Below are 111,887 nucleotides of genomic sequence, written 5' to 3'. Positions count from 1 at the left end.
TCAGCTTCTGCTTGCTCTGCTGCAATACGCTGTTGCTCTAAACGTTCAGCTTCAGCTTGTTCTGCTGCAATACGTTCTTGCTCTAAACGCATTTGCGCTTCTTGCTCTGCCAAACGAGCGGCTTGTGCTTGTTGTTGCGCCTGTGCTTCAGCTTGCTCTTTTGCAAGTAACTCAGCGTTGGCTTTTTCAATTGCTAATTTTTCATCTTGCTCAGCTTGCTCGCGCTCTGTGTCTAAACGTTGTTGCTCAGCTCGCTGTGCAGCCATGCGCTCTTGCTCTAAACGCATTTGCGCTTCTTGCTCAGCTAAACGCGCAGCTTGTGCTTGTTGCTGCGCCTGTGCTTCGGCTTGCTCTTTTGCAAGCAACTCTGCATTAGCCTTTTCAATTGCTAAACGCTCTTCTTGTGCTTTTTCAGCAGCAATACGTGCTTGTTCTTCACGCTCTGCTTCGGCCTTTTCTGCCGCTAAGCGCTCAGATTCTTGTTGCTGAGCTAATGCCTGTTGTTTATCAGCTTCTGCTTGTTTTTTATCTGACTTACCAAAACCGAGCCAAGACATGAATTTACTTTTTTTTGCCATACTTGCTAATAACCACTTATAAAAATCTGATAAACTAAAAATTGAAATAGCTTGGTGTGGCTCAGCAATGCGTGCTGGCCAAACAACCGTTCAAAACGTAAGTGCTAAATAGTAACACTTTTAATGCGGTTGAAAAATGAAGCTAAACGTAAACTACGCACAATATTATCTGAGCTAGATCCCTTATACCATTTTTTAGTGACCTAAATGAGAAAAAAAACAACGAAAAATAAAGCAATTAGCAAATCTACAAACGGCTTTATTAGAGTAATCAGCGGGCAATTTCGTGGCCGTAAACTGCCAGTAAAAAATGTAGCAGGGCTACGCCCAACAACAGACCGTATTAAAGAAACCGTGTTTAATTGGTTAATGCAAGACACGCGCGATGCAACCGTACTAGATTGCTTTGCAGGCTCTGGCGGGCTTGGCTTTGAAGCGCTTTCTCGGTTTGCTAAAAGTACAACATTTATCGAGTTAGATTTATCAGCTGCGAAACAAATCGAACAAAACATTAGCACTTTAAAGCTAGAAAATGCACAGGTTAAACACACAAACTCTTTAACTTTTTTAGAGCAAAAAAATGTAAATGAACCTTTTGATTTAGTTTTTGTTGACCCCCCTTTTCGTAAAAATTTAGCGCAAAGTAGCTGTAATTTATTAGAAAATAACCAGTGGCTTAGCGAAGATGCACTCATTTATGTTGAAGTTGAAACCGAGTTAACTGAGTTTTCACCACCAAGTAACTGGCTGTTAATTAAAGAAAAAAAAGCAGGGCAAGTGTTTTGTAGATTGTATCAACGCCAAGTAAATTAGCACTATTTTAGCTGCTGCATTTCTGTTAATATTATCCTTTACATGTGGTGTTGCTTCGGATTACAATACCGCACCATTTTTGAACCACTTGATCAATGTTTGATCAACTTGAGCAACGCTCATAATTTAGGTAGGTGAATTTTTAATGCCAGTAATTAAAGTAAGAGAGAACGAACCGTTTGACGTAGCACTTCGTCGCTTCAAGCGTTCATGTGAAAAAGCAGGTATCCTTTCAGAAGTTCGTCGTCGCGAGCACTATGAAAAGCCAACAGCTGAGCGTAAGCGTAAAAAAGCTGCAGCGGTTAAGCGTCACATGAAGAAGCTTTCTCGCGATAACGCACGTCGCGTTAAATTATACTAATAGTATTAGGTCTTGTATAAATGAGCCTTTTAATAACGCTAAAAGATGCGCAAAAAGATGCGATGAGAGCAAAAGACAAACAACGTCTTAACCCTATTCGCATGGTGCTTGCCGCAATTAAGCAACGTGAGATTGACGAGCAAATAACACTAGACGACGCAGGTATTACCTCCGTTATAGTAAAGCTTGTTAAACAACGTCGTGATTCTTACACTCAGTACAAAGATGCTGGGCGTGAAGATTTAGCCGAAATTGAAGCCAATGAGATCGCAGCACTAGAAACTTTTTTACCTCAACAATTGAGTGAAGAAGAAATAGTTGCCCTTATTGATGCGGCTATTGCTGATACTAATGCAGCAGGTATGCAAGACATGGGTAAAGTAATGGGCATAATCAAAAGCAAAGCCGAAGGACGTGCCGATATGGGCAAGCTTTCTGGTTTAATTAAGCAACGATTAACAGCCTAATACTCCCACATACACAAAGTATGATTAAAGCAAACCGAGCCTAGTGCTCGGTTTCTTCGTTTAAGTATACAAACAAAACGTTTTTAAATAATGCTCATGCATGTAATAGCAATTCGCAATAATGTAGCTTTTTAGCTTACCGTTAACCCTTTTATAAATGCGCGCATTGTGTTGAAATTACACCTCACCAATTGTTAGGACTACTTACAAAACATGGCTGGAAAGATCCCACGAAATTTTATTGACGATTTACTCGCCAGAACAGATATTGTAGAGCTAATAGACTCTAAAGTTGGTCTTAAAAAAGCAGGCAAAGACTACCAAGCTTGCTGCCCTTTTCACAACGAAAAATCCCCCTCGTTTACTGTTTCTCAAGATAAACAGTTTTACCACTGCTTTGGCTGTGGTGCTAATGGCAATGCTATTTCGTTTGTTATGGAATACGACAAGCTTGAATTTGTTGATGCCATAGAAGAGCTCGCAAGCCTTTTAAATTTAGACGTTCCTCGCGAGAAAGGCACTAGTTCAGCACCTGAACGAACGGCTGCACAAAAGCGCTCAGATTACGACTTAATGCTACACACAGCACGCTTTTACCAGCATCAATTAAAGCACCACAGTAACTCTGCTGCGGTAATTGGTTATGTAAAAGGGCGTGGTTTAAGTGGTGAAACCGTTAAAAAATTTATGATAGGTTATGCACCTAGCGAATGGGAAGCGCTATGCCAACAGCTTGGCCGAACAAAAGAGCAAAAAGAACAACTGGTAGAGCTCAAGCTTGCCTCGGAAAAAACACCAGGCAGACAGTTTGATTTTTTCCGCGATCGGTTAATGTTCCCTATTCGTGATAAACGTGGCCGTGTTATCGCCTTTGGTGGGCGTGTAATGCAAGCCGACCAAGGGCCAAAATACCTAAACTCACCAGAGACCCGTATTTTTCATAAAGGTTTTGAACTCTATGGCCTTTACGAAGCAAAACAAGCGCATAAAAAGCTCGAACATGTACTTATTGTAGAAGGTTACATGGACGTGGTTGCACTTGCAGAGCAAGGTATTGAATATGCCGTAGCCGCGCTTGGCACCGCTACAACAAGCGAGCATATGCATACGCTATTTAGAACCACCGACAAAGTTATTTGCTGTTACGATGGCGACAGAGCTGGCCGCGACGCTGCATGGCGAGCACTAGAAAATGCCCTGCCCTACTTGAACGATGGCAAAGCATTACACTTTGTATTTTTACCTGACGGCGAAGACCCTGATTCACTGGTTCAGCAAGAAGGTAAAACGCAATTTGAGCAGCGCTTAAACCAAGCAGATGATTTTACCAAAGTGTTATTTAATAAGCTTAGCCAAGAAGTAGACCTAACACTCGACTCAGGCAAAGCTAAGCTGTTAAGTGCCGCTTTGCCGTTAATTGAAAAAATTCCGAGTGAATTTTATCAAGAAAATATTTTAGAGCAGCTAGGGCGCTTGATTGGTCGAACTCGTGAGCAACTTAATAGTCGCTTAAAAACACCAAAGCAACAACACGCTGTTGAGCGAAAATTTAAAATTACCCCTATGCGCCAAGCCATTGGTATTTTAATTCAGCACCCGCAATTAGCTAAAAGTGTGCCCTATTTGCCAGAATTAGCGCAAATGAACATCGCAGGTATTGGTTTACTACTGCGTTTACAAGAGCGTGCATTGCAAAAAGACAATGCTAACACCGCGGTTTTACTCGAATCATTTAGGGATTCAGAAGATTACGAACCGCTAGTAAAGCTTGCTACATGGCAGCACCAAATTAGTGATGAGCGTTTAGAGACTGTTTTTCAAAATACTTTTAAATTTATTGAAGATCAGTGTTTAAATTATCGACTAGAGACCCTATTAATAAAGGACAAGACACAGGGCTTATCAAGTGATGAAAAACTAGAATGTCATTTACTTATGACGGCGCTAAAAGCGAGTAACAGCTAGTCAGACTTGATTTAAACTGTTATACTGTGCTATTCACTGCGTCACATTATTAAAGTTAGTTAAAAGGCTAACTCTATGATGACGCCTGTTGTATCAACTTATCAGAGTGGAAGAAACAATCTCTATGGATCCAACTCCTCAGTCACAATTAAAACTTCTGATTCAAAAAGGTAAAGAGCAAGGCTATTTAACTTTTGCTGAAGTAAATGATCACCTTCCACAAGACATCATCGACTCAGATCAAGTAGAAGATATCATTAGCATGATTAATGACATGGGTATCAAGGTTAGCGAAAATGCGCCTGATGCTGATGAATTAATGATGCAAGAAACCACGACAGACGAAGACGCAGCAGAAGCTGCTGCTGCAGCCCTTGCAACTGTAGAAAAAGAAATTGGCCGTACAACTGACCCTGTCCGCATGTACATGCGTGAGATGGGTACTGTTGAACTTCTTACACGTGAAGGCGAAATTGTAATCGCTAAGCGCATTGAAGAAGGTATCAACCAGGTACAAATTTCTGTTGCCGAATACCCTGAAGCGATTACTTACCTACTTGAACAGTGGGATAAGTTTGAAGCAGAAGAAATGCGCTTAAGCGACATTATTTCAGGCTTTTTCGATCCTAACGAAGACGAAGCGCAAATCTCAGCAACGCACATTGGCTCTGAATTAAGTGAAGAACAACTTGATGAAGACGATGATGACGATGACAAAGACAGCGATGACGATGAAGACGAAGAAGAAGTAGATACAGGCCCAGATCCTGAAGAAGCCCGTATTCACTTTGAAAACTTGCGTGATTTATACATTAAAGCGCGCACTACCTTTGACGAAAAAGGGCGTTCGCATCCAGATTCTCAAGCCGCTATTTTTGAAATCGGCGAGCTTTTTAGAACGTTTAAATTAGTACCAAAACAGTTTGATCGCATGGTTAACAACATGCGTGAAATGATGGACAGAGTTCGTGTGCAAGAACGTCTCATCATGAAGCAAGCGGTACAAATTGCTAAGCTACCTAAGAAAACGTTTATTAAGCATTTTGCTAATAACGAAACTGACACAGCGTGGCTAGACCTAGAAATTAATGCTAACGAAAAGCACTCAGCTAAACTTGAAGAAGTGAAGCCTGAAATTATTCGTTGCATCCAAAAGCTATGTGTAATTGAAGAAAGCACAGGCTTAAGCATTGAACGTATTAAAGACATTAACCGTCGTATGAGCATTGGTGAAGCAAAAGCGCGCCGTGCGAAAAAAGAAATGGTTGAAGCTAACTTACGTCTTGTAATCTCAATTGCTAAAAAATACACAAACCGTGGTTTACAGTTCTTAGATTTAATCCAAGAAGGTAACATTGGCTTGATGAAAGCGGTAGATAAGTTTGAATACCGCCGTGGTTATAAGTTTTCTACTTATGCTACGTGGTGGATTCGCCAAGCGATTACCCGCTCAATTGCTGACCAAGCAAGAACAATCCGTATTCCGGTACATATGATAGAAACGATTAATAAACTTAACCGTATTTCTCGTCAAATGTTACAAGAAATGGGTCGTGAGCCAAATCCTGAAGAATTAGCTGAGCGCATGATGATGCCTGAGGATAAAATCCGTAAGGTACTTAAAATTGCCAAAGAGCCAATTTCGATGGAAACACCAATCGGTGATGATGAAGATTCGCACTTAGGTGACTTTATCGAAGATACCACTATTGATTCGCCAATCGACTCGGCAACAATGGAATCGCTTCGTGGCGCAACAAACGATGTACTCGCAGGCCTTACAGCCCGTGAAGCCAAAGTACTACGTATGCGTTTTGGTATTGATATGAATACCGACCACACCTTAGAAGAAGTTGGTAAACAGTTTGACGTAACACGTGAGCGTATTCGTCAAATAGAAGCGAAAGCACTGCGTAAATTACGCCACCCTTCTCGCTCTGACTTACTAAAAAGCTTTTTAGACGCTAAATAATTTAGCGCTTTATATAAACTAAAAAGGCCGCTGTAGCGGCCTTTTTTCTATTTAAAGGAAACAACCATGGCTTGGATCCAAATCCGTATTAATGCTAATGCTGCTACCGCAGATGCAGTAAGTGACTTATTAATGGAAGCAGGCAGCGCCTCTGTTACTTTTATTGACGCAAAAGATACACCTATTTATGAGCCTAAAATTGGCACCGTTGAGTTTTGGGCCGATACCACCGTAATTGGTCTATTTGAAGCCAATCACGATATGAATGCGGTCATTGCATTGCTTAAGCGCCATGATGAAATTAAAGACTCATTAGTATATAAAATTGAGCAACTCGAAGATAAAGACTGGGAACGTGAGTGGATGGATAACTTTCATCCAATCCAGTTCGGTGAAAAACTGTGGATATGCCCAAGCTGGCGTGACATTCCAGACCCTGATGCAGTTAATGTATTGCTCGACCCTGGCCTTGCATTTGGTACGGGGACCCATGCAACAACAGCACTGTGCCTTAAATGGCTAGAAAGCCAAGATTTACGGGGTAAAACCGTAGTGGATTTTGGTTGTGGATCGGGCATTTTAGGCATTGCAGCCATTAAACTGGGTGCAGAGCGCATGATTGGTATTGATATTGACCCGCAAGCGCTTGAAGCAAGCTTAGATAACGCACAGCGTAATGGCGTAGCCGATAAGCTTGAGGTATATCTACCTGAAAACCAACCTGAGTTTAGTGCTGATATTGTAGTGGCGAATATTTTAGCGCAACCGCTACGTGAGCTTCACAATGTAATTTTGGGATTGCTTAAGCCAGGTGGCAAAATTGCTATGTCGGGCATATTAGAAGAGCAAGCCCAATCGGTTGCCGATATTTACGCACCGTTTATTGAACTTGACGATATTGCACTAGAGGGTGATTGGACCCGTGTAAGCGGTACAAAAAATAGCTAGCCACGTACATTTATAAATTTAGAGTTTTAACTCAAAACTTGCATGTAAAGCCTGTATTTAACAGGCTTTACTATTTTTTTACAGTTAGAAAATTAGCACACATAATTTGACAAAAATATTTTTTGTTTAAATTTCAAACAAATCGACCCGCTTGTCATGCGGTTATCAAAAGTCAATACGAAAAGGGCAAAAAAAAGTCACTTTTGTTCAATTTATAGCCTTTGATTTTTCCTAAAAAAACCGTAAACTTAGCGCCCCTTGAAAAGAGGCCTATTGAATACAGTGCGTATCGGTTCATACCAACTTGAGAATAATGTAATAGTCGCGCCAATGGCAGGTATTACAGACAGACCATTTAGACAACTTTGCCGCCGCTTAGGCGCAGGCTTGGCTGTGTCTGAAATGTTATCGTCAAACCCGAAGGTTTGGAAAACTGAAAAATCGATGAACCGTATGGATCACAGCGGTGAGTCGGGTATACGCGCGGTGCAAATTGCAGGAGCTGATCCTGAGCTTATGGCGCAGGCCGCACAATTCAATGTTGCAAATGGTGCACAGATCATAGATATCAATATGGGGTGCCCAGCAAAAAAAGTGAACAAGAAACTCGCAGGCTCTGCATTATTACAGTTTCCTGAACTTGTGGAAGAGATAGTTGATGCAGTGGTTAACGCTGTTGATATCCCGGTCACACTTAAAATCCGTACAGGATGGGATCAGGATAACCGTAATGGTGTAGAGATTGCGAGAATAGCTGAGCGTTATGGCATTGCATCACTTGCCGTACATGGGCGTACACGCGCATGTATGTACAAGGGTGAAGCAGAATATGCCACGATTAGGGATATAAAACGCTCAGTGTCGATACCTGTGGTTGCTAATGGTGATATTACATCACCAGAAAAAGCAAAGCAGGTTTTGGACTATACGGGTGCAGATGCCATCATGATTGGCCGAGCCGCCCAAGGTCGCCCTTGGATATTTAGGGAGATAGACCACTATTTGCGAACTGGAGAACACTTACCACCACCTGCTATTTCAGAGGTGCGAAGTATTTTAATGGAGCATTTAGATAACCTCCATGCGTTTTACGGTGAGCCAATGGGAGCGCGAATCGCTCGCAAACATGTATCTTGGTATTTGCAAACCCATGACAGTGACGGTCAGTTTAGGCGAGTATTTAATGCGCTCGACAACCCACAAGCACAGGTTGACGCATTAACGCAATACTTTAAAACACTAGCAGCTAACTAAGAAAGAAAGAGATTAAATAATGTTCGAACAAAACGTGACTTCTCCATTTATCACAAACCCTCATGTTCAGTCACACGAGAAACCGCAGCCATTGCGTGATGCAGTAAAAAAAGCTGTTCACCACTATTTAAAACAGCTTAACGGTCAAGATGTGCAAGACGTTTACGACCTTGTTCTTTCAGAGCTAGAAGCGCCATTACTTGAAGAAGTAATGACATACACACGTGGTAACCAAACTCGTGCGGCAATTTTACTAGGTATCAACCGTGGTACTTTACGTAAAAAGCTAAAAAAATACGGCATGAACTAATACCAAATATATTGAAAGCGTGAGCATTCTAACGCGCTAAACAAGCCCATAACGGCGTTAAAAATTTCTTATGTAGAATAACTACACTGTAAAATTTTTGCCTTGTTATAGACTTGTTTTTCTATCGTTATAACTGCTTACTAATTCAATACAATTGGTATAATGCAAAAAAAAGCACCTTAGGGTGCTTTTTTTATGCGCACAATTTAATAGAGATGTTGCAAAATGCTCACGCTTATTGGCGCTTTATAAGTCGTTTTTTGAGTAGTAATCAGTTAAAATGCCCGCTTCTAAGCTAGCTCATTAACTGAGGAAATCAAACTACAATGGATACTCATCGTCCCATTCGTCGCGCACTTTTAAGTGTGTCTGATAAAACCGGTATTGTTGAATTTGCCCGCGCACTAGAAGCGCAAGGTGTAGATATTTTATCAACTGGCGGTACATGTAAACTCCTTGCTGATAACGGCATAAAAGTGACTGAAGTTTCAGATCACACAGGTCATCCTGAAATAATGGATGGTCGCGTAAAAACCCTTCACCCTAAAATTCACGGCGGCATTTTAGCGCGTCGCGGACAAGATGAAGGCGTAATGGCAGATAACAACATTTCTGCTATCGACATAGTTGTAGTTAACTTATACCCCTTTGCGAATACTGTCGCTCAAGAAAACTGCAGCCTTGAAGATGCTATTGAAAATATTGATATTGGCGGCCCTACCATGGTTCGCGCAGCCGCTAAAAACCACAAAGATGTTACGATTGTGGTAAACGCAAGCGATTACGACCGCGTAATTAGCGAAATGCAAAACAACAATGGCTCAACAACGTACAAAACACGCTTTGATTTAGCTATTGCCGCGTATGAGCATACTGCTCAATACGATGGTATGATTGCTAACTACTTTGGTAAAATGGTACCTGACTACACTGAAGAAGCCGTTGAAGACACTAAATTCCCACGTACTATCAATATGCAGTTCACTAAAAAGCAAGATATGCGTTACGGTGAAAACTCACACCAAGATGCTGCTTTTTATGTTGAAAACAACGTAAGCGAAGCCTCTGTTGCAACAGCTACTCAGCTACAAGGTAAAGCTCTGTCGTTTAATAACATTGCAGATACAGATGCCGCACTTGAGTGTGTTAAAGAATTTGATGTACCTGCATGTGTTATTGTTAAACACGCTAATCCGTGTGGTGTGTCAATTGGCGAAGATATTCTTAGCGCTTACGACCGCGCCTTTAAAACAGATCCAACCTCAGCGTTTGGTGGCATTATTGCCTTTAACCGCGAGCTTGACGCTGCAACAGCACAAGCCATTGTTGAGCGCCAATTTGTTGAAGTGATCATTGCCCCTAGCGTTTCAAGTGAAGCGGCAAAAATTGTAGAAGCTAAAAAGAACGTACGTTTATTGGCATGCGGACAATGGAGCGGCAAAGCAACTGGCCACGATATTAAACGCGTAAACGGTGGTGTTTTAGTACAAGATCGTGACCTAGGTATGGTTACCCAAGGCGACTTAAAAGTCGTATCTAAGCGCCAGCCTTCTGAGCAAGAACTTAAAGATTTACTATTTTGCTGGAAAGTCGCTAAGTTTGTTAAATCAAACGCAATTGTCTATGCCCGTGACGGTATGACTATTGGTGTAGGCGCAGGCCAAATGAGCCGTGTTTACTCAGCTAAAATAGCCGGTATTAAAGCCGCTGATGAAAACCTAGAAGTACCTGGTTCTGTAATGGCATCGGATGCGTTTTTCCCATTCCGTGATGGTATTGATGCTGCCGCTGCCGCTGGTATTACCGCGGTTATTCAACCTGGTGGCTCAATGCGCGATGAAGAAGTTATCGCCGCCGCTGACGAAGCAGGCATGGCTATGGTGTTTACTGGCATGCGCCATTTCCGCCACTAATCACACAAAGGGTTAAACACAGCGTTTAGCCCTTTTTGTTTGCAATCAATTCACGTATTCTGGTTAATCTAACACCTAATTTTTATGTTAAGGAACAAACGATGAAATTTGCACTAAAGTCACTACTTGTAGCCTCGCTTGCGCTTACATCAACTATGGCGCTTAGCCATAACCATGAGTCAAGCCTTAGCCATGCTATTCAATCAAGCGAGCGTAGCGCTAAAAATAGCGCCCGCGATGAGTATCGTCACCCTGAGCAAACACTGGCATTTTTTGGTTTTAAGCCAACAATGACTGTGGTTGAAATTGCCCCTGGTGGAGGTTGGTACAGCGAAATTTTAGCCCCAGCCCTTAAAGAGCAAGGCTTATATTACGCAGCGCATTTTCCGAGTGATTCATCGGTAGGTTACTACCAGCGCTCTTTAGCGGCCTTTAAACAAAAAGTGGCCGAAGATGAGCGTTTTAGCAAAGTAAAAATTTCTGAATTTGCTCCCTTAACGCACACAGATATTGCCCCTGCCGGTACTGCCGACATGGTTTTAACCTTTCGTAATGTACATAACTGGTACATGGGTAAAGACACTGAAGGTGCATTGAGTGCATTTAAGTCTTTTTATAAAGCGTTAAAACCAGGTGGCGTATTAGGTGTAGTAGAACATCGCCTAGATGAAAGCCGTGCTGATGAAGATCAAAAATCAACAGGCTACATGAAGCAAAGCTACGTGGTCGATTTAGCTAAAAAAGCTGGATTTGAATTAGTTGCAACAAGTGAGATTAACGCCAATCCAAAAGATACAGCCGATCACCCTAAAGGTGTATGGACGCTACCACCAAGCTTACGCCTTGGCGAACAAGACGCCGACAAATACAAAGCTATTGGTGAAAGCGACCGTATGACGCTGAAATTTAAAAAACCGCTTTAAATAGGAATATTTCGCCATGAATGTATTAGTCATTGGCAGCGGCGGCCGCGAACACGCACTTGCGTTTAAGGCCGCTCAAAACACGAAAGTAAACACTGTATTTGTAGCACCGGGTAATGCCGGTACTGCACTAGAGCCAAAACTAGAAAACGTTGCAATTAACGTTGAAGACCTAGATGGCCTACTAAGCTTTGCACAACAAAACAATGTAGAACTTACTATTGTTGGCCCTGAAGTACCGCTTGTATTAGGGGTAGTAGATAAGTTCCGTGAACACGGTCTCGCTATTTTTGGCCCAACAGCCGGCGCAGCACAGCTAGAAGGCTCTAAGTCGTTTACTAAAGACTTTTTAGCTCGCCATGCAATCCCAACCGCTGATTACCAAACGTTTGAACAAATTGACCCTGCCCTTGCTTATTTAAAAGAAAAAGGCGCGCCAATTGTAATAAAAGCAGATGGCCTAGCGGCTGGTAAAGGCGTGATTGTAGCAATGAACGAGCGTGAAGCTGAAGACGCTATTCGCGATATGCTTGCCGGTAATGCTTTTGGTGAAGCTGGCAGCCGTGTCGTGATCGAAGAGTTTTTAGAAGGTGAAGAAGCCTCTTTTATTGTTATGGTTGATGGTAAAAACATTTTGCCATTTGCAACAAGCCAAGATCATAAGCGTGCATACAATGGCGATGAAGGTCCAAATACTGGCGGCATGGGCGCGTATTCACCAGCACCTGTAGTAACTGACGAAATCCACCAGCGTATTATGGACGAAGTAATCGTTCCTACCGTTGAAGGTATGGCAAGCGAAGGCCATCCTTACACAGGCTTTTTATACGCAGGTTTAATGATTGACGCTCAGGGCACACCTAAAGTGATTGAGTACAACTGTCGTTTTGGTGACCCTGAAACGCAACCTATGATGCTTCGTCTTAAATCAGACTTAGTTGAACTAGTTGAAGCGGCTAACCGCGAAGAACTTGATAAAACAACCATTGAGTTTGACCCGCGCGCAGCCGTAGGTGTTGTACTTGCCGCTAAAGGCTACCCAGGTGATTACCCTAAAGGTGACGCAATATCAGGCCTTAAAGTTAGCTACCCTGCTGATGAAAAAGTATTTCATGCCGGTACTAAGCAAGATGGCGAAAACGTTGTCACCGCAGGTGGACGTGTATTGTGTGCCACTGCACTTGGTAATACCGTTACCGAGGCACAGCAACGTGCATACGAGCTGGTCAAACAAATTAGCTGGGAAGGTATGGAGTACCGCACCGATATTGCTTACAGAGCGATTGCTCGCGAGCAGTAACCTGTAAACTAAATTATTGGCTTAACTTAGCTTCTAGGTTAAATTTACAGCTGTATGTTTGGTATTTAGGCAAGGCAGCGCCTATGTAATGTGGTTATTCCCCATAAATAGGCGATAACGAGGAATAAATGCCAAACATGCGCTGCCCAAAGGGTTTTGACTTAATCCACTAGGTTACAAACCTCACACCGCGATTGAATTATCTCTAGGATAAACAAATTTTAATCCTGAAAGGTCAGCAGGCCCTAAAAATTTAACTAAAAAAGCGCAGTTTATATGCGCTTTTTTAGTGCTACACTAATTAAAAGAGTTATTACAAGTATACAACGTTGGAAACGAAAACTTTACGTTATCATGCCGCGGCCGTAGCCATACTGATTTTCATATTTTATATTATTAGCACACTGGCTTCTAACCTAGTTGTGCCGACTCGTTATACCATCGACAAAACCACGCCTGTATATTTAGACTTTGCCTACTATATAGATGAAAGTAAATCTCACACACTCAACGATATTATTTTAAACCCTGATTTACTCACCCACCAGCCGTTAAACAGTATTCCGTGGAGCTTTAAGCAGCAAAACTACTGGCTATTTATAGACCTAGAAAATAAAAGTTTAGATGCTCAAGACATTGTTGCCCATTTTGATAACCCGATGGTTGATCGCCTAAGCGTATATCGCTTAAATAATAAAAATGAGCTCATAGAAAGTTATAAACTAGGCGATAAAGTAAAGTCTCTCACGCTTTTTCAATATAGCGTACCGCATATACGTTTTGCACTTGAAAGCAAATCTACAGAACGCTTAGCCATAAAAATAGATACAACGGGGATCAGCAAAACACCGGTTAATTTGTATCGCCATAAAGAATTTGTTGATTTAGTTCGCTCGCAAACCGGCATTTGGGGCATATTTGCCGGCGTGTTATTAATGGCTGCCCTGTATAATTTAGTGCTTTATTTTGGCATTAAAGACCGCGTTTATTTAGTTTATATAGGCTATATAGTTAGCGCGCTGTGTTTAATGGGCATAGTAATGGGCTTTGGCTTTTACTTATGGCCCCTAGAGTGGCAATTGTATTTGCACGAAAAAGTGATTTTTTCAAACTACGCAATGGCTTTTTTTACGCTCGCCTTTTGCACCATGTTTTTGCGCTACCATAAAGATAAATGCTGGCGCTATAAGCTGAGTAAAGCACTGCTTACTTTAATATTTTTATTATCAACCACCACTTTTTTCATACCTGAATACATCGCAGCGCCTATCTTTTTTTGTGTATTAAGCCTGTTGTACATTATGTGTGTTATTTTAATTTACAATAAACTGCGCACAGGGTTTAGGTGGGCGAAGTTTTACGTTTTTTCGTGGGTTCCACTCATTGTTGGCGCAGCAATACAACCATTAGAATTAACTGGCTTTTTAGATTATAGCTTTGCGATTCGTCATGCGTTTTTAGTGGCTATTTTGTGTGAAGTTATTTTAATGGCTATGGCACTTGCCGATAGAGTGCGCTACCAGCGTGAGCGTGCGCTCTATCATGCGACGCACACTCAGCAAACAAAGCTACTTAACAGTGCTAAATTAAAACAAGCGTTTATGAACTTACAAGCACAAGGAAGAAATACCACCTTGTGTTTGATTAAAATTCGCCATTTTAACTCGCTCAATACCATTATTACCCCATCGCAGGGTTATACCTTAATAAAGCACGTAGCTAAGCAGGTGGAGCTTGAGCTAAGCCATGAGCGGGAATTTACTAATCTCGATATAGATTTTAATAATAGCCCGCGCTTGGCCGATTTAGGCAGTGGAGTATTTGCTTGTATTTCTACTAGAAACCAAAATCAACACACCTTAGAAGATGCACTAGTTAAAGTTATTAATAGCCTACCAAAACAATATGAAATACAGGGCCTAAACCTACAACTTACTTATAATATTGGTATAAGTAGTGCGGGCCATCGCGACGATTTTGAATATTGGCTAAAACGCGGTTATTTAGCGCTTAAAAAAGCTAAAACGAATAATGACTTGGTGGTTAGTACAACCAACGGCAGTAATATTTTAATGGATGTAACGCTTGCTGCCAAATTACAAAACGCGATTAAAACAGATCAATTAGCATTATATTACCAACCGCAAATAGGATTGAACTTCAGCCAAGTTAATGGCGCTGAGGCACTCTTACGCTGGCCAGACCCAGCATTTAACGGCGTATCGATAGAAGAGCTGATAATACTTGCTGAGCACACAGGTATTATTAACGAGCTTACCTTGTGGGTTATTGAGCAAGCCTGTAAAGATATCGTCAAACTAACCGAGCAAGGCTATAACGATCACCCTATTAGCGTTAATTTAAGTGCTAAAAACTTGTCGATTAAAAACCTCGCCGAAAAAGTCGAAAACATCCTTATAAAATACCAAATTCCGGCACAGCTTCTTAAGTTTGAATTAACTGAGTCAGCATTAGTTGAAAGCCACGAAGCCCTTATTTCATTGGTTAATGAGCTTTCTGATTTAGGGGTGCGAGTGGTGCTTGATGACTTTGGCACTGGCTATTCATCGCTAAGTTATTTGGTTAATTACCGCTTTACTGAGCTTAAAGTAGATAAATCGTTTGTATTTGATTTAACCAATAACACCGCCAATAAAGTGATTGTGCAAACCGCTATAGATATGGCACATAACCTAGGGTTATCTATAACCATAGAAGGCATAGAAACCCAAGATGTGCACCACTTATTAAAAGAAATGGGCGCCGACCGAGCACAGGGCTACTTATATGCAAAACCCCTCCCCTATGATGACTATTTACACTTCTTAAAAAGCCAATACAGTTTAAAGATGTTAAACTCCACGTTTTAATATCAACATCTTTAGGGGCCAAGTAAAGATGCAAGGCACTTTGCGTAAATTAAAATCGAGCTTAACAGAGCCCGTTCAATACCACCTACCTGTTGGCGATAATCTAGTAGATTTAAATGCCTATATAGGTAAAGAACTAACGCTTACTTTTAGCGGTACCATTTTATGCTCAAACTGTGGTAAAAAAACCAAAAAGAGTTACTCTCAAGGGCATTGTTTTGTATGTATGCGTAAGCTTGCTAGCTGCGATATGTGCATTATGAAACCAGAAACCTGCCATTACGATCAAGGTACCTGTCGCGAGCCACAATGGGGCGAAGAAAACTGTATGATCCCGCATTATGTGTATTTAGCCAATACGTCTGGGCTTAAAGTAGGTATTACTCGCCATACGCAAATACCAACACGTTGGGTTGACCAGGGCGCTACCCAAGCGCTGCCTATTTTTAAAGTACAAACACGTTTGCAATCAGGTTTAGTTGAGGTGGCATTGGCCGAGTTTATTGCCGATAAAACTAATTGGCGTAACATGCTTAAAGGCCAAAACGACGCAATAGACTTAAAAGCCGCCGCAGCAGAGCTCATCCCACAAATTAGCGATAAACTAAACGAGCTAAGTGAGCTATTTGGTGCAACGGCCATAGAGCAGCTAGATGAAGATGTGGTTGATTTAAACTTTCCGGTAACAGAGTACCCTACTAAAATTAGCTCGTTTAATTTTGATAAAAACCCAGTAGTAAGCGGCGTGCTACAAGGTATAAAAGGTCAGTACTTAATTTTTGATACCGGCGTAATTAATATACGTAAATTTACCTCTTACGAGGTGACAGTAGGGTAATTATGCTAAACAGCTTTCCACAGTTATTAATTGTTTATAATGAGCTTGAAATAGCGCACGATAAACAAGAACAACAAGCGTGTTTGCACAGCGTTGCGCAAAGTGAGCTTAGTAATGTGCGCGTGTTGAACAAACAAGGTGAGTACGTTGATCTACACGGCGCTGTATGCCCCCCTCTTTCACAGGAGCAGCTAGCGCAACTGGTAACCACTTATTTGTTGAATGAAGGGCAATGCTGTCTTGGCAAAATTAAAACCCTTAATACCAAGCAGGCGTTTGATTTACTAGGTTTATAACCCTCAGCCTTAGTTATACCAATTCGCTTAATTAATAATTATTGCAAATTGCTATTAGTACTCACTAAGCACTTTTATATGCGCTACAGCACTTCTTCCTAATGCTGATAGCGCATAGCCCCCTTCAAGGTAAGATATAACACCTTTACAGCCACTCTCTTTTGCAACGTTGCATAACTGCTCTGTAAGCCAGCTGTAGTCATCTTCTACAAACTTTAAACTTGCCATGTCATCTTCTAGGTGGGCATCAAACCCTGCACTTATAAATAGCAGCTCTGGCTTAAAGGCTGTTAATTTAGGTAACCACTGAGTAGTAAACACTTCTTTTAAGTCGTCGCCATTACTGGCTATGGGCAAAGGCGAATTAACAATATGATTATTATTTTTTACGGCTGTGTTTGGGTAAAATGGGTATTGAAATAAAGAGCAAAGTAATACGTTTTCATCGTTTATAAATATGTCTTGGGTGCCATTGCCATGGTGTACATCAAAATCAGCAATTGCTATACGTTTAACGCCTTTGCTTTGAGCATACTTAACAGCAATGGCTAAGTTATTAAATACACAAAATCCAGATGAAGCATGTGCATTGGCATGGTGCCCTGGCGGGCGTACAGCGCAAAAAGCAGCATCGAGTTTATCTGCGAGTATTTCATCTACAGCCAACAGCCCTGCCCCTACGGCGCGCTCAATTGCTTTAAATGAATCAGGACAAAGCCAGGTGTCGCCATCAAGGTTATGTAGCCCTTGCTGAGGGACTAAGCGCTCCACAAGGTTAACTAACGACTCATCGTGGGCTAATAAGTAATCCTCACGCTTTGCTTTAGGCGCTTGTAGATGCGTTAAGCCAATATCTACCCCACTTGCCAAAAGTCTATCGGCAATGGCGTCAAGGCGCTCTGGGCACTCGGGATGATCGTCAATCATTTTATGTTTACGGCAATGAGGATGTGAAATAACTGCAGTACGCATAAACGCTCCTTTAATATGAGTGCTTAATATAACAAAGCCACCTTACGGTGGCTTTGCGACTTTGGTGTATAGCATCACTACTTAGCTTTTAAATTTAGGTTTCTAAAATCAAAACTAAAGTCGGTCACCGCTGTTGATACCGCGCGCATTTTGGCGCTATTTACACGATTACTTTCGCCCATATCAAAACGAATAAATGCATCGGCCTCAAGTAGTTTTTCATCCCATTTAACAATAAACGTATTACCCGTGTAATGCTCAAGCGTGCCTTTTAAGCGTTTGGTATGGGTAAAATCAATACGTAGTTTGCCATCTAGCTGCTCAATAATTACATCCCCGTACCAATCATCATGTAACGTGCCGGTGTAATTAATATTAGGTAACTGTGGCTGATAATCTGCTGGAGTGTCGGGTTTTGCACTTGCGTAGGCTGTTTGTTTACCTGCAAAATGTTTTTTAGCTAACTCTTCAACCCAGTCTTTATCTTCAAGTTTTAAAGCATCTTCAAGTACTTCATGAGTAACCGCCGAAAGCGCACTAAATGCTTGCTGATTAGATAAAATAACAATGCCAAGCTTTTTCTCTGGCAGCAATGTAACTTGCGACACCATACCTAAAATGCCCCCACCGTGGCCTAGCTTTTTAAAGCCGTGATAATCTTCAATGCTCCAACCTAACCCATAGCCTCTAAATTGCTGATGATAGGCCTCATACGCACTTTTAGACGCCATAGAGGTAATATGCGGGTGCCACATTTGCGCTTGCTGTTTTTCACTAAATAGCTGCTCACCGCTTGGCATTTTTCCACCAGCTAACTGCGTAAGTAACCATTGGCTCATATCACTTACGCTCGATGCAATAGCCCCTGCACCTCTAAAGTCTTCTAAGTAGTTAACAAAAAAAGGATTGAGCTTGCCATCCATTGGTATGTGGCCAATTGCCCAATTTTTATTGCTTTTTGGAATACGCGAAAAGCCCGCGCGCGAGTTATCCATGTGCAAAGGCTGTAATATATTTTTTTCGATATAATCGTTCCAGCTCATACCTGATACACGTGCCACCACTTCGCCTGCGGTCACAAACATTAAGTTGTTATAGGCATACTGGCTTCGAAAGCTGCTGGCTGGCTTTAAATATTGTAGGCCGGCTAAAATAGCCGCTATAGACTTATCAGTACTTGGCCAAATCATTAAATCGCCTTGGCCAAGCCCTAAACCACCGCGGTGGCTTAATAAATCACGAATGCGCATTTCGCGAGTAACGTAGGAGTCGTACAACCTAAACTCAGGTAAGTGATCAATTACTCTGTCATCCCAACTTAACTTACCTTCATCAATCAACTTAGCCAGCGCTGCACTGGTAAACGCTTTTGTGTTTGAGGCAATACCAAAAAGTGTGTCTTTGTTCACTTTTGCATTTGTATTGAGATTACTTATCCCAAACCCTTTAGCAAATACAACTTTATCGTCTTGCACAACTGCTACCGCCATACCCGGTACGTCAAAGCGTGCCATTGAGGTGTTAATCACCTCCTCTAAGTGCGTGGTATTAATTTGTGCCCAACTATTAAAAGTGGCACTGGCAAGCAAAGCTAAACTGGCTAATTTGGTAAGTTTCATGATTATCCTTATTATTTTTGGTGCACTGCAAATTCAATATCAGCACGCGCTTTATTTGTATCGGGTTTATGCGGCCGATTAAGTATTGCATCACTGTATTCTTTTGGAACGCCCGCCTCAAGCGCGCCGCGATGAACGTGCTGAATATACCAGTCGTATGGCAGTACATCGTTATCGTGGGTGTTTGCAATATAGCAATGAGCCTCTATTTGCTCACCATCTAACAAAGTGGGCTTAATAGCCACGCAATCGTACCCAGGACCCTCTATGGTGTCTAAAATTGCTTTTTCGGCTTCATCAAGTTCATACACCACGCCATATACCAAGGCGTTTTTGTCATCACTTTTTTGAATACTGCACTTACCCGAGCCATCTTTAAATAGCATATTAAACGTAAGCTCGTAGCCTTTTAGTACAGCCGTGCCAACTCGCTTTGCTTTTGGTAAACGCGCAAGCAAGCGATTAGAGGACATATTCGATCCAAACGAAAAATTATAGATAGGCATCACTTCTCCCTAGGGTTAAATTACAACACGAATGGCTAAAGCAATTAAAATAACACCTATACCCCGGTCAAACCAATAGCCGCTTTTTTGAAAAAACGCCCGTACACTGGTTTTTGACAGCACCAAAGAAAGCATAGAAAACCACACCCATGTTGCCAAAGCCATATAAACCCCATACACAATTTGCACGCTAGTTGGTGTAGTTACACTAATAACTAAAGTAAATAACGACATAAAAAAGAGAGTTGCTTTAGGGTTAAGCGCGTTGGTTAAAAAGCCACGCCTAAATGCATGCCATACGCTTTCTTGTGGGGTTGCTTTGTTTTCTATGTTGTCTGTTTTATTTACCGGTGGTTTGGCAGCCCTTAATGCTTGTACGCCTAAATAGGCTAAATAAGCGCCCGCAACATACTTTAGTGCCATAAATAAATTAGGCGATTGCGTTAAAATTAGCGCAACCCCTAATACGCAGTATCCTACGTGTAATAAAATAGCAGCGCCCACGCCAGCGCTTGTCCATAGGGCGTTACGCCTGCCCTGCTGTATACTTTGTTTGAGCACCACGGCAAAGTCGGGGCCTGGGCTGGCTACTGCAAAAAAGTGGGCGATGGCGATCAGTAAAAATTCGTCTAAATAGTTCACAAGTATCCACTTTAAGTTGGTGCATAGGCAAGCAATAGCGGATTAGCAGAGCTATCAACTAATGCTTTGATCTCTTTTTGGGCTTTTTTAAACTGGCTGCGCAAATGTGGCTTTAAATGCTTTTTAGAGACACTGTCGTTTTTAAAATAACTAATCAGCGCGTGCATGAATACGGTATGGGCTTCGCTTAACTTAGCTTCACGATTAGCATAAGGGTTATAGCACGAGCCACACCCGCCTTTAAATTGATACACAGTGTTGCTCATCATTACCCCAAACCCTAAAAAACAGGCCAGCGCATCTGCCGCTTGTGGCAAGTAGTCTTTACCGCCTGGCGGTAACACCCCAACATGATGAATTAATACAGTAGCCAGCGTGCCGGCAAAGCTTGCTACTAAATCTTGCGGCTGATTAATTTGATTAGGATTAAACGAGACATTAATCGCATGGCTTGGCGGTACTATAAGCTGGCTTTGCTCTCCACGTAAATATTCAGCAAATTCAAAATGCGGAAATACTTGCGGCTGTAACTGCTGTGGCGCAACTAATTGTATTGGCCATGCACTCATACCTGCATAATCGCGTACTCGTACAAATACCTTGGTGGCCATTTCCTCAATACTCGATACCGAATCAGGAAAATGCGCCACCGTTGGCAATATTATTTGCGTGTGCTTGGTAAAAAATTCGGCATCAAAGTGCTCTACTGCCCAAATAAAGGTATCAATTAGCCACTGCTGTTCGGCTTGTTCTAGCAGCGGCTTTGATTTAAATAACGCTAACATAATGTGCTCTTATTCTTGTTCAAGTGCCCAGTTCCAAGCTTGTGTATTATATAAAGGCACGGTTGAAAGTGCATGGTGGTGGCTGCCGCTCGACTCTTTAGTCGAGTACGATAAGTATAATAATGTGCGGTTTTGTGCATCGTAAATACGACGCACTTTTAGCGATTTAAATAAAATACTTTTTGATGACTTAAACACCACCTCGCCTGACTTACTACGGTCTATTGCTTGTAGCATATCGGCTGTAATTGGCCCAGTTTGACGGCACGCAATAGACATATCAGAGGGATCTGAAAAATCTAAGTCGGCCTCAATATGGCTAATATGGCACGTAACCCCTTTTACTAGCGGGTCTTGCTGCGAATTTACCACTACATCTTTAGTAGTAAATAGCCCTAAACTCACTGATGCAACATCATCTGAGCAAGCGTTTAATGTAACCACTGCGCTTAATAGCACAGCTAAACGTTTAAAGCGGTGTGGTAATTTCATCTTAATCCTTAATTTTGCTTTATAAGCGAAGGTTCACGTGATTGTTTTTATACTAACATCAAAAATTAATACAACTAAATTTAGACGATTCAGGGGTTAGCGCGCAGTTCAGGCTTTGGTACAATTATGCGTACGCCCACGTAGTAACTCATAATAGGAAACGCGCAAATGCCGCACATTATTATTGAACACTCTGAAGATCTTCCTGTATTACCGCAAGTGCTTGTTGAAAAAGTCCATAACGCGACTTTTCAAAGTGGTTTGTTTGACTTAGAAACCATTAAAACCCGTGCTATTGCTTATCAGCAATACCAGCTAGGTAAAGGAAAAGAAGGGTTTATTCACATTGCGGCGCATATTATGGCCGGGCGCTCTATTGAACAAAAACAAATGTTAAGCGAGAGCTTGCTTGAATGCTTAAAAACATATTGCCGAGATTCTGACAGCTTAAGCGTTAATATTTACGATATTCAACACGAAATTTACCGTAAAAATTAAACGTCATAAATACGCGTTGATAAAACAATCAATATAGGGGGTGTTAGAATGTTTCAGGCCACTCTTGCTCGTTAATAATCTCTTGCTCAATAAGTTTTTGCCTTAATTGGTTAATAGTGAGCTTTAGCTCATCACGAATAAGCCTTATGGCAGGCGTTATAAGCTGGCGACTTGGTAATACTAACCACATTTCGGTCAGGGGGATTTTGTAATCGGGCATTAACCTTTTTAATCTACCCGCGAGTAAATCTTCAGCTACATCAATGGCCGACTTTTTGGCAACCCCGGTACCATCAATACACCAACGCCTGACTATATCACCATCGTTAACAGCTCGGTCGCTATTCATTTTAACTTTGTATTTTTGGTTATCGTTATACAGCTCCCACCCATCATGCACTACCTCGTAAAGCTTATATAAAAGCGCATTATGATTAAGTAAGTCATCTGGTGTTAACGGCTCACCGTGCTTTTTAATGTACTCAGGCGAGGCGCATAGCACGTGTGCAATGTTGCAAATTTTAAAGCCGTATAAGTTTAGCTCCTGTGCGGCCTCTTTTGTTAAGGCGCGCAGCGCAACATCAATTCCATCACGGTAAAAATCAGCGCGACTGTCGCTTGCTTGTAAGCGCAGCGTCACTTCGCTGTGTTTATCCATAATATTATTCAGTAACACCCGCATAAGGTTGCGCCCCATTTCGGATGACACGGCTATTCGCACTTCACCACTAATAGATTGCTGCTCTTCATGAATAAGCACCTGCCCTTGTTGCAATAAATCGAGCGCCTGCTGACATAGGGGTAAATAGCGTTCTCCTTCGGGCGTGAGGCGTATTTGCCTTGTTGTGCGCACAAATATTTGTGCACCAAGCGCCTGCTCTATTCGCTTTAACGAGACACTAGCAGCCGATGAGCTCATATCTAATTGATTTGCAGCAGCAGTAATTGATTGCAGCTCAGCCACTTTAAGCAATACTTGTAAATCAGCTATTTTCATCAAACCCTCTTATTGCATAAACCAGCATGCGTAACTATATCGTTATTATCCACGTTTTTGCGAAAGTGTATTTAACTTATGCCCATTTATTGGCCGAATTTTAAGCCGTATTATAAGCGTTATACCAACTTAACGGAGCTTTAAATGAAATTATTACTAAAGGCATCAACACTCGCACTGGTTGCCACACTCATATCAACGCCAGCCTCTGCAGAGCAAAGCGCATCAAAAGTTGTTGCTGCCAGCAATATTGACTGGGGCTACTTAAACCCGCTACGTGGTGATAAAAGCCCTGGCGCTGCAGATTTGTGGGGAGATCGCACAACCGACACTGCAACAGGCATGCTCGTACGCTTTAAAAAAGGCTTTGAATCTCCGCCGCACATTCACAATATTACCTACCGCGGTATCGTTATTGAAGGCCAAATGCACAATGACGACCCAACAGCTGAAAAAATGTGGATGCCAGCGGGTTCGTTTTGGACACAACCTGCAGGTGAAAACCACACCACAGCAGCAAATGGTAAAACTAACTTAATTTATCTAGAAATAGACTCTGGACCATACTTAGTTAAACCGACTAAGGCTCAGTTTGATAATGGCGAGCGCCCGCTAAACCTACATGCAGACAACATGGTATGGTTAAACAGCAGCGATTTAAACGACATTAACGCCAAAGGCGTGCAAACAACCTACCTTTGGGGAAGCACAGCCGATATGAACGGCTCAATGATTAAACTTCCTGCCGGCTTTAAAGGTGAAATAAAAACAAAAGCAAGCGAATTTCGTGCTGTTGTTATAGCCGGCGCAGTTGAGTACAACTCAAGCGAGCAAGATAAAACGCAAAACCTAAGCGCAGGCAGCTATGTAGAATCAAGCGGTAACTTTACCCACACGATTAAGAACACAAGCGACAAAGCAACCACTATTTACATTCGTACTAATAGTAAGTACCAAGTAAACTAGGTAGTTAAAGCCCCTAGCAAGCCATTGCTGGGGGCTAAATTTAAAAGCTAGCCACATTTTATTCCGCGTAAATACCAAACAACTAAAATATTCAATCACTCTATCGTGCTAAATAAAGCGCTAACAGCGTTACAAGTTTCTTATGTAAAACAATAACATGCTGGCATAAACACCTTGTTATCCCGCTATTTATCTGTCGCTATAAATGCCAAATACCAATCCGCTTAGTTAAGTGAATCTATTTTGAGGATAGATAAACGTGTTGATAGCTAGGCAACAAATTCGTTATTTAGTTGCTCTCGGCAATTGCTCCTGCATTGCTCTACCCTCTGCATCCATGCAGTCGTAAATGAGCATTTTTTAATGCAGATAGCGACACGTTTAGCCCCTAAAAATGATTAAGTATTATTGCAGGTTGGTATAACAACTTAACACGATTGGTATAGTAAGCTCAGTACATCATTATTCTACGCAGACTTATTACGCTAAAAATTCGCACGAATTAAAGAATTTAATTAACTTAAGTATAAAAAAATAAAAACTTTTGAACTTGAAGAAGATAGTGTAAAAATGGTGGCCCCTCCCAGACTCGAACTGGGGACCTAACGATTATGAGTCGTGTGCTCTAACCAACTGAGCTAAGGGGCCAACTTTGTATAACTACGAAGTAGTTAATTTTTGAAGCGTTTAGCCACTGAGCGACTAAATCGGGTTGCAGTATAAAAAGTTTTTTAAGGCTTGTCACTAGCAAAAACCTTTATTTTAACAATCAGTAAGCTGACTGCTTAAATAGTAATCTTTTTGCATGCAAATAGGCAGGAAATAGCGGGAAAATAAACGCAGAAGTATGCAAGCCGCTTTTTTAAATTTAATAATTACAAAAAAGTGGCCGGCTCAAATTAGCCACGCCAAACATTATTTTTTAGCAATAATGTAAATAGCATGAATTAAACCGGGGAAGTAACCCAGTAAAGTTAGTAAAATATTTAGCCAAAAGTGCATACCTAAACCAACTTGCAAAAACACGCCTAGTGGTGGCAGTAAAATCGACAATATAATACGAATAATATCCATGATGTAACTCCTTTAAAATAACAAGCAAAAAGCCCAGCTAGGCTGGGCTTTTTAGTATAGTGTATTATTCGGCAACGATAGTTAGTTCATCTACCACGTCACGAACATCTTCAGCATTTTTAGCAATTTTTACTGCTAACTGCTTTTCGGCTTCTGTTTCAACAGAACCTTTAAGCTTAACTATACCGTTGTCGGTATCTACATCGATGTCTGTACCGTCAACTTCTGAGTCAAATAAGAAACGTGTAGTAATTACTGTGGTGATTTTAGCGTCAGTTAAGTCGTTATCGTCATCATCCATAGTGGCACGATCTTTATCGTCCATATCCATGTTTTTAACAACTGTTAGGTTGTTTTCTACATCAGATACGCCATCTAGGCTAATTACAAGTTCTTCAGCTAGCTCTTTATCAAGGTCGCTGTTTACTTTACCTGTAAGTACTACCTTGCCATTTTTTACATCAGTGTTAATGTCAAAGTTGTTTAGATTAGTGTTCATAAGAAGCACTGTTTCTGCCTTACCATCAATCCAAGCATCTTTACTTTCATTTTCCCACGTGCCCGCTTGAGCACCCATAGCTGTAGTACCTAGAACTAAAGCCGCAATCATAGATTTGTTGAATGTTTTCATAATCTTTCTCCTTTTGATTAAAGACATTTTTATATATGCGAGCTTCAGGCCAACTTTATTTACACTTTAAATTCATGAAGTTAGCTATTTTGTTAGGTGTAAATAAAAATACCTTCGAGTAAACATTTACCGGCTATTAGGTAAAACTTTCTTAAGTGGTGAAAATAACGATTATATTGCTGTTTTGGTTAATCTATCGTTAATATAATAAACTAAACATTATCATTAAAATAATAAACCATTGATATATAACACTTTAAGTTTTGGTGCACCGCTTGCTTTACACAGCAGTAACTCATATTAAAAGGATTATTCCCATGCCTGTAAAAATTGAAGACCGCCCAATAGAGCAAGTCCGCGAGCAAGTGATAGATCAACTTATTTATAACTACAGCCATGGCGTTATCTCAGCCGAGGCCTTTGAAAGGCGCTTAGACAGTGCCATGGAAGCAACCGATAACAAAGCGTTACTTAACTTAGTAGAGGATTTAACCCTTACTACTGATACCCAGTACACTGCCCAAAAGCAAACTCAGTTTGCCCCAAATTACAGTGCCCAACAAGCGGATGAAGAAAGCTTAACACTACGAAGTATTTTAGGCTCGAGCGAGCGTAGCGGCCAATGGGTGGTCCCTAAAGATATTTACATTCAAAACTATATGGGATCAATTGTGCTTGATTTTACCGATGCTATATTTACCCATCAACATGTCACTATTCACGTTAGCTGTTATTTAGGCAGCGAAGAAATTTATGTACCAGAACACGTTAATGTAGTGTCTAAAATGTTTTGCATAATGGGCAGCTTTGAAAATAAAACAGTGTCGCTCAATAAGCGCCAAGGACCTACAATCAGCCTTGAGGGTAAAACTGTTTTAGGTTCGGTGGAAGTAAAAGTTAAACGTACCATTAAAGAAAAATTTGTCAGTTTTGCTAATGATTTAAAGGCCCAGTTTGGGGTAAATAATAAGTAATATGCGTAAAACATAATGTGTAGAAAAACTATATTGTTTGCTTTTCTACACATATGTTTAACGGCTACTTTATAAATCGTTATTACGCTCGCTAGGAATGTCACTCATATACTGCACAAACTCAACTTCGAACCCTGCTGGGTCTAAGTAATATACATTTTTTCTAAACGGGTTTTCTGCGCCCTCTTTATCAACGTTAAACCCTGCGTGCTTTAAGCGCTTTACAACCGCATCGAGGTTATTTGTTACGTAAGCAAAATGCGCAAGCCCTACTTGGTGCCCTGTCAAATCTCTGTTTTTATGCTCACCATTATCACTTATTGCAATATAGTGGTTATCGTCGCCAAAATGTACCCAGCGCTTAGGTTTGCCATACCAAGTATTGTTTCCTTGACTTCTAATTGACCAGTAAGGGAAGGCAGCTTGATAAAATGTAAGCATGGTATCTATGTCGTTTACTACCAAATGTACGTGTTCTAATTTCATTATTAATTACCTTAGTTGATTGCTTAAAAACAAGATAAAACCTCAAGCTAACTTTAGGTAAAGGATTTTTTTTATTTAACCTGAACTCTGGTTAAGAGACTTACTAACATAATGAATTATTGTGATATTTAAATTTACTTTCTCTAGCCAGAAATTTTCAATGAAAACAAGGCGAATTTAAATGCCAATAACTGCGAGAGATAGGTTTATTATCCAGATTTCAGGTTATTTATAAGTTATCAAAGAAACAAATATATAAGCGTTTCAATGCAGTACAAAAAACACACAAAAGTATTTGGGGTTTATTGTTTACTTTATGGCAAAAGTCGCTAAAATACGCCGGCTTAAATATATAAACGTTCTTTTACAACCCAAAGGTAATACCATGCATCCAATGTTAAACATTGCGGTTCGCGCTGCGCGCAACGCAGGCAAAATTTTACTTCGCGCAAGTGAAGATTTATCAAAAGTTGAAATTCAACAAAAAGGCACTAACGACTTAGTGACCAACATTGATAAAGAAGCCGAAGCCGTAATTCGTGATACAATTTTAAAATCTTACCCTGATCACTGCATTGTTGGTGAAGAACTAGGTGAGCACAAAGGCAAAGATGCAGATTACCAATGGATTGTTGACCCGCTTGATGGCACAACTAACTTCATCAAGGGTATCCCTCATTTCGCGGTTTCTATCGCACTTAAAGTAAAAGGTCGTTTAGACCAAGCTGTCATTTACGATCCAATTCGTGGCGAGCTTTTCACTGCTTCTCGCGGTCAAGGCGCACAACTAAACAGCAAGCGTTTACGTGTAACTAAAACGGTTGAGCTTGCAGGTTCAATTTTAGCTACTGGCTTCCCTTTTAAACAAAAGCACCACTTAGACGCATACTCAGACGCGTTTAAAGCCTTATTTGTACAAACTGCTGATATTCGTCGTGCAGGTTCTGCAGCGCTAGATATGGCGTATGTAGCTGCGGGCCGTGTTGATGGCTTTTTTGAAATTGGCTTAAAGCCGTGGGACACAGCAGCAGGCGAGTTACTTGTAAAAGAAGCTGGCGGCATGGTCGTTGATTTTGCAGGTGGCGTTAATTACAACAATAGCGGTAACATTATTTGTGGCGCGCCTAAGCTTACTCAAGCAATTATTCGTGAAATTCGCCCAGTATTACCTGAAGCGTTACTTCGCTAATAAAGTGCATGTAACCCTATTATAAAAAAGGAGCCTATGGCTCCTTTTTTGTTTTTAAAAGTAAGGGTTATCGAGCTTTAGCTCTGTAGTGTGCCCCTTGGTAAAAGGAAGTGAATTTATGTCTTTTGCAAAATACTCATCAAATAACGTGTCAAACTCTCCGCTGTTTTGCATTTTTTTTAGCCCCAGCTCTATGGCCTGTGCTAGAGCTGGCTTACTACTCACAACAAAGTAATAAATACCGGTGGGATAACTAATAAATAAATTAGGCACAATAACTAAGTTACTCTGCGCATTGGCAACAAGCTCAGAATTAACTTCGATAAATGAACGTGGAAAGTAATCGATTCTGCCCCGGCTAGTAAGTGTAAACATAGCTTGATAGTTACTCAGTGGCCTTACATGTAAGCCGTTATAGGCCATTATTTTTGTATCTGGCCAATCATGCCCTTGTACCGCCGAAAGCTCACTTAATTGCGCTAAAGTGGTAATGCCTTCAAATTTTCCGACATTTTTTTTACTAGTTAGTAAAACACGCTTGCCTATAAAGCCTTTAAAAAGAGGTATTTTAACCGCTATTGCCCGTGTTTCTCGCTCAGGACTGCTCATGCTCCAATAAATGTCCAGCTCTGTTTTATCTAGCTCAATAAGATCACGTTGTTGTTGTAAACTCACTGACTGCATTTTTATAACTACAGGGTAATTAGCCCGCTCTAGGGCTCGTGTTAATAGTTCACTTAGGTATTCTTCGCGGGCATTTTGCACACTTTGCTTTTGAGCAACATTAACAATTTCGGCCCCTTGCACAAAAAAACTAATTGCAAGTAAAGCAAACCCAGCTACAACTTTTTTTAATGGCAACATAATAATTACCTATTTTTATACCACGTGTTTGTTATCTGTCGCCAAGTGCACTACGGCAGGCGCTGGCTTTCTGCGCTTACAAATAAACAAATAACTATGGCGATACCGCTTAGCCTCTTTTTTAGCATCTGTTGCCAGTGCTGCAACTTGATGGCTGTTTTTACATTCTTGTAAATCGGGAGCCACAAGGCCAATTGATAACGTAAGTAAAGGTACAAATTGCTTTTCTCCCTCACGATTTGTAGCCCAATAACCTTTGCTCTTAATGTGCTCAGGCGTAAAAAAGGTGCGTGATTGCAGTTCAAACTGCTCAATTATGGTATTACAAATATGCACAGCATTTGATTGGTCAAACACAACCATAAAGTCATCGCCACCTATATGTCCTACAAAGTTAGCACTGTTTTCGCACGCTTGCACGGTTACATTGGCCAACAATTTAATCACACTATCACCACTGGCATAACCGTATAAATCATTGAACTGCTTAAAGTGATTAAGATCTATATAAGCAAGCGAAAACACACTTTTTGAGCGTAGCCTTTGCTCTATTGCCTCATTAATCGCTACATTACCAGGAAGCATAGTGAGTGGGTTAGCATGCTTGGCGTGACGTATTTTTTCTTCTGTTATATGTTTTAAAATATCACGTAAAGGGGCAAGCCCTAAGTAACGACCATGACGCGTGATCACAATATGACGGCGAATATCAAAGTCTTGCTCTGTAATTTGCTGACTCACAGTATCAAGAAGCTGGTTTTCATCCACCACTAAAGGTTGTTTATCCATAAAATCGGTTACGGGGCACTTGTCGTAAAGAGCATGGCCATAAGGCGCTGCAAACACTTCTGTGAGCTGATCTTTATGCAGTAGCCCAACCGGCTGACCTGCTTTATTTAAAACCGCAAGGCTTATAACGGCCTTGTCTTTTTCAAATAGTTTGTGGGCATCTTTACTGCGAGTTTCGCTGTCTATTGCCTCTTGTGTTACAGCAAGCCAGCCAATGGCCATAGATTGATCAAACACATTGCTTGGCTGTTTAAAACTCAATCCTTGTAATTGTTCTGAGCTGTAATCAAGACTTGGATTTGAGTTCGGTTTTTCCAATAAAAAACCTTGTACGTTTGCTATTCCTAAGCTTTCAACATAAGCGAGCTCTTGTGTTCTTTCTATACCCTCGGCTATTACTGCGGTGTTTGTTGCTTTTGCTAATACCGTAATCGATTTTAAAAACTCTTTTTTAACTTCGCTTTCATCGCAATGATCAATAAAATAGCGATCTATTTTTACAAAGTCAGGGCATAGTTCAGACCACTGCTTTAACCCCGAGTAACCAGCACCAAAATCGTCAATGGCGATAATAAAACCCAATTCGCGATAATGCGCAATTGTTTTTAATAACAAAAAGCCATCATCGACCTTTTCTTGTTCTGTTACTTCAATCACCACGCGGTTTGCCACTAAGCCAAACTGCTCTATTAAGTGCAGGGTTTCACCTTTTGGGTGGCAAGGGTCAAGCAAAGTTTTGGGGCTTACATTTAAAAACAATTTACCGTTTAGGTTCAGCTTTACAAAGTTTTCAATTGCTTTTGAGCGGCATAATAGCTCAAGTTCTGAAATTAAGGCGTGCTCACTTGCCGCTTCAAACAATCGGGTTGGCATTTCTAGGGGGCTGTTTTTGGGCCCTCGACTTAGCGCTTCGTAACCTATAATTGTTTGATTAGCGATATCAAAAATAGGTTGAAATAACGTGGTTATTTCACCGTTACTTAAAATATAGTCTAGTAACTTGCGCTGCATCGTCACTGCAAAACCTGATTGTAGTTTAATAGGGGCATTAAAGTAGCAAGCCTGTATGACAATTTTATGGCATTAGATGCTATTAACCATTCAGGATTAAATTTGCTCTATTTAGAGCAATACCATCTCAGCCCTCAGTTTATACCTACTACACTGCTAACTATTCAGACGTTATTGTAATGGCTTAATTATATAATCGGCTCAAGGCTTTATACCAATCCGCATAATTAAGTGACCTATTTTGAGGATGGGTAAACGTGTTGATAACAAGGCAAAAAAATTCGCTATTTAGTTGTTCTAAATGAGAATTTTTTAACGCAGATAGCGACACGTTTAGCCCCTGAAAATGATTAAGTATTATTTCGGATTGGTATAAGTTCAGCCTAAAGAGCGTGTACGTTTACCCTTAAAGGCAACCCAGCTCTATAAAACAGCGCGCAATAAAAAACCGCTCAATTGAGCGGTTTTATTTAGCGTTAACTCTATTACGGCAATGCGTCTAGGTCTGCGCCTTCTTTTTCGATGACTTCTGGTATTAAATCTTCTTTACTTACGCCCATGCTAATAGCTACCGAGCTTGCAACGTAAACTGAAGAATAAGTACCAATGAACACACCAAATAACAGGGCAGTAGCAAAGCCGTGAATGGTTTGTCCGCCCCACACAAATAGCGCAATCAATACCAAAATAGTGGTGATTGACGTTACAAGTGTACGGTTGAGTGTTTGCGTTAACGACATGTCGATAATTTCAATCGTGTCGTCGATGCGTACTTTTCGGAAGTTTTCACGAATACGGTCAGATACAACAATAGTATCGTTAAGTGAGTAACCTATTACCGCCAATATGGCCGCTAGAATAGTTAAGTCAAACTCTAATCCTAATACAGAAAACAAGCCAACTGTAATAATTACATCGTGTAGTAGTGCACCTACCGCGCCCACAGCAAAACGCCACTCAAAGCGAAATGCCACGTAAATCAAAATACAAATAAGCGCAGTTAACATGGCTAAGCCACCCTGCTCTTTTAAGTCTTCCCCTACGCTTGGACCTACAAACTCAATGCGGCGCATTACTACGCTCTCATCAGCTTGCTTTAAGGCAGTAATAACTTGGTTACCAATCACCTCGGCTTTTACTTCACTGCCGCGCGGCGCTAAGCGAACCAAAATATCTTGGCTAGAACCAAACAGCTGCACTGAGGCATCAGCAAAACCGTTTTCAGCTAATACTGAGCGTACTTTTTTTAAATCAGCAGGTTGCGAAAAACCAACTTCTACCGCGGTACCGCCAGTAAAATCTAAACCAAAGTTTAAACCTTTGATAAAAATTGAGGCAAACGACGCTAAAATTAATAGCGTAGAAAAACCCATTGCCACTTTACGAAGTGACATGAAACGTAGGGTTTTACCACCCAAACTTAAAATTTGCATGTCCGCTCCTTAAATTGAAAGTTTATCAATGCGCTTACCACCAATAAATAAGTTAATTACCGCACGGGTACCAACTATGGCTGTAAACATTGAAGTTAAAATACCAATTGCCAGCGTTACGGCAAAACCTGCAATAGGGCCGGTGCCCACTGCAAATAAAATAACTGCAGCAATTAAAGTGGTAATATTGGCATCAAAAATAGTACTAAATGCGCTATCGTAACCAAAATGAACGGCTTGTTGAGGGCTGCGGCCATCGGCCAGTTCTTCACGAATACGCTCAAAAATAAGAACGTTAGCATCAACCGCCATACCTACTGTTAATACAATACCGGCAATACCTGGCAGCGTTAAAGTTGCCCCTGGTATTAACGACATTACACCTACAATAAGCACTAAGTTAGCAGCTAGTGCAACGTTGGCAACTAAACCAAACCCTTTGTAGTAAATAAGCATAAAGGCAAGTACAAACGCAAAGCCTAGGGCTACAGCGGTCATACCGGCTTCAATGTTTTCTTGACCTAGGCTTGGGCCTACTGTGCGCTCTTCAACAATTTGAATTGGCGCTACTAATGCACCGGCGCGTAATAGCAAGCTTAAGTTATGGGCTTCGGCTGGGTTATCAATACCTGTAATACGGAATGAGCGATCAAGACGAGCTTGAATAGTCGCAACGTTAATGACCTCTTCTACCTTAATAGGTGGAAGTGCTTTACCGTCTGCATCTTTTTTACCCGATGGCTTATATTCAATAAATACCGTTGCCATACGCTTACCAATAGCGCGTTTGGTAAAGGCATTCATTTTTGCCCCACCTTTGCTATCTAAAGTAATGCTTACCTGAGGACGCTGGTATTCATCGTTTCCTGATTGCGCTCCAGTGATATGGCTACCTTCAAGAATGACACGTTTTTTTAGTACCACAGGGTAGCCATCGCGGCTCATGATCATTTCTGTGCCTGCAGGAATGCGCCCTTGAGCAGCCGCACTTGGGTCTGCGTTTTCGTCTACTTCACGAAATTCTAGGGTGGCCGTTGCACCTAAAATTTCTTTGGCGCGTGCTGTATCTTGTACACCAGGTAGTTGCACAATAATGCGCTCAGCACCTTGGCGCTGTACGTTAGGCTCTGCAACACCAATTTGGTTAATACGGTTACGAATAATGGTTTCGTTTTGCTTTATAGCGTAGTCACGTATTTCTTTAAGCTTTTGCTCACTCATAGTGGCAAAAAATGCGCGGTCGTTGCTGCTATCATCTATGTATACGTTTAGTGGGTAGCGCGATGCTAAAAAACGCTCAGCGGCGTCTTTGTCTTCTTCGGTACGCATTTCGACACGCATACGCTCAGAGCCCGCTACACGGCGAACACTACGGTAACGAAGTTTTTCTTCGCGTAAATCGCTTCTAAAGTCTTGCTCCATTTGCTCTAGCTGATTATCTACCGCGGTTGCCATGTCGATTTCCATGGTGAAGTGAACACCACCACTTAAATCAAGACCTAGCTTCATCGGGTTACCACCCAATGATTTTAACCATGCAGGTTGCGCGGGTGCCATATTAATAGCAGAGATATAATCGTCGCTAAGAGAGTTACGCAGTAAGTCTTGCGCTTTTAGCTGTTCTTCAACATTTTTAAAACGTACTAATACTTGGCCGCCTTCAAGCACGGTAGACTTAGCTGTTACATTATGTTGTTTGAGGGTTGCGTTTACTTTGTCTACTACACTGAGATCGACATCTGCGCCTTTAGCCCCCGAAACCTGAATGGCCGGATCGCGGCCATACAAGTTTGGAGAAGCATATAAAAGGCCAATGGCTACCACAGCTAAAACAAGTAAATACTTCCAAATTGGAAACTTGTTTAACACAGGCATGTCCTTTTTATTTTTATAGTGACTTCATTGTGCCTTTAGGCAATACAGCAGATACTGCCGATTTTTGTACTGTTACTTCAGCTTGCTCATTTAAAGAAATCACGATGAAATCTTTATCTTCAGTAATTTTAACAATTTTACCTACTAAGCCACCTTGAGTAAGTACTTCATCACCTTTAGCCATCGCACTCATTAAGCTTTTGTGCTCTTTAACGCGCTTAGCTTGCGGGCGGTAAATTAAAAAGTAAAAAACTAAACCGAAAATAGCTAACATAATTAGCATTTCCCAACCACCACCTGCAGCAGGTTGTCCAGCAGCGGCGTGTGCGTTTGAAATAAATAAACTCATAATACTTCCTCTATATTTTTAAATTTTAATTTATATCTGCAAGCTCTGGCACATCTTGGCCACGGCGAGCATAAAAATCACTAACAAATTCTTCTAGTTTACCTTCGCTAATTGCATTGCGTAGGCCTTCCATAACACGCTGATAGTATCGTAAGTTATGGATTGTGTTTAGTCGTGCACCTAAAATTTCGTTACATTTATCAAGGTGATGCAAATAAGCGCGCGAGTAGTTTTTACAGGTATGGCAATCACACTCAGGATCGAGTGGGCCAGTATCTGTTTTGTGTACTGCGTTGCGAATTTTAATTGTACCTGTGGTAATAAATAAATGACCATTACGTGCATTACGGGTAGGCATTACACAGTCAAACATATCAATACCACGGCGTACAGACTCAACTAAGTCTTCAGGTTTACCTACACCCATTAAGTAGCGCGGTTTGTCTTCTGGCATTTTGTACGCACAATGATCAAGAATATTCATCATTTCGTTTTTAGGCTCACCAACCGATAGGCCGCCTAGTGCGTAACCATCAAAGCCAATTTCTTCTAGGCCTTTTTGTGATTGTGCACGTAACTCTGGGTACATACCACCTTGAATAATACCAAATAAGGCTGATGGGTTATCGCCGTGGCCTTCTTTAGAGCGCTTAGCCCAACGAAGCGATAGCTCCATTGAGTCTTTAGCTTCTTTTTCGGTAGCAGGATATGGCGTACATTCGTCAAAAATCATTACGATGTCTGAGCCTAAATCACGCTGTACTTCCATTGATTTTTCAGGCGACATCATAATTTGGTCACCATTTACAGGCGATTGGAACAACACGCCTTCTTCGGTAATTTTACGCATAGCGCCAAGGCTAAATACTTGGAAACCACCTGAGTCGGTTAAAATTGGAAAGTCCCAATTCATAAAGTCGTGTAAATCACCATGTTGTTTAATGATTTCAGTACCTGGGCGTAGCATTAAATGAAAGGTGTTACCCAAACAAATTTGCGCCCCTGTGGCTTTAACTTCATCTGGGGTCATGCCCTTAACAGTACCGTAAGTACCAACTGGCATAAATGCCGGCGTTTCTATTACACCACGGTCAAAAATCAAGCGGCCGCGGCGCGCTTTTCCGTCGGTGCGGTCTAATTCAAATTTCATATCATCCTCAATGTCGGAAAAACAGTCCAACAAGCTATAATTTAACCGCTCGATTCTACCCTTTTTGCCCCGCTATTACTATTAGCTGCGGTAAATTCAGTTATGCCAATTGCCACAAACAAAAACCCCAGCAACTAAGCTGGGGTTTTTGATAGATTCGACTGACTATTAAACAATAACTTGTTACTTGCGTGTTAAAAACATCGCATCACCGTAGCTAAAAAAGCGGTACTTTTGTTCTATAGCCGTGTTGTACGCGCCCATAATGTTATCTTGCCCGCTAAAGGCACTGACTAGCATTATGAGGGTTGATTCAGGTAAGTGAAAATTCGTCACCATGGCATCAACTACATTAAACTGATAACCCGGAAAAATAAAAATATCGGTATCGCCAAAATAGCTCTCTAATTTACCGCCGTGTACTTTTGCTGCCGACTCAAGTGAACGCACAGAAGTAGTACCTACCGCAATAATGCGCCCGCCACTGGCTTTAGTTTGTGCAACAGCTTGTACCACGTCGTCAGGCACTTCAATGTACTCAGAGTGCATTACATGCTCATCTACGCTTTCTACACGCACCGGCTGAAACGTACCTGCGCCAACATGTAGCGTAACAAAGGCCATGTTTACGCCTTTTTGTTTTAATGCCGCCATTAGCTTATCGTCAAAATGCAGCCCTGCTGTAGGCGCTGCTACTGCACCCGGCTTTTCGCCATATACTGTTTGATAACGCTCGCGGTCAGCTTCGGTGTCTGGGCGGTCAATGTAAGGAGGTAAAGGCATGTGGCCAATATCGTTTAGAATATCGAGTACATTTTGGCTGCGATCAAATTCAAGCTCAAATAATGTATCGTGTCGCGCAATCATTGTCGCTTTTGCTTTACCTTCTAAAATAACTTCGTTACCAGGCTTTAACGACTTACTTGCTCTTACATGGGCAAGTACTCGGTGCTCATCAACTACACGCTCTACAAGCACTTCTACTTTACCGCCTGATGCTTTTTGACCAAACATACGTGCAGGAATAACGCGGGTGTTATTAAATACCAATAAGTCACCTTCGTTAACTAAATCAAGTAAGTCACTAAACACTTTGTGTTCAACGTTGCCAGTTGGGCCATCCAAGGTTAGTAAACGGCTGCTGGTTCTGTCTTGTTTAGGAAAACGAGCAATTAATTCATCAGGTAAGTCAAAGCTAAAGTCAGCCACGCGCATAGTCGGTATTCCACATCATTAAAATCGCGCCAAGTGTATATCTATCCTCGGCTAAGCTCAAGATATCTACCACAGTTGAGAGGATTCACCCTATTTTAGATACATTTGAGTAACTACTTTAAATAATCTTGTTCTTATTGGTAAATATCATTATTCTTACTGCCTTTGATATTGATGGCTTTGTTTTGGGGTTATAAAAAGTGGCAGATAAGCTGAAATTGCTCATTCTAAACGCAAGTAGCGAAGAACGCCGCACTATACGCGCCACGTTAGAGTACTTAAACGTATTTGAATTTATTGAAGCCGCAGATAGCCTAGATGCACTTACCCTTTTGAAAAAGCAGCCAGTAAACATGATTATTACAGGCCTAAGCGTGGGGAAAATAGATGGCTGGCGTTTTTCTCGGATGATCCGCTCAGGTTTACTTAACACCCCAAAAAACACCCCTATTTTACTTATTCCGCCTATTTATTGTGAGCGTATAGCAGAAACCACCGCTCGCAGTTATGGCATAGATGCTGTACTGCCCTTTGAGCACCAAGACATGTTGCCGCAGGTGCTTGCCAATGTTCTGTCTACGCATTTAGAAAAAAGTAGTCGCCTTAATTTACTCTTGCTTGAGCCTATTGCGCAAAAAGCCGATGAAATAACAGAGCAACTAAAGCTCAACTTTGCTATTACCCATGTCACCACAAAGCAAAATGCCCTCAGCGCCTATAACCAACAAAAGTTTGCTATTGTGCTGCTTGATGCAACCGCGTCGCACGCTGAAACTTCCAGCGTTTTAGTCGAAGAAATACTGCAACATAACCCTAAACAAGCCATCGTAACTATTATTGATAATAACGATGCAGACTATGCAGAGCAGCTGCTACTCTCCGGTGTTACCGATTTTATAAGAGCACCGTACGACCCATCGTTTTTAAATAAAGTATGTGACCATGCAGCGCGACGTGAAGACTTTATGGTGAGCTATGCAGAGTTTGCTCAAAAGGTTGAGCAGCTAAGTCTTAGCGAAGTACGCTATAAAGAGCTATTTTCGGCGCACCAGCGTATTTTGCTGCATTTAAATACGGTGGTTTTAGAGCTCGACCAACAAGGCAAAATTCGCTTTATCAATCCTGCTTGGGAAACACTCAGTGGCTTTGGGGTTAAATCGTCTTTGCAAAAATCATTGACCGATTATTGCTCTGATGAATGCCAAATAAAACTAAATACGACCATTAACGATATTCTTAATGGCGGCACACACCAGCAGCAAGTTGAGATTCAACTTAATCATAAAAATGGCAATCAAATTTGGGTTGAATGCCGATTACAGCTGATAAAAAACAGCCGTAATAATGCCACCATTACTGCCACAATCGACAACATACACGAGCGTAAGCAGGCTGAGTTAAAGCTACGCCACTTAGCCCTACACGATACGCTAACAGGCTTACATAATCGTTATTACTTTGATCAACAACTCAACAAAATATGCCAAAACAATCACACCTATGGTGATGTAGAGCACGCGCTTATTTATATCGATTTAGATCATTTTAAAATAATTAACGACAGCAAAGGCCACCAACAAGGCGACATTGTACTAAAAGATGTAGCCCAATTATTTGAAGCAAACATTAGCGCAAAACATTTAGTATGCAGAATAGGCGGTGACGAATTTGCTGTTATTTTAAAAAACACGCAACTGCTTGACGCTCACCTAATTGCAGAGAGTATTTGTAGTGCGATTGAACAGCACGAGTTTAAATCTGAAGACCAAGTGTATTCTATTAGCTGCTCTATTGGTTTAACCCAAATAACGGCTAAAAATTGCGATCCGAGTGAGTGCCTCAAGCAAGCCGATATCGCCTTATATATTGCTAAAAGTTTAGGGCGTAACCTAGTGCACTGCTACTCAAAAGAAGATGCGCAAAATAACACTTTGCAAACCGGACTTGAGTGGGGGCATGAGATTCGACAAGCACTTCAGCAAGATAACGTAGAACTGCATTACCAGCCAATATGGGACTTTAAAGCCAATAAAGTGGCTTATTTTGAAGCCTTGTTACGTTTAAAAATAGACAATAAACTTATTTTTCCTAACCAGTTTATTCCCTCTTTGGAGTTGCTAAACGATACCTTTTTGATGGACCAATGCGTTATTCGCAATGCTATTGCCAGCGTGGCTGAGCACCCAGATTTGAATCAAGTGGCGATCAACCTTTCTGCCCAATCGTTTTTAGATGAGCGTTTACTGCCACATATAGAGTCGAGCCTTGAAAAATACCACGTGCCGCCTTCGCGTATTATTTTTGAGATTACCGAATCGGCCTCTGTTAACAATTTAAAAGCCACTCGCAAAATGATAGAAAAGCTAAACAGCTTAGGTTGTCACTTTTCTATTGATGACTTTGGCACAGGCTTTAGCACATTTAACTATTTAAAACAGTTGCCTGCACAACATGTAAAAATAGATGGCTCATTTGTACGCGACATGATTAACGATCCTATTGACCTAGCACTGGTCAAAGCCATAAACGATATAAGCCGCTCCCTTGATAAGCGCTCTGTGGCAGAATACGTAGAAAGCGAAGAGATATTTTTTGCACTTAAAGAGATTGGTGTTGACTACGGACAAGGCTACTTTATTGCTCGCCCAGTGCCTGTAGAAAAAGTGCAATCGACACTTAAAATTATTTACCAGAAGAAACCTTTTATCCAACAACCGCCTAGCGCTAGCTAAACATTTTTAAACAGTTTTAAGCATTTTATTACTATCATTATTGCACTTATTGCCTATACTTTACGTACCACTTAGTAAATGTCTTGTTATTTTGATGATTTAACAATAAAAACATGACATTACCTATAAACATACATGGCTAGCAATTAAATAGAGGTTTAAGCTTGTCAGGTTTAAGGAGAAAGGTATGGCGCAGTTGATAATTTTACTTCTCGTAATACATTGTGTAATTGCGTATCAGTGCTACCGGTACGCGCAGCTAAAGGGTTACCCTGTAGGCGTATTTGCTACTTTAGGCCTGCTCCCATATTTTAATGTAGTCGTATGGATTTACCTGCTTTTTCTACCCGAACTAGAACCCTTTGAAAGCCAAACACATAGCAAACAGCAGCCCTTGTAGGCTGCTGTTTTGTTTATGCTACGCTAGTGCTTAATAGTGGCCAATAACCACACTGCACAAACCCTGTTTACCTAAAACAACATATTACTGCTGCACTTTAACCTTAAGGTAAATAGGCTTAATTCTCAAAGTCTAAGCTACATTGGTGAGCCAAAAACACTTCCAACTGTTGACTGAATAACTTAAAGTCGCGAATTCTTCCTGTGGTTTTACGCCACAGTATGCCTATATCTCTGTAGGCATCCCCTTGCGATGGAGTTGCTATCATATTTTTATCTTTAAGAATGCCCGCATTAATTGCCATTTGCGGTAAAAATGTAACCCCTAATTGATGCTCTACCATGCTTAATAAAGTGTGTAAGCTTGCAGCTTCAAACGGATTAATACAGCTTGAGCGGTTTAAGTGACACGCACTCAATGCATGCCCCGTCATACAATGCTCTCGCTCTAATAAAAATACACTCGCATCGGGTAGCAAATTAAAGTCTTCGACCCCTTTAGCAGGGCTGTAATCTTTATGATGCACTAAACTAAAGTGATCTTTAGCCAATACTTGAGTATGAAACTTCTCCGTTTGGTACGGTAAAGCTAATAAGGCTAAATCAATATGGCCATGTTCAAGCTTATCTAATAACTTGTCGCTAGTATCTTCAACGAGTACCAACTCTAGATCACAAAAGGTTTGCTTACAAAAGTGATACAAAGGCGCTGCTATGAAGCTGGCGATAGTGGGTATAACGCCTACCACTAACTTACCACTGAGTGGTGTTAAAAAGCTTTTGGTTAGCTCTTTTAAACTAATTGTATCGTTAATAATTTTACGAGAGCGTTCAACAACCTCTTCACCAATACTGGTAAACATAAGGCTACGATTTTCTCGCTCAATTAGTTGACAACCGAGTGTTTCCTCAAGGTTTTGAATTGCACTGCTTAAAGTAGATTGCCCTATAAAGCAGGCACTTGCTGCACGGCCAAAATGCTGGTGTTGATGCACAGCTAATAAATATTGCAGCTGCTTAATACTTGGAAGATTGGTCATTTTTTCTTTCCACAAATAAAAAGACCCCAACACCTAGGGCGTTGAGATCTTTTCAAGCTAAAAGTCTTTGAGTACTTTTTTGTTAAACCCCAAACGCGGTTCTTAGTACGTAGAAAATAACAATAGCAAGGGCAGCGCCAACTGGCAATGTAATTACCCAAGAAACTACAATGTTTCTGATAACGCCCATGTTAAGTGCAGCAATACCACGTGCCATACCTACACCTAATACCGCACCAACTAAGGTTTGTGTAGTAGAAATTGGCATGCCTGTACCTGATGCAATAACAACGGTAGACGCAGCCGCTAGTTCAGCAGCAAAACCACGGCTAGGTGTTAAGTGAGTAATGCCTTCACCTATGGTTTTAATTACCTTTTTACCTAAAATAGCAAGACCGGCAACAATACCAAAGCCACCTAGTGGTAAAATCCACCATGCAATAGCTGCTTTTTTAGCGATTTCACCATTGCTTTCAACAATGTTCACAACCGCAGCAAGCGGACCAATTGCATTCGCTACATCGTTAGAGCCATGCGCAAACGCCATACAACACGCTGTTAATACCATTAATACCGCAAATACTTTTTCTACGTTATTAAATTGCATTTGTTTATCGGCCTTAGGGTCGATATTTAAACGTGAAATCGCAATTTTACCAATAATCGCTACAATCACTGCGATCGCAATAGCAATTAAATAGCCTTCTGTAGCGCCTAGGTTAATACCTATATGCTTTAAGCCTTTTTTAATTGTTACTAGCGCCATAATAAAGCCCGCTAAACCCATGTACAGAGGTACAAAGCGTTTTGCGTTTTTAAGAGGTGCATCAGTATCAAAAATCAGCTTTTGCGCACTCATAAAGATTAAGTAAGCAATGAAGCCAGATATAGCAGGCGTAATAATCCAGCTACCGACAATACCACCTACTTTATTCCATTGAATAGCCTCTGTACCCACTGCAACTAATGCAAAACCAATAATTGCACCAATAATTGAGTGAGTGGTTGAAACAGGCCAGCCTAAAAATGAAGCAATTAATAGCCAAGTACCCGCTGCAAAAAGCGCAGAGATCATACCTAAAACCATTAAATCAGGGAGCGCAGCAAAAGGCGCTGCATCAATAATCCCTTTGCGAATTGTTGATGTAACCTCACCACCTGCTAAATAAGCACCAGCAAATTCAAAAATCATAGCAATAATAATTGCTTGTTTTATTGTTAACGCTTTTGAACCTACCGAAGTACCCATCGCATTAGCAACGTCGTTCGCGCCAATACCATAAGCCATAAAAAAGCCGACTGCTGCGGCAATTAAAACTAATACCGTGCCGTAAGATGCAATGATATCCATTGTGTAACCTTAATCTTTCGTTTTTGAACTGATTTTAAATTAACGAGCTAGCATCAGCTCAAGACGTGATCCTACGCGCTCTGCAATATCTGCAAGCTCGCCAACCCATTCAATGATTTTGTATAAAAACATAACATCAATAGGGTTTAGCTCGCTTTCTACATCGCGTAGTTGGCGGCGTACTTTAATTTGCATATCATCCGTGTCTTGTTCTATGGCATCCAATTCTACGAGCATTTTTTCTACTAAGGTAACCTCGCGACCTTTAAAACCTGTTTCTAATAACTCTTCTAACTCATTAATTGCTTTTGATGCTTGTTTAGTCGCATCAACACAACGAGTTAAATAAGCTAAAAAGTCTGCTTGCATAGCACTAGGAATTGTCATTTCACGGCCAATTACGCGCCCTGCAATGTCTTTAGCCTTATTTGCTATTTTATCTTGTTGAGTTACGAGTTCGAGCAGATCAGTACGCTCTACCGGCATAAATAAACCGCGCGGTAATTGTAAGCGTATATCTCTTTTCATATCATCAGCTTCACGCTCTAAATTACGAATAGTTAAACGAAGCTCTTCTGCTTGCTCCCACTCTTCTTTAAATACGTGATTAAAAAAAGGTATCAAGGCTTTACTTGCTTGATGAACCTTCTTGATGTGTTCTTCCATTGGTTTGATAGGAGATTTTGCAAATACTCCTAAAAACGCGTTTGTAGGCATAACTGACCCTTTAATCAAATTGATATGCTTTGCAGCATGAATTTTACAGTATTAGCGGCGATTGTGAACGCTTTTTATTATTTCATCACTGCTAATAATGCATAAAGCGGCACTAAGCCGCTTTAATAAAAAAGAATGATAGATAAAAACCTATAACGATTTTTCTATATCTTCTTGAGATGTATGACGAATATCTTTGCCGTTAACAAAATAAATAATGTATTCTGCAATATTTTGGCAACGGTCGCCAATACGCTCTAATGAACGTACAGACCATACTAAATCCATAATCTTAGGAATTGAACGTGGATCTTCCATCATGTAAGTCATAATTTGACGCGTGATTGCTTCATATTCGCGGTCAACTTTTGAATCTTCTTTATGTACTTCAAAGGCGCGTTGTACATCCATACGTGCAAATGCATCAAGCACATCGTGTAGCATTTTTAAAACTTGGCGACCCATGTTTTCGATATTCACTAATAAATCTTGCTGATCTTTAGTAAATGAATCCAAGGCAACTTTAGCAATGCGCTCTGCTTCATCGCCAATGCGTTCTAAATCGGCAATCGTTTTTGCAATGGCTATTACTAAGCGTAAATCGCTCGCTGCAGGCTGGCGACGCGCAATGATGCGTGTACACTCATCATCAATACTCACTTCCATCGCATTTACTTTGTAATCGTTCTGGCGTACTTTTTGTGCCAGTTCAGCATCATTACGGCTTACTGCATCTAATGCACTGCTTAGCTGCTGCTCAACTAGTCCACCCATGTTAAGTACATGGTTACGAACATTTTCTAGCTCTTGGTTAAAGCGCCCAGAAATATGCTTATTTATATTATGTTCCATAATTACCTTCTCTTAAATTCGTTTACAACACTAAAACGTATACAACTAGCCATAACGGCCTGTAATGTAATCTTCCGTTTTCTTTTTGCTTGGCGTTGTAAATAAGGTATTTGTGTCTGAGTATTCAATCAACTCACCCATGTACATAAAGGCAGTTTGATCAGATACACGCGCTGCTTGTTGCATGTTATGTGTCACAATAACAACGGTAAATTTATTCTTTAACTCGTTAATTAGCTCTTCAATAACCAAAGTAGAAATTGGGTCAAGTGCCGATGTTGGTTCATCAAGTAATAGCACTTCAGGTTCAATTGCAATTGAACGGGCAATAACTAAACGTTGTTGCTGACCACCCGATAGACCAAATGCACTATCGTGTAATCTGTCTTTTACTTCATCCCATAAAGCCGCGCCGCGAAGTGACTGCTCTACCACTTCATCTAGCTTACGCTTTTCTTTAATACCTTGTAAGCGTAGGCCATAAACCACATTTTCATAAATTGATTTAGGAAATGGGTTAGGACGCTGAAACACCATACCCACGTTACGACGAAGCGCCGCTACATCTACATTTTTATCGTAAATGTTTTGGCCGTGAAGCAATATTTCACCTTCAATACGACACACATCAACTAAATCGTTCATGCGGTTAATACAACGTAATAGCGTTGATTTACCACAACCCGAAGGGCCGATAAACGCCGTTACTTGGCCCTTTGGAATATTCATATTTACTTTGCTAAGCGCTTGCTTTTCACCATAGTAAAGATCAAGGTTCTTAATCTCTAACGCTTTTTGGTCATCAGTTAAGTTTTCTAAGTCTAACTTCAAGCTTTTATTAGCTTGGTTTACTTGTGGAGCGACTGTAATCATGTTTGTTACCTATAATTCTTTACTAATTAGTGTTCAAGCGATCTGAATTTTTCACGTAAATGGTTACGTATGCCTATCGCTGTTATGTTGAGGGTAATAATCACCGACACTAATAAGAAGGCCGTTGCGTATACCAGCGGGCGCGCCGCTTCAACATTAGGGCTTTGAAAACCCACATCATAAATATGAAAGCCTAAGTGCATGAACTTTCTATCTAAGTGAAAATAAGGGAAGTTGCCATCAAGTGGTAACGTAGGGGCCATTTTTACCACACCTACCAACATTAACGGCGCAACCTCACCGGCCGCTCGAGCAACAGCAAGTATCAAACCTGTCATAATTGCTGGGCTTGCCATAGGAATAATAATACGCCATAAGGTTTCAACCTTGGTTGCACCAAGCGCTAATGAACCATCACGCACTGTACTAGGAATACGCGATAAACCTTCCTCGGTTGATACAATTACAACCGGTAGTGTAAGAATCGCTAATGTAAGCGCAGACCACATAACACCTGGCGTACCAAATACTGGCGTTGGCGCGGCTTCTGGGTAAAATAGTTGGTCAAGGCTACCACCTAACATGTATACAAAAAAGCCTAAACCAAATACACCATAAACAATAGACGGTACACCCGCAAGGTTAATTACCGCAATACGAATCATCTTAGTTACTGCATTTTTAGCTGCGTATTCGTGTAAGTAAATTGCAGCAACAACACCAAATGGGGTCACAATAACAGCCATCAGCATAACCATAAATACGGTACCAAATATAGCAGGGAATACGCCGCCTTCGGTGTTTGCCTCACGTGGGTCGTCTGATACAAATTTACCCAGTTGTACAAAGTAATGGCCTAATTTTGAGAAAAAGCCCATGTCGTTCGGCAACCAAACATCAAGTACTTGATACAGTGGAATAGTAACTACTTCACCGCGCATATCCTTAACTAATACTTGGTCACGCTTAGCTTTTTTACGCAGTGCAAATAACTCTTTTTCAAGTACGGCGTATTCGTTACGTAACTCGGCACGTGCTTTGGCAAGCTCAGCAACACGCTCATCGGTTAATTCATCATCAAGCAAGTATGCTTTTTCTTGCAAGCGAAGACGTTCTAATTCGTAGTTGATATGACCGATGTCGCCATTTTGTAAATCAAGTGCTTCGTCGTTTAAATCAACTGCACGCTCGACTAACTCATGTAAGACTTCGATTTTATCGCCAGAAACTGGCTCTCCATCTTTAATTACACCTTCTATGTAGCCATAAAAGTTACCGTTTTTACTGCGTTCAAATACAGCAAGCGTAGCCGGTGTACTTTGCTCAGTAATGTCAGTTTCTAATATCCAACGAAAGTCTAAGTCTACATATTCGCGGTTACCTGTTTTTATCAGTAAACGCTCAACTTCGTCTTTATTAAAATCTGAAACATCAATACCTGTTGCAGCTAAACGCGCTGTAGGTACTAGCTCCCGGTCGTAAACTTCACCAATTATGGTTTGTTTTGAAATAGACCCTTCTAGCTCAAATTGAACTACTTCTGATGGCCAGAAAAAACTTAATCCCTTCCAAGCTATCATTGCTAATAAACCGAGAACTGAAATTAAGCTGATGCTTACTGCACCACCTGTCATCCAAATCCAAGGAGAACCAGACTTAAACCACTGCTTTACCATGTCGTGTCTCTCCACTTACATTGAGCTGTATTTTTCACGCAGTTGCTGACGAACAAACTCAGCCACTGTGTTGAAAACAAACGTGAATATGAATAGTACAAATGCTGCCAAGAACAAGATTCTATAGTGCGAGCTGCCTACTTCTGATTCAGGCATTTCTACCGCAATATTGGCAGCCAAAGTACGCATACCTTGGAAAATACTCCAATCCATAATTGGCGTATTACCTGTAGCCATTAATACAATCATGGTTTCGCCCACTGCACGGCCAAGCCCCATCATTACGGCAGAGAAAATACCTGGGCTTGCTGTTAGTAGCACCACACGAACTAGTGTTTGCCACTGCGTAGCACCAAGTGCAAGTGAGCCATTTGATAAGTGTTTAGGCACACTAAATACAGCATCTTCGGCAATCGAAAATATAGTAGGAATAACCGCAAAGCCCATCGCAATACCCACAACTAATGAGTTACGTTGGTCAAACGTCATACCAAGCTCGTTTGTTAGGTACTGACGCACATTACCGTCAAACATCCAAAGCTCTACTGTTTCGCTCATTGCAAACGATAGCCAGCCAATAAATAATACAACCGGTATAAGTAAAATAGAGTGTGACCCTTCAGGGATTTTATGGCGAATACTCGCTGGTAACTTAGTCCAACCAAGTGCTGTAGCTAATACCCCTAAAGGTAATAAAATCAGTAAGCCAACAATAGCAGGTAGGTGCTCTTCTATAAGTGGCGCTAACCACAGGCCTGCTAAAAAGCCTAATATTACGGTTGGCAGAGCTTCCATAATTTCTACGGTTGGCTTTACCACTCTACGTAATTCACTCGACATAAAGTAAGCGGTGTAAATAGCGGCTGAAAGCGCAATAGGTACTGCAAATAGCATGGCGTAAAGCGCTGCTTTTAAGGTACCAAACGAAATAGGAACCAAAGAAAATTTAGACTCAAAGTCATCACTTGCTGATGTAGATTGCCAAATGTAAGCAGGCTCTGGGTAACCTTCGTACCATACTTCCTGCCAAAGGGCAGACCATGTAACCTCTGGGTGTTCATTATGAACGTCTAATACAGTTAGTTGGTTATCAGCTAAAATAAGGGCTGCATTTGAGCGCGGAGCTATAGCAAAGTTTTTAATCTCACCCTCGCTGACTTTACCTTGCCAAAGTTTTGCCTCACTTGTGGTGTAATACACACCTAACTCACCGTTACTGCTTGTTGTGAAAAAAGTACGACGATAAAACTCAGTAAAAATATTCAGCTTGCTTTGTTTCGTTGTTTCAAACGAGCGAATTTTTTGATACTCGCGGCCGCTGTCTGTATTAACTTCAAACCACTGTGATACTTCGCCGTTATCGTTTGCCAGCATTAGTGAGTTAGCGCCAGCAAGTAGCTGCGCAGACACTAAGTTAGCACTTTCTTCGTTAGCCGAAAGCAGCTGAATTTGCTCTACTTCGCTTGGGTAGCGTGTATCGTAAACATAAATTTGATTGGCAGAGCGCACAAACGTACGCGTGGTGTCTGGCGAGATTAACAACTCATCAACACGGCCTTCAATATTAAGCTCAGTGCGCTCAACAACCCACTCCACTTCACCGGTAAACATGTTTTCTTCAGCAACAAAACTGCTGAATAAAACGCGCTTATCTTCAGTTAATGCAACAACGGCTGTTTTATCTTCATAGTGGCTAAACGCAAAACGCTTAATAGCGGCACCTTGTTCATCAACTTCAAGAGCCATTTCGCCAAGGGGGTAATCTAACCGTGGTGTTAACTTTCTTTGATTATTAGGAAAAGTAACTAAAAACTTAGGTGCAACAACAACCACTGAGCCATTTTCTAAACCAAACGCATAATGCCCCTGAAACGGCGCACTGTTTGCAAAGCTTGATGCATCGCTAGGTAGATTAGCGCTTAATGTCTCGAGCTTTTTACCAAAGCTGTCATCTTGCACACTATAAAAGTCTACCTCGCCTTGCTGAGAGAGTAAAAATGCAACCTCAGTTTGCTCCTCAACACCTAAGCCCACAATTTGTTCAGCATTAGCAACGTTAAAACTGTTACGTTTCTCTACTTTTGCAGATTCAAAAATTGGTTGTACTACATAAAGAAGGTAAAAGAATATTAATAACAATGCTATTAATACCATTACTCCGCCTGCGGAAATACCCCACTTTGCAAACCGGTCTTTAAATAGACGGCTTCGATCCGTATTTAAAGTCGGCTTATTCGGATTGGAAGTCATCAAAACACCCTTTAATTCTGTCGTTGCATAAATTATATTTCATCAAGATGACAGTAATGTTACAGATGTAATAAATACCCGCCTAAATACTTTAAAATCAGTCCTTTTTTCTAATGATATCCCTTGTGTAATTGTTACTCACTGATATGCCACAATATAAGTTGATATAAAAAATAAAGGGCTTTAGGGCTAACTTTTAAGAAAAGTACCTATTTAAGTTTTTCAAACTCCTTTTCTCGGCGTCGGAGTTGACTAAGTTCACATATTTATAAAGCACTCCCTGCTAGCACTTTAATGGTTAAGTACAGTCGACAACGCCCAAAGCACAAAAACACTAAATATTATTGATCAAAAAATGCAATACAATCGCACTTACCACCTAGAGTGCTATAAAATTGTTAATAAATTCAGTAAGCACAAATGGTTTTCAGGGAACTAATTTGTGCTTTTATTGGACAAACAATTTAACGCAGACAATACTAAATCTATGAGTAACGAACTAAGACTAAAACAATAAAGAGTCAAACAAGTAACAATAAAACAACTAGTTTTTATGGGTTTATATTACCCAGCACAATGATAAAACGTTATAAACACATAATGCCTATGCATTTACATTTTCAGGCTTAGAGAGAACTATTTATGAAGCAGTTGGTGATTACCATTTTAGGGCAAGACCGGCCCGGATTAGTAGAAAGCATTTCATCGGTTATCTTGCAAAATAAGGGTAACTGGCTGAGCAGTAATTTAAGCCATTTGCTTGGTCACTTTGCCGGTATTATTCAAGTTGAAGTGGGACATGAGCACTTTGAAGCATTACAAAACGCATTAAATGCCTTGCCTAAACTCGACGTGCGTATTGAAACTGGCAACACAGAAGTAGAGCCAAGCAACAAAGAACAAATAAACTTTGTCATTACTGGTAATGACCGCCCTGGTATTGTTCAAGAGCTGGCAAGTGTAATACGTCACAAAGGTGCTAGCATTACTCACTTAAACTCAAGGCAACAAAGCGCACCAAATTGGGGAGTGCCTATTTTTAGTGCCGTAGCTACTGTTACATTACCCAGTGGTATGAATAAAGAAGAAGTTATTGATGCGCTTGAATCAATTACCAGTGATTTAATTGTAGATATTGAAGAGGCATAACCCAAACGCCGTTGACATAAATATGACATGGTAGTCATTTTTATGTCATCTAACTGGCGTATGTTTAACTAAAAAGGGCTGATTATTACTTTTATCGCTTTTTACATTGTAAACCTCATAAGCGCACGCATAGCCCCACATTAAATTTAAAGCATATCCTAATAACGGAATAGATATGAATGCACATATAAACCCTCCAAAAACGACTGAATATTTTGCTAAAGAATTAAGTTGGCTGTCATTCAACGAGCGTGTACTGCAAGAGGCAAAAGATAAAAATAACCCAATTATTGAGCGCATGCGGTTTTTAGGTATTTTCTCTAACAATTTAGACGAATTTTTTAGAGTGCGTGTTGCTGATGTGAAGCGCCGAATTTTATTAAATAAACTCCCCGATGCTAACTTTGAAGAAGATGAGATACTGCTTAGCGAAATACAAAAAAAAGTACTGCAGTTAGGAAAAAAATTTAACCACATACATCAGCAGGTACTTACCGACCTAAATCATCATAATATTCATGTTAGCCGCCCTGATGAGTTAAGTGAATTTCATTTAGACTGGTTAAAAAACTACTTTAATGAGCACGTTCTGCAACATACCTCTCCTATTTTACTAAACGAGAACAAAGACTACTCTGACTATATAAACGATACTATGACCTACTTATTCGTAGAAATGAGTGATGAAAAGAGTTATTACGCCATGCTGGAGGTTCCAACCGACAGGGTTGATCGCTTTATAAACCTCCCCCCAGAAAAAACCCGCCGCCATAAAACTATTGTGATGCTCGATGATGTGATCACTTACTTTTTAAACGATGTATTTAGCAGCTTTTTTTCCTATAACAGCATTGCAGGTTATGCAATAAAGCTAACCCGTGATGCTGAGTACAATTTAGATGATGAACTAGAAGCCGGTTTGCTTGATAAAATGTCTAAAGGGTTAAAACAACGTGTTTATGCTGAGCCAGTAAGGTTGGTTTACGATAATGCCATGCCTGAAAACATGCTAAAAGTGATGAAAAAGCGCCTTGGGGTCACACATCATGATGCGTTAATCCCTGGGGGGCGTTATCGTAACTTTAGAGACTTTATAGCGTTTCCTAATGTAGGACGGCAATATTTAGAAAACAAACCCCTCCCAGCATTGCAAAGTAGTGCATTTAGAAAACATGCCAGTGTATTTGACGCCATTAGCGAGCAAGATATTTTACTTTACTACCCTTATCATACTTTTAATCATGTACTTGAGTATGTGCGCCAAGCGGCCTTCGACCCTAAGGTTACGCAAATAAAGGTTAATATTTACCGTGTAGCAAGTAAATCTAGGCTGATTTCATCGTTAATTAATGCTGCTAAAAACGGTAAATTAGTAACCGTTATGGTTGAGTTAAAAGCGCGTTTTGACGAGCAAAATAATATTGAATGGGCAAAAGTGCTAAGCAGTGCAGGCATTAAAGTAATTTTTGGTATTCCAGCACTAAAAGTGCACAGTAAATTATGTGTGGTGCATCGTAAAGAAAAAGGTCAAATAGTAAAGTACGCTCATATTGGCACAGGTAATTTCCATGAAAAAACAGCCAAAATTTACACAGACTTTAGCCTATTTACTCGCCACACTGGTATTTGTGAAGAAAGCGACAGCGTATTCAGATTTATAGAAAGCAGTTATAAACCGTTCAAATTTGACTACTTAATGCTTTCGCCAATTAACGCCCGAGAAACGCTGCTTAATTTAATAGATAGTGAAATTGAGCATGTTAAAAATAATAAACTAGGCAAAATTACTGTAAAAATAAATAACCTCGTTGATAAAGAGCTGGTAGACCGGCTTTATCTAGCTGGTCAAATGGGCGTTAAAATTAGAATTATTGTACGTGGCATGTGCTCGCTCATCCCTAGCGTGCCCAAACTTAGCGATAATATTAAGGTAATTAGTATTGTTGATCGCTTTTTAGAGCACCCTCGTGTCATGGTATTTAGTAACAATGGCGATGAAAAAATATTTATCTCCTCTGCTGATTGGATGACACGCAACCTAGATCATCGTGTTGAAGTAGGTGTTCCTATTTTGGATGTTAAGTTAAAACGCCTTATAGTTGATATTTTAGAGCTGCAATTTAAAGACCGTACTAAAGCACGCATTATAGATAGCGAACAAAAAAACGCATATGTAAGACGGGGTAACCGTAAAAAAATACGCTCTCAGATAGCAATTTACGACTACCTAAAAAAATGGGAACACACATATTATAATGAATGATCACCCTTCAATAGCCGCAGTTGATTTAGGCTCCAACAGCTTTCATTTAGTGGTTGCCCGAGAAGTAAACGGCACTTTGCAAATTTTGCATAAAGAAAAGCAACGCGTTTATTTAGCCGATGGCTTAGATGATAAATTTCGCCTAAGCCAAGCAGCAATAGACCGTGCTCTTGTTGTATTAAAGCAATTTGCTAAAACCTTACATGATTTCCCCGCAAGTAATGTAAAGGTAGCTGCCACATACACTTTTAGGCGCGCTAAAAATATTAACGCCTTTTTAGCCCAAGCTAGCGCTGTGTTTCCTTTTCATATTGATGTAATTGCAGGCCAAGAAGAAGCACGCTTAATTTATCAGGGCGTTGCACATTATGTTCATAATGAAGAAAACCGCTTAGTGATAGATATTGGCGGTGGCAGTACCGAGCTTATAATAGGGAAACATTTTAAGCATAAGCTTTTATCTAGTCGTAATATGGGCTGCGTTAGCTTTACAAAGCAGTTTTTTAGCGATGGAAAAATAACGGCCAAACGCTTTAACAAAGCGCAAATAAGAGCCGAGCAAGAACTTGAAGCGATTTTTTCTAACTATGTAAGCGAAAATTGGCAAACGGTTATTGGCACTTCAGGCACGATAAAGTCAATTTTAGCAATGATAAGCGCTGCAAATCCGCAACAGCCAAATATTACTTACGATGATTTGCTCACGTTAAAGCAGCAATTTATTAGCGCTAAACATATTGATAACTTAGTTATTGCAGGGCTTACACCTGAGCGCCAACAAAGTATATGTGGCGGTTTGGCTATTTTAATTGCGATATTCACTGAGTTTGCCATTAAAGAGCTTACCTACAGCGATTTTTCATTACGTGAAGGGTTGCTGCACGAAATGCAGCAAAAGCTGGCTGATAAAGATATTCGTTCAAACACAATAAATAATTTAAGTGAACGTTATACCGCCGATAAAGCACATGCAGTACGCGTTGCTGATACGGCTATTTGGTTGTATAAACAGTTAAAAAATGTATGGCATTTAGACAATAACGACGATATTGCTTTACTAACGTGGGCAGCAAAATTACACGAAATTGGTTTATCAATTAACTCATCGGGAATTAATAAACATAGCGCTTATATAGTTGCAAATAGTCAATTACCCGGTTTTACTCAGCAAGAGCAACTTATACTAAGCTCACTTATACGCTTTTACCGTAAAAAGATTAAACTTGCAGAGCTGCCAGAGTTTTTAACTATTTCGCAAAAGCATGTACTCAAACTGATTGTTATTTTGCGCTTAGCCATTTTATTTAATCAAAAGCGCCAAGTGAGCTTAAAGCCAGATATGGAAATAAGCGCCAGCAACTTAGGATTATTTATTAAGTTTGCTAATAGCTATTTGCAAGAACATACATTATTACAAGCAGATTTGGAGCAAGAACAGCTCTACCTAAAAAAAGCAGGTATTGAGTTTGAATGCGTTTAGCAGCAAAAAGCTCGCATAAAGCGAGCTTTTATTTGTTAGGCTTACATATCCATATGGCGGTTTGAGCTTTGCATCATTTGCTTAATGCCCTGATTTTCAAGTTCTAAAATTTGCTCAAGCTTTTCTTTTCCATTTTCTGTCTCAGCGCGCTCTAATAAGTACTCGTAAAGTTCGATTACTTTTTTGTGCTGCTCAGAGAGGTAATTTTGAATCACCTTTTCATCGAATTCTTGGTCTTTGCTAATATCGTTAAATGTAATTAGCTCGGGGTTGTCTGCAAAGTATTCGTAGCTGTATGTATCTAAGGTGTTGATTTCTGTAATTGCTTTAAAGCCAACTAAGTCTTCAGCTAACTTTTTTTCATAATTTAAATAATAGTCTACTAGCATCGCGTTACGTTCATCAAGTAACTCCTTAACGCTGTAAAAATTTGCCGCCATTTGTGTGTGAAATAAAACGGTCCAATCGTACACTTCTTTAATTGTTTTAACTTGCATGTGCATTCCTTACTAAGTTGACTGTATAAGGTATGGGTTGCGTAAACCGTGCCAACATAAACTCAATTAAAAACAATGCATTAAAAATAATAAAATAGGAGCTAGGCGGGTTATTTGGTACAAGTTACAAAATACGGGTAATTTTTATAGGGCAATACAAAGCTGTATTGCCCCTAGCCCTATTGTGCAATATGCTGCTTTTTCCACAGTAAATACACCGCAGGTATAACCAACAACGTGAGTATAACTGCGCTTAGCATCCCGCCTACCATTGGCGCTGCTATTCTGCTCATCACTTCGCTTCCGGTGCCGGTGCCGTATAAAACCGGTAATAAGCCAGCAATAATGGTAGCTACCGTCATCATCACAGGGCGTACTCTTAGCCCTGCACCTTGCATAATCGCGTGTTGTAGCGCTTGTAAGTTAAAAGCAGCCCCCGTTTGCTCGCACTGTTGGCGTTGCTCTGAATAAGCTTGGTTTAAATATACAAGCATTATGACGCCTATTTCTACGGCAACACCGGCCAATGCAATAAACCCTACACCCACTGCCACCGAAAAGTTAAACGCTTCAAAGTACATTAGCCAAATGCCGCCAACCATAGCCAGAGGCAAGGTAGCAATAATAATAAGTACTTCACTTAGGCATTTAAAGTTAAGATATAACAGTATTACAATAATCGCGAGCGTAAGCGGGATCACATAAGTAAGCTTTGCTTTTGCGCGTTGCATGTATTCGTATTGCCCCGCCCAAGTAATTGAATATCCAGCAGGTAATTTTAGGTTATCGCCAAGCACTTGCTGAGCTTGTGCTACATAACTGCCAATATCAGTGTCTTTAATATCAATTAAGCTCCACCCATTTAAGCGCGCGTTTTCACTTTTAATACCGGTAGGGCCATCTTCAATAAATACTTTAGCAACATCACCAAGTGCAATATGCTGCCCTAGTGGCGTAATAATGGGTAATAATTTTAAATCTTCAGGCGAAGCACGAAAACTCTGCGGGTAGCGTAAATTTACCGGGTAGCGCTGTTGCCCTTCGATTGTTTCAGTCACGTTTGATCCACCAATTGCAGTGGCTACAACCTGTTGTATGTCGGCTATATTTAGATTGTACCGTGCTGCTTTTTCGCGGTTTATGTCCACCTTAATATAACGCCCTGTGGCTACACGCTCTGAATACACTGACGCTGTACCAGGCACATCCTTTAACAATTGCTCTATTTGCTGCCCGATGTTTTGAATTTCTAACAAGCTTGGGCCCCCAATTTTAATACCCACAGGCGTTTTAATGCCGGTGGCTAGCATGTCGATACGTGTTTTTATTGGCATAACCCACGCATTTGTAAGGCCCGGTAAGGCAACTAAGCTTTCTAATTCTGCTTTTATCTTCTGCTTAGTCATACCCTCTCGCCACTGAGATTTGGGTTTAAACTGAATAAAAGTTTCAATCATTGTCAGTGGTGCGGGGTCGGTAGCGGTATCAGCTCGCCCGATTTTACCAAATACAGTTTTTACTTCTGGCACTGAGGCTATGAGCTTGTCTGTTTGTTGCAAAATTTTTCGTGCTTCACCAATAGAAAGCCCTGGGTAAGTTGTTGGCATATACATTAAGTCGCCTTCATCCAATAAAGGAATAAACTCACTACCTATTTTGTTTACCGGATAAAAGCCAATAACCGTTACTATTAATGCAACGAACAACGTACTTTTTGGAAATTTAAGCACCGTGGCTAACAGCGGTTTATACCCTGCAACCAAAGCCCTATTTACAGGGTTTTTATGCTCAGAAATGACCTTCCCCCGAATAAAGTAACCCATTAACACGGGTACTAAGGTTATCGCTAAGCCGGCAGAGGCTGCCATTGCATACGTTTTTGTATAAGCAAGCGGGGAAAACATGCGCCCTTCTTGCGCCTCTAAAATAAATACAGGCATAAAACTTACGGTAATAATGAGTAAACTAAAAAATAACGCAGGGCCGACCTCCGTGGCCGATTTAGTCACTATTTGCCAACGGTTTTGCTTGGTTAGTGGCGTTTTTTCCATATGTTTATGCATGTTTTCTATCATTACGATAGCACCATCTGTCATTGCGCCAATGGCAATAGCAATCCCGCCTAACGACATAATATTCGCGTTTACACCTTGCCAATACATCACAATAAAAGCCATTAATATACCCATAGGCAAGGTTATAATAGCAACCAGTGATGAGCGCACATGAAATAAAAATACCACACACACTAAGGCAACAATAACGAGCTCTTCAATCAACTTTTTGCTCAGGTTATCAACCGCGCTTTTTATTAACGTGGAACGATCATAAACAGGAATTATCTCAACCCCTTCAGGTAGCCCTTGTTTTAATGACTCAAGCTTTGCTTTTACCCGAGAAATCGTTTCTTGGGCGTTTTCGCCATAACGCATAACCACAATGCCACCCGCAACCTCGCCTTCGCCATTTAGCTCTGCAATGCCGCGTCGCATTTGTGGGCCTAAACGTACACCCGCTACATCTCGTAATTGTAATGCACTTCCTTGGGCGTTAATTCCCAATGGAATGGCCTCTAAATCGGCGACACTTTTAATATAACCTGTGCTGGTTACCATGTATTCGGCTTCTGCCATTTCGATTACTGAAGCACCTGTTTCTTGATTACCTTGGCTAATTGCAGCTTGTATCAAACTAAGAGGAAGGCCATAAGCGCGTAACTTAATGGGGTCTACAACTACTTGGTACTGCTTTATCATGCCACCTACAGCGGCCACCTCAGATACACCTTCAACGCTTTGTAGTTCAAATTTTAAAAACCAATCTTGCAAGCTACGAAGCTGGCTTATATTGAGCTGGTTTGTTTTATCGACTAACGCATATAAATAAACCCAGCCCACCCCTGTAGCATCGGGCCCAAGTTGTGCCTTTGCACTTGCCGGCAAGCTACTTTCAACCTGACTTAAATACTCTTGTACACGGCTTCGGGCCCAGTAAATATCGGTATTTTCATCAAAAATAATATACACATACGAGTCGCCAAAAAACGAAAAACCACGCACAGTTTTAGCGCCAGGCACAGACAGCATGGCCGTAGTAAGCGGGAAAGTAACTTGGTCTTGCACCACTTGGGGCGCTTGGCCTGGGTAGCTGGTTTTAACAATGACCTGTACATCTGATAAATCAGGAAGCGCATCAACGGGGGTCTGCTTAACACTGAAAATACCTGCGCCAAATACAATAATACTCAGCAACAATACAAGAAAGCGATTAACGACCGACCAGCGAATAATAGCAGCTATCATAATGACTCCCCATGCATTAAATGATGAGGTGCGTCTTTATCAGTAGGGTGCTCAGCAATTTTGTTTATTACAAATTCACCGTCAAGAATGCTAAACGTAAAATGAACCTGCTGATGGGGGGAAAGCGCACTAATATCAAGCTCTTTAGCAAGTATAAAGTCCATAGTAGCAGGGCCTCTGTTCCATTTAGCAATAGCCTCTCTGCTAATATTAATAACTCGCTGCGCTGCGTTTATGTTATTTATGGTTCCCATTACTGTAGCTGTTTGAACCGCTTCAGCCTTGTCCATTTCCATGTCAGGCATGTCGCTCATGGCGTGAGTGCTTGGTGCGCTCATACGCTTAAAGTCTGAGTCTTTACTCGACTCAGAGTCTATTAAAAACTGCGCAGCGGTCACAACACTATCCTCTTTGGTAATACCCGATAGAATAGCCACCTCATGTTGGCTAATTTGCCCTACTTTTACCGCCACCGATTTAAAACGGCCATTGCCTAAGGCTAGTACTACTCGGTTTTGTGCGCCTGTACGAATGAGTGCTTGCTTAGGTATTACTAGTTGCGGTGAATCACTGTGTGTGTGAATACTTACCTGGGCAAACATATTAGGTTTAAGTAACTCCGCGGTATTTTCAAAACGCAGCCTTACACGTAGAGTACGGTTTTGAGCATTCAGCGCTGGATAAATGTAATCTACTACGCCCTGCCACTGCTTACCTTGAATGTAATCAAGTGTCATTGTAACGGGGAGCCCTTTGCTCACTAAAGCTGCTTGGCGCTCAAATACTTCTGCCTCTACCCATACTTGATCTAATTGAGCGATGCTCATCATTGAGGTGCCAGGCTTAACATAAAAACCCTCACGTATATTAAGCTCATCAAGCACACCGCTTTGGCGCGCGTAAAACGTAATGCTTTGCATCACTTTTTTATTTTTTTCTAAGCGTTCTATAAAGCCATCAGACACATTTAGCGATTCTAAACGCGCTTTGGCAGCCCGGATCAATACGCTGTTTTTTCTATTTACTGCGAGTAAAAATTCTTCTTGCGCGTTCACAAGTTGAGGAGAATAAAGCGTGTAAAGAGGCTCACCAGCACTCACGGGCTCCCCTTGCGCTTTTACAAATAAGGTTTCTATCCAGCCCTCTACGCGGGGGTGAATATGGGTTAACTGATCTTGGTTGTATTGCACATAACCTATTGTATTAATATCGCTTTGTAGTGTTTTAACTTGCACTTTACTGGTTTTAACGCCTAGGTTATTAACCACTTCAGGCGATATTTTTATAGTACCTGGGCTGTCGGTTTCAGCGTTTGCGTACACAGGTACCAGCTCCATCCCCATTGGCGATAACCCTGGTTCATCGCGCCTATAATTACTGTCCATTGGCGCAACCCAATACAGCGGCTTCGCTTTTTTATTATCAGCGGCCGTGGCTAAGTGCTCAGTGTCATCAATCAACCAGCGATTAGCAATAAACATTAATGCAGCGCCAATAAGCAGCGCTACAAGGTATTTTAGGTTAGTTTTCATTGTTTTATCCTTGTAACTCAGCCATTACTAGCGAGTCTAAGCTGGCTGCGTAATAATTTAAGCGAGCAATTGTAATGTGCTTATCTATTTGAATATTAAGGGCGTCTATTTTGGCGTTTAGCTCACTAATACGCGCGCGCATAACATCAGAAAAGTCGCCATCGTCACGGGTGTACGCGTTTAAAGTAGCTTGAGCTTGTTGCGACATTTGCGGTAATAACGTGTTTTGGTAAAGCGTATTGCGTTGCTCAATTCGCTCAAGCTGGCTAACCTCTTTAAAGTACTGTCCTTTTAGGTTTTGTAGCGCCACGCGTTTGTCGGTTTTAATGGCCTCAGCATTAGCAATAGCCGCATTAACTTGCTGATCTTGTCTGTTGTCGGTAAATAAAGGTAAATCAATACTCACCCCCACCGAAAGCAAATCAGCACGCGATTCACCGGCTTGGTTATCAGCACGGTAGCCATAACCCATATTTACGCCCAGTTGTGGTTTATAACTTTGTTTAGCAAGGCTCACTTGTGTGCGTTTAGCGGCTATACGTTGATCTATTGCCACCATAGAGGGATGCGCCATAAGTAACTTAATGAGCTCATCAAGGTCTAAGCTATTAAATTGTGCAAGCGGAGCTGGCGCTGCAAAAGCCTGGCTTAATGGTTGGCTTAATATGTTCTGTGGTAACCACTGAGCTAACCCTTGTTTAGCGGCGTCTAGCTGCTGCGCTAATATAATCAGTTTATCTTCAAGGCGCGTCAGCTCCAATTGTGCGCGAATAATATCTTGTTGGCGGGTTTTGCCTAAACTACTGGAGTAACTGGCTTCGGTAACTTCAATTAGCTGGGTAAACAATGCTTTATCTTGTTCAATTAACGCAATACTTTGCTGCGCTCTGTAGGCATTTAACCACAGTTCCATCACCCTCGCTTTTACTTGCGCCTTTCGCTGCGCCCTCAGCCACGGCTGCTCAAGTGCCTCTTCTTTTATTGCTTGTTGGCTAAGTGCTAGGCTATTACCACGGCTAAAGCTTTGGCTTATACCCAGTTTTAACTGCGTCATATTTTCTTGATCAAATGCAAAACCATCTACGGGTACGCTTTGCAAACCTATGCTTAATACGGGGTCTGGCAGAGTACCTGCAGCAATACTTTGCGCTGTAGCGGCGGCTTGCTTTTGCTCACTGGCGCTCAGCCACGGCTCGTTATTGAGCGCTAAGTTTATGGCATCCGTTAAATTAAGGGTGGGTACTTTTGCTATGGCATCACTATTAAGTACAGCACCAAATAAGGTGGCGCTCAGTAATACAGCTTTAAAAATTACAGTGCGAGTCATTGCCTGCTCCATCTAAAATTAAAAATAAAAATCTTAAATTAACAAGCAGAACAGGCGCTTTAAGCGAATATAGCTAAATTGCACTCATACCAATGGTGTTGAGTTATTAATTATTTATAGCGACAGTTAAATACAGCGATCACAAGGCATAAATATCGGCATGTAGGTGTTCTACATGAGAGGTTTATTACGCTGTTAACGCTTTATTTGCCACGCTAAATGACTAAATAATCAAGTCGATTGGTATCACACCTATCCTGCGTTTAAGCAAACATAGGAGGGCGATATAAGGTATTACTAGGTGGGGAGGATATACCGCTATTGAGCTGGGTAACTTTTTCACTCAATAACGAAAAAGCATTAAATAAGCCCGGGGACGTTAAAATAGAGCTGCTTCCACAGCCATTTATTGGGCAATGACAATCATTTTGAATATCTGCTTCATCACTGCAGCAATCCATTTCCATCATACCTGTATGCAATTTACTCTCGCTCATTACATGTGTGGCATGCTTTGCTGATAGGCTCATATGTGGCATTTCGCACTGCTGATTTACAGACGCAACGGCTTGCCCCACAAACGTAAGTAGTATCACAACAACGAGTAAATTTGAGTAAAAACGCTGCAAAACAAAGCCTATTAAGTAAATTACCTAGTAATAATATTTGAGTTATTGAGCTAACTCAAATAATTAATTTTCTTTTTTAGGCGGGGTAATTAAGCTACTCGCTAAAATAGCAAAAATACAATAAGCACTAAAATACCAAAACCCCTCGCCAAACGTGCTATGCATAATTAGTAAATCGCTACTTTGGCCATGTGCATTGCCTGCCAAATAAGTCACTATTAACGCAATAACAAACACATCCACCATGCTCCACTTGCTCAATGCGCAAATAACCACACCCAACTTATTTTTAAATGTGCTGGCCGACAAACAGCAATACAGTAGTTGCAGCAGTAATTTTAAGCTTGGGATCACAATAGAGAATAACCCAACTAACGCCGCTACAAATAAATTATTATTATTAGCTAGCTCGTTTACGGTTCCCCAAATACTTTGTGTTTTGCTATACGCGTTTATTTCACCCTCTAATTTACCAAGCCCTAACATGCTAGAGAACATCATTAACATACTGCGGGTACGGCCATCGCCTTCCTCAGCCAGCATTTCAATACCTGCTTTGGCGAGTTGCGATTTATCAATGTTGCCCTCAATCGATAATACAGGTTTGGTAACACCAGGAAATAACAGCCCTAATGCAACTACAACACTTAAAATAGATATCCAATTACGCATATTTACTCTGCAATAGCCTCAATAATTTCGTCACTATACAACAGTGCATCAAGAACATAATTAAAAATATGCCCTATATGCAAATCACTGTTTATTGCTGGCATTAGTATCGCTATTTTATCCATTTCATCTAGTTCAAACGCCCTAATAAGCGCAAGGCTTTGCCCTAAAATGCCCTCATTGTTTAATAATGCCTGGGCAATACTTTTATCCAGCGAAAATTCTTTAACAATAGCTTCAAGGTCTGTATCTAAAATTGCATCCATTACCGAAAACAGCCCAACCAAATAGCCTTGACCAACCAGTGCTGCATGGTTTTGCCCTAACAATAGCGCAATAAACTGCGCTCTGGTTAAGGCAAGTTTTGTGAGTTCTGTGGGTTTATCGGCGCCTAATTCGCTCAGCGCTAAAACGCGAACTAGCTGCCTGATGCTATCCTCTCCTAAATACACAACCGCTTGCGATATAGAGGTAATGGTTAATTTAGTACTGCCCGAACGGGCGTTCGCTAATTTCAATACTCGTGCTGTAATAGCCACATCTTTGGCTACTTGCTTTTGTATTTCATCAAAGCATAAAGATTCTTTTGCCGTAAAGCGCAGTAAATCAAACACAATCACCTTACCCGGCTCCACATCTTTGTAAGTAATCATCTCTGGTCGAGCAAAAAAGTAACCCTGAAATAAATCGCAACCGGCTTGTTTTAACGAATGAAATTGTGCATGAGTTTCTATGCGCTCAACAATAATTTTTACATGCGAATTAGCGCGTTTAATTTTTTTTATGCGCATATTGGTTTTAATGATTACATCGTCCATTTCAATTTTGATGTAATCAACATGTGCAAGTAATGGCGCCCACTTATCGTCCCCATCGTAATCATCTAAAGCAAACTTGTATCCCTGTTGCTTGAGCGCTTTCACGCGCTGAGTTACCTCAGCTATTTTGTTCGTACGCTCAACGATTTCTAACACGCAATTTTGCGGCACTAATAATTTAGGAAAGTTTTCTAAAATAGTGGCTGAGGAGAGGTTAATAAACGCTAAATGATGTGCTGTAAGTTTATCTGGCCCTAGCATCATCAGTGTATTAAAAAATAAACGGCTGGTTGCTTGCTCATCAGATGTTCCCACTGGAAATGCGTTATGCGCTGAATCGCGATAAAGTAGCTCATAGGCAAACACATTCTGCTGTGCATCAAAAATAGGTTGCCTTGCAACAAACTGCGTTAGCTTTTGCCCGTTCTGAAAAATATTTGTGGGATTCACTTAATAAAAACCTATCTTATTTGATGTTGTTTATTACAATTAGGTTATACACTGTAATTCAACTGCTATGAAGATTCTAGAATCATTGCAAACGCGGCAACATTACATAACTCTCAAAATTAAAAGCTTAGTAAAGGTTAGCTATTTGTATTTATTAAAGTTGTTTTTACTTACATTCGCCTTGCTGCTGACAGGCTTTTCTGATGTCGCGCACAGCCAACCCGTATTGAAATATAATATTACTGCATCGGGCAGTCATTACCCCTATTCAACTAATAACCCTAAGCTGCCTGGCATCTTACCTGAAGTTATTGAGCAGGTTTTAAAAACAGCGCACATTAATGCTGAACATGTCGACTTACCCGCTAAGCGAATTACTAAATATTTAAGCGATGGGTTAATAGATTTTGATGTAATCTCTCTCAGCTGGCTCCCTGAAAGTGAGCGAAAAAACTCGCATTATGTTTTTTCCAACCCATTATTATCAGTATCCGAATCTATTATATCGTCAGCCCAAAATACTCAACAATGGCAAACTGTAGCAAGCCTTCAAAATAAAAATGTCGGCACCGTTTTGGGTTATTATTATCACAATGATAAAGAGTTTAACCGTGTAGACTTTCCCTCTGAAAAAGAGTTGATCACCGCTTTAAATCTCAACCGTGTAGATGTTGCGATTGCTGGAGACTTACCGGCCTTATATTGGGCAAATAAGCTAGGTATTGAAATTGCTTTTGGAGCTCAACATTCATACGGCTTAATGCGGATCAGGCTTATTAGTAAGCATGCTGATTTACTCCCAGCAATAAATATCGCAATTGACACTCTAAATAAAGAAGGCTTTATCAAGCAAGTAGAAGATAAATATATGCAAAGTATTCCCACACAAAATTTAAGGGATTAGTATCCTCCCTTGGCTTAGCTAGGGTATAATACGGCCAAATGTAAACCCCTTCCTATATAAGAACGCCTTATGAGTATTGAAAAAGCCTTAATCGAGCGCAGTAATAACCAGTGTGAATTATGCAGCGCAACCGAACACTTATCTGTTTACGAAGTGCCTCCTGTTACCGAAACCCACTCTGACAAATGCATTTACACCTGCCAAACCTGTAAAGATCAAATAGAAAACAATAGCGAGCTTACCCCAACACATTGGCATTGTTTAAACGACAGCATGTGGAGCCAAACACCTGCCGTACAAGTGGTGGCTTACAGAATGTTAACGCGTTTAGCTATTGATAATGGCTGGGCACAAGATGCGCTAGATATGATTTACCTAGAAGAAGATACCCTAGCGTGGGCCAAAAAAGCGCTTGCTGAAGATGACGATATAAAACACGTAGACAGTAACGGCGTAGTGCTGCAAGCTGGCGATACCGTTACTTTAATTAAAGACTTAGACGTTAAAGGCAGTAGCTTAACCGCCAAACGCGGCACAGCAGTACGTAATATAGGTTTAACAAATAACCCTGAACACATTGAAGGGCGAGTAGACGGCCAACGTATTGTAATTTTAACAAAGTTTGTAAAAAAATAGCGTTAAAGCATTATATTAAGGCGCAATAGCGCCTTTTTGTGTCTTAAAAAATTAAGCCATTATTAAGCTCCTCCCCCCTACACTTACCCACAATATAGGAATAAGGAGCACAAGTATGGCAAAGCAGCAATTTAAGTGTCAAAAAAGCACATTTACAGGCTTAAGTTTATTAGCTCTAAGCGCACTAGCATTAGCGGGCTGTGAAAAACCAACGAATGAATCACAACCCACAGCACAACAAAAAAGCGTTATGGGCTTAACCACCCAAGTGAGCTATAAAGATCGCAGTATGCCGCGCCCTGGCTCACAACTGATTGTAACGCTCTCAGATGTGTCAAAAGCAGATGTAAAAGCTGAAATAATTACTCAACAAGTGGTTGATATAAATAAAGCGCCACCCTATACCGTGGAGCTTGCTTATGATAACAACAACATTGTTGATAAACACCGCTATAACCTAACAGCGAGAATCATTAATAAAGACAAAGTTCTCTATACCAGCGCAAGGCAATACAACCCTTTTAAAAATGCCGAATCAGGTTTTCTTCACGAAATTGAGCTTGAAAAAGTTATCGCACCTAAGAGTGATGTAACGCTTACAAACACATACTGGAAAGCCGTAACAATTAATGCACAAACAGTCAGTGTAAGAACAAAAGAGCCATTTATACAATTTGATAAAGATAACCGCGTTAACGGCTTTTTAGGGTGTAATAACGTCAGTGGCAGCTATAGCACAGATCAACATTCAATTTCGTTTAGCCAGTTGGCAAGTACAAAAAAAATGTGCTCACAAAGCATGGAGCAAGAAGCGGCTATGTTAAATATGCTCAATAACACGCAAAAGTGGGCTATAGAAGGCGAGTCTTTAGCGTTAAAAGATAGCAGTAGCAACACGCTTGCCACCTTTAATGCGGTTTATTTTAATTAAATAAAAGCCCAACTGGGCTTTTACTTTACATAATGGCAAGCAGTTACTCGTCGACTAACTGCTCGCTTCTATAAAAGCCGCTAGGGTCACTTAAAAGCTCAACTAGCTCAGGTAATACGCTGTCCATGGTCTGTTTTAATTTCCATGGCGGGTTAATAACAATCATACCTGATGCCGTCATACCGTGTACGTCAGTATCCGCTTGTGTACCTAACTCAAATAATTGAATATTACGCATACCTGAGTCAATGAGCCCTTGCTCCATATTATTGATGCGCGCTCTATCAACAACGGGATACCAAATCATATATGTGCCAGTAGCAAAACGCTGATGCGCCTTAACTAATGTGCTAATTACAGTATCGTAATCGTCTTTTATCTCATAAGGCGGATCAATAAGCACACATGCACGGCGTGAAGCTGGCGGGAGTAATCCTATTAAACCGGCAAAACCGTTTTCGCCACGAACGCGAATCGAGCGCTTGCCTTGCATGTTTTGCTCAAGTAACTGCAAATCGCGCGGGTGTAATTCAAAAAACCAGCCTTTATCTTGGCGGCGTAAGTAATGCTCAGCAATTTTTGGCGAACCAGGGTAAAACGCCAGTTCGTCCCCACCATTAAACGATTTAATTAATGCAATATAATCGTTTAGCGCCTCGTGCTCACTGCTATGCTGCCAAAGCTTAGCTATGCCCTCTTTGTATTCTTGTGTTTTTTGGGCATCAGATGAACTTAACTCAAAAAACCCCGCACCTGAGTGAGTATCAATGTAATCGAGGGGTTTATCTTTAATGGTTTGGTATTGAAGTACCTGTGCAAGTACCAAATGTTTAAGCACATCGGCGGGATTACCTGCATGAAAAGAGTGTCTGTAACTAAGCATTGTTAATTTTCGCTATACGCAATTTAATATCGGCAGTGAACCACAAGCTCCGAATTTTGGCAACCTATACACCGCTTAGCGAGCAGTTAAGTGAACCATTTATGAACAAAAAAGCCACTACCCTGAATTATCACTTAATAAACAATAAAATTGTGCTAAAACCACCGTAAATGCTGGCAAAACAACACACTTTGCTTTACATTTGCATGACATTAATTACAGTTATATGAGCGCCTTTATGAACAACACAACTCTTCAACAACTCGAACAACTGATCGACTCACTTATCGAACGCAACAACCAATTACAAACAGATGTTGCTAGCTTAAAAGAGCAAAATGCAAAATTAAGTGACGAAAACGAAATTTTACAACTAGAAGCCCTTGAAAACGAAGAAAAGCAAAAAGATGCTAGCTCTACGTTAACTGGCTTACTTGATAAACTACAAAGCGCACAACAGGCAAGCTAATGTCTGAGCTGCAAAACCAGCGGGTCACAGTTGAGTTGCTAGGTAAAGAGCAGCAGTTTGCATGCCCTGTTGGGCAAGAAGATGCATTAATAGCAGCAGCACAAAATTTAAATGACTTGGTTGAGCAAACAAAGCAACGCTCATCAGTTCGCAACGAACAACAAGCGATACTTTTAGCAGCACTTACACTCAGCCACGAGTTGCTAGAAGCTAAAACGCATGCCAGTGTAGAGCAACAGCAGCAAGATCAACTCATTGATAAACTCAGCCAATGCTTGGCGAGTGACCCAATAAAAAAATAAAAAGCGCCCCGTGCGCTTTTTGTTTATTATGAGGGTAAATAAATGCTGCGCAGAGACACACAATGATATTAAAGCCCCGTTTAGTAACTATAATCATCGCCCTTTTTATCCCCCTTAGCCTATTTTCTTACTCTAGTCAGGCAGCGGTTACTTGGCAGCAAATAAACGAGAATGTGCAATTTTTAAAACAACAAGATAAGCTACGTTTTTACGACTCTAACCAAGTGCTCATAGAGGGCGAACAATGTGCGCTAATGGTTGATGCAAGCGGAAACTTTGCAGCTGTTGAAGCACTGGCAAAACAATTAAAAAAGCACCTTAAAACCCCATTATGTTATTTGGTTGCGACCCATTTTCATGACGACCATTTACTCGGCATGGCCGTATTACAAAACGCCTTCCCAAAAGCGCAGCTAATAGTGCATAAACAAGTCGCAGATGACTTTGCAATTTACCAAAAAGCCTACCAAGACAAACTCGCTGGGTATGAAAAAAGCATTGAACTGAGCTATCAACGATTAGCCACACTGCCGGCGCAAGAGCAAACACAATGGCGAGAAAAGCTTAGCCTTGCAAAACAACGCTTTCTACGCTGGAAAACATTTAGCTTAAATAAACCACTCACAGCTATTAGCCAACAAAAAACCATAGATTTAGGCAACTTTAAGGTTCAAATAGACCCAGAGCTGGCGCACACTAATGGGGACTTAACCCTAACTACAAACAACGGCAGCGTACTGATTGGTGGCGATATTGTTGATTGGTTACCATACCCAGGCCATGGCGAACTGCAAAATTGGCAAGCCTTACTTGAGCGCTATATTAATCAGCCTAATTTGCGTACAATACTTCCCGGCCACGGCGGGGCGCTTGAAAAAGAGCAACTTGAGCAGCCTTTATTGTTTTTAACAAATTTAATAACGCACGTTAAAAACAATAAAAAACAAACGCTTGAGAAACTTACTGCGAGTTTTCCTGCGGATATTTTAGCGCCATATAAACAAGAGGCGCTCAATACAAAATCGAGCCAGTTATTTTTACAAGCAGGGCTTAAGCGCGCCCAATTAACTCAGCACACGGAATAGTGTTAACAAATAAAGGTATTTTTAAAAGAGATGATAATTCGCGGATTGTGTTTAATTTGTGTGTGTATTTTAATGTTTGGTTGTCGCTCTACAGAAAATGCAGAGCCTGTTGAAGCACCACAGATTTTCACCCATTTTGAGCCAAGCTACGAAAACCAAATTGAATTTGAGCCTGTAGAGCCAAAACAATTACAGCAAGCCAACCCTGCGCCGCCACTAAAAGCAAAAAAAACAATCTTAAAAAAACGCCCCGCGAAAGCTGAAAACCTATGGATGCATATTGCCAACAACCTACACTTTACGGTGTATCAAAATCGCGCTTTAAAAAAGCGCATTAACTGGTATTTAAAACAACCCAACTATTTACCCACTGTAAATAAACGCGCCGCGCCTTATTTGTATCATATAGTAAAAAAAATTGAGCAAAAGCGCCTGCCTATGGAGCTGGCTTTATTGCCTTTTGTAGAAAGTGATTTTAGACCCACCATTGCCTCATCGCAGCAAGCTGTAGGCGTTTGGCAGCTAGTGGCGGCCACAGCACACCATTTTGGGGTTAAATCCGATCAGTGGTATGACGGTCGACAAGATGTACTTGCTTCCACCGATGCCGCACTTGAATACCTCAGCTATTTACACAAACGCTTTGATGGCGATTGGCTACATGCGCTAGCGGCTTATAACAGTGGTGAAGGCCGAGTGAAACGAGCCATTGAGCGAAATAAAAAACGCGGTAAAAGTACCGATTACTTTTCTTTAAAGCTACCAAAAGAAACCGCCGACTACGTACCTAAACTATTAGCGCTAAGCTACTTAGTTAAACACCCACAAAAAGGCTTTAAGCGCCCTAAACTGGCTAATAAACCAATAACAACGCAAATGAATGTTGGCCAACAGTTTGATTTTTCGGTCATAGCGAAACTCTCTGGGGTTGGCTCAAAACAGTTGCACGCGCTTAACCAGGGTTATTTAAAAAATCAAAGCTCGCCTAATGGCCCCCACTCATTGCTTTTACCTATTGGCCAAGAGGCTCTGCTAAAAAGCCAATTTTTTAAGTCGAATTTTGCAGGTGAATACATCGTTAAAAAAAATGATACGCTGTACAGCATTGCACGGCGCTTTAGCATGTCGGTAAACGCGTTAAAGCAGCTCAATGGCAAACAAAATAATATGATAGGCATAGGTGAAAAGCTGCTGGTTGGACAGCCTAAAACGCTCCCAAAATCGCTTACTATAGATTATCAAATTAGTCCTTATTTAGAGCCACAAGAAGTTGTGATCCCCACTCTAGAAATAGACTATGAAGTAAAACAAGGCGATAGTTTATGGAGCATTAGTCAGCTTTACGAAGTACCACACAGTGATTTAGCTAAATGGAACAATTTAAGTGCATCAAGCATTTTAAAACCAGGCACGCAATTAACGCTATTTATTCCCCAAGCAGAAAAACCCAAGCAGTCGCAGCCAAAACAAGATTTACTGCAAGATCTACAAAAATCACTTATTCAACCACGCTGAGTTTATAAAGCTTGGCAATTCGCGTAAAATCGCCCTTTAACATACTCAAAAACGTAAAAGAGACAAGCATGCAAATTAGCAAAAATTCAGCAGTTGAATTTCATTACACATTAAGCGAAGCGGGCGAGCAACTAGAAAGCAGTGTAAACCACGCACCGCTTAGCTATATTCATGGCAGCGAAGGCATGCTTCCTGGCTTAGAAAAAGCCCTTGAAGGCAAAGCAGCTGGCGATAAGTTTAGCGTAACACTTGAGCCTAGCGAGTCATACGGTGAGCGCGTTGACGATTTAATTCAGCGTATTCCGCTTAAGCACCTACAAGGCGATGTAAAAGTGTGGAAACCAGGTATGACTGCAATGGTGCAATCAAACCAAGGACAACACCAGGTAACATTAGTCAAAGTAGGCCGCTTTAATGCAGATTGCGATTTAAACCACCCATTTGCAGGCAAAACGCTAACGTTTGATTTAGAAGTGGTATCGGTTCGTGAAGCAACCAGTGAAGAGATTTCGCATGGCCATGTTCACGCTGAAGGCGGCTGCGGTCATTCTCACTAATCACACACCTTAAATTAGGAGCAAGTATGTCTAAAGTTGCTATTGTTACAGGCGGTACAAAAGGCATTGGATTAGCCGTTGTAAAACGCTTTATTGAAAATGACTACACGGTACACAACTTGGATATTGAGTACAGCGAGCTGGGGGTTTTTCACCAATGCGATGTGAGTAATGTTAGTGCTGTAAAAGCATGTATTACGGCCATTTGTAAACAAAGCCCACGCATAGATGTACTTGTTTCTAACGCCGGTAAACATTTAAGTGCAAATATAGAGCACACCGATGAGGAAACTCTCGATGCACTTTTTGCACTTAACGTTAAAGGCGCATACGCGGCTGTACAAAGTGTACTACCAAGTATGAAAGCGCAAAACAATGGCGCCATTATTTTAATAGCCTCAGATCAGGCAATAATTGGTAAACCTAACTCGTTTGCCTACAACCTGACAAAGCATGCTCTTGCTTCTATGGCAAAAACCACAGCACTTGACTACGCCCAATTTAATATTCGTGCGAATGCGGTATGCCCAGGGACAATAGAAACCCCTCTGTTTCATAACGCGATAGATGCTTATTGTAAAAAAAGCGGCGCTAATAAGGCCGATATAGTAGCAGAAGAAGCAAGCCTTCAACCACTAAACCGCTTAGGCCAAGCTAATGAAGTTGCCGCGTTAGTTAGCTTTTTAGCAAGTGACGATGCAAGTTTTATAACCGGTAGTCTACAAAGTATTGATGGCGGCTATACCACACAATGAGCATATGCCGATGAGCCTGAAAATTATTGACCCCCACGTGCATTTTTTTAACCTTACCCGGGGGCAATATACTTGGCTGCAAGGCGAAAACCCACCTGCATGGCCAAATTTAGAGCTAATAAAGCAGCCTATTTGCGAAAAAAAGCTAATAGAGAGCAGTGACTTTACCCTCGCCGGTATAGTACATATAGAGGCAGGTTTTGATAACAACGCCCCCATTAACGAACTCAATTGGCTTACGGCGCATTTAAAAAAGCTCCCCTTTAAAGCCATTAGTTACGCACAGTTAGATTGCGTACCTGTGCAATTTGCAAAAGCAATAAACGACCTTGCCCACCCGCATTTAATCGGCATACGGGATATAACCGAAGGCGCAGGTGCACAGCGATTATTAAACCCCGCTTGCTTTAATAATTTGCAAACCCTTTGCCAGCAAGGGCTACATTATGAAGCGCAATTTGAGCTTGAAAATATTGCAGTAGCCGCTCAGCTTGCTAGTTACGCTAAGGCGCTGCCTCAGCTAAAAATAATAATAAACCATGGCGGCTTACCTAATAATATTAATAACTGGCAGCAAAGCATTCGTATGCTAAGTACTCACAATAATATAGCGATTAAGTTTTCGGGTTTTGAGCTTTTAGCGTTAAATTTACAACAGCAACAATACTGCTTTGAAACTATGTTCTCGTACTTTGGCGAGCAGCGAATTATGTTTGCGAGTAACTTTCCGGTTTGCCAAATTAACGCAAGCTATAATGATGTTTGGCATAGCCATCAAGCTTTGTGTAAAACAAATACAATATGGCATAACCTTAGCTACGCAAATGCTAAGTATTTTTATAATATGTAGGGCGTGTTGAGCTATATTAAATTTAACCACTTACGTAAATGCGGCAATGACTATGACATTACATTCGCGATTATCAGCCCTTGGCATTTTAACTATTTTAAGTGGTTGCGCATCTAACACACAGCCGACCCCTAAGCTGCACCATGCCTTACTCAGCGAGCCAAATAGCCAAGCGGTAGAGCGTGTTATAGAGCGCCTAATGCATATAAAAAATGTCACGCTTGCTGACAATGTGTTTATTCACACCAGTACCTTTACTCTTAAAAACACAAACCGTAGCGATATAAGAGCCAATCAACAGCTTAACTTTCCCGATCAATTCGAGTTAATGATAAACAATAGTCGCTGCTATATACGCCACCTTGATAGTAAAGCCACCGCTGAGATAAAAGGCGTTACGTGTACAAGTAATCTTGCCAATTAATCCCATAAAAATATTCAAATATAATTGCTCATATTGGTGATGGTAATACAGCTATAAAAAAGCCGGTAAGTGAGCTATCACTTACCGGCTTTTACTTTTAGACAATAGTATTTAAATAACGCTTAGGCTATTTAATTTCTACACGCTGCGAGCGCATTACAATCTCATCATTCAATTCAATGCCTAAGCCTGGCTCTTCTGATACTTCAAAAAAGCCATTTTTTGGCTGTGGATCTTGTAAGCACAGCTCTCGGTTCCACTTTTTAATGGCATATGTATGATGCTCATGAATCAAAAAGTTAGGAATAGCGGTCTCTAAATGTAACGATGCGGCAGTAGCAACAGGCCCACCACATACATGCGCCTGAATACGCACATCAAAAATATCGGCGTAGTCACATACTTTTTTAGTTTCAGTAAAACCACCACATAAACCAATATCGGGTTGAAGCACATCAATGCTTTGATCTTCTAAATAGGGGCGCACACCCCAGCGATTGTATAAACGCTCACCACCAGCAATCGGCACTGCCACTTTATCGGCTACTTTTGCATGTAAAGAATGGTTTAAGTAGTTAACGGGTTCCTCGTAGTACATACAATCAAACTCTTCGGCTATTTCACCAATTTGTATAGCAGAGGTCGCGCCAGGTAAGCTGTGGCATTCAAAAATAATATCCACTTCATCACCAACTGCTTCACGTATAGCTTGCATACGAGCACGGTATAGCTTCATTTCACCACGAGAAATTATTTTAGTACGGTCGTAATACGTATTGCCGTCTTTATCGTATTGGATAGGGTCAACTTTTACTGCATCATAACCTTCGCCAATCGCTTTTAAGGCTGCTTCTGCGTATTCTTGCGGTTGTACTAACGCTTTAAATTCGCTATCCCAGTCAAACTGTAGCTGCGATGCGTAAGTACGTAGCTTGTCGTTTACTTTACCGCCCAGTAATTGATATACCGGTAAGCCAAGTGCTTTACCTTTTATATCCCAAAGTGCTGTATCTATGGCGCTCATTGCTGCATAAACAACAGGGCCGCCACCTAAACCCCAAAAGCTTTCGCGTAACATACGCGACCATAACTTTTCGGTTTGAAATGGGTCGTGCCCAATTAAAAAAGCATCAGCCATTTCTTTGATCATTGCCGCTGCTGCACTGTGGCCTAAATCGTAAGCTAACCCAGCCTCACCTACACCACTGATACCTTCATCGGTATGAATACGTACGAAAACCGGCGTCCAGGCTGGACGCTCTGGGCAATGAATATCAAAAACTTCTACGCGATTTACTTTCATTAAAATTCCTTATTAGCCACACAGGCTATTGTGCAAAACTGGGATCAAGTCGGTACGCTTTTCGCAGCATGGCAGGCCACGCTAGTTGCCCACCTGTGCTACCGCTATGTACCACATTAGCTTGGTTATAAATATTGTCGATAATCGGCTGCGGCACGGGAATAACCTCTTGTGAGCTGGCTTGTAATGCCAGCTGAATTTCGCAGGCGCGTTGCAAGTCATAAAAACGCATAAAGGCATCGCCTACGGTTGGACCTACGGTTAAGCCCCCATGATTTACCAATAGCATATGATTGGTACTGCCTAAATCATCTTGTAATACCTTACGCTCGTCATCATTTACAGCCAGCCCTTCATAGCCATGGTACGACAGTGAAGGGAGCGAAAACATAGAGTATTGGCTTAGTGGCAATAAACCATTTTTTTGTGTAGCAACGGCAATGGTTTCTTTGGTATGTAAGTGAATAACGCAATGAGCATCTTCACGTACTTCATGAATGGCGCTATGAATAGTAAAACCCGCTGGGTTAATACTAAATGGAGTATCGTCAATAATATTGCCGTGCAAATCAACCTTCACCAGGTTTGATGCAGTTACTTCGTCAAATGTTAAGCCAAATGCATTTACAAGGTAGTGATCAGTGCCAGGTAAACGTGCCGATAAATGCGTGTATATTAAATCCCCCCAACGAAAATGCTCTACTAATCGGTAGCACGCTGCTAAATCTACGCGCAATTGCCACTCTTGCTCCGACACTTTATTTTTTAAATCTAGTTGGGGTAAATCGATCATAATCAGCCTTTTAAAATACGTACAACAACACAAGTACGAATAGATGTTTAGAAGTCTAAAGCAGTATTAATTTTATAGCAAACACAAACAAAACAGCCACACAATTGTGTGGCTGTTTACGCTGCGCTTTAATTTAAAACGATAGTACGTTTTTAAACGCGGTGCTTTATTTTACCTTTGAAAGGTAGTCTGCAATGGCTTCAAACTCTTCATCCGTTACCGTTGCAATCATTGCTTTCATTGCAGCAGTCATACCATTGCTACGCGCGCCCGATTTAATATCTTTCATTTGGGCAACTAAATAGTCTTTATTTTGACCATTAATTTTAGGGTATGCGCCCATAATAGGTGCTTTACCTTCTGCACCGTGGCATGTTTGACACATTTTTTGGGTGTAAAGGGCTTCGCCATCAGCAGCGGCGGCGTTAAACGAAAAACTTGCGGCTAAACTAATACCCGCGCCTACTATTAGTGCTTTCATCTTGCTCATTATATTCACTCTTCTTTTTGACGGTTAGAAAATAGTCTATTGATTGTAGTAAACAATCTAGTAAAAAGCATACGTATCAATTTACGTTAGGCGATCAAACAAACATGACTACGTTTTCAGCCATTGTTGTTAACTTTAGCAAACAATACTGAACAGACACTTACCATACTAAATCATCTGGTACTTCAAAGTCTGCATATGGGTCGTCTTCATCTTTTGGTTTGTTTTCAGGTTCCACATGAAAAACAATGTACTTTTCATCAACTTCTGCGACTTTACGCGCCGGCTCATCATCGAGTACGTAAAATTGCCCTTCCAGTACACAAATAGCTAAACGACCACCCGATAACGCTTTTTGGGTTTTCTCGTTTACGTCTATCCCTTTTACTTTGTTATCGTAAGTAAAATTAAAGGTACGCTCACCGCGGATAGAGTCTTGGTTATGGTGCTCAAGTATTTGCTTAACACGAGCAACTTGCTCACGTTGCTTAAGCTCTTCTTGGCGCGACTGGTTAAGTTCCTCAGCCTTTTTTTGCTGCTCTAATTTAGTTTGCTGTATGTGCTTTTGCAGATCGCTTGGGTTACTGGTAGCCCCTTTTTTTTGCTTTTTTTGTTGCTTACGTTTTTCTGACTTAGCAACTTTAGCTTTGTGCGATGTTGTTAACCCTGCTTGCAGCAATTGGTCTTGTAATGAACCCATGGCTTTGTTCCACTAAAAACTTATATTAGGTTTATTTTAATCACCAACGAGTACAAATAACAGTGCTATTAGCATTAATCTAGCAAAGGGCTGAATATACATTTTGATTTAGCGCAATTGTTGATGATTTAAGCTGTGAAATATAAGCCATTTTTCATATACTTTGGCTAACTTATCAGCTTATATTTTAAGCCTTAAAATGCGCTTTGCTCACTTACTTATTTGCTCGGTGTTTATATTTTTTGTACTGTACGCACCTCAACCTTTATTGAGCTTATTTGCTAGCGAATTTAACGTGTCTCCTGCGCTCGCCGGCAGTTTAATGAGTGTAACCATGTTGCCTTTAGCAATAGCTCCTTTTATTTATGGGCTATTTTTAGCCAAGCAAAACCCACTTATTATTTTACGTATCGCTATGTTTATTTTAGGTGTGAGCTGCATACTGTTTACAGTGGCACCAAGTTTTGAGCTATTACTTTTAGTACGCTTTATACAAGGCTTAACCTTACCCGCCGCACTTACCGCGATGACAAGCTACATTGGTATACGTTATAGCGCAGATACCTTACAAAAAAATATGACCTTATACATAGGCAGTACCATAGCTGGGGGTTACTTTGGCCGAGTATTAGCTGCTTTATTTAGTGATGTATGGTATTGGCAAAGTTTTTATTATGTTATATCCATTGTGCTTATTGGCCTAGCTATCAGTATAAAGCCCACGCGCTTTGTGGTATCTAATCAATCAGCACTTACACCGCTAACGTATATTAAACAGCTAAAAGATGCGGCAGTACTAAAATTGTATGGTGCCGTTTTTTGTATGTTTTTTTGCTTTGCGGCCTTATTAAATTACCTACCCTTTATTTTGCAAAACACCTTTTTAATTACAAATACCCGCGATATAGGTTTAGTGTACAGCGGTTATTTAATTGGTGCTTTAGCCTCTATTGCAACACCTTGGCTTGCTAAAAAAGCGCCTTCGCCTTGGTATTTACTTGCTGCGGTTTTTATCGTGTATAACTTAAGCATTGTGTTACTTATAAGCCAGCAACTGAGTGTGTTTTTAATCGCATTTACAATATTTTGTGCTGCTATGTTTGTTATTCACTCAAGTGCAGCTCCGCTCGTTAACAAGATTAGCAAAGCACCTGCAAGTGTAACGAATGGCGGGTATGTATCGTTTTATTATAGTGGCGGGGCGCTGGGCTCGTTATTACCAGGTATTGTTTATCAACACTCAGGGCAAACTGCATTTATGCTTTGCTTACTGAGTGTGTGTTTTATTGGTTTAGTCTTAGTCACCCTAGGCTATCGAGAAGGTAAAAACATGACCCGAGGCTGATGCCCTGTATGCTCAAAAAATGTGTTTAAATCATTTTTTGTAAGTAACCAAGTTTGGGTGTTTTCAAACGGGTGGCAATGAAACAGCTCATTAAACCAAATATCTTGATCAAGCCACAAAGTAACGTTACTTTGTTTATCGTTTGCTAGGGCAAGCATAGACACGCAGCCGGGCACTACTTTTAAATAACGTGCTAACCGCTCGCTAGAAGCAAACCCCAACCGAGAAAGCCCCTGTTGCTTAGATAGGGCTTTTAAATCAAGCTGTTTGTCGTGTGCGGTAATTACTAAAAAGTGCTTTTTGCCTTCGTTATCACGCAAAAACAAATTTTTAAGTCGTGTACCTGGGCGCTCCACCATCAATGCATCGGCATCTAAACTGGTGTGTAACGCAGGGTGCTCTATGACATCGTAATTTATACCTAATTGCGCTAACAACTGTGCAAGCTTTGCTTTATCGGCCAACATACTACAAACAACGCCCTCTTAGCTGCACACTTAAGTCACGCCATAGCACTTGTGTAATTTCGTGTTTATTTTCACAATAGTTATTTTCACTGAGAGTTTCGTTTAAAAACCTGACCGCTTCATCCTCAAGCTTAAGTTTTAACACACTAGAGTCTTCGAAGTGTTCTTGTTCTATGTAACGCTTTACATCAGAGCGGCTCGGTCTTTTTTCGCCTCGCCCGCCGTTATTTAAGTTTATGTTACTGCGATGCTCAGCCTTCACCGATACAACATAAGCAAATATTTTGTTACCTTGCTCATCCACGTTCTCATAAAACTGCTTGTTATTTATTTCATAAGGAGGCGCTTCATTACTTGCACAGCCAGCAAGTAGCAAAGCAAGTATACAGATACTTTTTTTCATTGTTTTTGTCGTTTCGCGAGGTATTTTGCATGAGTCTATCAAAAATAAACGATAACAGTTAAATATTGCTAAAAAATACTTGACCAATTTTATAAAAATATTTAAAGTTCACCCCGCTTGGAACTCAGCAGCCAAGCAATTACAACTATGTAATTTAGGAATGTGGGGCTATAGCTCAGCTGGGAGAGCGCCTGCCTTGCACGCAGGAGGTCAGCAGTTCGATCCTGCTTAGCTCCACCACTTTCCTACTCTTCTATTACTTCCTACTTTTCATCGTTTTATTATTCTTTTATCTTCTACACAATAACTTTTATATTTGCTCATTCCTTGTTTGTTTAGTTTTTGTTGACTATAAATTACCTCATCTGTAGTAATCATACTTTTGGCTTAAACAATGGATTCCCCTAGACGCACCACGTTAAAAAAGCTCGCTATTATTGGTTTAACCACGGGCGTTGTTACCCATATTCCTTATGTGTTTGCCCGAAAAAAAGTAACCCTAAGAGTCTTAGGAACCCATGTCACGCTACAAGAAGCCATTCGTAAACAAGCAATGCTTGATTTAGGCATAAATATAGAATTCTTCCCTGCCGGTAGTGCTGCCGTATTGCAAAAAGCCTCCATGGAACCAGATTCATTCGACTTATACGAGCAATGGTCAAACAGTATTAATGTACTTTGGAGAGCAGGGTCTATTCAGCCCATAGAAAAAAAGCGACTCACCTATTTTAATGAAATAAATTCTCTTACTAAAACGGGTAAACTCACTCCCGATGCAAAGTTTGGTGCTGGCGACGCCCCTTATAAATTACTCAATGTACAGGAGGACGGTACACTAAGCGCAAACGAAAGCGATCACATTAGCTTTTTACCTTATGTGCATAATGTGGATTCTTTTGGTTATAACACAGCTAAGATCAAGCCCGGTATTGCCTACGAAACTGAAAGCTGGGGCTGGTTACTTGACGATGCCCACCGAGGTAAAGTGGGCATTGTAAATGCGCCTACCATTGGCTTATTCGACCTTGCTTTGGCAGCACAAAGCAAAGATTTAATCACATTTAAAGATATTGGTGCAATTACTCGCTCCGAGCTTGACCGTTTATTTAGCATTTTAATTGACTATAAACGCCAAGGACATTTTGCAGGTTATTGGAACTCCGTGCCTGAGTCAGTTGAATTTATGAAAAGCCAACGCGTACACATAGAAAGTATGTTTTCCCCTGCTGTGGCCGCTCTCAATAGTCAAAATGTTAACGTGAGGTTTGCTGCCCCAAAAGAGGGCTACCGAGGCTGGCATGGGGTAATGTGTTTATCATCGCAGGTTAATAATAACCAAAAAGATGCCGCCTACGATTATATGAACTGGTGGCTCTCGGGGTGGGCGGGTGCATTTATTGCTCGTCAAGGGTATTACATTAGTAACCCACAGCGCTCAAAAGCAATGCTTTCACCAAGCGAGTGGGATTACTGGTACTTAGGAAAGCCCACTAAGGTTGACTTACTAAATACCCAAAAACAGGTCGCAGTAAAAACCGGTGAACAGCGCAATGGCGGAAGCTATTTAAAACGTTTAAGCAATGTTGCAGTTTGGAATAGCGTAATGCCGACTTACGACTACAGTTTGCAAAAATGGTATGAGTTAATAAGTAGATAATGATAACCCATTCAATAAAATCAAAAATTATAATTGCCTTATGCGCATTAATTACCTTATTAATTTTGCAAAGCTACTTATTTAATTATTCGCAAAAAGTCCTTTTTGAGCTACAAAATGCGCAGCATAAAGCATTATTACAAAGCGAGTCTGTTATCCGTTTAGAAAATGATGTGATCTCCTTACAAAGCCAGGCCATTGCTTATCTAGATCATGCCAATAGCAATACCATTGATAAACTTAATATGCACTTATATGCTGCAAAAATGGATTTAGACACGCTAAGTACACATCTCAATGATCATGATGAAAGCTATCAAAACAAAATAAAGCGGCTTAATGATTACTTAAAAAATTATCACGATACATTTAATCGCGTAGTCATTAATAGAACCAAACGAGAGCAGCTGTATGTTTCGCAGTTCAAACAGCCTATTGAAGCGTTAAAAGCACAACTTAATGAACTTAAAAAAAACACGCTGACCAGCCAGCAAAATAAAATAGTGAATACCCTTTTAACTATTAGCAATATAGAACAAGCAGCAAGCAATTACTTACACAAGCCAAATTATGATGAAGCACAAAATGTGCAAGATAACCTAGCACACTTAAATACCCTACTTGCAAGTATTGAAGCCACTAATATTAACCTAGTTAATAATACTGACGAGCTTGAGCAAGCGTATAGCCAATTAGTTATTTTAACGCGCAGTTATACGTTTTCGATAAATGTAGTTTTAACGGGAATAGAAAACGAGCTACTTTATCTAGCCAAAAAAATCAGAGATATAGAGAAGCAAAAGCTCACTCAGACTGAGCAGCAACTACGAGAACACGTGCTAAAAAGCACAGAAATGGCAAACATTTTTGCAGCTTTAATTACTATAATTATCACGTTAATCACCTTTTTTATTTTTAACTCTGTTATTAAGCCTATAGCGCAATTAACCAAACTGCTCAAAGACATGAGCAATGAAAAACAAGTTACACTTACTAGTAATAAGCACCATCAAAATGAAATTAATTCAGTTATTACTGCAGCCAATGCACTGTATTTAAAAAATAAACAAACAAAAGCATTGTTAGCTGAAACTCAAGCACTTAATACTAAAATGGAATTAATGAACAAGGAACTGACTGTTGCCATGACTCAAGCGAAAAATGCTAACCAAGCAAAAGGCGACTTTGTTGCTAATATGAGCCATGAGCTACGCACGCCAATGAATGGTATTTTAGGAATGCTACAGTTATTGCAGAGCAGCGCCCTCCCAGCAAAGCAAAAACACTATGCAGATAAAGCCTTTTCAAGCGCTCAAAACTTACTGCAAATTCTTAATAACGTGCTCGATTTTTCAAAGCTTGAGTCTGACAAAGTAAAGCTTGAATCAATTCCTTTTACTTTGCATACCGTGGTTTCTAATGTTAAAAACTTATTCTCGGTCAACGCTAAACAAAAAGGGTTACATCTTAATTTTGTACTGCATGTTGATGCAGGGCTCGAATTGCTTGGCGATCCGCTTTATTTAAGCCAAATCATCAATAATTGTGTGGGTAATGCTATTAAATTCACAGAGCGCGGTGAAGTAACAATCACTATTGAGGCCATCACACAAGATAAGCAAAATATACAGTTACGTTTTGGTATAAAAGACACAGGCATAGGCATGACGCCAGAGCAAACCGAATCCATTTTTGACTCGTTTTACCAAGGCGACTCGAGCACAACCCGTAAATATGGCGGCACTGGATTAGGTTTAACTATTTGTAAACAGCTTACTAAGTTACTAGGCGGCGAAATACAAGTAAGAAGCACACCAAACCAAGGGAGCGAATTTTATTTTACACTCCCGTTTAAAATGACGAGTCAAGAAGCACTTAAAAAACATGCATTACTTATAAGTCCTGATAAAAATCAGATAAAGTCGCTAACTAAATTGTTAAGTAACGCCGATATTACTGCAGAAAATACCCAAGAACCGCTTCGTGCAATTGCAAAAATGTCTCAACCTAGCAGTCCTTTTAATATTGTGCTTATTGCTTTGCCGCATGAAGAGTTAAAAGATAATTTTATTTTACAGCAGCTTTATTTACAAAAACAAAGAAACAAACACAAACTCCTACTTATTCTTTTAATTAGTGACCAAGAGCAGCCACCAGCACTGCCTGATAGCGAGTATATTGATATTATTACCATAGGTAATAGGCATACTGAATCACAATTAATGCGCTTGCTGCTAGCCAGCACTAGTAATTTACCTCCTGGTGATAGCTATCCGCAATATACTGGCTACACTGCCTTAGTAGCAGATGACAACCCTATTAACCTAGAAATTATAGAAGCCCTTCTTAGTAAAATGAATATGACCGTTATCTCTGCGAATGATGGCAAAGAAGCATTAGAGTGCGTAGGTAAGTATGATGTGGATATAATATTTATGGATATTCAAATGCCCGTAATGGATGGTTTAGAGGCAACACGAATACTTCGTCAGCGAGGTTATATAACGCCCATTATAGCTGTTACCGCTGCAGCATTTTCCAGTGATAAAAAAGCCGCTATTAGAGCTGGAATGGACGACTACTTAGTAAAGCCACTGTTATTTGACGCACTTCACCAGTCGATAGAAAAGCATATAAAGAAAATTCACACACTAAGCACTTTAAATTTAGCACTGGCAATGGATAACCTTGATAACAATAGCGAGTTAATTAATACCGTATTTTCCAAGTTTAATGATGACTATAGTAACTTTATAGATGTTGTAGACTCTTGCCTTACTAATAATGAATTTAAAAGCCTATCTAGGGCAATGCATAGCTTAAAAGGGCTGGCTGGTACATTAGGTTTAGAACTACTAGAGCAAAGTGCCCAAAAAGCCGAACTCGCGCTAGCAAATAAAACTGCTGTTGATTTAACTGAGTTTAACGATCAGCTTACACTCGCATTGTATGCTGCACGGCAGTTTCTTGTTACACACACCTTTTCACACCCCCTTGATAGTGCAACAAGCTGCGCCCCGCAAAGTACATTCATAGATGATATTTATACTTTAGCCTTATCTGCTCGCCCTATTTCTAGCGAATTAATTAGAGAAGTTGAACTTAAACAATTTCCCCACCAGCACCCATTATTTGAGCTCAAAGAAGCAATAGATAACTTTAATTACACCTTGGTGATTAAACTGATTGATAAATACAAAAATAGCTATAAAAACTAGACAATTATGGCAACTATAAACTAACTTTAAGAGGTAATTAAAGAATAAGGACTTAGTGTGCATTCAACCTTTCTCGCTAACAAAAATGAACCTGTAGTAAATCATCCGCGAAAGCCTTTGATTCTCATAGTTGACGACGAACCAAGTAACCTTCATGTATTAGTTGAAGGCCTGCTTGCAGACTACGATGTGCGCATCTCAACAAGTGGTGAACAAGCGCTTATATTTGTTGAATCCACTCGCCCTGATTTAATTTTGCTCGATATCATGATGCCCGGTATGGATGGCTACGAAGTTTGTAAAATTTTAAAAGCTAAACAAAATACTAAAGGGATCCCCATAGTTTTTGTTACCGCACTTACAGAAGAGGAGTCTGAAGAAAAGGGCTTTGCAATGGGTGCCATTGATTATATTCATAAACCTTATAAATTAGCTTTAGTTAGAGCCCGTGTGCGCACACACATTACTGCGCAAGGTATGCTAGACAGGCTTATTGAAAAAAACTTTGACTTACATGACAAATTATTAGAAATAGAGGCTCTTGCAAAAGAATTAAGCCAACGCGAGGAAGAGTTAAAGCAACTATCATCTAAGCAAAAGTTATTTTACCAAGCACTTACCAGCACAGCTGATGGTGTTGTTATTACTAATAGCGACGGAAAAATTATCGCTGTTAATCCATCATTTTGTAGAATTACAGGCTATTGTGAAGCCGAATCGCTGGAAATGGATTTAAAAGAAATTAAACAAAATAATCACCCTAGTATTAGCTTTGATGAAGTGTGGAAACACGCAAACGAAGCCGGTTACTGGAGCGGCGAGCTTATCACTAGACGAAAAAATGGCGAGCTATATCCAGAGCTTTTAACACTTAGCATGGTTAAAAGCGAACAAGATACCAACATTCACTATATTGGCGTGTTTAGTGATATTTCGAGCGTAAAAGTAACACAAGAACGAATAGATTACTTAACGTGGCATGATGAGTTAACTAAGTTACCTAACCGAAATGGCTTTTTAAAACAATTAGAACAACAACTACAAGATTGTAGTAGCGATAAAACCTACGCTTATATCTATATTATCGACATTGACAGCTTTCACTCAATTAATGATGGCCTAGGGCTATTAGCGGGGGATAATATTTTAAAGGAATTGGCTCAACGTATTCGTGCCAATGTAGATAAAAAAGATATTATTGCACGCTTAGGCAGTGATGAATTTGCGGCTTTGTGTAGCCTAGATAAAGGAGTTGGGCGTGCACGGGCGCAATCAATCGCTGAAAACAAAGCACAAGAACTTTTAAACGCAGTTAATCACCCTTTTGAAGTTGATGGGCAAGAAGTTAGCTTAACAATTAGCATTGGTACTTATATCTTCCCGCGTGAAGATGTATGGGAAAGTGCAATCGAAACTATTAGAAATTGTGAGGCGGCCTGTTATAAGGCTAAGGAAAAAGGCGGTAATAGAGTAACTTTTTTTGACACTTCTTTTGGCGAGCAGGCTAAGCGGCGCTTTGAAATAGAGCAAGACTTAAGAAAAGCCATTCCCCACAACGAGCTATCGATATTTTTGCAGTCGCAATTTGATAGTAATCAAACATTAAATGGCGCAGAAATACTGCTGCGCTGGAATCACCCTCAAAAAGGGTTTATAAGCCCCTGTGAGTTTATTTCAATAGCTGAAGAATCTGATGTTATTTTTGAGTTAGATTGCTGGGTTACTATTAATGCACTTAATTTACTTACAAAGCTTAAATACAGCCACCCTAATTTAAATATTTCGGTAAATATAAGCGGTCGGCATTTTCATGAGCCACGATTTTTAAACTTTATAAGCGAGCAAATTAAAAGTGCTGGTATTAATCCTCAGCAACTCACTATAGAAATAATAGAGGGTACACTACTTAATCACATGGAAGCCGCCATTGAAGCCGTACACTACCTAAAAAAATTGGGCGTGCGTGTATCTATTGATGACTTTGGCACGGGCTACTCAAGTTTAACCTACTTAAAACAGTTACCTATTCATGAGCTAAAAATAGATCGCTCATTTGTACTTGAAGCCCCCACTGATAACAACGATAAATTAATTATTGATATGATTGTGAGCCTTGGCAGGTTGTTTCAATTAGAAGTGGTAGCGGAGGGAGTGGAAAATCAATCGCACTTTGACTTATTACAAGAGTACCCTGAGGTTATCCTACAAGGGTACCATTTGCACCGGCCAGAGCCATTAGAAAGCTGGTTAGAAAAACTAGACCATACTTTGCAAAATGCATAAAAAAAACGCCGATTAAATAATCGGCGTTTTTTATATGTAAAGTGTATTACTTACGTACTTGGCCTTCGCCATTAACTAAATACTTTTCAGTTGTAAGAGACTCAAGACCCATAGGACCATAAGCATGTAGCTTAGTTGTAGCTATACCAATTTCGGCACCTAAACCTAATTGCGAGCCATCTGAAAAACGCGATGAAGCATTTACCATCACTACCGATGCATCCACACTGCGTTGAAAAAGCTCAGCCGCGGTATCGTTTTTAGTACAAATAACCTCAGTGTGGTTTGAACCAAATTGAGCAATATGATCCACAGCGGCACTAAAGCTTGGTACCACACGAATAGCAATTTCTAAATCTAAGTATTCTTCACCAAATTCGGTATCTGCAAGTACTGTTGCGTTATCGAAGTATTTTGCAGCCTGCTCATCTGCATTAATTTTCACACCTTCTTGACGCAATACAACGGCACATAAATTTAAAAATTCATCAGCAATGTCTTGGTGAACCACCAGCCCCTCAAGAGCATTACATACACCTGTACGCTGTGTTTTACCATTTAATAGTAAATTAAGTGCAACCTCTAAGTCGGCATCTTTATCTACATATAAATGACACACACCTTTAAAGTGCTGAATAACAGGAATAGTACTGTTTTCTGTAACAAAGTTAATTAACCCTTCGCCGCCACGTGGGATGATTAAATCTATACTTTCACGTTGCTGCATTAGCTCCATAAGCAAAGCACGGTCTGGATCAGGAATAACTGAGATCAGCGCTTTAGGTAAGTTATGTTTTTCAAGTACACCGTGCATGACACTCGCAATGGCTTGCGAGCTTTTAAGAGCTTCTTTGCCGCCGCGTAAAATAACACCATTGCCCGATTTAAAACACAATGCCCCTGCATCCGCAGTTACGTTAGGACGCGCTTCATAAATCATACATACAACACCTAATGGCACACGCATTTTACGTATTTTAATGCCATTTGGGCGCTCTGTAATATCGCGTAGTTGACCGACTGGGTCATCTAAACTTACGATAACTTCAATACCCTCTGCCATTGCTTCAATGCGCTCTTCATTAAGCGTTAGGCGGTCGATCATCGAAGCGGCTAAGTTGTTATCGCGTGCTGCGCTTAAATCACTTTCGTTTTCTTTAATTATAAATGCTTTTTCTGCGCGTAATGCTGCCGCCATTTCGGTTAACACTTGGTTTTTGGTCTCGGTGTCGAGTAAAGCAAGTGTGTTTGCAGCTTTTGCTGCCTGGCGTGAAATATCCGTAATCAAACTCATGACTTCTCCAATAATGCGATATCTTTTTCTGAAATTACAGGACCAATAGAATCCTGCATTTTTTCACTAAATTCACTTTGCTCGTTATCTGCAATAAAGCTTAACAAGCAACTACTATAATTTGCGGTGGCTTTTGCTAAACGTGTGCCATCCTCGCTTCTAACTAAAATGGTATCACCGATGGCAAACTCACCATGAACTTCCATTATTTCGTCGCCACGTATGCAACCGTTTTCACCCTCAAGCGACTCATCAAACGAGCCATCGACCACTACTTCACCTTGCTCATTGGCTGTATGCGTCATCCAGTGCACAGCTTCTTGCATTGGTTTTTCGTAAGGAAGAAAAACACTACCAGGGTTTTCACCGGCTAGTAATCTATTAAAGGTTTCTTCTTTAAAGCCATTAATAATATAAGTGGCAATACCATGAGACGTTGCTTTTTCAGCCGCTTCAATTTTGGTTTTCATACCACCAGTACCAACAGCACTCGTAGCACATCCTGCCATAGCATAAATAGACTCATCAATTGATTTTATTTCAGGCAGTAAAACTGCATCATCATGAAGGTTTGGGTTTTTATCATATAGCCCATCTACATCAGAAAAAATCATCAATGCGTCGGCATCAGCGGCCGCCGCTACCATGGCTGATAAATTATCGTTGTCACCGACTTTTAAATCATCGGTTGTGACAGCATCATTTTCGTTAATGATAGGTAATACACCATGCTCTAACAAAGTAAAAATTGTTTCGCGAATACTTTCATAGCGCTCACGGTCACGTAAATCGCCATGGGTTAATAATAATTGCGCTGAAGGAAAATCGAAAAAGCGATCCCACATGGCCATCATTTCAGTTTGACCTGCTGCTGCCATCGCTTTTTTCATCACAACTGAACGTGGAATATCAGATGGGAATAAGTGTGAGCCTGCAGCTACTGAGCCAGAAGATACTAAAATAACTTCAATACCACGAGCACGACAGCGAACAATAAATTGCGCAATGGTTAATAAGTAGCGTGAACGGCACCCATCCTGATCAGGAGCAATTAAAGCACTACCTACTTTTAAAACAATACGACGCCAATTTAACTTTTGCATAAAATCTCAACTTTCCATTTTATCTGCATTCACATAGTGTGAACTAAAACTAGGTAATTGCGTAAAAACACGCAATTTCGAATAGGTTATTTGTTTATACACTTTTTAAACGCACGCAAGTACACGACCTAAAATTGCTTTTAGATTTGTAAAGACATGAAACAGCACCAACCAAATTAAATGGAGGTCTATTAAATATAAAAATAAAAAGTGTTGTTTATGTATCGCTGTAAAAAGCTGTGTGCGGCCTTTTTGTTAACAACATACATAGAGCCTCTAAAGTCAGATACACCAACAGATAGGGTGATGACTTAAGGACCGAGATTTAGCCGCCACGATGGGAGCTAAACATTGAAAGTAATAGTTCAACTCAAACATTTATTTACTTAATTGTTTAAATAAACTTGTTTGAAAAAACCATACCAAGATGTTCAATAATAAGATAGCTACTAATAAATGGTAATAATAGCGTACAGGTCTATTATTACAGGGCAAATATGACGCTAGTATTAATACATAGCGCTATTTTACAAAATTATATTTAGATGACTAATTATTTGAACTCTAAATATAATACGACATTTCAATGGGTAAGATCAAGGCTAAAAATCACGCTAATGTTTAACCCTCCCTTTCAAGATGACAATTAAGCTATACAAATCAATTAGTTAATTTTATTTTTCTTTTTAAACTCAATTTATATAAATAAATCAATATGTTTAACCTACAACTTTTGTATTAAGCGCTAATATTTTATTAGCAAATTGAACATTTCACGTGTATACCCCTGTATTAATATTTAACAAAAGTTATACTTTTTACATTGTGATAAATAAGGAATTCTTAATTTATGTCAGCAATTTATATAGCCGGTATCGCACTTTGTTCGGTACTTGCCCAATGGGTAGCATGGGCGTTTAAAGTTCCCGCTATCTTGTTCTTATTGCTTACCGGTTTATTGCTTGGGCCGTTTAGTGGTGTATTAGACCCAGATGCTTTACTCGGGGATTTATTATTTCCTGTTGTATCACTAAGTGTTGCAGTCATTCTGTTTGAAGGCTCCCTCACTTTGCACTTTAGAGAGTTAAAAGGCATAAGTAAGGTCGTGCGTAACCTGTGTTCTATTGGCATGATCACCACCTGTGTGGTTATAAGTTTAAGTGCCTATTGGCTACTTGAGCTTAACTGGCGGGTTGCAGCTGTGTTAGGTGCTGTGCTTGTTGTAACAGGCCCCACAGTAATTGCCCCTTTACTTAACTCGATGCGTCCAACCCAAGACATTGACCGAATATTAAGATGGGAAGGCATTGTAATTGACCCAATCGGTGCTCTTTTTGCAGTACTGGTGTTTGAGGCGGTGATGCTGGTAGGCCAAGGTGAAGTGCTTAGTCATACTATTATTGCACTTGTGAAAACAGTGGGGGTTGGCCTTTCTATCGGCGTTGTAGCTGGGTGGATCACCACACAACTTATGCGACGCGAGTGGCTTCCATTTGAGTTACATAAATTTGGCATACTTGCCTTGGTACTTATTAGTTTTTCGGTCTCTAATCATTTAAGCCACGAGTCAGGACTATTGGCAGTTACCGTTTTTGGCATTTGGCTTGCCAATCAAAACGATTTAGAAATAGATTCTGTATTAGAGTTTAAAGAAGACTTATCGATGATTTTAATATCATCATTGTTTATATTGCTTGCTGCACGCCTTCAGCTTTCTGACTTGATGATGTTAGACAGCGACGTATTTATATTCCTCGCAGTGGTGTTATTTATAGCGCGCCCATTATGTATTGCTATATCTACCTTTGGCACAGACCTGCCTATGAAATCTCGATTGGTACTTTCTTGGATAGCCCCTAGAGGTATTGTTGCAGCCGCTGTTGGGTCGGTGTTTGCGCTAAGTATGATGGAAGCTGGCGTAGCTGATGCAGAAAAAATGGTGCCGTTAATATTTACCGTTATTATCATCACAGTGGTATTGCAAAGCTTAACTGCTATTCCTGTTGCTAAACTATTAGGCGTGCGCCAACCATCCCCAAATACCATACTTATTATTGGAGCAAACCATGTATCGCGCGCAATAGGTAAAGGTTTACAGGAGCAAAGTATTCCGGTTCATCTATCAGACCCGGCATGGGAAAACTGTAAAATGGCCCGCATGGATGGCCTTGCTTGCTATTATGGTAATCCACAATCAGAGCATGCAGAGCGCTACTTACCGCTAACAACAATACGAACTGTATTAGCGCTTTCACCAAACCGCCACCACAATGCGCTTGGTGTGCAATATTTTTCTCATTTATTGAATGAAAAAAATGTATTTTCACTGCGCTCATCAACCTCGCATGCAAAAGCAAACAAAGACAGTGCAACATTTCTATCTAGACAAATTTTGTTTGGTGAAGATGGTTCTTACGCTCGCTTAAGCAGCATTATTGCTAAGGGGGGCAAAGTAAGTGCAACGCGTATTTCAGAAGAATTTGATTGGGAAAAATACCAAGAGATGAACCCTGAGGCGATCCCGTTGTTTATTTTAAAAGGCGACAAAGACAACGACGAAGATACGCCAGTTAAGCTTCGTCCATTTACCAGTAATATGGAAAAACCACCACAGGAGGGCGAACGGGTATTTGCACTTCAACCACCAAAAATGTCGGTGTTAAAAGACCCAGCCAAATCAAAAACTAAAGAAGAAGACTAACCTCTTTTAGATATTGGAAAAAAGCCCTAAGTAAACTTTAGGGCTTTTTTATTTTTATAAAATAATACACATTATTTTGAACTTAGATTGGTAATCGGGCGCGGGCCACAACACTATCTGGCATTTTTTTCGCTAGTAAGTTAAGCGCACGCTCAATTTTTTTATGGGTAGCTTTATCTGCCACCATGGCATTAAATAACCAGCGGTACGCATCTTCAAAGTCACGCGGGCTTCCATAGCCTGCATTAAAAAGCTTAACCAGCCTTAGCTGCGCTTTTAGGTTTCCTTGAGCTGAAGCCTCCCGTAAATAGGTAATGGCCATAGCTTTATCTTGCTGTACTAAGCGGCCAGTGTCGTAATAACGTCCAAGCTGCTCTAACGCAGCCGCTAGGCCTTGCTCAGCCGCTTTACGCATGTAGTACACACCTAACTCTACATTTCGCTCAACACACACATTATAAGCCAGCATATCGCCATATAAAAATTGGTAAGATGGCAGTGCCATTTTATTGGCCCTTGCCTCTATATCTTGTACTAACTGGCAATCATCTGCCTTTACACGCTGTAAATGTGTATTTTTGTTTATTAGTGCGATCAGCTCAGGCTCGGTATAAAGCGGCACCGCAGCGGGTGTTTCTTCAGCTAATACATTGCTACTTATAGATAAAAGTAACGGAGTGAGCAAAGTCGCTAATAAAGTATTGCAAGTAGATAGGCGCATGTTTACCACGTATAAAATAAAACTTATCAAATAATATACAAAGATCGTTCCAAGGTGAATTTTAGACATAAAAAAAGCTGCAAAAGCAGCTTTTTTTAAACTAATGGTGATTAAGCAAACGGGTTGCGAAGTACCATAGTTTCTACACGATCTGGGCCGGTAGAAATAATATCAACAGGTACACCTGTGATTTCTTCAATACGCTTGATGTAGTCAATCGCAGCTTTTGGTAAGCCTTCAAGGCTAGTTACACCAACTGTGTTTTCAGACCAACCTGGCATTTCTTCATATACTGGTGTTACTTTCTCGTAACCTTCAGCAGCTAATGGCGTTACATTAGTCACTGTGCCATCTTCAAGCTGGTAACCAGTACAAATTTTAAGTGTTTCTAAGCCATCTAAAACGTCAAGCTTAGTTAAACAAAAACCTGAAATGCTGTTGATTTGTACTGCACGGCGCATTGCCACAGCATCTAACCAACCGGTACGGCGTAAACGACCTGTTGTTGCGCCAAATTCATGACCTTTATCGCCTAAATGCTTACCTACTGGGTCTTGTTTTTCAAGGCCATCGTAAAGCTCTGTAGGGAAAGGACCAGAACCAACACGTGTAGTGTACGCTTTAATAATACCTAACACGTAATCAAGGTTTAATGGGCCAAAACCAGCACCAGTCGCAACGCCACCAGCAGTGGTGTTTGAAGATGTTACATAAGGATAAGTACCGTGATCGATATCAAGTAATGTACCTTGAGCACCTTCAAATAAAATGTGTTCGCCCGCTAAACGTGTTTGATCTAAAAGCTCAGTTACATCAACAACCATTGCTTTTAAGATGTCTGCAACAGCCATTGCATCATCAAACGTTTTTTGGAAATCAACAGCATCTACTTTGTAGTAGTTAACTAAAGTGAAGTTATGGTATTCAAGTACTTCTTTTAGCTTAGCTGCGAATAATTCTGGATTGAATAAGTCACCTACACGTAAACCGCGACGGGCTACTTTATCTTCGTACGCAGGACCGATACCACGGCCTGTTGTACCAATTGGCTTGTCGCCGCGAGCAGTTTCGCGAGCTACATCTAATGCAACATGGAAAGGCAGAATTAACGGACATGCTTCACTAATTAGAAGACGCTCACGTACAGGTACGCCACGCTCTTCTAACATGCCAATTTCTTTCATTAGCGCTTCTGGTGATAAAACCACACCATTACCAATCACACATTTAACATTGTCACGTAATACACCCGATGGAATAAGGTGTAGAACTGTCTTTTCACCGTCAATAACTAAAGTATGACCCGCATTGTGGCCACCTTGGTATCGAACTACTAAAGATGCTTTGTCTGTAAGGAGATCAACAACCTTACCCTTACCTTCGTCACCCCATTGGGTGCCTAATACAACAACGTTTTTACCCATTGTAAATTCACTTCGAGAAAATTAGGACGAGATTTTACCAGAAAACTAAAGTAAAGATCACCCCTGTTCAGCTTATTTTTTCTGCGCGTATTTTTTAGACCATCACACTTTTTAAATAATCACATATATAACAGCAATTTAAACTTTTAAATTATACTTAACAAAAAGCCCCGCATAGGCGGGGCTTTATAACTTTTTAAATGATTAAGGCATTGCTTATTGCGCTGCGGCACCTTTCATATATTTAAAGAAGTCACTGTCTGGTGAAAGCACCATAACATCTTGCTTATCTTTAAAGGTTTTTTTATACGCCTCTAAAGAACGAACAAAACCAAAGAACTCTGGATCTTTACTGTATGCTTTAGCGTAAATAGCAGCAGCTTCTGCATCACCTTGACCACGTACTGAGCGCGCATTACGCTCTGCATCAGCAAGCATTACTGTTACTCTGCGGTCAACATTAGCACGAATAGTTTCCGCTTTTTCTTGACCTTCCGAGCGGTGCTCTTTTGCAACAGCAGTACGCTCAGCGCGCATACGTTGGTAAATAGAGCTACTCACTTCTTGTGGTAAGTTAATTTGCTTAACACGCACGTCAAGTACTTCAATACCTAACTCGCGCGCACTTTCAGAAGCTTGTACTAACGCCTCTTCCATTAACTCACTACGCTCACCCGATACAATTTCGCGAATAGTACGCGTACCAAAGTTAGTACGAAGACCATTATTTACCTTTTGCTTTAGTAGTGTTTCAGCGTATTGCTTATCACCACGAGCACGTAAGTAAAATGCACTAAAGTCGTTTACGCGCCACTTAACAAACGAATCAACAATTAAGTCTTTTTTCTCGCTTGTTACAAAGCGGTCTGGCGTGCCATCTAGCGTTTGAATACGTGCATCAATACGACGCACTTGGCTAAAAAATGGTACTTTTAAATGAAGACCAGGGCTGTATACAACCGCTTTGTCTTCACTGTCTTTTTCAACTTTGCTAAACAGCAACACGATTGCTTTTTGCCCTTCAGGTACTACAAATACCGCTGAGAAAGACATAACAATGGCAACTAATAATATAATTAAACTAAAGTTTTTCATTATGCTTATCTCCCGTTATTGTTAAAGCGATCGCTGTTAAAACGGTCATTACCGCTGTTCACAGTGCTGTTACGTGATGTATTTACTTTGTTACGTAAATCTTGAATATCACTTGAGCTTGGTAAAGCTACACGTGTTGCAGTGCCTTGCTTTTCCATAATTTTATCAAGTGGTAAGTACATCATGTTATTACCGCCTTTAACGTCAACAATCACTTTAGAGCTACTACCTAGCACTTCTTCCATTGCATCAATGTATAAACGTTCGCGCGTTACTTCTTTAGCTGCTTGATATTCAGGTAATAGCTTTTCAAAACGAGCCACCTCACCTTGCGCTTCAAGTGTAATGCGTTCTTGATAACCTTCTGCTTCTTGCGTCATACGAGTTACTTGACCACGCGCGCGCGGTTCAATTTCACGTGCGTAAGCTTCGGCTTCACGGATGAAACGCTCTTCATCTTCTTGTGCGGCAATAGCGTCATCAAATGCATCTTTTACTTCAGTCGGCGGACGCGAATCTTTAAAGTTCACATCGGTCACAATTAAACCTAAGTTATACGGTTCGATGATTTTATTAAGCTCATCCCACGTATTTTGACGAACGACTTCACGGCCATTAGTCAGTACTTGGTCCATTTTTGCATGGCCAACAACGTAACGTAGTGCACTATCAAGCGCCTCTTCTAAGCTATTATCAGCATTAGTTACACTAAACTTGTAAAGGTACGGGTCAATAACACGGTATTGCACTTCAAACTCAACGCTTACTACGTTTTCATCTTCCGTTAGCATAAACCCAGATGCAGATAATGAACGTACAGCTTCAATATCTACCGGAATAACCGTTTCAATAAAGGTCATTTTCCAGCGTAAGCCTGGCTCTGCAATACGGTCATACTTACCAAATTGCAATACCACCCCACGTTCGGCTTCTTTAACCGTATAAATACCACTTAACGCCCACACAATTGCGGCGATAATGAGGATAAATGAAATACCGGCTCCGCCAAGTCCACCGCCACTATTATTGCCGGATTTTTTACCGCCAAATATGCCGCCTAACTTGTTGCTAAACTTACGGAACACCTCGTCTAAATCAGGTGGGCCTTGATCACGTCCGCCTTTATTGTTCCACGGATCTTTGTCATTGCCATTATTACCCGGTTCATTCCAGGCCATAGCTATACTCCATTGTTATCTAAATAAATTAGGAAATTGTGTTAAATCTATCAAATCTCCCGCGTTTCTCATACAAAAACCGACATTTATATGCCAATTTTTAATCGCGATTGATAAAACCCTCAATTTCAGGACCAAATTCTTTAATTAATCGGTTCCATTCAACCATAGGTAAACGTACATCTAACAACCAGTTACCCTGTTCATCAAAGCGCTCTTCATGGACTGCACTTAAGCTAAATAAAGACGCTCTTAACCTGCCATATTGAGGAGCAAGTAATAACGTATCACTAAACATTTTCTTAGCAAGCAGGTCACTTATTGCTTCGCTAAGTAGCTCACACCCTTCACCGGTTTGTGCAGATAACCATACTCTTATAGGCTGCCCTTGGTCATCCCGATCAATTCGTGGGCTTACATCATCAAGTGCATCAATTTTGTTATAAACTAATAATTGCGGTACTTCATCGGCTTCAATCTCTTTTAAAACCGACTGTACTTCCTCTATGTTTTCGCGCCTGCGTGGGTCTGCCACATCAATTACATGTAATTGTAGGTCGGCTTCACGCGTTTCTGTTAGTGTGGCCTTAAAGGCTGCTACTAAGTCGTGCGGTAAATGGCGAATAAATCCAACGGTGTCGGCCAAAATAACCGAACCAACATCACCTATATCAAGTTTACGTAGTGTTGGGTCAAGCGTGGCAAAAAGCTGATCCGCTGCGTATACATCTGAGTCTGTAATACGATTAAACAGGGTTGATTTACCCGCATTGGTATACCCTACAAGCGACACGGTAGGAATTTCGTTACGCGTACGCGCACGTCTACCCTGCTCACGTTGTACAGCCACTTTGGCTAATCGGGCACGAATATTTTTAATGCGCGCGCGCAATAAACGTCTATCGGTTTCAAGCTGTGTTTCACCAGGGCCTCGTAAACCTATCCCCCCTTTTTGGCGCTCAAGGTGAGTCCACCCTCGGATTAACCGAGTAGACATATGCCTAAGCTGAGCAAGCTCTACTTGTAGTTTACCTTCGTGGGTACGGGCTCTTTGGGCAAAAATATCAAGAATAAGTGTTGTTCTATCAAGTACACGACATTGGCAAACGCGCTCTAAATTACGTTCTTGAGACGGACTTAATTGATGATTAAAGATGACAACATCTGCATTGTGGATTTTGACAATCTCAGCTATTTCTTCTGCTTTACCGGTACCGACGAATAGTTTCGGATGTGGTGCTTGGCGGCTGCCTTGCACAACCGCCAAACTACTAACACCAGCAGAAGATACCAACAACTCTAATTCATGAAGATCTTCACGATCGCCATCTTTAGGTAAGTCGATATGAACTAAGACTGCCTGTTCGCCGGATTCATAGCGGTCAAACAAGCATTACGCTCCTAATTAAATATTTCCTGGTTCTTGCTCTTCAGTGTCATCGCTCCCTTGAACACCTTGGAAGTTGACTGCACGAGCAGGTACAACTGTTGAAATTGCGTGTTTATACACCATTTGGTTTACAGTGTTTTCAAGTAAAATAACAAATTGGTCAAATGACTGAATTTTACCTTGTAATTTTATGCCATTTACCAAAAAGATTGATACTGGAATGCGCTCACGACGTAGTGCATTCAAAAATGGGTCTTGTAACGATTGGCCTTTTGCCATGTTATTGTTCCTTCGTTCTAGGTGTTATTATAATTTAAGTAGCTGAACTTATTTAATTAAACTAAATAATACTCAACTACTACTAGCTTAGCGAACTTACTACGCGTTGCAAGTTTTCTTCATCGTCTGTTGTTAACCACGTAACATCAGGCCAACTCCGTAACCACGTTAGCTGACGTTTTGCCAGTTGGCGCGTTGCAGCAATGCCGCGAAAAACCATCTCATCATGGCCTACTTCACCCGCAAGGTAATCCCACATTTGTCTATAACCTACACAACGAATAGAAGGCATATTGGGGTGTAAATCCTTACGTAGATATAGGGTCGAAACTTCTTTTTCAAACCCCTGTTCTATCATTATTTTAAACCTTTTTTCAATTCGCTGATGTAATTCACTGCGATCATCAGGCGCAATCGCAAATTGATGAAAAGTATAAGGTAACGTTGGCTGCTTTTGCTTTTGCAATTCAGTCATTGTTTTACCACTAATACGGTAAACTTCCAAAGCTCGATTTATTCTTTGTGAATCATTTTCACTTATTTTGTCGGCCGCTTGCGGATCTACTTTAGCGAGCTCTTGATGTAAATGTGGCCAGCCAAATTGTTTTGCTTGCGCTTCAAGCTCTGCTCTAACTACTTGGCAAGCTTCAGGCAGTGGCGATAAGCCATCAATTAAAGATTTAAAGTACATCATGGTGCCACCCACTAATATTGGTACTTTACCTTGTTGATGAAATTCATCAATTTTTTTAATCGCATCACGTCTAAAATCGGCAACCGAGTAGGTTTCGCTCGGATCGAGTAAATCAATTAAATGATGAGGAGCACGAGCAAGCTCTTGCGCATCGGGCTTTGCCGTACCTATGTCCATACCTTTATACACTAACGCTGAATCAACGCTGATTATTTCTGTATTTAAGTGCTCACACAGTGAAATTGCCAACGCCGTTTTACCAGCTGCGGTTGGGCCCATTAAAAATATGACCGGTAAATTGCTCAACACGGGTACCTTAATTTAATTGCGTTAAATAGTGTTCTAGGTCTATTTTAACTGCTTTTTCTTTTAAACGTTCAATTGTTTGCGGATTATTTTGTAAGCTAATTTGTAATTCAATAAATGCATTACTTTCATAAAAGCGCTCCGGTACACAACTAAGCTGCCATGTAAGCCAAGTTTGTAACTCGTTGAGCTGTGTTTTACATGCACCTAGTAAGCTTTCAACCGCAGCTGAGACTTCAAGTAAATATAAACACGTGGGCAGCTTTTTGACCATCACAAACTGTTTTTCAATAACTAGCTCAAAGCCTAATAAAGTAAACCACGATTGCTGCTGAGCTATTAGTTCGCAGTCAGCTTTTTCAAGGTTAACCCTTACAGGTAGTAGCAAGGCTTTACCCTCTAAATTACCCAGCTCTTTTATTTGTGCATGCCAGTAATCAACAAGTGCATATTTATAGTGTGAGCAAAATAATTGCTGCTGCTGAGTAAATACACACACACCTTTATTTACATTTAATATCTGCACACTTTTTAATGCGTGTGCAGCGCTCTCATCAGTAACGGGCTGCGCTGATACACTATGGGCAAAATGAGCGGCTTGTTGCTCACTCACCCCTTGATAAAATGCATTTACATCGTGATGATTTGCACCATGTTTTTGAGACGGTGAAGAATACCCCGCAGCGCCACCACCTGACCCTGCGCGATTAGAGGGGGCACGACTAGTAAAACCACCGTTTTGTGAATCTATTGGCTGCAACTGTGATTTAGGGTAATCATACTGCATAGACTGGTTATTAACCGCGTGACTTGGCTGCTCAATAAACGTTGCGGATTGGTAATCGTCAGTAGGCGCTTGATTAGTTGCAAATTCACCTTGTAACGGCACAACGACTTGCTTAATCGCCTGCAATATAAAGTCGTGCACTAACCGGCCTTGATGAAAACGCACCTCGTGCTTAGCGGGGTGAACATTTACATCCACTTGTCTTGGGTCAATATCAATATAAATAACAAAACCAGGCAGCTCTTGTGCGCCACTTACTTCTTCAAACGCCTGGCGAATAGCGTGTAAAATTAGCTTATCACGCATCATGCGATTATTTACATAGGTATATTGCGTGGTATTGGCTGACCCCACTGGCAATACCCAACCATGTAACTGTAAACCACTTTCGCCAGATTGAATATGCAACCCTTGCTCAGCAAAGGCTTTACCTGCAACTTGCGCAACCCGAGTAATCGCTTGATTAGGATCGGTTTTAGCACGGTACTGTCTAACCACCTTTTGGTTATGTGTAAGTGTAATCGACACGTCAAAACGACTCAGTGCAATGCGTTTTATAAGCTCATCAATATGGCTAAATTCGGTTTTTTCGGTGCGTAAAAACTTGCGCCTTGCAGGGGTGTTAAAAAATAAATCTTTAACTTCTATGGTTGTGCCATCTGGGTGAGCAACCGGCTTTATTTGCACCTCCATATCGCGGCCCTGTGCAAACGCTTGCCACGCGGCATCTTGTGCTTTAGGCTTTGAGCTTAGCGTTAAACGCGATACCGAACTAATAGATGCAAGTGCTTCACCTCTAAAACCTAACGAGCAAATATTTTCTAAATCATCGAGTGATTTAAGTTTACTGGTTGCATGGCGCGAAAGCGCTAAAGTTAACTCATTTTTACCAATACCGGAGCCATTGTCACGAATACGAATAAGCTTGTGGCCGCCGCGTTCTATATCTATTTGCACGCGCGTAGCGCCCGCATCTAAGCTATTTTCTACCAGTTCTTTAACCACCGAAGCTGGGCGTTCGACCACTTCACCTGCCGCTATTTGGTTAGCTAACCGTGCAGGTAATATTTCAATACTCATGGGGCCCCTAATACTTGTACAGGTTTAAAAAACATCAACTCTGCGGTATGTCCAACTCTTGACCTATAAACAAGGTGTTTGAGCGAAGTTGATTAACTTGCTTTAACTTGGCTACCGATACGCCATAGCGGTTTGCTAATAAGCTTAGCGATTCACCTGGGCGAACTTTATGTTTAGTTGGGTACTGCGATTTAAGCTTGGCAAATAACGAATCATCCGGTGGGTTTTTTAAGTAATAATTTTTTATAGACGTAAACATCGCTTTAGCTAAGCGCTCTTGATGATTAGCGCTTTTTAACATGCGCTCTTCACGTGGGTTTGAAATAAAGCCTGTTTCAACCAAAATTGAAGGTATATCTGGCGACTTTAATACGGCAAGGCTTGCATGTTGTGGATCTTTTTTATGTAATTTAGCGACCTTTTTTAGCTCTTTAACTACTTCTTCAGCCACGCTAAGCCCTGTTTTCATTGAGTGGTCCATCGACATATCAAGCAGCGCTTGCGCGAGATATTTTTCGTTTGCAGCATCTTTAATTACATCGGCTGCACCGCCTAAAAGCTCCGAGTGTTTTTCTTTATCTTCTATCCATTTACCAATCTCAGAATTAGCGCGACCAAGGGATAACACCCACACCGACGCCCCATTTGGTCCTGGGCTGGTAAATGCATCAGCATGAATTGACACTAAAAAGTCAGCTTTTTTTTCTCGTGCTCTATTAGTACGAGTGTTAAGTTTAACAAAATAGTCACCACTTCTTACCATGCGCGAAATCATGCCGCGTTCACCGTCAATCATGCGCTCTAAACGTTTAGCGATTTGCAGCGTAATGGTTTTTTCATACGTACCAGAAGGCCCAATAGAACCTGGATCTTCTCCGCCGTGGCCCGCATCAATTGCAATAACAATATCTCGCTCTTGGTTTAACTGGCGTTTTTTAGCAGCTTTTTGGGCAGGAGTTGTACTTACTGCGGGTTCACTTTTATTATATAAATCCACAACCAGTCTGTTTTTGTAAGGGCCTGTAGGTGCCAGCGCAAAAATAACCGGCTTAATTGGCGCGGTGAGCTCAAATACAAAACGTACACTTTGTTTATTTTTAGGCTTTGAGTAGCGCAGCTTACTAACAATTTTATGTTTAGAAGGAATACTTGGTAATACTTTTAAGCCTTTCGTATTTTCAAGATCGACCACCAAGCGACTTGGGTTTTTAAGCATAAAATAGCTAAAATCAGGCTTGTCATCTAAATCAAATACCACCCGAGTGCTATCTGGCGAGGGCCATACCCGTACACTATTTATGGTGTTTTGTGCCCACAACGGTAAGCTCACAGCGAAAACTATGAAACAAATAAAAAGTTTAACTACACCTCGATTCATTATAACTACCATTGCCTTAACTATTTATTATTATGAAAGTGGATACATTGATCCGCTATTAGTTTATTAACCAAGGTTTAGGTTATTGAGTTTTTCAACAATTGCTACTCCACGTTCACTAGCACTGTTTACTGCAATTTTACGCTCATCCCCAACGTAACTTAAGGTAATATCTAAATCGGGAACGGGTATAAACTCGCCGCCTTTTTCTGGCCACTCAACAATACAAATAGCCTGCTCAGAAAAGTAATCTCTTATGCCCATGTACTCAAGCTCTTCAGGATCGCCTAACCGGTACAGGTCAAAATGATATACATTAGCACGTGCCAGCTCGTATGGCTCTACCAACGTATAGGTTGGGCTTTTTACCTTACCTTTGTGGCCACAGCCCTGCACTACACCACGCGTAAATGTTGTTTTACCTGCACCTAAATCACCATGTAAATAAATTACTGCACCTTGCTCTATAATAGCAGCCACTTTGTTACCCATTGCTACTGTGGCTATTTCATCATTTAGGTGAGCTTCAAAACTACGCGTCATTGTTACCTCAAAATTTACTAAAAGCGCATCTTTGCTAATCATACCAGAATATTTCTTGAAGGCGATAAATTGGCGTTTTAGGCATAAAAAAACCGGCCTAAGCCGGTTTTAATTAACTGGAGCTTTATAGCCCTAGTTTTTTCTCAAGGTAGTGGATATTTGTGCCACCACTTTGGAAGTTTTCGTCTGCAAGAATTTTTTTATGTAATGGCGTGTTTGTTTTGATGCCATCAATAACCAATTCGTTCAACGCATTACGAGCACGGGCAATAGCCACATCACGGTTTTCACCGTAAGTAATAAGCTTACCAATCATCGAATCGTAATGTGGAGGTACTGTATAGTCAGCATAAATATGACTATCCCAACGAATACCTAAACCACCTGCAGGGTGGAAACGTGTAATTTTACCCGGCGATGGGATAAACGTTTCAGGATCTTCTGCATTAATACGACATTCAATTGCATGGCCGCGGATAACCACATCATCTTGCGTGAAAGATAGCGGTTGCCCAGCAGCAATTTTTAGCTGCTCTTTAATTAAATCAACACCGCTTACCATTTCAGTCACTGGATGTTCAACTTGAATACGGGTGTTCATTTCGATGAAGTAAAATTCGCCGTTTTCGTATAAAAACTCAAACGTACCTGCACCACGGTAACCAATTTCAATACATGCACGTGTACAGCGCTCACCAATAAATTTACGCACTTCTGCCGTTATACCCGGCGCAGGTGCTTCTTCAACTACTTTTTGGTGACGACGTTGCATAGAGCAGTCACGCTCGCCCAAATGAACAGCATTACCTTGTCCATCAGCAAGTACCTGAATTTCAATATGGCGAGGGTTTTCAAGGAATTTTTCCATGTAAACCATGCTATTGCCAAAGAACTGTTTTGCTTCTTGTTGAGTAAGTGCGATTGAATCAATTAATTCGGCTTCGCTACGTACTACACGCATACCACGGCCACCACCGCCACCAGCGGCTTTAATAATTACTGGGTAACCAATACGCTTTGCAATTTGCATGTTGCGTTCTTTGTCATCCGATACAGGACCGTCAGAGCCAGGTACACAGGGTACACCGGCTTTGCGCATTGCATTGATTGCCGATACTTTATCACCCATAAGACGAATAGTGTCACCTTTTGGACCAATAAATACAAAGCCGCTTTGCTCAACTTGGTCAGCAAAATCTGCATTTTCTGAAAGAAAACCATATCCTGGGTGAATCGCTACAGCGTCTGTCACTTCAGCAGCCGCAATAATACGCGGAATATCTAAGTAACTTTCGGTGGCTGGAGGTCTACCGATACAAATGGTTTCATCTGCAAGTAATACGTGCTTAAGATCGCGATCCGCCGTTGAATGCACAGCAACCGTTTTGATCCCAAGCTCTTTGCAGGCGCGCAATACGCGAAGTGCTATTTCACCTCGGTTTGCAATGACTACTTTATCTAACATAAGAGTTGGCCTTTAGGTTACTAAATTATTCAATGATGAATAGAGGTTGATCAAATTCTACTGGTTCGCCATTTTCAACTAAAATAGCTGTAACTGTACCCGCTTTATCTGACTCAATTTGGTTCATCATTTTCATTGCTTCAACGATACATAATGTATCACCTACTTTAACTTGAGAACCTACTTCTACGTATGCTGGCGCTTCTGGAGACGCTGCTGAGTAAAATGAACCAACCATAGGTGATTTAACTTGATGACCGGCAGGCGCTGCTGGTGCCGCTTCGGCTTCAACAGCTGGTGCTGCTTGTGCTGGTGCCGCAGGCGCTGGAGCAGCAAATTGCTGTGGTGCGTACTGAGCGTAAGCAGGACCCGCGCTCATGTTGTTACGGTTAATACGTACTGATTCTTCACCTTCGGTGATTTCTAGCTCAGCAATACCTGATTCTTCTACTAATTCGATTAGCTTTTTGATCTTGCGAATATCCATGAACGACCCGCCTATAAGTTTGTTAGTTTAAATTAATTCGAGTTTTGCAACCGGCTCACGGCAGCGTTTAAAGCTGCGTGGTAACCCATTGCACCTAATCCACATATCACACCTTGCGCCACATCAGAAAAATATGAATGATGACGAAATGCTTCACGTGCATGCACATTACTTAAGTGCACCTCAAAAAAAGGAATATCAACGCTTAACAATGCATCACGTAAAGCGACGCTAGTATGCGTAAATGCAGCAGGATTAATAATTATGTAATCAACTGCCTGCCAAGCATCGTGTATTCTTTCAATAAGGGCTTGCTCACTATTACTTTGAAAATGCGTAAGCTGAACATCTAGACCCTCTGCCGCGGTCGTTAGTTCGCTCATAATTTCACCAAGAGTGTGCAAACCGTACTTTTCTGGCTCACGCTTTCCTAGCATGTTTAAATTTGGACCATTTATAACTAAAAGTTTAAATTTTGCAGCCATAATACGCGATATATCCTCTAAGTAATGAGTTAAGCCGTTGCGAGCTAATTTTGTACACTAAAGTAAGTATAAAAAACAAAAATTGCAACAAATTCTCACGTTAGCCAACTATTATAGTCAGTTCGATGTAAATAGCAGCAAAATACTGGTCTAATCTCTGGAGGTGTAATAAATATGACGTAATTGGAGGCTAGCCACTTGGTAAGCCCAAGCGGCTAAATTGCACTATTATTGTGCGCTGGCGCGCACTCTAGCTAGGTGGGTGGCAAAATCATCAGCGTTTAAAAATCCTGTAACGCGCTCAGAACTTAGCTCCTGCCCTTGTTTGTTAAAAAACAAAATGCTGGGTAAACCAAACACAGTGAACTCTTCCATTAGCTCAATGGTGGTATCATCACTTTGAGTTAAATCGATTTGAATTAACTGATAGTGACTAAATTCACTCTGTACTTTGGCGTCAGGAAATGTGTAATGCTCAAACTCTTTACATGCCACACACCAATCGGCGTATAAATCAACCATTACTAGTTTGCCTTGCTGATTTGCCTCAGCAACGGCCTTTTTTAGCTCGGTTAAATTAGCAACCTGCTTAAACTCATTACTTTGCTGACTCACCAGCTCAACTTGTTGAGGCGGCCAAATTACGTTTTTAGCTAATGTAAAACCAGTTAGCACTAAAAATGTAGCGCTCAACCAAAGTCCTGTTTTAAGTTTGCTTTGTGGCTGTGCACTTTGCCAGTGGTGTAAATACAATGCTGTTGCAAGCGCTAAAACACTCGCCATAAGCAAAATAATGTCGGCATCAACAATACGCTCTAATAAAATAAGTGGCACTACAAGCATAATAAAACCAAATAATGTTTTAACTTGCTCCATCCAGCCGCCGGCTTTAGGCAGCAATTTACCACCAGACGTACCAAGTAATAAAAGGGGGAGGCCCATGCCTAAACTTAATACATACAGGGTTAAACCACCGACTAGGTAGTCACCACTTTGCGCCACAAATAATAGCGCAGCAGATAACGGTGCTGTGGTACAAGGTGATGCAATTAATCCCGACAACACCCCCATTAAAAACACACCTAAGTAATTGCCGCCTTTTTGGTTATTACTAACTTGCGTTAGCTTGCTCATCATACCGCTCGGTAACTTAATTTCGTACCAGCCAAACATCGACATTGCGAGCAATACAAACAGTAAGCTAAAACTAATAAGTACATAAGGGTGTTGTAAATACCCCTGCACTTGCCCGCCTAAGGCCGCCACTACTAACCCTAATGCAGCATAAGTAAGTGCCATACCTTGTATATATACAAACGACAACGCAAACGCTTTTTTAGTTGAAAGGTTTTGCTGCCCTGCAATTAAACTCGATAAAATAGGAAACATAGGGAACACACACGGTGTAAACGCAAGCCCCACTCCAACCACAAAAAATATGAGTAAATTAGTTACTAAACTTTGACTTGCTAATCGCTCTGTAAAACTTAAATCTTGAGTGGGTGTATTACTTTGGCTACGTGTTGTATCAATAGAGGGAGTTAATGCGTTTAATGTATCAGCAGCATTAGCTGATGAGTTATTACCTTGCGCTTGCTCTGAGGCAATAACGCTTAAAGGAATACTAATAACCTCTGGCGGATAACACAGCCCTGCTTTGGCACAGCCCTGGTAGCGCACCTTAACAATAGCACCCTCGGTAACATTACTGAGCTTGCTTATAACACTTACACTATTGAAAAAAACTTCGGTTTTGCCAAAAAACTCGTCTTCAATTATTTCGCCAGTACCGGCATCGCCTACCTTTATGTTGGCGCCTTTGGCGATAATTTCTATTTTCTTTTTGTAAAGGTAATAGTCAGGGGCTATATCCCACCCCACAAATAAAGTGCTACCTTGCTGATCAAAATCAAATACAAACGCTTGGTCTACAGGTAAAAAGGTTTGCTGTGGCGGGGCAAGTAAATCACCTAGCACATTATTGGTGTTTGCCTTTACCGGAAGCGCCAGCAAGCTAACCAATAATAAAAAGAAAAACCGCATTAATTTAATACCTCATCCATCCAATGAAAATAAGCCAAATTACCAGTGGCCACATCAACCACTTGAATTTCGGGTACTTCGTAACTGTGTAAACTTTTGATGGTTTCAAACACATCATTCATTTTTTCTGATTTTGTTTTAATCAGTAGCTTTGCTTCTACCTCTTCGGCCACATTGCCTTCCCACATATAAATTGAGGTCATATTTGGTAAAATATTTACACACGCCGCTAATTTTTGCGCTACAAGTGCCTTAGCTAGAGTGCGTGCTTCAGCCTCATTTTTACACGTGGTAAATATCAATTTAAATTGCGTAGTCATAATTAACCTTTACTAATTTATAGGGAACTAATGCAATAGTATCTGATAGCTAGTGTAATGTGTAGGCGATGAATAATTGTAGATATTAAGCAATTATTAATCACTTTAAGCTCAACCTTGAAATTAGACCCTTTCACCCTCACTTATATTTCATCCACTCTTTTGAGTGCCATTATTTAGAGAGCCCTATGTTTAGATTTTTATTTGTGTTGTTTATTATCATTCCTATTATCGAAATTGCGCTACTAATACAGGTTAGTGATGTAATTGGTGGATTTGCGACTATAGCCCTAGTGATTGTTACGGCTATTTTGGGCGCCAGAATGGTTAAACAACAAGGAATGGGGGCATTACAAAATGCACAAAGCCAAATGGCCCAAGGGCAAATGCCAGCGAAAGAATTATTTACCGGTATTTGCGTGATCATTGCAGGGGTTTTATTGCTAACCCCAGGCATTATGACCGATGTATTTGGCCTACTATTATTAACCCCCTCAATACGCAACAAACTTGCTGCAGGCCTTGCAAGTCAAGCAACGGTTCGCATGAGCACAGGTGCACAGCAAGGCTCTTCAGCCTTTACACAACACTCACACTCGCAGCAAGAACAACAGCATGTAAATAAACCAACTACCATTGATGGCGAATATGAGAGAAAAGATTAAAAATTTATCGATTTTTCTCTTGGAATTTTACACTCTACCCCCATTAATGAATGCAAATTAGAAAAGCTTTTTTCTGTACTGTTCAGAAACTGTTAGGAGAACTAAAAAAATGAACATTCGTCCTTTACAAGATCGCGTAATCGTTAAGCGTCTAGAAGAAGAAACCAAGTCTGCTGGCGGTATTGTATTAACTGGCTCTGCAGCTGAAAAATCAACTCGCGGAGAAGTTATTGCTGTTGGCAATGGTCGCGTTCTAGATAACGGTGACGTTAGAGCTTTAGAAGTAAAAGCCGGTGACACTGTGTTATTTGGCTCATATGTTGAAAAAACTGAAAAGATCGAAGGTCAAGAGTACCTGATCATGCGTGAAGACAACATTTTAGGCATTGTAGGCTAACCCTACTTTTCGTTTAACAAACATTTAAGAATTTAGAGGAAATTAAAGATGGCAGCAAAAGAAGTACTTTTTGCAGGTGACGCACGCGCTAAAATGCTAACAGGCGTAAATATCCTAGCAAACGCAGTAAAAGTGACCTTAGGTCCTAAAGGCCGTAACGTAGTACTAGATAAATCATTTGGCTCTCCAGTGATCACTAAAGATGGTGTATCTGTAGCAAAAGAAATCGAACTTGAAGACAAGTTTGAAAACATGGGTGCACAAATGGTGAAAGAAGTTGCATCTAAAGCAAATGATGCAGCGGGTGACGGTACTACTACCGCAACTGTACTTGCACAATCTATTGTAAACGAAGGTCTTAAAGCAGTTGCTGCGGGCATGAACCCAATGGATCTTAAGCGCGGTATTGATAAAGCAATTATCGCTGCAGTAGAAGAGCTTAAAGCGCTATCTGTACCATGTGCTGATACTAAAGCTATTGCACAAGTAGGTACTATTTCAGCTAACTCTGATAAAGAAATTGGCGAAATCATTGCTAACGCAATGGAAAAAGTAGGCCGTAATACAGGTGTTATTACTGTAGAAGAAGGTCAATCACTAGAGAACGAACTAGATGTTGTAGAAGGCATGCAGTTTGACCGTGGTTACCTATCGCCTTACTTTATCAACAACGCTGAAAAAGGCGCTGTTGAGCTAGACAACCCGTTCATTCTACTTGTAGATAAAAAAGTATCTAACATCCGTGAACTACTACCTACATTAGAAGCCGTTGCTAAAGCAAGCAAGCCACTATTAATCATTGCTGAGGACCTAGAAGGCGAAGCACTTGCAACGCTTGTAGTTAACAACATGCGCGGTATTGTTAAAGTATCAGCTGTTAAAGCCCCTGGTTTTGGCGACCGTCGTAAAGCAATGCTACAAGATATCGCCGTATTAACTGGCGGTACTGTTATCTCTGAAGAAATTGGTTTAGAGCTTGAAAAAGCAACAATTGAAGACTTAGGTACTGCTAAGCGTGTAGTAATCACTAAAGATGATACAACTATCATTGATGGTGCGGGTGAAGAAGATGGCATTAACGGCCGTGTTGCTCAAATTAAAGCACAGATTGAAGAAGCAACGTCTGACTACGATAAAGAAAAACTACAAGAGCGCATGGCTAAACTTGCCGGCGGTGTTGCAGTAATTAAAGTAGGCGCAGCAACTGAAATTGAAATGAAAGAGAAAAAAGACCGTGTTGAAGATGCATTACATGCAACTCGTGCAGCGGTTGAAGAAGGCGTAGTACCCGGTGGTGGTGTTGCTCTAGTACGTGCTGCTAGCAAGCTAGTTGAGCTACTTGGCGACAACGAAGACCAAAACCACGGTATCAAAGTTGCACTTCGTGCGATGGAAGCACCACTTCGTCAAATCGTAACTAACGCAGGTGATGAAGCATCTGTTGTTATTAACGCAGTTAAAGGTGGTGAAGGTAACTATGGTTACAACGCAGCCACTGGCGAATACAACGACATGCTTGAAATGGGTATCCTAGATCCAACTAAAGTAACGCGCTCTGCACTACAATTTGCAGGTTCGATTGCGGGTCTAATGATCACCACCGAAGCAATGGTTGCTGAAATCCCTAAAGAAGAAGCTGCTGGTGCCCCTGATATGGGTGGCATGGGCGGAATGGGTGGTATGGGCGGCATGATGTGATCATCCTCCTTTAAGCACCTTGCTTATATAAAAACCCAGCTTCGGCTGGGTTTTTGCTTTTTAATACAAGCCTATTGTTATTGCTCAATTTACCTTCATATCTATACCACGAGTTGTTGGATTAAAGGTAAAAGGATTTGCTTAATAATAATGAAATAATCACCTTCTTTATTTTGGTATCACTTATAACAGGGTTAGTGGTATTTATTGCCTGGATTATGCTTAAGCTCGTTATATGGGGTAAGAGCATGTCTAAAGAAGCGTATTTATTTTTAGCGTTTTTTCCACTAATTTCACTTATGCCTATTCCACCCCCTACTTATGAAAATGTTCAAAAGGCCAAGCAAGAACAGCGTAAACGCAAAGAAGACTCAGGTGATGACCCTACGAATGAAGATGAGTAAGCCAGTTTAGCTACTAAATTAAAACACTTTTTAAGGACGCTTTAAGCATTCTCTAAGGTTTAAAATAGAGTGAATCCTTTTACTACTAGCCCTATATGCTAAGCCAATATATAACGTACAGCTCCTCTTAAAATAAGCTTTAATAACCATTTACCTATACTATTCAACCCTGTATTGATATGTGAAAATACACCGACATAAAACAACTTTAGGTTTTTAAGTTATGCCAAAGCAGCATATAGGTAGTATTGCTCTTGTTGTAAAAGACTATGACGAAGCAATTGCATTTTATACAAAAAAATTAAGCTTTGAATTAGTGGAAGATACGGATTTAGGTGATGGAAAACGCTGGGTGTTAATAACCCCACCCAACTCAAACGGCACACACATATTACTTGCACAAGCCACAGAACCAGAGCAGTTTAGCGCTGTTGGCAACCAAGCAGGTGGCCGTGTATGGCTATTTTTAAACACTGACAACTTTTGGCGTGACTACGAAAGCATGCTAGAAAATGGCGTAGTATTTCATGAGCAGCCTCGTAATGAGCCTTATGGTACGGTGGCCGTATTTGAAGATCTCTATGGCAACAAATGGGATCTTATTCAACAGAGCTAACTACTTAGTTGATTAACGACCTGACTATTTGAAATAAATCCGAGGGTAGCATACCACGCTGCCCTTGCTCTTCAGCCGCAACCTCACCAGCTCTAGCATGAAGAGTTACTCCGTATCGCGCAGCTTCATCGATACTAAGCCCTTGAGCAAGCAATGCACCAATAATACCTGTAAGTACGTCGCCACTCCCTCCCACGGCAAGAGCTGCGTTGCCATTTTCACACACCCAAGTGCTTTTACCGTTATCAATTAAAGAGCCAGCGCCTTTTAGTATGCAAGTAACATTATACCGTTTTGCGCATAATCGTACGCTATCAAACCTATTTGACTCTATTTCAGAGGTATTTTTGCTAATGAGCCGAGCCGCTTCACCAGGATGCGGAGTAAGCACACATTGGTCCAATGTATAAGCACTGGCATTTTCAGCCAATAAATTAAGTGCATCAGCATCAAGTACAAGCGGCGTATTGCGCTCTTGGCAATAGTGCATAACTGTGCAAAACGTTTTTTTAGCCCATTCATCCTGTCCAAGTCCAGGGCCAAGTACAACACAACTTGCCCACTCTAAAGCTTGCTCAAGGTTTTCACTCATGACCATTAATTCTGCCCTACCTATGCTTATTGGCATAATAGAGCTTTGGTGCGTATAAACCTTCACCATCCCCGCGCCTGCTCGTAGCGCAGCCTCACTACTGAGCCTGATTGCTCCCGCAGTACCTTGGTTACCTCCTATACATAATAACTTGCCATGGTTGCCCTTATGGCTATTTAAAGCCCGAGAGCCAAGGCGTTTAAAGCTGTCTATATTTATCAAGTGAGCACAAGGTGAAGCGAGTTGACTAAAAGTATCTTCAATTGCTAATTCATCGAGAATCAATTCACCGGCATGCTGTTTACCTGTCCCTGTAGAAAGGCCTTGTTTAATCGCAATAAAAGTAAGCGTTTTTGTTGCCTGAATAGCTGCGCCTAATACTTCACCTGTATTTGCATCAATCCCTGAGGGAACATCGATACTTAAAACAGGCTTTTCGCTTTGGTTGATTGCGGTAATAATCTCACAATAATTTTCGCGAACAGGTGAGTTTAGCCCAGTTCCTAGTAACCCATCAATCACACAGTCGCAGCAATTTAAATCACTCTTATCAAACTCGTTAACTATGCCACCATTATCAAGCCATAGCTGTTTCGCTTTAGCCGCGTCACCACTGAGTGTTTTAGCAGGGTCTATAGCACAAACTTTTACCTCTGCACCAGAGTCCTTAATTAAACGCGCGGCGATGTAAGCATCACCCGCATTATTGCCATTACCTGCAATAATTAAAGTAAGCTTAGCGTTAAAAGACTGCCAGTGCTTGTATACGGACTCTCCCGCTCGCTGCATTAAAGTAAATAAACCTATTCCACATTGCTTAGCCGCCTCTTTCTCATAGGAGCGAACCTGCTCTTTTGTATAAATAAGCCTTTGTTCATTTAACATAGAAACTCGCCATAATAAGTGTGTAGATGCTCTATAACTATAGCTTGGGATAAAAGAGCACTTTTCAATAGCTGATTTAGCTTGCGAAACAGCTATTAAAATTGAAGACTTTACTACAAAGAGTGTAAGTTCTGTGGCGAGCCTTATCCGTGGGTTTCGTGATACTCAACCCACGCTACGAAGTACAGATTGACGCTGTGCAGCTGATAGCTAATATTTTTACTTTCCTTAAGACGCAAAAAAGCCGCTTCATTTCTGAAGCGGCTTTCTCGTATTTGGATCCAGTGCGTTACGCAGTAGAATGTCGTGGTGCCCACAGAGGTAGCGAGCCACATAGCAAAGTACCCTTAATGTTTGTTTTTTAATGGGATTCACTGGGCACTGAGGTGGTCGTCGCGTTCTTTTACCCGTGGGTTTCGTGATACTCAACCCACGCTACGAAGTACAGCTTGACGCTGCGCAGCTGATAACTGATGGCTAATAGCTAATATTTTGTAAGCGTCTAGCAAAATACACCTGCCAGTAACTCAGTAAAATGATTAAGCTATTTCCA

The 111,887-nt window shown here is 40.8% G+C and carries 100 protein-coding genes, 2 tRNA genes and 1 pseudogene; 45 read left to right on the top strand and 58 right to left on the bottom strand.

Annotated elements, in window-relative coordinates:
- Window positions 1-578: pseudogene (locus tag WDB87_RS02520) on the bottom strand (signal recognition particle-docking protein FtsY); the annotation flags it as partial.
- A gap of 207 nt (window positions 579-785) precedes the next feature.
- On the opposite strand from WDB87_RS02520, the gene rsmD reads away from it, so the two are divergent.
- From rsmD to WDB87_RS02450, 14 genes are all read left to right on the top strand, one after another.
- Window positions 786-1,391: a 16S rRNA (guanine(966)-N(2))-methyltransferase RsmD gene (gene rsmD, locus WDB87_RS02515; RefSeq protein WP_337848908.1), complete on the top strand. Its 606-nt coding sequence runs from the start codon at window positions 786-788 to the stop codon at window positions 1,389-1,391.
- A 145-nt stretch (window positions 1,392-1,536) separates the two neighbouring features.
- Window positions 1,537-1,752, top strand: coding sequence for a 30S ribosomal protein S21 (gene rpsU, locus WDB87_RS02510; protein WP_002957797.1), 216 nt, complete (start codon window positions 1,537-1,539; stop codon window positions 1,750-1,752).
- Between the two features lie 20 nt (window positions 1,753-1,772).
- A complete protein-coding gene (locus WDB87_RS02505) occupies window positions 1,773-2,219 on the top strand; it encodes a GatB/YqeY domain-containing protein (RefSeq protein WP_004588626.1) in 447 nt (148 codons plus the stop codon).
- A 213-nt stretch (window positions 2,220-2,432) separates the two neighbouring features.
- Window positions 2,433-4,184, top strand: a complete 1,752-nt coding sequence (dnaG, locus tag WDB87_RS02500) for a DNA primase (RefSeq protein WP_337848907.1) — start codon at window positions 2,433-2,435, stop codon at window positions 4,182-4,184.
- Between the two features lie 124 nt (window positions 4,185-4,308).
- Complete coding sequence (rpoD, locus tag WDB87_RS02495; protein WP_286245390.1) at window positions 4,309-6,156, top strand: RNA polymerase sigma factor RpoD; 1,848 nt, start codon at window positions 4,309-4,311, stop codon at window positions 6,154-6,156.
- A gap of 66 nt (window positions 6,157-6,222) precedes the next feature.
- Entirely contained in the window at window positions 6,223-7,104 is an 882-nt protein-coding gene (gene prmA / locus WDB87_RS02490) for a 50S ribosomal protein L11 methyltransferase (RefSeq protein ID WP_337848906.1), read from the top strand.
- A 282-nt stretch (window positions 7,105-7,386) separates the two neighbouring features.
- Window positions 7,387-8,358 (top strand): tRNA dihydrouridine synthase DusB, encoded by a 972-nt coding sequence (dusB, locus tag WDB87_RS02485; protein WP_004588630.1) that lies wholly within the window; start codon window positions 7,387-7,389, stop codon window positions 8,356-8,358.
- A gap of 19 nt (window positions 8,359-8,377) precedes the next feature.
- On the top strand, window positions 8,378-8,668 hold the full coding sequence (gene fis / locus WDB87_RS02480) for a DNA-binding transcriptional regulator Fis (RefSeq protein ID WP_002957804.1): 291 nt from the start codon (window positions 8,378-8,380) through the stop codon (window positions 8,666-8,668).
- 326 nt (window positions 8,669-8,994) lie between these two features.
- Entirely contained in the window at window positions 8,995-10,581 is a 1,587-nt protein-coding gene (gene purH / locus WDB87_RS02475) for a bifunctional phosphoribosylaminoimidazolecarboxamide formyltransferase/IMP cyclohydrolase (protein ID WP_337848905.1), read from the top strand.
- 101 nt (window positions 10,582-10,682) lie between these two features.
- The gene (locus WDB87_RS02470) at window positions 10,683-11,504 is read left to right on the top strand and encodes a class I SAM-dependent methyltransferase (RefSeq protein WP_286245393.1); all 822 of its coding nucleotides are present in this window, start codon (window positions 10,683-10,685) and stop codon (window positions 11,502-11,504) included.
- 16 nt (window positions 11,505-11,520) lie between these two features.
- A complete protein-coding gene (gene purD, locus WDB87_RS02465) occupies window positions 11,521-12,804 on the top strand; it encodes a phosphoribosylamine--glycine ligase (RefSeq protein ID WP_337848904.1) in 1,284 nt (427 codons plus the stop codon).
- Between the two features lie 329 nt (window positions 12,805-13,133).
- Window positions 13,134-15,674, top strand: a complete 2,541-nt coding sequence (locus WDB87_RS02460; protein WP_337848903.1) for an EAL domain-containing protein — start codon at window positions 13,134-13,136, stop codon at window positions 15,672-15,674.
- A gap of 28 nt (window positions 15,675-15,702) precedes the next feature.
- Window positions 15,703-16,512, top strand: coding sequence for a DUF2797 domain-containing protein (locus WDB87_RS02455; protein WP_286245396.1), 810 nt, complete (start codon window positions 15,703-15,705; stop codon window positions 16,510-16,512).
- Between the two features lie 2 nt (window positions 16,513-16,514).
- On the top strand, window positions 16,515-16,808 hold the full coding sequence (locus WDB87_RS02450) for a hypothetical protein (protein WP_337848902.1): 294 nt from the start codon (window positions 16,515-16,517) through the stop codon (window positions 16,806-16,808).
- A gap of 54 nt (window positions 16,809-16,862) precedes the next feature.
- Here the strand turns inward: WDB87_RS02450 and WDB87_RS02445 are convergent, their stop codons facing one another.
- From WDB87_RS02445 to WDB87_RS02420, 6 genes are all read right to left on the bottom strand, one after another.
- Entirely contained in the window at window positions 16,863-17,780 is a 918-nt protein-coding gene (locus WDB87_RS02445) for a histone deacetylase family protein (RefSeq protein ID WP_337848901.1), read from the bottom strand.
- A gap of 77 nt (window positions 17,781-17,857) precedes the next feature.
- Window positions 17,858-19,399, bottom strand: coding sequence for a serine hydrolase (locus WDB87_RS02440; RefSeq protein ID WP_337848900.1), 1,542 nt, complete (start codon window positions 19,397-19,399; stop codon window positions 17,858-17,860).
- Between the two features lie 11 nt (window positions 19,400-19,410).
- Window positions 19,411-19,905 (bottom strand): gamma-glutamylcyclotransferase family protein, encoded by a 495-nt coding sequence (locus WDB87_RS02435; RefSeq protein WP_286245400.1) that lies wholly within the window; start codon window positions 19,903-19,905, stop codon window positions 19,411-19,413.
- Between the two features lie 15 nt (window positions 19,906-19,920).
- A complete protein-coding gene (locus WDB87_RS02430) occupies window positions 19,921-20,547 on the bottom strand; it encodes a LysE family translocator (protein ID WP_337848899.1) in 627 nt (208 codons plus the stop codon).
- A gap of 11 nt (window positions 20,548-20,558) precedes the next feature.
- On the bottom strand, window positions 20,559-21,332 hold the full coding sequence (locus tag WDB87_RS02425; protein WP_286245402.1) for a hypothetical protein: 774 nt from the start codon (window positions 21,330-21,332) through the stop codon (window positions 20,559-20,561).
- A 9-nt stretch (window positions 21,333-21,341) separates the two neighbouring features.
- Window positions 21,342-21,824 carry a CreA family protein gene (locus tag WDB87_RS02420; RefSeq protein WP_337848898.1) on the bottom strand — a complete coding sequence of 161 codons (483 nt, stop codon included), beginning with the start codon at window positions 21,822-21,824 and terminating at the stop codon, window positions 21,342-21,344.
- A 168-nt stretch (window positions 21,825-21,992) separates the two neighbouring features.
- Between WDB87_RS02420 and WDB87_RS02415 the strand changes: the two genes are divergently transcribed.
- Window positions 21,993-22,322, top strand: a complete 330-nt coding sequence (locus WDB87_RS02415; protein WP_337848897.1) for a 5-carboxymethyl-2-hydroxymuconate Delta-isomerase — start codon at window positions 21,993-21,995, stop codon at window positions 22,320-22,322.
- Between the two features lie 43 nt (window positions 22,323-22,365).
- On the opposite strand, the gene WDB87_RS02410 is transcribed toward WDB87_RS02415, so the two are convergent.
- Window positions 22,366-23,319: a LysR family transcriptional regulator gene (locus WDB87_RS02410; protein ID WP_337848896.1), complete on the bottom strand. Its 954-nt coding sequence runs from the start codon at window positions 23,317-23,319 to the stop codon at window positions 22,366-22,368.
- 144 nt (window positions 23,320-23,463) lie between these two features.
- Between WDB87_RS02410 and WDB87_RS02405 the strand changes: the two genes are divergently transcribed.
- Window positions 23,464-24,285 (top strand): DUF4437 domain-containing protein, encoded by an 822-nt coding sequence (locus WDB87_RS02405; RefSeq protein ID WP_337848895.1) that lies wholly within the window; start codon window positions 23,464-23,466, stop codon window positions 24,283-24,285.
- Between the two features lie 571 nt (window positions 24,286-24,856).
- Here the strand turns inward: WDB87_RS02405 and WDB87_RS02400 are convergent.
- The 3 genes from WDB87_RS02400 to WDB87_RS02390 form a co-directional block, all read right to left on the bottom strand.
- Window positions 24,857-24,933 (bottom strand) — tRNA-Ile (locus WDB87_RS02400).
- 267 nt (window positions 24,934-25,200) lie between these two features.
- On the bottom strand, window positions 25,201-25,359 hold the full coding sequence (locus tag WDB87_RS02395; protein WP_004587604.1) for a YqaE/Pmp3 family membrane protein: 159 nt from the start codon (window positions 25,357-25,359) through the stop codon (window positions 25,201-25,203).
- Between the two features lie 64 nt (window positions 25,360-25,423).
- Window positions 25,424-25,990: a BON domain-containing protein gene (locus WDB87_RS02390; RefSeq protein WP_089348766.1), complete on the bottom strand. Its 567-nt coding sequence runs from the start codon at window positions 25,988-25,990 to the stop codon at window positions 25,424-25,426.
- 317 nt (window positions 25,991-26,307) lie between these two features.
- On the opposite strand from WDB87_RS02390, the gene WDB87_RS02385 reads away from it, so the two are divergent.
- Window positions 26,308-26,964: a LiaF domain-containing protein gene (locus WDB87_RS02385; protein WP_337848894.1), complete on the top strand. Its 657-nt coding sequence runs from the start codon at window positions 26,308-26,310 to the stop codon at window positions 26,962-26,964.
- Between the two features lie 69 nt (window positions 26,965-27,033).
- Here WDB87_RS02385 and WDB87_RS02380 read toward each other — a convergent pair whose 3' ends face one another.
- On the bottom strand, window positions 27,034-27,450 hold the full coding sequence (locus WDB87_RS02380) for a VOC family protein (protein WP_286245409.1): 417 nt from the start codon (window positions 27,448-27,450) through the stop codon (window positions 27,034-27,036).
- Window positions 27,451-27,835: 385 nt separating this feature from the next.
- Between WDB87_RS02380 and suhB the strand changes: the two genes are divergently transcribed.
- Window positions 27,836-28,639, top strand: coding sequence for an inositol-1-monophosphatase (gene suhB / locus WDB87_RS02375; RefSeq protein ID WP_286245410.1), 804 nt, complete (start codon window positions 27,836-27,838; stop codon window positions 28,637-28,639).
- Window positions 28,640-28,693: 54 nt separating this feature from the next.
- Here the strand turns inward: suhB and WDB87_RS02370 are convergent, their stop codons facing one another.
- The 7 genes from WDB87_RS02370 to queA form a co-directional block, all read right to left on the bottom strand.
- The gene (locus WDB87_RS02370) at window positions 28,694-29,503 is read right to left on the bottom strand and encodes a substrate-binding periplasmic protein (protein WP_337848893.1); all 810 of its coding nucleotides are present in this window, start codon (window positions 29,501-29,503) and stop codon (window positions 28,694-28,696) included.
- Between the two features lie 15 nt (window positions 29,504-29,518).
- A complete protein-coding gene (locus WDB87_RS02365; protein WP_337848892.1) occupies window positions 29,519-31,309 on the bottom strand; it encodes a GGDEF domain-containing protein in 1,791 nt (596 codons plus the stop codon).
- 479 nt (window positions 31,310-31,788) lie between these two features.
- Window positions 31,789-32,736, bottom strand: coding sequence for a protein translocase subunit SecF (gene secF, locus WDB87_RS02360; protein ID WP_286245413.1), 948 nt, complete (start codon window positions 32,734-32,736; stop codon window positions 31,789-31,791).
- Between the two features lie 9 nt (window positions 32,737-32,745).
- Window positions 32,746-34,605, bottom strand: a complete 1,860-nt coding sequence (secD, locus tag WDB87_RS02355) for a protein translocase subunit SecD (protein ID WP_286245414.1) — start codon at window positions 34,603-34,605, stop codon at window positions 32,746-32,748.
- A gap of 19 nt (window positions 34,606-34,624) precedes the next feature.
- Window positions 34,625-34,960: a preprotein translocase subunit YajC gene (gene yajC / locus WDB87_RS02350; RefSeq protein ID WP_058549351.1), complete on the bottom strand. Its 336-nt coding sequence runs from the start codon at window positions 34,958-34,960 to the stop codon at window positions 34,625-34,627.
- A gap of 25 nt (window positions 34,961-34,985) precedes the next feature.
- Window positions 34,986-36,110, bottom strand: coding sequence for a tRNA guanosine(34) transglycosylase Tgt (gene tgt / locus WDB87_RS02345; protein WP_004587614.1), 1,125 nt, complete (start codon window positions 36,108-36,110; stop codon window positions 34,986-34,988).
- 183 nt (window positions 36,111-36,293) lie between these two features.
- A complete protein-coding gene (gene queA / locus WDB87_RS02340; protein WP_286245416.1) occupies window positions 36,294-37,325 on the bottom strand; it encodes a tRNA preQ1(34) S-adenosylmethionine ribosyltransferase-isomerase QueA in 1,032 nt (343 codons plus the stop codon).
- Between the two features lie 200 nt (window positions 37,326-37,525).
- On the opposite strand from queA, the gene WDB87_RS02335 reads away from it, so the two are divergent.
- Together WDB87_RS02335 and WDB87_RS02330 are read left to right on the top strand one after the other, a co-directional pair.
- Window positions 37,526-40,057, top strand: a complete 2,532-nt coding sequence (locus WDB87_RS02335) for an EAL domain-containing protein (protein WP_286245417.1) — start codon at window positions 37,526-37,528, stop codon at window positions 40,055-40,057.
- A gap of 187 nt (window positions 40,058-40,244) precedes the next feature.
- Window positions 40,245-40,457 carry a hypothetical protein gene (locus WDB87_RS02330; RefSeq protein ID WP_024031438.1) on the top strand — a complete coding sequence of 71 codons (213 nt, stop codon included), beginning with the start codon at window positions 40,245-40,247 and terminating at the stop codon, window positions 40,455-40,457.
- Window positions 40,458-40,575: 118 nt separating this feature from the next.
- Here the strand turns inward: WDB87_RS02330 and WDB87_RS02325 are convergent, their stop codons facing one another.
- From WDB87_RS02325 to WDB87_RS02295, 7 genes are all read right to left on the bottom strand, one after another.
- On the bottom strand, window positions 40,576-41,496 hold the full coding sequence (locus WDB87_RS02325) for a hydrogen peroxide-inducible genes activator (protein ID WP_286245418.1): 921 nt from the start codon (window positions 41,494-41,496) through the stop codon (window positions 40,576-40,578).
- Window positions 41,497-41,578: 82 nt separating this feature from the next.
- Complete coding sequence (locus tag WDB87_RS02320) at window positions 41,579-42,847, bottom strand: inorganic phosphate transporter (RefSeq protein WP_024031439.1); 1,269 nt, start codon at window positions 42,845-42,847, stop codon at window positions 41,579-41,581.
- Between the two features lie 39 nt (window positions 42,848-42,886).
- A complete protein-coding gene (locus tag WDB87_RS02315; RefSeq protein WP_286245419.1) occupies window positions 42,887-43,564 on the bottom strand; it encodes a TIGR00153 family protein in 678 nt (225 codons plus the stop codon).
- 150 nt (window positions 43,565-43,714) lie between these two features.
- A complete protein-coding gene (phoU, locus tag WDB87_RS02310; RefSeq protein ID WP_286245420.1) occupies window positions 43,715-44,416 on the bottom strand; it encodes a phosphate signaling complex protein PhoU in 702 nt (233 codons plus the stop codon).
- A 45-nt stretch (window positions 44,417-44,461) separates the two neighbouring features.
- Window positions 44,462-45,289: a phosphate ABC transporter ATP-binding protein PstB gene (pstB, locus tag WDB87_RS02305; RefSeq protein ID WP_286245421.1), complete on the bottom strand. Its 828-nt coding sequence runs from the start codon at window positions 45,287-45,289 to the stop codon at window positions 44,462-44,464.
- A gap of 26 nt (window positions 45,290-45,315) precedes the next feature.
- Window positions 45,316-46,965, bottom strand: coding sequence for a phosphate ABC transporter permease PstA (gene pstA, locus WDB87_RS02300; RefSeq protein ID WP_286245422.1), 1,650 nt, complete (start codon window positions 46,963-46,965; stop codon window positions 45,316-45,318).
- Between the two features lie 15 nt (window positions 46,966-46,980).
- Window positions 46,981-49,215, bottom strand: coding sequence for an ABC transporter permease subunit (locus WDB87_RS02295; protein ID WP_337848891.1), 2,235 nt, complete (start codon window positions 49,213-49,215; stop codon window positions 46,981-46,983).
- Between the two features lie 642 nt (window positions 49,216-49,857).
- Between WDB87_RS02295 and WDB87_RS02290 the strand changes: the two genes are divergently transcribed.
- The 3 genes from WDB87_RS02290 to WDB87_RS02280 all read left to right on the top strand — a co-directional run bounded on the left by WDB87_RS02290 (window position 49,858) and on the right by WDB87_RS02280 (window position 54,107).
- Window positions 49,858-50,364, top strand: a complete 507-nt coding sequence (locus WDB87_RS02290; protein WP_286245424.1) for a glycine cleavage system protein R — start codon at window positions 49,858-49,860, stop codon at window positions 50,362-50,364.
- Window positions 50,365-50,539: 175 nt separating this feature from the next.
- Window positions 50,540-52,627, top strand: a complete 2,088-nt coding sequence (ppk1, locus tag WDB87_RS02285) for a polyphosphate kinase 1 (protein WP_286245425.1) — start codon at window positions 50,540-50,542, stop codon at window positions 52,625-52,627.
- Complete coding sequence (locus WDB87_RS02280) at window positions 52,620-54,107, top strand: Ppx/GppA phosphatase family protein (protein WP_286245426.1); 1,488 nt, start codon at window positions 52,620-52,622, stop codon at window positions 54,105-54,107. Before ppk1 ends, WDB87_RS02280 begins: the two co-directional genes overlap by 8 nt.
- A gap of 41 nt (window positions 54,108-54,148) precedes the next feature.
- Here WDB87_RS02280 and WDB87_RS02275 read toward each other — a convergent pair whose 3' ends face one another.
- The 7 genes from WDB87_RS02275 to WDB87_RS02245 form a co-directional block, all read right to left on the bottom strand.
- Complete coding sequence (locus WDB87_RS02275) at window positions 54,149-54,604, bottom strand: hypothetical protein (protein ID WP_286245427.1); 456 nt, start codon at window positions 54,602-54,604, stop codon at window positions 54,149-54,151.
- 179 nt (window positions 54,605-54,783) lie between these two features.
- Entirely contained in the window at window positions 54,784-57,906 is a 3,123-nt protein-coding gene (locus WDB87_RS02270) for an efflux RND transporter permease subunit (RefSeq protein WP_337848890.1), read from the bottom strand.
- Window positions 57,903-59,438, bottom strand: a complete 1,536-nt coding sequence (locus WDB87_RS02265) for an efflux RND transporter periplasmic adaptor subunit (protein WP_337848889.1) — start codon at window positions 59,436-59,438, stop codon at window positions 57,903-57,905. The genes WDB87_RS02270 and WDB87_RS02265 overlap by 4 nt, the downstream gene beginning before the upstream one ends.
- Before the next feature lie 4 nt (window positions 59,439-59,442).
- Window positions 59,443-60,765 (bottom strand): TolC family protein, encoded by a 1,323-nt coding sequence (locus WDB87_RS02260; protein ID WP_286245430.1) that lies wholly within the window; start codon window positions 60,763-60,765, stop codon window positions 59,443-59,445.
- A 263-nt stretch (window positions 60,766-61,028) separates the two neighbouring features.
- The gene (locus tag WDB87_RS02255) at window positions 61,029-61,394 is read right to left on the bottom strand and encodes a hypothetical protein (RefSeq protein WP_286245431.1); all 366 of its coding nucleotides are present in this window, start codon (window positions 61,392-61,394) and stop codon (window positions 61,029-61,031) included.
- A 63-nt stretch (window positions 61,395-61,457) separates the two neighbouring features.
- A complete protein-coding gene (locus tag WDB87_RS02250; protein WP_337848888.1) occupies window positions 61,458-62,066 on the bottom strand; it encodes a paraquat-inducible protein A in 609 nt (202 codons plus the stop codon).
- Window positions 62,067-62,068: 2 nt separating this feature from the next.
- The gene (locus WDB87_RS02245) at window positions 62,069-63,334 is read right to left on the bottom strand and encodes an EAL and HDOD domain-containing protein (protein ID WP_337848887.1); all 1,266 of its coding nucleotides are present in this window, start codon (window positions 63,332-63,334) and stop codon (window positions 62,069-62,071) included.
- 160 nt (window positions 63,335-63,494) lie between these two features.
- Here WDB87_RS02245 and WDB87_RS02240 point away from each other — a divergent pair, with 160 nt between their 5' ends.
- From WDB87_RS02240 to WDB87_RS02230, 3 genes are all read left to right on the top strand, one after another.
- A complete protein-coding gene (locus tag WDB87_RS02240; protein WP_337848886.1) occupies window positions 63,495-64,238 on the top strand; it encodes a substrate-binding periplasmic protein in 744 nt (247 codons plus the stop codon).
- Window positions 64,239-64,307: 69 nt separating this feature from the next.
- On the top strand, window positions 64,308-64,874 hold the full coding sequence (locus WDB87_RS02235) for a PhnA domain-containing protein (protein WP_337848885.1): 567 nt from the start codon (window positions 64,308-64,310) through the stop codon (window positions 64,872-64,874).
- A gap of 115 nt (window positions 64,875-64,989) precedes the next feature.
- Window positions 64,990-65,805, top strand: a complete 816-nt coding sequence (locus tag WDB87_RS02230; RefSeq protein ID WP_337848884.1) for an META domain-containing protein — start codon at window positions 64,990-64,992, stop codon at window positions 65,803-65,805.
- A 43-nt stretch (window positions 65,806-65,848) separates the two neighbouring features.
- Here WDB87_RS02230 and WDB87_RS02225 read toward each other — a convergent pair whose 3' ends face one another.
- The gene (locus WDB87_RS02225; RefSeq protein ID WP_337848883.1) at window positions 65,849-66,688 is read right to left on the bottom strand and encodes a 23S rRNA (adenine(2030)-N(6))-methyltransferase RlmJ; all 840 of its coding nucleotides are present in this window, start codon (window positions 66,686-66,688) and stop codon (window positions 65,849-65,851) included.
- Between the two features lie 238 nt (window positions 66,689-66,926).
- On the opposite strand from WDB87_RS02225, the gene zapB reads away from it, so the two are divergent.
- From zapB to WDB87_RS02185, 8 genes are all read left to right on the top strand, one after another.
- Window positions 66,927-67,157, top strand: a complete 231-nt coding sequence (gene zapB, locus WDB87_RS02220; RefSeq protein WP_024031454.1) for a cell division protein ZapB — start codon at window positions 66,927-66,929, stop codon at window positions 67,155-67,157.
- Window positions 67,157-67,459, top strand: coding sequence for a cell division protein ZapA (locus tag WDB87_RS02215; protein ID WP_004587640.1), 303 nt, complete (start codon window positions 67,157-67,159; stop codon window positions 67,457-67,459). The genes zapB and WDB87_RS02215 overlap by 1 nt, the downstream gene beginning before the upstream one ends.
- Before the next feature lie 62 nt (window positions 67,460-67,521).
- Window positions 67,522-68,544, top strand: a complete 1,023-nt coding sequence (locus WDB87_RS02210) for an MBL fold metallo-hydrolase (RefSeq protein ID WP_286245439.1) — start codon at window positions 67,522-67,524, stop codon at window positions 68,542-68,544.
- A 36-nt stretch (window positions 68,545-68,580) separates the two neighbouring features.
- Window positions 68,581-70,059 (top strand): LysM peptidoglycan-binding domain-containing protein, encoded by a 1,479-nt coding sequence (locus tag WDB87_RS02205; protein WP_337848910.1) that lies wholly within the window; start codon window positions 68,581-68,583, stop codon window positions 70,057-70,059.
- A 68-nt stretch (window positions 70,060-70,127) separates the two neighbouring features.
- On the top strand, window positions 70,128-70,616 hold the full coding sequence (locus WDB87_RS02200; protein WP_337848882.1) for an FKBP-type peptidyl-prolyl cis-trans isomerase: 489 nt from the start codon (window positions 70,128-70,130) through the stop codon (window positions 70,614-70,616).
- Window positions 70,617-70,642: 26 nt separating this feature from the next.
- Complete coding sequence (locus WDB87_RS02195; RefSeq protein ID WP_337848881.1) at window positions 70,643-71,371, top strand: SDR family NAD(P)-dependent oxidoreductase; 729 nt, start codon at window positions 70,643-70,645, stop codon at window positions 71,369-71,371.
- Window positions 71,372-71,381: 10 nt separating this feature from the next.
- Window positions 71,382-72,221, top strand: coding sequence for an amidohydrolase family protein (locus WDB87_RS02190; protein ID WP_337848880.1), 840 nt, complete (start codon window positions 71,382-71,384; stop codon window positions 72,219-72,221).
- A gap of 52 nt (window positions 72,222-72,273) precedes the next feature.
- Window positions 72,274-72,645: a hypothetical protein gene (locus WDB87_RS02185; RefSeq protein ID WP_337848879.1), complete on the top strand. Its 372-nt coding sequence runs from the start codon at window positions 72,274-72,276 to the stop codon at window positions 72,643-72,645.
- Between the two features lie 127 nt (window positions 72,646-72,772).
- Here the strand turns inward: WDB87_RS02185 and WDB87_RS02180 are convergent, their stop codons facing one another.
- The 4 genes from WDB87_RS02180 to WDB87_RS02165 all read right to left on the bottom strand — a co-directional run bounded on the left by WDB87_RS02180 (window position 72,773) and on the right by WDB87_RS02165 (window position 75,931).
- Complete coding sequence (locus tag WDB87_RS02180) at window positions 72,773-73,948, bottom strand: mandelate racemase/muconate lactonizing enzyme family protein (RefSeq protein ID WP_004587647.1); 1,176 nt, start codon at window positions 73,946-73,948, stop codon at window positions 72,773-72,775.
- Window positions 73,949-73,973: 25 nt separating this feature from the next.
- Window positions 73,974-74,741 (bottom strand): class II aldolase/adducin family protein, encoded by a 768-nt coding sequence (locus WDB87_RS02175; protein ID WP_055014674.1) that lies wholly within the window; start codon window positions 74,739-74,741, stop codon window positions 73,974-73,976.
- Between the two features lie 166 nt (window positions 74,742-74,907).
- A complete protein-coding gene (locus WDB87_RS02170) occupies window positions 74,908-75,231 on the bottom strand; it encodes a c-type cytochrome (RefSeq protein WP_286245443.1) in 324 nt (107 codons plus the stop codon).
- A 160-nt stretch (window positions 75,232-75,391) separates the two neighbouring features.
- A complete protein-coding gene (locus WDB87_RS02165) occupies window positions 75,392-75,931 on the bottom strand; it encodes a DUF2058 domain-containing protein (protein WP_004587650.1) in 540 nt (179 codons plus the stop codon).
- Window positions 75,932-76,130: 199 nt separating this feature from the next.
- On the opposite strand from WDB87_RS02165, the gene WDB87_RS02160 reads away from it, so the two are divergent.
- Window positions 76,131-77,276 (top strand): MFS transporter, encoded by a 1,146-nt coding sequence (locus tag WDB87_RS02160; protein ID WP_286245444.1) that lies wholly within the window; start codon window positions 76,131-76,133, stop codon window positions 77,274-77,276.
- On the opposite strand, the gene WDB87_RS02155 is transcribed toward WDB87_RS02160, so the two are convergent.
- Together WDB87_RS02155 and WDB87_RS02150 are read right to left on the bottom strand one after the other, a co-directional pair.
- On the bottom strand, window positions 77,243-77,743 hold the full coding sequence (locus WDB87_RS02155; RefSeq protein WP_286245445.1) for a prolyl-tRNA synthetase associated domain-containing protein: 501 nt from the start codon (window positions 77,741-77,743) through the stop codon (window positions 77,243-77,245). The two genes, WDB87_RS02160 and WDB87_RS02155, sit on opposite strands and share 34 nt — an antisense overlap.
- Before the next feature lies 1 nt (window position 77,744).
- Entirely contained in the window at window positions 77,745-78,146 is a 402-nt protein-coding gene (locus tag WDB87_RS02150; protein ID WP_024031465.1) for a hypothetical protein, read from the bottom strand.
- Window positions 78,147-78,310: 164 nt separating this feature from the next.
- On the opposite strand from WDB87_RS02150, the gene WDB87_RS02145 reads away from it, so the two are divergent.
- From WDB87_RS02145 to WDB87_RS02130, 4 genes are all read left to right on the top strand, one after another.
- Window positions 78,311-78,386: transfer RNA gene (locus WDB87_RS02145), tRNA-Ala, on the top strand.
- Between the two features lie 154 nt (window positions 78,387-78,540).
- A complete protein-coding gene (locus WDB87_RS02140; protein WP_337848878.1) occupies window positions 78,541-79,803 on the top strand; it encodes an ABC transporter substrate-binding protein in 1,263 nt (420 codons plus the stop codon).
- A complete protein-coding gene (locus WDB87_RS02135; protein ID WP_337848877.1) occupies window positions 79,803-83,021 on the top strand; it encodes an ATP-binding protein in 3,219 nt (1,072 codons plus the stop codon). The genes WDB87_RS02140 and WDB87_RS02135 overlap by 1 nt, the downstream gene beginning before the upstream one ends.
- Before the next feature lie 57 nt (window positions 83,022-83,078).
- Complete coding sequence (locus WDB87_RS02130) at window positions 83,079-85,304, top strand: two-component system response regulator (RefSeq protein WP_337848876.1); 2,226 nt, start codon at window positions 83,079-83,081, stop codon at window positions 85,302-85,304.
- Window positions 85,305-85,350: 46 nt separating this feature from the next.
- On the opposite strand, the gene WDB87_RS02125 is transcribed toward WDB87_RS02130, so the two are convergent.
- Window positions 85,351-86,598 (bottom strand): glutamate-5-semialdehyde dehydrogenase, encoded by a 1,248-nt coding sequence (locus tag WDB87_RS02125; RefSeq protein WP_286245449.1) that lies wholly within the window; start codon window positions 86,596-86,598, stop codon window positions 85,351-85,353.
- The gene (gene proB / locus WDB87_RS02120; RefSeq protein ID WP_286245450.1) at window positions 86,595-87,701 is read right to left on the bottom strand and encodes a glutamate 5-kinase; all 1,107 of its coding nucleotides are present in this window, start codon (window positions 87,699-87,701) and stop codon (window positions 86,595-86,597) included. Before proB ends, WDB87_RS02125 begins: the two co-directional genes overlap by 4 nt.
- Window positions 87,702-88,551: 850 nt before the next feature.
- Between proB and WDB87_RS02115 the strand changes: the two genes are divergently transcribed.
- Window positions 88,552-90,402 carry a cation:proton antiporter gene (locus tag WDB87_RS02115; RefSeq protein ID WP_337848875.1) on the top strand — a complete coding sequence of 617 codons (1,851 nt, stop codon included), beginning with the start codon at window positions 88,552-88,554 and terminating at the stop codon, window positions 90,400-90,402.
- Between the two features lie 82 nt (window positions 90,403-90,484).
- Here WDB87_RS02115 and WDB87_RS02110 read toward each other — a convergent pair whose 3' ends face one another.
- The 15 genes from WDB87_RS02110 to cutA form a co-directional block, all read right to left on the bottom strand.
- Entirely contained in the window at window positions 90,485-91,123 is a 639-nt protein-coding gene (locus tag WDB87_RS02110) for a tetratricopeptide repeat protein (RefSeq protein ID WP_337848874.1), read from the bottom strand.
- Window positions 91,124-91,233: 110 nt separating this feature from the next.
- Entirely contained in the window at window positions 91,234-92,547 is a 1,314-nt protein-coding gene (locus WDB87_RS02105; RefSeq protein WP_004587661.1) for an adenylosuccinate synthase, read from the bottom strand.
- 216 nt (window positions 92,548-92,763) lie between these two features.
- Window positions 92,764-93,642, bottom strand: coding sequence for a protease modulator HflC (gene hflC / locus WDB87_RS02100; RefSeq protein WP_337848873.1), 879 nt, complete (start codon window positions 93,640-93,642; stop codon window positions 92,764-92,766).
- A gap of 5 nt (window positions 93,643-93,647) precedes the next feature.
- Complete coding sequence (gene hflK, locus WDB87_RS02095; RefSeq protein ID WP_286245454.1) at window positions 93,648-94,820, bottom strand: FtsH protease activity modulator HflK; 1,173 nt, start codon at window positions 94,818-94,820, stop codon at window positions 93,648-93,650.
- Window positions 94,821-94,920: 100 nt separating this feature from the next.
- The gene (hflX, locus tag WDB87_RS02090; protein ID WP_138612174.1) at window positions 94,921-96,210 is read right to left on the bottom strand and encodes a ribosome rescue GTPase HflX; all 1,290 of its coding nucleotides are present in this window, start codon (window positions 96,208-96,210) and stop codon (window positions 94,921-94,923) included.
- A gap of 15 nt (window positions 96,211-96,225) precedes the next feature.
- Window positions 96,226-96,489, bottom strand: a complete 264-nt coding sequence (hfq, locus tag WDB87_RS02085) for an RNA chaperone Hfq (protein ID WP_004587665.1) — start codon at window positions 96,487-96,489, stop codon at window positions 96,226-96,228.
- Window positions 96,490-96,571: 82 nt separating this feature from the next.
- Window positions 96,572-97,489, bottom strand: coding sequence for a tRNA (adenosine(37)-N6)-dimethylallyltransferase MiaA (gene miaA / locus WDB87_RS02080; protein WP_337848872.1), 918 nt, complete (start codon window positions 97,487-97,489; stop codon window positions 96,572-96,574).
- Window positions 97,490-97,499: 10 nt separating this feature from the next.
- Window positions 97,500-99,356 carry a DNA mismatch repair endonuclease MutL gene (mutL, locus tag WDB87_RS02075; RefSeq protein ID WP_337848871.1) on the bottom strand — a complete coding sequence of 619 codons (1,857 nt, stop codon included), beginning with the start codon at window positions 99,354-99,356 and terminating at the stop codon, window positions 97,500-97,502.
- Between the two features lie 34 nt (window positions 99,357-99,390).
- Entirely contained in the window at window positions 99,391-100,734 is a 1,344-nt protein-coding gene (locus WDB87_RS02070) for an N-acetylmuramoyl-L-alanine amidase (protein ID WP_337848870.1), read from the bottom strand.
- Between the two features lie 66 nt (window positions 100,735-100,800).
- Window positions 100,801-101,277, bottom strand: coding sequence for a tRNA (adenosine(37)-N6)-threonylcarbamoyltransferase complex ATPase subunit type 1 TsaE (gene tsaE, locus WDB87_RS02065; RefSeq protein WP_337848909.1), 477 nt, complete (start codon window positions 101,275-101,277; stop codon window positions 100,801-100,803).
- A gap of 124 nt (window positions 101,278-101,401) precedes the next feature.
- Window positions 101,402-102,742 (bottom strand): acetyl-CoA carboxylase biotin carboxylase subunit, encoded by a 1,341-nt coding sequence (gene accC / locus WDB87_RS02060; RefSeq protein ID WP_024031477.1) that lies wholly within the window; start codon window positions 102,740-102,742, stop codon window positions 101,402-101,404.
- A gap of 25 nt (window positions 102,743-102,767) precedes the next feature.
- Window positions 102,768-103,229, bottom strand: coding sequence for an acetyl-CoA carboxylase biotin carboxyl carrier protein (accB, locus tag WDB87_RS02055; protein WP_337848869.1), 462 nt, complete (start codon window positions 103,227-103,229; stop codon window positions 102,768-102,770).
- A 32-nt stretch (window positions 103,230-103,261) separates the two neighbouring features.
- Entirely contained in the window at window positions 103,262-103,714 is a 453-nt protein-coding gene (aroQ, locus tag WDB87_RS02050; protein WP_286245459.1) for a type II 3-dehydroquinate dehydratase, read from the bottom strand.
- A gap of 228 nt (window positions 103,715-103,942) precedes the next feature.
- Complete coding sequence (locus WDB87_RS02045) at window positions 103,943-105,757, bottom strand: protein-disulfide reductase DsbD (protein ID WP_337848868.1); 1,815 nt, start codon at window positions 105,755-105,757, stop codon at window positions 103,943-103,945.
- The gene (gene cutA, locus WDB87_RS02040; RefSeq protein ID WP_286245461.1) at window positions 105,757-106,077 is read right to left on the bottom strand and encodes a divalent-cation tolerance protein CutA; all 321 of its coding nucleotides are present in this window, start codon (window positions 106,075-106,077) and stop codon (window positions 105,757-105,759) included. Before cutA ends, WDB87_RS02045 begins: the two co-directional genes overlap by 1 nt.
- Window positions 106,078-106,265: 188 nt before the next feature.
- Here cutA and WDB87_RS02035 point away from each other — a divergent pair, with 188 nt between their 5' ends.
- The 5 genes from WDB87_RS02035 to WDB87_RS02015 all read left to right on the top strand — a co-directional run bounded on the left by WDB87_RS02035 (window position 106,266) and on the right by WDB87_RS02015 (window position 109,857).
- Window positions 106,266-106,742 (top strand): FxsA family protein, encoded by a 477-nt coding sequence (locus tag WDB87_RS02035; RefSeq protein ID WP_286245462.1) that lies wholly within the window; start codon window positions 106,266-106,268, stop codon window positions 106,740-106,742.
- Between the two features lie 109 nt (window positions 106,743-106,851).
- Window positions 106,852-107,139 (top strand): co-chaperone GroES, encoded by a 288-nt coding sequence (locus tag WDB87_RS02030; RefSeq protein ID WP_004587676.1) that lies wholly within the window; start codon window positions 106,852-106,854, stop codon window positions 107,137-107,139.
- Window positions 107,140-107,187: 48 nt separating this feature from the next.
- Window positions 107,188-108,837: a chaperonin GroEL gene (gene groL / locus WDB87_RS02025; protein ID WP_286245463.1), complete on the top strand. Its 1,650-nt coding sequence runs from the start codon at window positions 107,188-107,190 to the stop codon at window positions 108,835-108,837.
- Window positions 108,838-108,974: 137 nt separating this feature from the next.
- Entirely contained in the window at window positions 108,975-109,241 is a 267-nt protein-coding gene (locus tag WDB87_RS02020) for a hypothetical protein (protein ID WP_337848867.1), read from the top strand.
- A 223-nt stretch (window positions 109,242-109,464) separates the two neighbouring features.
- Complete coding sequence (locus WDB87_RS02015) at window positions 109,465-109,857, top strand: VOC family protein (protein ID WP_286245464.1); 393 nt, start codon at window positions 109,465-109,467, stop codon at window positions 109,855-109,857.
- Between the two features lie 4 nt (window positions 109,858-109,861).
- On the opposite strand, the gene WDB87_RS02010 is transcribed toward WDB87_RS02015, so the two are convergent.
- A complete protein-coding gene (locus tag WDB87_RS02010; protein WP_337848866.1) occupies window positions 109,862-111,334 on the bottom strand; it encodes an NAD(P)H-hydrate dehydratase in 1,473 nt (490 codons plus the stop codon).
- Window positions 111,335-111,887 lie beyond the last annotated feature (553 nt).

Source organism: Pseudoalteromonas sp. C12FD-1 (genome assembly GCF_037414265.1).
Taxonomy (GTDB): Bacteria; Pseudomonadota; Gammaproteobacteria; order Enterobacterales; family Alteromonadaceae; genus Pseudoalteromonas.
The sequence above is the reverse complement of the archived record's forward strand: the minus strand, read 5'-3'. Positions and strand labels throughout refer to the sequence as shown.

Excerpts from the sequence above, each read along its gene's own strand:
- tgt (WP_004587614.1), bottom strand. The coding sequence starts at position 36,110 with ATGAAATTTGAATTAGACCGCACCGACGGAAAAGCGCGCCGCGGCCGC.
- WDB87_RS02190 (WP_337848880.1), top strand. The coding sequence starts at position 71,382 with ATGAGCCTGAAAATTATTGACCCCCACGTGCATTTTTTTAACCTTACC.
- WDB87_RS02115 (WP_337848875.1), top strand. The coding sequence starts at position 88,552 with ATGTCAGCAATTTATATAGCCGGTATCGCACTTTGTTCGGTACTTGCC.
- WDB87_RS02185 (WP_337848879.1), top strand. The coding sequence starts at position 72,274 with ATGACATTACATTCGCGATTATCAGCCCTTGGCATTTTAACTATTTTA.
- WDB87_RS02015 (WP_286245464.1), top strand. The coding sequence starts at position 109,465 with ATGCCAAAGCAGCATATAGGTAGTATTGCTCTTGTTGTAAAAGACTAT.
- pstA (WP_286245422.1), bottom strand. The coding sequence starts at position 46,965 with ATGGTAAAGCAGTGGTTTAAGTCTGGTTCTCCTTGGATTTGGATGACA.
- WDB87_RS02380 (WP_286245409.1), bottom strand. The coding sequence starts at position 27,450 with ATGAAATTAGAACACGTACATTTGGTAGTAAACGACATAGATACCATG.
- WDB87_RS02230 (WP_337848884.1), top strand. The coding sequence starts at position 64,990 with ATGGCAAAGCAGCAATTTAAGTGTCAAAAAAGCACATTTACAGGCTTA.
- WDB87_RS02150 (WP_024031465.1), bottom strand. The coding sequence starts at position 78,146 with ATGAAAAAAAGTATCTGTATACTTGCTTTGCTACTTGCTGGCTGTGCA.
- WDB87_RS02290 (WP_286245424.1), top strand. The coding sequence starts at position 49,858 with ATGAAGCAGTTGGTGATTACCATTTTAGGGCAAGACCGGCCCGGATTA.
- accC (WP_024031477.1), bottom strand. The coding sequence starts at position 102,742 with ATGTTAGATAAAGTAGTCATTGCAAACCGAGGTGAAATAGCACTTCGC.
- WDB87_RS02415 (WP_337848897.1), top strand. The coding sequence starts at position 21,993 with ATGCCGCACATTATTATTGAACACTCTGAAGATCTTCCTGTATTACCG.
- proB (WP_286245450.1), bottom strand. The coding sequence starts at position 87,701 with ATGCAAAAGTTAAATTGGCGTCGTATTGTTTTAAAAGTAGGTAGTGCT.
- phoU (WP_286245420.1), bottom strand. The coding sequence starts at position 44,416 with ATGGAACATAATATAAATAAGCATATTTCTGGGCGCTTTAACCAAGAG.
- WDB87_RS02455 (WP_286245396.1), top strand. The coding sequence starts at position 15,703 with ATGCAAGGCACTTTGCGTAAATTAAAATCGAGCTTAACAGAGCCCGTT.
- mutL (WP_337848871.1), bottom strand. The coding sequence starts at position 99,356 with ATGAGTATTGAAATATTACCTGCACGGTTAGCTAACCAAATAGCGGCA.
- WDB87_RS02165 (WP_004587650.1), bottom strand. The coding sequence starts at position 75,931 with ATGGGTTCATTACAAGACCAATTGCTGCAAGCAGGGTTAACAACATCG.
- ppk1 (WP_286245425.1), top strand. The coding sequence starts at position 50,540 with ATGAATGCACATATAAACCCTCCAAAAACGACTGAATATTTTGCTAAA.
- WDB87_RS02200 (WP_337848882.1), top strand. The coding sequence starts at position 70,128 with ATGCAAATTAGCAAAAATTCAGCAGTTGAATTTCATTACACATTAAGC.
- hflC (WP_337848873.1), bottom strand. The coding sequence starts at position 93,642 with ATGAAAAACTTTAGTTTAATTATATTATTAGTTGCCATTGTTATGTCT.
- WDB87_RS02170 (WP_286245443.1), bottom strand. The coding sequence starts at position 75,231 with ATGAGCAAGATGAAAGCACTAATAGTAGGCGCGGGTATTAGTTTAGCC.
- WDB87_RS02045 (WP_337848868.1), bottom strand. The coding sequence starts at position 105,757 with ATGCGGTTTTTCTTTTTATTATTGGTTAGCTTGCTGGCGCTTCCGGTA.
- WDB87_RS02195 (WP_337848881.1), top strand. The coding sequence starts at position 70,643 with ATGTCTAAAGTTGCTATTGTTACAGGCGGTACAAAAGGCATTGGATTA.
- WDB87_RS02420 (WP_337848898.1), bottom strand. The coding sequence starts at position 21,824 with ATGAAATTACCACACCGCTTTAAACGTTTAGCTGTGCTATTAAGCGCA.
- purH (WP_337848905.1), top strand. The coding sequence starts at position 8,995 with ATGGATACTCATCGTCCCATTCGTCGCGCACTTTTAAGTGTGTCTGAT.
- queA (WP_286245416.1), bottom strand. The coding sequence starts at position 37,325 with ATGCGCGTGGCTGACTTTAGCTTTGACTTACCTGATGAATTAATTGCT.
- WDB87_RS02235 (WP_337848885.1), top strand. The coding sequence starts at position 64,308 with ATGAGTATTGAAAAAGCCTTAATCGAGCGCAGTAATAACCAGTGTGAA.
- dnaG (WP_337848907.1), top strand. The coding sequence starts at position 2,433 with ATGGCTGGAAAGATCCCACGAAATTTTATTGACGATTTACTCGCCAGA.
- suhB (WP_286245410.1), top strand. The coding sequence starts at position 27,836 with ATGCATCCAATGTTAAACATTGCGGTTCGCGCTGCGCGCAACGCAGGC.
- WDB87_RS02325 (WP_286245418.1), bottom strand. The coding sequence starts at position 41,496 with ATGACCAATCTTCCAAGTATTAAGCAGCTGCAATATTTATTAGCTGTG.
- WDB87_RS02010 (WP_337848866.1), bottom strand. The coding sequence starts at position 111,334 with ATGTTAAATGAACAAAGGCTTATTTATACAAAAGAGCAGGTTCGCTCC.
- accB (WP_337848869.1), bottom strand. The coding sequence starts at position 103,229 with ATGGATATTCGCAAGATCAAAAAGCTAATCGAATTAGTAGAAGAATCA.
- aroQ (WP_286245459.1), bottom strand. The coding sequence starts at position 103,714 with ATGGCTGCAAAATTTAAACTTTTAGTTATAAATGGTCCAAATTTAAAC.
- WDB87_RS02505 (WP_004588626.1), top strand. The coding sequence starts at position 1,773 with ATGAGCCTTTTAATAACGCTAAAAGATGCGCAAAAAGATGCGATGAGA.
- zapB (WP_024031454.1), top strand. The coding sequence starts at position 66,927 with ATGAACAACACAACTCTTCAACAACTCGAACAACTGATCGACTCACTT.
- WDB87_RS02330 (WP_024031438.1), top strand. The coding sequence starts at position 40,245 with ATGGCGCAGTTGATAATTTTACTTCTCGTAATACATTGTGTAATTGCG.
- WDB87_RS02030 (WP_004587676.1), top strand. The coding sequence starts at position 106,852 with ATGAACATTCGTCCTTTACAAGATCGCGTAATCGTTAAGCGTCTAGAA.
- cutA (WP_286245461.1), bottom strand. The coding sequence starts at position 106,077 with ATGACTACGCAATTTAAATTGATATTTACCACGTGTAAAAATGAGGCT.
- WDB87_RS02315 (WP_286245419.1), bottom strand. The coding sequence starts at position 43,564 with ATGCCTACAAACGCGTTTTTAGGAGTATTTGCAAAATCTCCTATCAAA.
- WDB87_RS02070 (WP_337848870.1), bottom strand. The coding sequence starts at position 100,734 with ATGAATCGAGGTGTAGTTAAACTTTTTATTTGTTTCATAGTTTTCGCT.
- WDB87_RS02225 (WP_337848883.1), bottom strand. The coding sequence starts at position 66,688 with ATGCTTAGTTACAGACACTCTTTTCATGCAGGTAATCCCGCCGATGTG.
- prmA (WP_337848906.1), top strand. The coding sequence starts at position 6,223 with ATGGCTTGGATCCAAATCCGTATTAATGCTAATGCTGCTACCGCAGAT.
- rpoD (WP_286245390.1), top strand. The coding sequence starts at position 4,309 with ATGGATCCAACTCCTCAGTCACAATTAAAACTTCTGATTCAAAAAGGT.
- WDB87_RS02110 (WP_337848874.1), bottom strand. The coding sequence starts at position 91,123 with ATGCGCCTATCTACTTGCAATACTTTATTAGCGACTTTGCTCACTCCG.
- WDB87_RS02405 (WP_337848895.1), top strand. The coding sequence starts at position 23,464 with ATGAAATTATTACTAAAGGCATCAACACTCGCACTGGTTGCCACACTC.
- WDB87_RS02370 (WP_337848893.1), bottom strand. The coding sequence starts at position 29,503 with ATGTTGCCATTAAAAAAAGTTGTAGCTGGGTTTGCTTTACTTGCAATT.
- WDB87_RS02270 (WP_337848890.1), bottom strand. The coding sequence starts at position 57,906 with ATGATAGCTGCTATTATTCGCTGGTCGGTCGTTAATCGCTTTCTTGTA.
- WDB87_RS02440 (WP_337848900.1), bottom strand. The coding sequence starts at position 19,399 with ATGAAACTTACCAAATTAGCCAGTTTAGCTTTGCTTGCCAGTGCCACT.
- fis (WP_002957804.1), top strand. The coding sequence starts at position 8,378 with ATGTTCGAACAAAACGTGACTTCTCCATTTATCACAAACCCTCATGTT.
- WDB87_RS02425 (WP_286245402.1), bottom strand. The coding sequence starts at position 21,332 with ATGTTAGCGTTATTTAAATCAAAGCCGCTGCTAGAACAAGCCGAACAG.
- WDB87_RS02275 (WP_286245427.1), bottom strand. The coding sequence starts at position 54,604 with ATGCAAGTTAAAACAATTAAAGAAGTGTACGATTGGACCGTTTTATTT.
- WDB87_RS02280 (WP_286245426.1), top strand. The coding sequence starts at position 52,620 with ATGAATGATCACCCTTCAATAGCCGCAGTTGATTTAGGCTCCAACAGC.
- hflK (WP_286245454.1), bottom strand. The coding sequence starts at position 94,820 with ATGGCCTGGAATGAACCGGGTAATAATGGCAATGACAAAGATCCGTGG.
- secF (WP_286245413.1), bottom strand. The coding sequence starts at position 32,736 with ATGCAAATTTTAAGTTTGGGTGGTAAAACCCTACGTTTCATGTCACTT.
- WDB87_RS02260 (WP_286245430.1), bottom strand. The coding sequence starts at position 60,765 with ATGACTCGCACTGTAATTTTTAAAGCTGTATTACTGAGCGCCACCTTA.
- rsmD (WP_337848908.1), top strand. The coding sequence starts at position 786 with ATGAGAAAAAAAACAACGAAAAATAAAGCAATTAGCAAATCTACAAAC.
- WDB87_RS02155 (WP_286245445.1), bottom strand. The coding sequence starts at position 77,743 with ATGTTGGCCGATAAAGCAAAGCTTGCACAGTTGTTAGCGCAATTAGGT.
- WDB87_RS02295 (WP_337848891.1), bottom strand. The coding sequence starts at position 49,215 with ATGACTTCCAATCCGAATAAGCCGACTTTAAATACGGATCGAAGCCGT.
- WDB87_RS02160 (WP_286245444.1), top strand. The coding sequence starts at position 76,131 with ATGCGCTTTGCTCACTTACTTATTTGCTCGGTGTTTATATTTTTTGTA.
- WDB87_RS02435 (WP_286245400.1), bottom strand. The coding sequence starts at position 19,905 with ATGCCTATCTATAATTTTTCGTTTGGATCGAATATGTCCTCTAATCGC.
- WDB87_RS02450 (WP_337848902.1), top strand. The coding sequence starts at position 16,515 with ATGCTAAACAGCTTTCCACAGTTATTAATTGTTTATAATGAGCTTGAA.
- WDB87_RS02125 (WP_286245449.1), bottom strand. The coding sequence starts at position 86,598 with ATGAGTTTGATTACGGATATTTCACGCCAGGCAGCAAAAGCTGCAAAC.
- yajC (WP_058549351.1), bottom strand. The coding sequence starts at position 34,960 with ATGAGTTTATTTATTTCAAACGCACACGCCGCTGCTGGACAACCTGCT.
- WDB87_RS02395 (WP_004587604.1), bottom strand. The coding sequence starts at position 25,359 with ATGGATATTATTCGTATTATATTGTCGATTTTACTGCCACCACTAGGC.
- WDB87_RS02180 (WP_004587647.1), bottom strand. The coding sequence starts at position 73,948 with ATGAAAGTAAATCGCGTAGAAGTTTTTGATATTCATTGCCCAGAGCGT.
- WDB87_RS02385 (WP_337848894.1), top strand. The coding sequence starts at position 26,308 with ATGCCTGTAAAAATTGAAGACCGCCCAATAGAGCAAGTCCGCGAGCAA.
- tsaE (WP_337848909.1), bottom strand. The coding sequence starts at position 101,277 with ATGACGCGTAGTTTTGAAGCTCACCTAAATGATGAAATAGCCACAGTA.
- WDB87_RS02410 (WP_337848896.1), bottom strand. The coding sequence starts at position 23,319 with ATGAAAATAGCTGATTTACAAGTATTGCTTAAAGTGGCTGAGCTGCAA.
- WDB87_RS02250 (WP_337848888.1), bottom strand. The coding sequence starts at position 62,066 with ATGCGTAATTGGATATCTATTTTAAGTGTTGTAGTTGCATTAGGGCTG.
- rpsU (WP_002957797.1), top strand. The coding sequence starts at position 1,537 with ATGCCAGTAATTAAAGTAAGAGAGAACGAACCGTTTGACGTAGCACTT.
- WDB87_RS02390 (WP_089348766.1), bottom strand. The coding sequence starts at position 25,990 with ATGAAAACATTCAACAAATCTATGATTGCGGCTTTAGTTCTAGGTACT.
- WDB87_RS02135 (WP_337848877.1), top strand. The coding sequence starts at position 79,803 with ATGATAACCCATTCAATAAAATCAAAAATTATAATTGCCTTATGCGCA.
- WDB87_RS02470 (WP_286245393.1), top strand. The coding sequence starts at position 10,683 with ATGAAATTTGCACTAAAGTCACTACTTGTAGCCTCGCTTGCGCTTACA.
- WDB87_RS02215 (WP_004587640.1), top strand. The coding sequence starts at position 67,157 with ATGTCTGAGCTGCAAAACCAGCGGGTCACAGTTGAGTTGCTAGGTAAA.
- WDB87_RS02320 (WP_024031439.1), bottom strand. The coding sequence starts at position 42,847 with ATGGATATCATTGCATCTTACGGCACGGTATTAGTTTTAATTGCCGCA.
- WDB87_RS02035 (WP_286245462.1), top strand. The coding sequence starts at position 106,266 with ATGTTTAGATTTTTATTTGTGTTGTTTATTATCATTCCTATTATCGAA.
- WDB87_RS02445 (WP_337848901.1), bottom strand. The coding sequence starts at position 17,780 with ATGCGTACTGCAGTTATTTCACATCCTCATTGCCGTAAACATAAAATG.
- WDB87_RS02265 (WP_337848889.1), bottom strand. The coding sequence starts at position 59,438 with ATGAAAACTAACCTAAAATACCTTGTAGCGCTGCTTATTGGCGCTGCA.
- pstB (WP_286245421.1), bottom strand. The coding sequence starts at position 45,289 with ATGATTACAGTCGCTCCACAAGTAAACCAAGCTAATAAAAGCTTGAAG.
- WDB87_RS02105 (WP_004587661.1), bottom strand. The coding sequence starts at position 92,547 with ATGGGTAAAAACGTTGTTGTATTAGGCACCCAATGGGGTGACGAAGGT.
- WDB87_RS02210 (WP_286245439.1), top strand. The coding sequence starts at position 67,522 with ATGATATTAAAGCCCCGTTTAGTAACTATAATCATCGCCCTTTTTATC.
- purD (WP_337848904.1), top strand. The coding sequence starts at position 11,521 with ATGAATGTATTAGTCATTGGCAGCGGCGGCCGCGAACACGCACTTGCG.
- hfq (WP_004587665.1), bottom strand. The coding sequence starts at position 96,489 with ATGGCAAAAGGCCAATCGTTACAAGACCCATTTTTGAATGCACTACGT.
- WDB87_RS02140 (WP_337848878.1), top strand. The coding sequence starts at position 78,541 with ATGGATTCCCCTAGACGCACCACGTTAAAAAAGCTCGCTATTATTGGT.
- groL (WP_286245463.1), top strand. The coding sequence starts at position 107,188 with ATGGCAGCAAAAGAAGTACTTTTTGCAGGTGACGCACGCGCTAAAATG.
- WDB87_RS02175 (WP_055014674.1), bottom strand. The coding sequence starts at position 74,741 with ATGATCGATTTACCCCAACTAGATTTAAAAAATAAAGTGTCGGAGCAA.